This is a genomic window from Cyanobium sp. Copco_Reservoir_LC18 (assembly GCF_009834675.1).
In the GTDB taxonomy this organism is placed as follows: domain Bacteria; phylum Cyanobacteriota; class Cyanobacteriia; order PCC-6307; family Cyanobiaceae; genus Cyanobium; species Cyanobium minutissimum.
Genome location: NZ_ASAC01000017.1, coordinates 1 through 105,221 on the forward strand (window position 1 = coordinate 1; position 105,221 = coordinate 105,221).

At 69.3% G+C, this 105,221-nt stretch carries 104 protein-coding genes and 1 tRNA gene; 60 read left to right on the forward strand and 45 right to left on the reverse strand.

Annotated elements, in window-relative coordinates:
• Positions 1-90 precede the first annotated feature (90 nt).
• Positions 91-246 carry a hypothetical protein gene (locus L107_RS09725; protein WP_236550619.1) on the reverse strand — a complete coding sequence of 52 codons (156 nt, stop codon included), beginning with the start codon at positions 244-246 and terminating at the stop codon, positions 91-93.
• A gap of 267 nt (positions 247-513) precedes the next feature.
• Positions 514-1,002 carry a helix-turn-helix domain-containing protein gene (locus L107_RS09730; protein WP_159818345.1) on the reverse strand — a complete coding sequence of 163 codons (489 nt, stop codon included), beginning with the start codon at positions 1,000-1,002 and terminating at the stop codon, positions 514-516.
• Between the two features lie 303 nt (positions 1,003-1,305).
• Between L107_RS09730 and L107_RS09735 the strand changes: the two genes are divergently transcribed.
• A complete protein-coding gene (locus tag L107_RS09735; RefSeq protein ID WP_159818347.1) occupies positions 1,306-2,412 on the forward strand; it encodes a methyltransferase in 1,107 nt (368 codons plus the stop codon).
• Between the two features lie 63 nt (positions 2,413-2,475).
• On the opposite strand, the gene L107_RS09740 is transcribed toward L107_RS09735, so the two are convergent.
• Entirely contained in the window at positions 2,476-3,789 is a 1,314-nt protein-coding gene (locus tag L107_RS09740; RefSeq protein ID WP_159818349.1) for a 3-oxoacyl-[acyl-carrier-protein] synthase III C-terminal domain-containing protein, read from the reverse strand.
• Positions 3,790-4,416: 627 nt separating this feature from the next.
• On the opposite strand from L107_RS09740, the gene L107_RS09745 reads away from it, so the two are divergent.
• Together L107_RS09745 and L107_RS09750 are read left to right on the forward strand one after the other, a co-directional pair.
• The gene (locus L107_RS09745) at positions 4,417-5,721 is read left to right on the forward strand and encodes a homoserine dehydrogenase (RefSeq protein ID WP_159818352.1); all 1,305 of its coding nucleotides are present in this window, start codon (positions 4,417-4,419) and stop codon (positions 5,719-5,721) included.
• A gap of 78 nt (positions 5,722-5,799) precedes the next feature.
• Positions 5,800-6,630, forward strand: coding sequence for an HpsJ family protein (locus L107_RS09750; RefSeq protein ID WP_159818354.1), 831 nt, complete (start codon positions 5,800-5,802; stop codon positions 6,628-6,630).
• A gap of 1 nt (position 6,631) precedes the next feature.
• On the opposite strand, the gene L107_RS09755 is transcribed toward L107_RS09750, so the two are convergent.
• Complete coding sequence (locus L107_RS09755) at positions 6,632-7,486, reverse strand: hypothetical protein (RefSeq protein WP_159818356.1); 855 nt, start codon at positions 7,484-7,486, stop codon at positions 6,632-6,634.
• Positions 7,487-7,667: 181 nt separating this feature from the next.
• Between L107_RS09755 and L107_RS09760 the strand changes: the two genes are divergently transcribed.
• The 3 genes from L107_RS09760 (at position 7,668) to L107_RS09770 (ending at position 11,151) form a co-directional block, all read left to right on the forward strand.
• Positions 7,668-8,450, forward strand: coding sequence for a hypothetical protein (locus L107_RS09760; RefSeq protein ID WP_159818358.1), 783 nt, complete (start codon positions 7,668-7,670; stop codon positions 8,448-8,450).
• Between the two features lie 62 nt (positions 8,451-8,512).
• Complete coding sequence (locus tag L107_RS09765; RefSeq protein WP_159818360.1) at positions 8,513-10,135, forward strand: ABC transporter substrate-binding protein; 1,623 nt, start codon at positions 8,513-8,515, stop codon at positions 10,133-10,135.
• Complete coding sequence (locus L107_RS09770; RefSeq protein WP_159818362.1) at positions 10,132-11,151, forward strand: ABC transporter permease; 1,020 nt, start codon at positions 10,132-10,134, stop codon at positions 11,149-11,151. The genes L107_RS09765 and L107_RS09770 overlap by 4 nt, the downstream gene beginning before the upstream one ends.
• A 28-nt stretch (positions 11,152-11,179) precedes the next feature.
• Here the strand turns inward: L107_RS09770 and L107_RS09775 are convergent, their stop codons facing one another.
• Entirely contained in the window at positions 11,180-12,790 is a 1,611-nt protein-coding gene (locus tag L107_RS09775) for an alpha/beta hydrolase (protein WP_159818364.1), read from the reverse strand.
• Here L107_RS09775 and L107_RS09780 point away from each other — a divergent pair.
• Positions 12,778-14,001, forward strand: coding sequence for an MFS transporter (locus L107_RS09780; protein WP_370515480.1), 1,224 nt, complete (start codon positions 12,778-12,780; stop codon positions 13,999-14,001). The two genes, L107_RS09775 and L107_RS09780, sit on opposite strands and share 13 nt — an antisense overlap.
• On the opposite strand, the gene L107_RS09785 is transcribed toward L107_RS09780, so the two are convergent.
• The 6 genes from L107_RS09785 to ychF form a co-directional block, all read right to left on the reverse strand.
• Positions 13,975-14,208, reverse strand: coding sequence for a hypothetical protein (locus tag L107_RS09785; protein ID WP_015110772.1), 234 nt, complete (start codon positions 14,206-14,208; stop codon positions 13,975-13,977). The genes L107_RS09780 and L107_RS09785 overlap by 27 nt on opposite strands.
• Positions 14,209-14,242: 34 nt before the next feature.
• Positions 14,243-15,418, reverse strand: a complete 1,176-nt coding sequence (locus L107_RS09790) for a lipocalin-like domain-containing protein (protein ID WP_159818368.1) — start codon at positions 15,416-15,418, stop codon at positions 14,243-14,245.
• On the reverse strand, positions 15,415-18,051 hold the full coding sequence (locus L107_RS09795) for an FtsX-like permease family protein (RefSeq protein WP_159818370.1): 2,637 nt from the start codon (positions 18,049-18,051) through the stop codon (positions 15,415-15,417). The genes L107_RS09790 and L107_RS09795 overlap by 4 nt, the downstream gene beginning before the upstream one ends.
• The gene (locus L107_RS09800; RefSeq protein ID WP_159818372.1) at positions 18,048-18,791 is read right to left on the reverse strand and encodes an ABC transporter ATP-binding protein; all 744 of its coding nucleotides are present in this window, start codon (positions 18,789-18,791) and stop codon (positions 18,048-18,050) included. Before L107_RS09800 ends, L107_RS09795 begins: the two co-directional genes overlap by 4 nt.
• Before the next feature lie 62 nt (positions 18,792-18,853).
• Positions 18,854-19,744 carry an NAD(P)-dependent oxidoreductase gene (locus tag L107_RS09805; protein WP_159818374.1) on the reverse strand — a complete coding sequence of 297 codons (891 nt, stop codon included), beginning with the start codon at positions 19,742-19,744 and terminating at the stop codon, positions 18,854-18,856.
• Positions 19,745-19,753: 9 nt separating this feature from the next.
• The gene (gene ychF / locus L107_RS09810) at positions 19,754-20,845 is read right to left on the reverse strand and encodes a redox-regulated ATPase YchF (protein WP_159818376.1); all 1,092 of its coding nucleotides are present in this window, start codon (positions 20,843-20,845) and stop codon (positions 19,754-19,756) included.
• Positions 20,846-21,068: 223 nt separating this feature from the next.
• Between ychF and L107_RS09815 the strand changes: the two genes are divergently transcribed.
• Positions 21,069-22,127: an efflux RND transporter periplasmic adaptor subunit gene (locus tag L107_RS09815; RefSeq protein ID WP_159818378.1), complete on the forward strand. Its 1,059-nt coding sequence runs from the start codon at positions 21,069-21,071 to the stop codon at positions 22,125-22,127.
• Here L107_RS09815 and wecB read toward each other — a convergent pair.
• Entirely contained in the window at positions 22,124-23,242 is a 1,119-nt protein-coding gene (gene wecB, locus L107_RS09820) for a non-hydrolyzing UDP-N-acetylglucosamine 2-epimerase (protein ID WP_159818380.1), read from the reverse strand. The two genes, L107_RS09815 and wecB, sit on opposite strands and share 4 nt — an antisense overlap.
• 259 nt (positions 23,243-23,501) lie before the next feature.
• Between wecB and L107_RS09825 the strand changes: the two genes are divergently transcribed.
• Entirely contained in the window at positions 23,502-24,626 is a 1,125-nt protein-coding gene (locus tag L107_RS09825; RefSeq protein WP_159818382.1) for a type IV pilus twitching motility protein PilT, read from the forward strand.
• 35 nt (positions 24,627-24,661) lie between these two features.
• On the opposite strand, the gene L107_RS09830 is transcribed toward L107_RS09825, so the two are convergent.
• Both L107_RS09830 and tsaD read right to left on the reverse strand, forming a co-directional pair.
• Positions 24,662-24,859 carry a high light inducible protein gene (locus tag L107_RS09830; RefSeq protein ID WP_159818384.1) on the reverse strand — a complete coding sequence of 66 codons (198 nt, stop codon included), beginning with the start codon at positions 24,857-24,859 and terminating at the stop codon, positions 24,662-24,664.
• A gap of 38 nt (positions 24,860-24,897) precedes the next feature.
• Positions 24,898-25,953: a tRNA (adenosine(37)-N6)-threonylcarbamoyltransferase complex transferase subunit TsaD gene (gene tsaD / locus L107_RS09835; protein WP_159818386.1), complete on the reverse strand. Its 1,056-nt coding sequence runs from the start codon at positions 25,951-25,953 to the stop codon at positions 24,898-24,900.
• A 73-nt stretch (positions 25,954-26,026) separates the two neighbouring features.
• Here tsaD and L107_RS09840 point away from each other — a divergent pair, with 73 nt between their 5' ends.
• Together L107_RS09840 and L107_RS09845 are read left to right on the forward strand one after the other, a co-directional pair.
• Positions 26,027-26,536 (forward strand): Photosystem I reaction center subunit III, encoded by a 510-nt coding sequence (locus tag L107_RS09840; protein WP_106220442.1) that lies wholly within the window; start codon positions 26,027-26,029, stop codon positions 26,534-26,536.
• 12 nt (positions 26,537-26,548) lie between these two features.
• A complete protein-coding gene (locus L107_RS09845; protein WP_106220441.1) occupies positions 26,549-26,662 on the forward strand; it encodes a Photosystem I reaction center subunit IX in 114 nt (37 codons plus the stop codon).
• Between the two features lie 54 nt (positions 26,663-26,716).
• Here the strand turns inward: L107_RS09845 and gmk are convergent, their stop codons facing one another.
• Complete coding sequence (gmk, locus tag L107_RS09850) at positions 26,717-27,304, reverse strand: guanylate kinase (protein WP_159818388.1); 588 nt, start codon at positions 27,302-27,304, stop codon at positions 26,717-26,719.
• Positions 27,305-27,366: 62 nt separating this feature from the next.
• Here gmk and L107_RS09855 point away from each other — a divergent pair, with 62 nt between their 5' ends.
• Positions 27,367-29,070, forward strand: a complete 1,704-nt coding sequence (locus tag L107_RS09855; RefSeq protein ID WP_159818390.1) for an NFACT family protein — start codon at positions 27,367-27,369, stop codon at positions 29,068-29,070.
• Positions 29,067-29,825, forward strand: coding sequence for a twin-arginine translocase subunit TatC (gene tatC, locus L107_RS09860; RefSeq protein ID WP_159818392.1), 759 nt, complete (start codon positions 29,067-29,069; stop codon positions 29,823-29,825). The genes L107_RS09855 and tatC overlap by 4 nt, the downstream gene beginning before the upstream one ends.
• Positions 29,826-29,847: 22 nt before the next feature.
• On the opposite strand, the gene L107_RS09865 is transcribed toward tatC, so the two are convergent.
• Entirely contained in the window at positions 29,848-30,177 is a 330-nt protein-coding gene (locus L107_RS09865; protein ID WP_236550620.1) for a DUF3067 family protein, read from the reverse strand.
• A 126-nt stretch (positions 30,178-30,303) separates the two neighbouring features.
• On the opposite strand from L107_RS09865, the gene petC reads away from it, so the two are divergent.
• The 8 genes from petC to L107_RS09905 all read left to right on the forward strand — a co-directional run bounded on the left by petC (position 30,304) and on the right by L107_RS09905 (position 35,902).
• Positions 30,304-30,864: a cytochrome b6-f complex iron-sulfur subunit gene (gene petC, locus L107_RS09870; protein ID WP_159818396.1), complete on the forward strand. Its 561-nt coding sequence runs from the start codon at positions 30,304-30,306 to the stop codon at positions 30,862-30,864.
• A 55-nt stretch (positions 30,865-30,919) separates the two neighbouring features.
• Positions 30,920-31,861: a cytochrome f gene (petA, locus tag L107_RS09875; protein ID WP_106220435.1), complete on the forward strand. Its 942-nt coding sequence runs from the start codon at positions 30,920-30,922 to the stop codon at positions 31,859-31,861.
• A complete protein-coding gene (gene lgt / locus L107_RS09880; protein ID WP_159818525.1) occupies positions 31,858-32,718 on the forward strand; it encodes a prolipoprotein diacylglyceryl transferase in 861 nt (286 codons plus the stop codon). The genes petA and lgt overlap by 4 nt, the downstream gene beginning before the upstream one ends.
• Positions 32,715-33,479, forward strand: a complete 765-nt coding sequence (gene cobM / locus L107_RS09885) for a precorrin-4 C(11)-methyltransferase (RefSeq protein ID WP_159818398.1) — start codon at positions 32,715-32,717, stop codon at positions 33,477-33,479. The genes lgt and cobM overlap by 4 nt, the downstream gene beginning before the upstream one ends.
• Entirely contained in the window at positions 33,476-34,057 is a 582-nt protein-coding gene (locus L107_RS09890) for an alpha-ketoglutarate-dependent dioxygenase AlkB (RefSeq protein ID WP_159818400.1), read from the forward strand. The genes cobM and L107_RS09890 overlap by 4 nt, the downstream gene beginning before the upstream one ends.
• Positions 34,058-34,137: 80 nt before the next feature.
• Positions 34,138-34,791, forward strand: a complete 654-nt coding sequence (locus tag L107_RS09895; RefSeq protein ID WP_159818402.1) for a hypothetical protein — start codon at positions 34,138-34,140, stop codon at positions 34,789-34,791.
• Between the two features lie 120 nt (positions 34,792-34,911).
• Positions 34,912-34,983, forward strand: a tRNA-Val gene (locus L107_RS09900).
• Between the two features lie 133 nt (positions 34,984-35,116).
• Positions 35,117-35,902, forward strand: coding sequence for a RodZ family helix-turn-helix domain-containing protein (locus L107_RS09905; RefSeq protein ID WP_159818404.1), 786 nt, complete (start codon positions 35,117-35,119; stop codon positions 35,900-35,902).
• On the opposite strand, the gene L107_RS09910 is transcribed toward L107_RS09905, so the two are convergent.
• The gene (locus L107_RS09910) at positions 35,877-37,511 is read right to left on the reverse strand and encodes a Ppx/GppA phosphatase family protein (protein WP_159818406.1); all 1,635 of its coding nucleotides are present in this window, start codon (positions 37,509-37,511) and stop codon (positions 35,877-35,879) included. The two genes, L107_RS09905 and L107_RS09910, sit on opposite strands and share 26 nt — an antisense overlap.
• A 129-nt stretch (positions 37,512-37,640) precedes the next feature.
• On the opposite strand from L107_RS09910, the gene L107_RS09915 reads away from it, so the two are divergent.
• On the forward strand, positions 37,641-38,534 hold the full coding sequence (locus tag L107_RS09915; RefSeq protein WP_159818408.1) for a 4-hydroxybenzoate polyprenyltransferase: 894 nt from the start codon (positions 37,641-37,643) through the stop codon (positions 38,532-38,534).
• A 5-nt stretch (positions 38,535-38,539) separates the two neighbouring features.
• Positions 38,540-39,499: an LD-carboxypeptidase gene (locus L107_RS09920; protein WP_159818410.1), complete on the forward strand. Its 960-nt coding sequence runs from the start codon at positions 38,540-38,542 to the stop codon at positions 39,497-39,499.
• Here the strand turns inward: L107_RS09920 and L107_RS09925 are convergent.
• Both L107_RS09925 and ispD read right to left on the reverse strand, forming a co-directional pair.
• Complete coding sequence (locus tag L107_RS09925) at positions 39,486-40,550, reverse strand: CpcT/CpeT family chromophore lyase (RefSeq protein ID WP_159818412.1); 1,065 nt, start codon at positions 40,548-40,550, stop codon at positions 39,486-39,488. The genes L107_RS09920 and L107_RS09925 overlap by 14 nt on opposite strands.
• An 8-nt stretch (positions 40,551-40,558) precedes the next feature.
• Positions 40,559-41,266, reverse strand: a complete 708-nt coding sequence (ispD, locus tag L107_RS09930; RefSeq protein WP_106220425.1) for a 2-C-methyl-D-erythritol 4-phosphate cytidylyltransferase — start codon at positions 41,264-41,266, stop codon at positions 40,559-40,561.
• Between the two features lie 79 nt (positions 41,267-41,345).
• Between ispD and L107_RS09935 the strand changes: the two genes are divergently transcribed.
• From L107_RS09935 to fabG, 3 genes are all read left to right on the forward strand, one after another.
• Entirely contained in the window at positions 41,346-42,188 is an 843-nt protein-coding gene (locus tag L107_RS09935; RefSeq protein ID WP_159818414.1) for a glycosyltransferase family 9 protein, read from the forward strand.
• A 9-nt stretch (positions 42,189-42,197) separates the two neighbouring features.
• A complete protein-coding gene (locus tag L107_RS09940) occupies positions 42,198-43,322 on the forward strand; it encodes a TrkA family potassium uptake protein (RefSeq protein ID WP_159818416.1) in 1,125 nt (374 codons plus the stop codon).
• A gap of 70 nt (positions 43,323-43,392) precedes the next feature.
• Positions 43,393-44,145, forward strand: a complete 753-nt coding sequence (gene fabG / locus L107_RS09945) for a 3-oxoacyl-[acyl-carrier-protein] reductase (protein WP_159818418.1) — start codon at positions 43,393-43,395, stop codon at positions 44,143-44,145.
• A 7-nt stretch (positions 44,146-44,152) separates the two neighbouring features.
• On the opposite strand, the gene L107_RS09950 is transcribed toward fabG, so the two are convergent.
• Positions 44,153-44,395: a hypothetical protein gene (locus tag L107_RS09950; RefSeq protein ID WP_159818420.1), complete on the reverse strand. Its 243-nt coding sequence runs from the start codon at positions 44,393-44,395 to the stop codon at positions 44,153-44,155.
• Positions 44,396-44,533: 138 nt separating this feature from the next.
• On the opposite strand from L107_RS09950, the gene groL reads away from it, so the two are divergent.
• Entirely contained in the window at positions 44,534-46,192 is a 1,659-nt protein-coding gene (groL, locus tag L107_RS09955) for a chaperonin GroEL (protein WP_159818422.1), read from the forward strand.
• A gap of 33 nt (positions 46,193-46,225) precedes the next feature.
• On the opposite strand, the gene L107_RS09960 is transcribed toward groL, so the two are convergent.
• From L107_RS09960 to L107_RS09990, 7 genes are all read right to left on the reverse strand, one after another.
• Positions 46,226-46,930, reverse strand: a complete 705-nt coding sequence (locus L107_RS09960) for an N-acetylmannosamine-6-phosphate 2-epimerase (RefSeq protein WP_159818424.1) — start codon at positions 46,928-46,930, stop codon at positions 46,226-46,228.
• Between the two features lie 24 nt (positions 46,931-46,954).
• Positions 46,955-47,488, reverse strand: a complete 534-nt coding sequence (locus L107_RS09965) for a hypothetical protein (protein ID WP_159818426.1) — start codon at positions 47,486-47,488, stop codon at positions 46,955-46,957.
• 11 nt (positions 47,489-47,499) lie between these two features.
• Positions 47,500-48,363, reverse strand: a complete 864-nt coding sequence (locus L107_RS09970) for an ABC transporter permease (protein WP_094584879.1) — start codon at positions 48,361-48,363, stop codon at positions 47,500-47,502.
• Positions 48,364-48,383: 20 nt separating this feature from the next.
• A complete protein-coding gene (locus tag L107_RS09975; RefSeq protein WP_159818428.1) occupies positions 48,384-49,406 on the reverse strand; it encodes an ABC transporter ATP-binding protein in 1,023 nt (340 codons plus the stop codon).
• A 38-nt stretch (positions 49,407-49,444) separates the two neighbouring features.
• Positions 49,445-50,440, reverse strand: coding sequence for a heme o synthase (locus tag L107_RS09980; protein ID WP_159818430.1), 996 nt, complete (start codon positions 50,438-50,440; stop codon positions 49,445-49,447).
• Positions 50,433-51,398: a heme A synthase gene (locus tag L107_RS09985; RefSeq protein ID WP_159818432.1), complete on the reverse strand. Its 966-nt coding sequence runs from the start codon at positions 51,396-51,398 to the stop codon at positions 50,433-50,435. The genes L107_RS09980 and L107_RS09985 overlap by 8 nt, the downstream gene beginning before the upstream one ends.
• 160 nt (positions 51,399-51,558) lie before the next feature.
• Positions 51,559-52,332, reverse strand: coding sequence for a hypothetical protein (locus L107_RS09990; protein ID WP_159818434.1), 774 nt, complete (start codon positions 52,330-52,332; stop codon positions 51,559-51,561).
• Positions 52,333-52,666: 334 nt separating this feature from the next.
• Between L107_RS09990 and L107_RS09995 the strand changes: the two genes are divergently transcribed.
• From L107_RS09995 to L107_RS10010, 4 genes are all read left to right on the forward strand, one after another.
• Positions 52,667-53,560: a cytochrome c oxidase subunit II gene (locus L107_RS09995; RefSeq protein WP_159818436.1), complete on the forward strand. Its 894-nt coding sequence runs from the start codon at positions 52,667-52,669 to the stop codon at positions 53,558-53,560.
• Between the two features lie 54 nt (positions 53,561-53,614).
• On the forward strand, positions 53,615-55,282 hold the full coding sequence (gene ctaD, locus L107_RS10000; protein ID WP_159818438.1) for a cytochrome c oxidase subunit I: 1,668 nt from the start codon (positions 53,615-53,617) through the stop codon (positions 55,280-55,282).
• Positions 55,283-55,332: 50 nt separating this feature from the next.
• Entirely contained in the window at positions 55,333-55,941 is a 609-nt protein-coding gene (locus L107_RS10005; protein ID WP_159818440.1) for a heme-copper oxidase subunit III, read from the forward strand.
• A 121-nt stretch (positions 55,942-56,062) separates the two neighbouring features.
• A complete protein-coding gene (locus L107_RS10010; RefSeq protein ID WP_159818527.1) occupies positions 56,063-56,440 on the forward strand; it encodes an AbrB family transcriptional regulator in 378 nt (125 codons plus the stop codon).
• A gap of 46 nt (positions 56,441-56,486) precedes the next feature.
• Here L107_RS10010 and L107_RS10015 read toward each other — a convergent pair whose 3' ends face one another.
• Together L107_RS10015 and L107_RS10020 are read right to left on the reverse strand one after the other, a co-directional pair.
• A complete protein-coding gene (locus L107_RS10015) occupies positions 56,487-57,041 on the reverse strand; it encodes an HdeD family acid-resistance protein (protein WP_159818529.1) in 555 nt (184 codons plus the stop codon).
• A gap of 161 nt (positions 57,042-57,202) precedes the next feature.
• Positions 57,203-57,841 (reverse strand): riboflavin synthase, encoded by a 639-nt coding sequence (locus tag L107_RS10020; protein WP_159818442.1) that lies wholly within the window; start codon positions 57,839-57,841, stop codon positions 57,203-57,205.
• Positions 57,842-57,910: 69 nt separating this feature from the next.
• Here L107_RS10020 and L107_RS10025 point away from each other — a divergent pair, with 69 nt between their 5' ends.
• Positions 57,911-58,462, forward strand: a complete 552-nt coding sequence (locus L107_RS10025; protein WP_159818444.1) for a bifunctional nuclease family protein — start codon at positions 57,911-57,913, stop codon at positions 58,460-58,462.
• 16 nt (positions 58,463-58,478) lie between these two features.
• Positions 58,479-59,639, forward strand: a complete 1,161-nt coding sequence (locus tag L107_RS10030) for an aldo/keto reductase (RefSeq protein ID WP_159818531.1) — start codon at positions 58,479-58,481, stop codon at positions 59,637-59,639.
• A 43-nt stretch (positions 59,640-59,682) separates the two neighbouring features.
• Here the strand turns inward: L107_RS10030 and L107_RS10035 are convergent, their stop codons facing one another.
• From L107_RS10035 to topA, 5 genes are read right to left on the reverse strand one after another with little or no spacing between them, the layout of a single operon-like run.
• On the reverse strand, positions 59,683-60,705 hold the full coding sequence (locus L107_RS10035) for a twin-arginine translocation pathway signal (protein WP_159818446.1): 1,023 nt from the start codon (positions 60,703-60,705) through the stop codon (positions 59,683-59,685).
• Positions 60,706-61,866, reverse strand: coding sequence for a nicotinate-nucleotide--dimethylbenzimidazole phosphoribosyltransferase (locus L107_RS10040; RefSeq protein WP_159818448.1), 1,161 nt, complete (start codon positions 61,864-61,866; stop codon positions 60,706-60,708).
• A complete protein-coding gene (locus tag L107_RS10045; RefSeq protein ID WP_159818450.1) occupies positions 61,863-62,519 on the reverse strand; it encodes a DUF2232 domain-containing protein in 657 nt (218 codons plus the stop codon). Before L107_RS10045 ends, L107_RS10040 begins: the two co-directional genes overlap by 4 nt.
• Before the next feature lie 4 nt (positions 62,520-62,523).
• Complete coding sequence (locus L107_RS10050; protein WP_159818453.1) at positions 62,524-63,057, reverse strand: hypothetical protein; 534 nt, start codon at positions 63,055-63,057, stop codon at positions 62,524-62,526.
• Positions 63,057-65,858, reverse strand: coding sequence for a type I DNA topoisomerase (gene topA / locus L107_RS10055; RefSeq protein ID WP_159818455.1), 2,802 nt, complete (start codon positions 65,856-65,858; stop codon positions 63,057-63,059). The genes L107_RS10050 and topA overlap by 1 nt, the downstream gene beginning before the upstream one ends.
• A gap of 196 nt (positions 65,859-66,054) precedes the next feature.
• Between topA and L107_RS10060 the strand changes: the two genes are divergently transcribed.
• The gene (locus L107_RS10060; protein WP_159818533.1) at positions 66,055-67,596 is read left to right on the forward strand and encodes an NAD(P)H-quinone oxidoreductase subunit N; all 1,542 of its coding nucleotides are present in this window, start codon (positions 66,055-66,057) and stop codon (positions 67,594-67,596) included.
• A gap of 31 nt (positions 67,597-67,627) precedes the next feature.
• A complete protein-coding gene (locus L107_RS10065) occupies positions 67,628-68,311 on the forward strand; it encodes an ABC transporter ATP-binding protein (RefSeq protein ID WP_159818457.1) in 684 nt (227 codons plus the stop codon).
• 7 nt (positions 68,312-68,318) lie between these two features.
• Here the strand turns inward: L107_RS10065 and L107_RS10070 are convergent, their stop codons facing one another.
• The 6 genes from L107_RS10070 to L107_RS10095 all read right to left on the reverse strand — a co-directional run bounded on the left by L107_RS10070 (position 68,319) and on the right by L107_RS10095 (position 74,010).
• The gene (locus L107_RS10070) at positions 68,319-69,584 is read right to left on the reverse strand and encodes a M23 family metallopeptidase (RefSeq protein WP_159818535.1); all 1,266 of its coding nucleotides are present in this window, start codon (positions 69,582-69,584) and stop codon (positions 68,319-68,321) included.
• A 78-nt stretch (positions 69,585-69,662) separates the two neighbouring features.
• Complete coding sequence (locus L107_RS10075) at positions 69,663-70,493, reverse strand: biotin--[acetyl-CoA-carboxylase] ligase (RefSeq protein WP_159818459.1); 831 nt, start codon at positions 70,491-70,493, stop codon at positions 69,663-69,665.
• Positions 70,490-71,701, reverse strand: a complete 1,212-nt coding sequence (locus L107_RS10080; protein WP_159818461.1) for an aminotransferase class I/II-fold pyridoxal phosphate-dependent enzyme — start codon at positions 71,699-71,701, stop codon at positions 70,490-70,492. Before L107_RS10080 ends, L107_RS10075 begins: the two co-directional genes overlap by 4 nt.
• A complete protein-coding gene (locus L107_RS10085; RefSeq protein ID WP_159818463.1) occupies positions 71,688-72,038 on the reverse strand; it encodes a co-chaperone YbbN in 351 nt (116 codons plus the stop codon). Before L107_RS10085 ends, L107_RS10080 begins: the two co-directional genes overlap by 14 nt.
• A gap of 35 nt (positions 72,039-72,073) precedes the next feature.
• Positions 72,074-72,847: a PspA/IM30 family protein gene (locus L107_RS10090; RefSeq protein ID WP_159818465.1), complete on the reverse strand. Its 774-nt coding sequence runs from the start codon at positions 72,845-72,847 to the stop codon at positions 72,074-72,076.
• A gap of 101 nt (positions 72,848-72,948) precedes the next feature.
• Positions 72,949-74,010: a lipase family protein gene (locus L107_RS10095; RefSeq protein ID WP_159818467.1), complete on the reverse strand. Its 1,062-nt coding sequence runs from the start codon at positions 74,008-74,010 to the stop codon at positions 72,949-72,951.
• 113 nt (positions 74,011-74,123) lie between these two features.
• On the opposite strand from L107_RS10095, the gene L107_RS10100 reads away from it, so the two are divergent.
• Entirely contained in the window at positions 74,124-74,711 is a 588-nt protein-coding gene (locus tag L107_RS10100; RefSeq protein WP_159818469.1) for a DUF721 domain-containing protein, read from the forward strand.
• Positions 74,712-74,741: 30 nt separating this feature from the next.
• Here the strand turns inward: L107_RS10100 and L107_RS10105 are convergent, their stop codons facing one another.
• Positions 74,742-75,251 (reverse strand): WbuC family cupin fold metalloprotein, encoded by a 510-nt coding sequence (locus tag L107_RS10105; protein ID WP_159818471.1) that lies wholly within the window; start codon positions 75,249-75,251, stop codon positions 74,742-74,744.
• 103 nt (positions 75,252-75,354) lie between these two features.
• Between L107_RS10105 and L107_RS10110 the strand changes: the two genes are divergently transcribed.
• On the forward strand, positions 75,355-76,521 hold the full coding sequence (locus tag L107_RS10110) for a hypothetical protein (RefSeq protein ID WP_159818473.1): 1,167 nt from the start codon (positions 75,355-75,357) through the stop codon (positions 76,519-76,521).
• A 9-nt stretch (positions 76,522-76,530) separates the two neighbouring features.
• Here the strand turns inward: L107_RS10110 and L107_RS10115 are convergent, their stop codons facing one another.
• Positions 76,531-76,917: a hypothetical protein gene (locus L107_RS10115; RefSeq protein ID WP_159818475.1), complete on the reverse strand. Its 387-nt coding sequence runs from the start codon at positions 76,915-76,917 to the stop codon at positions 76,531-76,533.
• A 125-nt stretch (positions 76,918-77,042) separates the two neighbouring features.
• Here L107_RS10115 and L107_RS10120 point away from each other — a divergent pair, with 125 nt between their 5' ends.
• Genes L107_RS10120 through L107_RS10130 form a run of 3 tightly spaced genes read left to right on the forward strand, consistent with a single transcriptional unit; the run spans position 77,043 to position 79,035 of the window.
• Entirely contained in the window at positions 77,043-78,035 is a 993-nt protein-coding gene (locus L107_RS10120; protein ID WP_159818477.1) for an SDR family NAD(P)-dependent oxidoreductase, read from the forward strand.
• Positions 78,032-78,646 (forward strand): alpha/beta fold hydrolase, encoded by a 615-nt coding sequence (locus L107_RS10125; RefSeq protein ID WP_201295864.1) that lies wholly within the window; start codon positions 78,032-78,034, stop codon positions 78,644-78,646. Before L107_RS10120 ends, L107_RS10125 begins: the two co-directional genes overlap by 4 nt.
• On the forward strand, positions 78,643-79,035 hold the full coding sequence (locus L107_RS10130) for a cupin domain-containing protein (protein ID WP_159818479.1): 393 nt from the start codon (positions 78,643-78,645) through the stop codon (positions 79,033-79,035). The genes L107_RS10125 and L107_RS10130 overlap by 4 nt, the downstream gene beginning before the upstream one ends.
• Here the strand turns inward: L107_RS10130 and L107_RS10135 are convergent.
• Positions 79,015-79,620 (reverse strand): pyridoxamine 5'-phosphate oxidase family protein, encoded by a 606-nt coding sequence (locus L107_RS10135; protein WP_159818481.1) that lies wholly within the window; start codon positions 79,618-79,620, stop codon positions 79,015-79,017. The two genes, L107_RS10130 and L107_RS10135, sit on opposite strands and share 21 nt — an antisense overlap.
• Positions 79,621-79,635: 15 nt before the next feature.
• Positions 79,636-80,241, reverse strand: coding sequence for a glutathione S-transferase family protein (locus L107_RS10140; protein WP_159818483.1), 606 nt, complete (start codon positions 80,239-80,241; stop codon positions 79,636-79,638).
• A gap of 123 nt (positions 80,242-80,364) precedes the next feature.
• On the opposite strand from L107_RS10140, the gene L107_RS10145 reads away from it, so the two are divergent.
• The 10 genes from L107_RS10145 to L107_RS10190 all read left to right on the forward strand — a co-directional run bounded on the left by L107_RS10145 (position 80,365) and on the right by L107_RS10190 (position 89,776).
• Entirely contained in the window at positions 80,365-80,979 is a 615-nt protein-coding gene (locus L107_RS10145; RefSeq protein WP_159818485.1) for a TetR/AcrR family transcriptional regulator, read from the forward strand.
• 51 nt (positions 80,980-81,030) lie between these two features.
• Positions 81,031-81,447, forward strand: coding sequence for a hypothetical protein (locus L107_RS10150; RefSeq protein ID WP_159818487.1), 417 nt, complete (start codon positions 81,031-81,033; stop codon positions 81,445-81,447).
• 104 nt (positions 81,448-81,551) lie between these two features.
• The gene (kdpA, locus tag L107_RS10155; protein WP_159818489.1) at positions 81,552-83,222 is read left to right on the forward strand and encodes a potassium-transporting ATPase subunit KdpA; all 1,671 of its coding nucleotides are present in this window, start codon (positions 81,552-81,554) and stop codon (positions 83,220-83,222) included.
• An 11-nt stretch (positions 83,223-83,233) separates the two neighbouring features.
• On the forward strand, positions 83,234-85,333 hold the full coding sequence (kdpB, locus tag L107_RS10160) for a potassium-transporting ATPase subunit KdpB (protein ID WP_159818491.1): 2,100 nt from the start codon (positions 83,234-83,236) through the stop codon (positions 85,331-85,333).
• A 53-nt stretch (positions 85,334-85,386) separates the two neighbouring features.
• Positions 85,387-85,575, forward strand: a complete 189-nt coding sequence (locus L107_RS10165; RefSeq protein WP_106220382.1) for a potassium-transporting ATPase subunit F — start codon at positions 85,387-85,389, stop codon at positions 85,573-85,575.
• Positions 85,575-86,147, forward strand: coding sequence for a K(+)-transporting ATPase subunit C (gene kdpC, locus L107_RS10170; RefSeq protein WP_159818493.1), 573 nt, complete (start codon positions 85,575-85,577; stop codon positions 86,145-86,147). Before L107_RS10165 ends, kdpC begins: the two co-directional genes overlap by 1 nt.
• On the forward strand, positions 86,144-87,238 hold the full coding sequence (locus L107_RS10175; RefSeq protein WP_159818495.1) for a sensor histidine kinase KdpD: 1,095 nt from the start codon (positions 86,144-86,146) through the stop codon (positions 87,236-87,238). The genes kdpC and L107_RS10175 overlap by 4 nt, the downstream gene beginning before the upstream one ends.
• On the forward strand, positions 87,235-88,272 hold the full coding sequence (locus L107_RS10180; RefSeq protein ID WP_159818497.1) for a sensor histidine kinase KdpD: 1,038 nt from the start codon (positions 87,235-87,237) through the stop codon (positions 88,270-88,272). The genes L107_RS10175 and L107_RS10180 overlap by 4 nt, the downstream gene beginning before the upstream one ends.
• Positions 88,272-88,898 (forward strand): response regulator, encoded by a 627-nt coding sequence (locus L107_RS10185; protein ID WP_159818499.1) that lies wholly within the window; start codon positions 88,272-88,274, stop codon positions 88,896-88,898. The genes L107_RS10180 and L107_RS10185 overlap by 1 nt, the downstream gene beginning before the upstream one ends.
• 101 nt (positions 88,899-88,999) lie before the next feature.
• Positions 89,000-89,776, forward strand: a complete 777-nt coding sequence (locus L107_RS10190; RefSeq protein WP_159818501.1) for a hypothetical protein — start codon at positions 89,000-89,002, stop codon at positions 89,774-89,776.
• Here the strand turns inward: L107_RS10190 and L107_RS10195 are convergent.
• Positions 89,770-91,194 carry an undecaprenyl-phosphate glucose phosphotransferase gene (locus L107_RS10195; protein WP_159818503.1) on the reverse strand — a complete coding sequence of 475 codons (1,425 nt, stop codon included), beginning with the start codon at positions 91,192-91,194 and terminating at the stop codon, positions 89,770-89,772. The two genes, L107_RS10190 and L107_RS10195, sit on opposite strands and share 7 nt — an antisense overlap.
• 579 nt (positions 91,195-91,773) lie before the next feature.
• Between L107_RS10195 and L107_RS10200 the strand changes: the two genes are divergently transcribed.
• The 10 genes from L107_RS10200 to L107_RS10245 form a co-directional block, all read left to right on the forward strand.
• Complete coding sequence (locus L107_RS10200) at positions 91,774-94,053, forward strand: polysaccharide biosynthesis tyrosine autokinase (RefSeq protein ID WP_159818505.1); 2,280 nt, start codon at positions 91,774-91,776, stop codon at positions 94,051-94,053.
• 85 nt (positions 94,054-94,138) lie between these two features.
• A complete protein-coding gene (locus tag L107_RS10205; RefSeq protein WP_159818507.1) occupies positions 94,139-95,680 on the forward strand; it encodes an O-antigen translocase in 1,542 nt (513 codons plus the stop codon).
• A 3-nt stretch (positions 95,681-95,683) separates the two neighbouring features.
• Positions 95,684-96,169 carry a UDP-N-acetylglucosamine--LPS N-acetylglucosamine transferase gene (locus L107_RS10210; protein WP_159818509.1) on the forward strand — a complete coding sequence of 162 codons (486 nt, stop codon included), beginning with the start codon at positions 95,684-95,686 and terminating at the stop codon, positions 96,167-96,169.
• Positions 96,166-96,645, forward strand: a complete 480-nt coding sequence (locus L107_RS10215) for a glycosyltransferase (protein WP_159818511.1) — start codon at positions 96,166-96,168, stop codon at positions 96,643-96,645. The genes L107_RS10210 and L107_RS10215 overlap by 4 nt, the downstream gene beginning before the upstream one ends.
• Positions 96,646-96,647: 2 nt before the next feature.
• On the forward strand, positions 96,648-98,480 hold the full coding sequence (gene asnB, locus L107_RS10220; RefSeq protein ID WP_159818513.1) for an asparagine synthase (glutamine-hydrolyzing): 1,833 nt from the start codon (positions 96,648-96,650) through the stop codon (positions 98,478-98,480).
• Between the two features lie 511 nt (positions 98,481-98,991).
• Positions 98,992-100,227, forward strand: coding sequence for a glycosyltransferase (locus tag L107_RS10225; protein ID WP_236550621.1), 1,236 nt, complete (start codon positions 98,992-98,994; stop codon positions 100,225-100,227).
• A 379-nt stretch (positions 100,228-100,606) separates the two neighbouring features.
• Positions 100,607-101,737: a glycosyltransferase family 4 protein gene (locus L107_RS10230; RefSeq protein ID WP_236550624.1), complete on the forward strand. Its 1,131-nt coding sequence runs from the start codon at positions 100,607-100,609 to the stop codon at positions 101,735-101,737.
• Positions 101,738-103,179: 1,442 nt separating this feature from the next.
• Entirely contained in the window at positions 103,180-104,307 is a 1,128-nt protein-coding gene (locus L107_RS10235) for a DUF563 domain-containing protein (protein WP_159818519.1), read from the forward strand.
• Positions 104,308-104,553: 246 nt separating this feature from the next.
• Positions 104,554-104,721 (forward strand): transposase, encoded by a 168-nt coding sequence (locus L107_RS10240; protein WP_159818521.1) that lies wholly within the window; start codon positions 104,554-104,556, stop codon positions 104,719-104,721.
• 143 nt (positions 104,722-104,864) lie between these two features.
• Positions 104,865-105,221, forward strand: a 357-nt coding sequence (locus L107_RS10245) for an IS3 family transposase (RefSeq protein ID WP_159818523.1), incomplete at its 3' end; no start/stop codon positions are given.

Sequence of the window (105,221 nt, forward strand, 5' to 3'; positions counted from 1 at the left end):
GGGCGGGGGGGGGGGGGGGGGGGGGGGGGGGGGTGAGGCCACCCGGCCCATGAGGCACCGGCGGCCGGTACAGAGCCGCAGCTAGGCCTGCTACAGGGCGTTGCTGGCGGACCAGGTGCCGTGGGGCATCACGCAGGCCCACTCCTCCAGAAGGGTCGACTGCTTCGCAGAAGCCTGCGGCTGGATGAACCGCTCGGCCTTGCCGTTGGTCCTTGGGGTGTAGGGGCTGGTCTGCTTCGCCTTCAATCCCAGGGCCTGGCAGTCTTTTCGCCACCCATGGGACTTGTAGGCCGAGCCGTTGCCTGTGAGCACCCGTCGGCACTCGATTCCTGGCCGTTGAACCAGGCCACCGCGCGGCTCAGGAAGCCCACCGTGATTGGGCGCTTCTCGTCGGACAGGACCTCGATGGAGGACAGCCGGGTGGCGTCATCCACAGCCACGTGGACCTTCTCGCAGCCAGCCCCGGGTGAGGTGCCGTTGCGCGGATCGCCGTAGATCCGGTGGCCGACCCGCTCAAAGCGGGCCAGTTGCTACTCCTTCGGAGAAGGCTGCGGCTAGATGTCGACATGGATCATGTCGCCCGGCTTCTCCCACTGGTAGCGCTGCACCGGTGGACACTGCTTCGCAGAAGCGCAAGTGCTGCGGATCGATGTTGCGCAGACGGATCAGCCCCAGGCGCCGCATCGCCAGGGCCAGGTTGGCGATGGGCACCAGCAGCGGTCGGGCGATCTTGCGGAGGGTGCAGCGCTGGTGCCTGAGCTCCACGGCCTGCTGCAGGGACTGCGGATCGAGCGTCCGCCGCTGGCTGAGGCGAACACTCCGTCGATCCGCCAGTGCCACTGGCCCATCTGAACGGAAGCGCGCCAGCCACTTGCGGGCGGTGCGTTCACTGATCCCGTGGCCTGCTGCCAACTGAGCGAGGCCAGTGCCCGCGTCGAGATATTGCCGGATCCGGCGTTCCCAACCGATCGGTATCTGGCGGGCGTTCGGGGGTGTCTGCATGGGGTGTGAGATCTAGGGCTGCTGGGTCGCACCACAACCCTGTCGGCCTCACTCCCCTATGTCAGCCGGAACAACCTGGTGGCGCTACACAGCCAACGACCTGATCTCATCATTGTTCGAGGGAAATTGATGCGGATTTCCCATTGATTCTCATTTTTGGGTTAAAGAATCATCCTAGATTAAATCAGCCATAGCGGGCCATTCCCAGAGCATTGGAAAGATTCGACTCATGGATCTTTCCAGTCCTTTTCAGTCTGTCATCCGACCTGACATGGCTGAAGCCGCTGCTGATCCTCCAGACGAATGATTTCCGTACCGATCACTCCAGCCACCGCCCAACCCGCTCGCACGCTGGCGGGCAGCATTCGCCGCGTGCTGCAACGCCTCTTGGCGGATCCCGCCCCGCTTGAGCGAACCATTGCCGGCACCCTCGCCCAGCGATCCCTGGTGGCAGCCGCGAACACCGGGATTCTCGATGCCCTGATCGATCCCCCCGGCAGTCATGGCCATGACCTGGCCCGCCTCTGCCACTGCTCCCCAGACGGGGTGGACATCCTCCTCCACGCCTTGGCGGGCGCAGGTCTGCTATCCCGCTGCGGCCGCGGCTGGAGGGTGCGGCGCTCCTACACTACCTTGCTCAGGAAGGAGTCTTTCCTTCGCTCCTGGCTCGATTACTCCGACACCGTCATCGCCCCCGCCTTGCTGTCTCTGGAGGACAGCGTCCGAAATGGCAAGCCGGAGGGCCTGAGCCGGCTGTACGGCCATGACCGGCAGGACTTCTATGCTGCCGTGGCCAACGATCCTGTCAACGGCCCGATCTTCTCGAAGTTCATGCGGGCCTACAGCAGCATCAACCGGGAGACCGTCGCCCGCCAGAGCGTCTTCTCCGGGCCCGTGAACATCCTGGATCTCGGTGGTGGCGACGGCGACCTGGCCATGGCCATCGTCACCCACCATCCCGAAGCCAAGGTGACGGTGGCAGATCTACCTGTGGTGATCGAGCGGACCAGCCAGTCGTTCTCAACCCATCCGCACGCCTCGCGACTGAAGACGGCCGGAGTGGACCTGCTGCAGGATTCCCTTCCCGGCGGCTATGACATCATCCTCTGCGCCCATGTGATCGATATTCTCTCGCCCGAGGAAATCAGCGGCTTGCTCACCAAGGCGCGGGAAGCACTCGCACCCAAGGGGAAGCTGGTGGTGTTCACTCCTGTCACAGCCGACCATGGCCGCGGCCCCCTGATCAACAGCCTGATGGGCATCTACTTTCTCGCCCTGGCCCGCGGGAAGGGACGGTTCTACAGCACCAGGAGGCTGCGGGAGATCGCTGCTGACTGCGGCTTCAAAGCTTTTCGCGATATTCCCCTGCCTTGTGATGAAGTTCTTCTCATCGGAGAAAGGGGGAACTAAATCATTACCTGGCCAAAAAAGTGGTTGGAAAATCTCCAACCACTTTTCGATGGGAATAGTATTTCAGACAACGCGAAGGATTGCTCCTGCAGCCGTAAGTCCAGGTCCGAAGACAATCGTCGTGACGAGAGTACCAGAGCGAATGGAATCATCCGACAGGATGTCAGCCCACATGTGGGGAGCGGTCGCCGAGGAGAGATTTCCACGATCATGCAGGATCCTGCGCGACCAGGCCATTCGATCTTCAGTGACATTCAGAGCGTCTCTGACCTTATCCAGAATGCGTGGTCCGCCTGGATGAATGGCCAGTAAGGAATCAGGGAAGTCACGGGACTTCACCAGTCTTGCCCGTTCGTAGAGGTCATGGAGGAATGTGTTGACATGGTCAGCAATCCGATCAGGAATGGCCTTATCCAAGATCATGTGCATGCCACTGTCGACAATGCTCCACTGCATCAACTCGCTGGTTTCTGGGATGATGTACTCATGGGTGGCAAGCAGCTCGAAAGAACGGTGAGATCCCCTGTTGGATGCCCCGGGTGACCACATTTTGTAGGCGACAACCCCATCGCCGAACAGGCTGTGACCAACGATCTGGTCAGGGGTCCGTCGGACAGGATCCGCATGAAGGGTATGCAGTTCCGTGTGCACCACGTCCACCGTGGCTTCCTCCGGTCGGCCCTGGGCCATGGCACCGGCCACCAGCCCGGAAGCGACACGCAGGGCAGGGACCGATGCGTGGCAACCGTGGTGGTACACCTGGGTGACCGTGGTAGAACTCCAGCCTTGGGAACTGGCCAGTATCTGCGGTGCGCTGGGGGATTCGTAGGCCGTGCAGGTGACGTGTAGGAGATTGGCAGGCTTCACCCTCTGACCAGAGAACAACTCATCGAAGATTTTCTCAGTGAACCGCTTGAAGGCTTCACGACGGCGGCTCCATCCCCCGAGACTGAGAGGATCTTCAGGGTCAAACACCTTCCATTCTTCGGGGGGGAGCAGGAAATCCTCAGTGTAGGTGAACCGACGCGAAAGCTGCTTAGGACTGCAGCCGAAGCGGTCGAACAGCTTGGCGTAGAGGGCACTTGCGGACTCGAAAGAAGTGTGTTCCCCTTGGGCAACGGCGGCTCGGGCGAAGATGCCCACGAGAAAAGTGAACAGTTGCTCCTGGGGAATGGAAAATGGAGGATCGACGATTCGGAAGTCCCCAATTCTGCAGTGGGTGGAAGAGGGCTGTCGGGCGGCCTGGAACCTCAGGGAAGAGGGGAAACGGGAAGGGGAGGAAGCCGACGGCCGCGATAGCGTTGAGGTCATGGGGTGGGAGGGGGAATGCTGATTGATGAAGCCAGTTCGCCATTTGGGATTGCCGATGTCGCGCATCATTTGATCAGCAGTCCTCGGAGAGTATGCGAACAATGGTCCCTGCAATGGAACGCAACGTCAAGTGTGCAGCTTTGTCATTGGCACAAAATGGCAACGCCTCACGGAGGGCAATTGTTTAGCTTCATTCTCCCATCATGCTCTCTCGGGGTTCACTCTCCGGCCACTGTCACATTCAGGGCTGATTCACGCTCAACACAGAAAAGCCCGGATTAAAGCCTAGATTGCCACCACCAACAACTCGATTTCTGGGAAACACTGTCCTGGACGGGATCCTGGAAAATGGAGAGAAGATTTCAGCCTTTTTTCCAGATTGCTATCTCAGGATCTCATCAACCAGTGAAAAAACCGCCAAAAAACCTCCAAGAACAAACCAGCAAAACGTAGTCCTCGTTACCGTTTTGCCCCGCCCCGCCCGCGGTGACGACAGCCCTCCTGCATGCCGGCCGTCCTCGAGGCAGCCCATCGCAAGTCCACAGGGTGCCGCTTTGGCGTTCTGCCAAGGTCCTTCTGCGCTGGGGCCATCAGGTCGATTGCCATGAACGGAGATGGAAGCTTCGACGCCGAGCCGTGGCGACTGGTGGTGAGGGGCCTTTCTACTATCGATGTCGTCCGTATCTCTTTCCCATGACCATCGGTGTTGGCCTGCTCGGATTGGGCACGGTGGGAGCCGGTGTGGCCTCCATCCTCACCAGTCCAGAGGGGCGCCACCCGATGGTGGCGGATCTCGCCCTGCGCCGGGTGGCCGTTCGCAATCCCCAGCGGTCCCGGCCCGTGACCCTGCCCCCAGAGAGCCTGGTCACCGATCCCCTCCTGGTGGTGAACGACCCGACGGTGGACATCGTGGTGGAGGTGATGGGGGGTCTGGAGCCGGCCCGGACTCTGATCCTTAGGGCCATCACCGCCGGCAAGTCCGTCGTGACCGCCAACAAAGCGGTGATCGCCCGCCACGGCGAGGAGATCGCCGCCGCCGCCGCCGAGCGTGGGGTGTACGTGCTGATCGAGGCGGCCGTGGGAGGGGGCATACCGATCATCGAGCCCCTCAAGCAGTCCCTAGGGGGGAACCGCATCCGGCGCGTGAGCGGCATCATCAACGGCACCACCAACTACATCCTCAGCCGCATGGCCGACGACGGGGCCGGCTATGGGGAGGTTCTGGCCGAGGCCCAAGCGCTTGGCTACGCCGAAGCGGATCCGGCGGCCGATGTGGAGGGCAGCGACGCGGCAGACAAGATCGCCATCCTGGCGGGGCTGGCCTACGGAGGGACCGTTTCCCGCGCCGGCATCGCCACCGAGGGCATTGATCGTCTGGACGCCCGTGACGTGGCCTACGCCGCCCAGCTGGGCTTTGTGGTGAAACTGCTGGCGGTGGCGGAACATATGGGGGACGACGCCGAGGGCGGCGCGCTGCTGGACGTGAGGGTGAATCCCACTCTCTTGCCGAAGTCCCACCCCCTGGCCGGAGTCCACGGGGTGAACAACGCCATCCTCGTGGAAGGGGACCCGGTGGGTCAGGTGATGTTTTACGGCCCGGGGGCGGGGGCGGGCCCCACCGCCTCGGCGGTGGTGGCTGACATCCTCAACATCGCCGGCATCCGCAGGGTGAGTGGGCCTCAGGCAGGCCTGGATCCCCTGCTGGCCGCGAGCCGCTGGCGCCGCTGCTCCCTGGTGGACAGCTCCCGCACAAGCCACCGCAACTACGTCCGCCTGCGCACCCGCGACGAGGCCGGGGTGATCGGCAAGATCGGCACCTGCTTCGGCGATGCGGGCGTCTCGATCCAGTCGATCGTTCAGTTCGCCGGCCACAAGGGGGCCGCCGAAATCGTGACGATCACCCACGAGGTGCTGGAAGCCCGTTTCCGCGAAGCCCTCACAGCCATTGAAGCGCTACAGGAGGTGCAGGCGGTGGCTGCCAGCCTGAGGACCCTGTAGCTGAAAGAGGAGATCGGACGTCACGGGGAGGCTAATTTTGCGCCATCCCCCTATCTGCCGAAAGGATTCCACCCAACAATGCTCCATCCCCTGACCGGTCAGACCATCGACCCGGGCGCCGATCCGGACGGTGGACCCATCGACGAGAGAACCGCGACCAAGATCGCAGGGAGCGACCTGCTCATGGCGGTCGGGAAGGGCCTCTTTCTCGTCTTCCTGGGCTACGCGATCGTGGATTCCCTGCCCTTCCAGCTGCTCAATCCCAACTGGCAGCTGCGCTTTGTGGCGCGGATCCTGTCCCTGGGGTCGATTCCCCTGGTGGGATTCGCCTGCGTCCACCTCGCGGCGATCCTCAACCCGGCCAACGTCCGCATCCGCAAGCGTCTCCTCACGTTGCGCCAGTGGGCGATGGCCGCCGCCATTGGCTTCCTGTTGCTGATTCCACTGCAGGGCTTCGCCACATGGAGGTCGTACACCGATGCCAAGACCAACCAGCAGACCCTGATCCGACAGGCCAACCGGCGGGTGGCCCCCCTGAAGCGAGTCATCGAATCCGCCACCAGCACCGCCGACCTGCAGCAGAAGCTGTCACGGCTTGAGGGAGTCCGCCTTCAGCTGGCACCGGAAGACCTCACCAGACCCCTGGCCGAGGTCCAGAAATCGATCATCGCGAACCTCGAGCGATCCCAGAATCTTTACGTCGACCGCATCGCCAGCACGACCGCACCTACCCAGATCTGGGCAGCCCTCCAGAACGCGGCGCGCACGCTGGTGGCATCGATCGGTTTCTTCATCGGCTTCGCCGCCGGGGCCCAGTTCGGCCCATCTCCACTGACGCTCCAGGAGAGGATGTCGGGGTGGAGCCAATCGCTGTTTGGTGGGCGTCGACGACGATCACGGCGCCCCTGAATCAGCGCCCCTGGCGCAGGCGCTGCCGCAGCCGGCGGCTGCAACGCCAGGCCAGGGCCACCCCGGCCACGGGCAAGGGACCGGGCACGGAGGCCGGGTCGGCAGCCTCCCCCTCACCACCGGGCTGCCCGGAGGGGCCGTCGCCGCCATCACCGGGCAGCTCGCCGGGGCCGCCGCCGGGCAGCCCGCCGGGGCCGCCCCCAGGCTGCCCGCCGGCGGGGCTTGCCGGGGCCGGGGGAAGCAGGGCGGTCTCGAACACGCCATCCCCCACCCCGGGGTCGTCGGTCCGGTCGGCGGGCTCGGCCACCAGGGCAAGCACCGGCTCGAAGGAGGGGGAGCCGGCCGGCACGATCCGGAAGGGGACGAAGGCGCCCGTGGAGCCGTCGAAGACGTTGTCGAAGAGGGTTCCGGCCTGCCAGGTGAGCTGCAGCGGCGCAGTTGTCGCCGTCCCCGCCCAGCGGAAGGCGAGGGGGTTGGTCAGGCGGAAGCTGCCCCGGCCGGGCCCGTCGCCGGAGCGCGCCAGAAAGAAGCCCGTGGGAACGACGAACCCATCGATGATGGAAACGGACCCTGAAGGGGAGCCGGGCAGGAAAGGGGGCACGACCAGTCCCGTGACGGGGTTGCTCAGGCCAATCCCACCGAGGCCGATGCGGATCTCCGGCTCCCGCCCGAAACCGGGGACCAGCAGCTCCCGGAGCTCCCGAAGCTCGGCCAGGGCCTCGTGGCCAAGGCTGCTCTCGGCCGGGGCCGCCGTGCTGGCGATCAGGCAGCTGACCAGGACCAGGGGAGGGTAGAGATGGGCGGACGGGCGGAAACGCCTCAGACCGAAGGCACCCAACCCAGGGAAGCGCACCATGTACAACCAGGAGTGTTTCACCACTTTATCAGCCTACCTTCAGACTTGCCCGGTTTACGCTTCAGTCGGCCGGCTGGGTCGGTCCGCCGGACCGTCCGCCGCGCCCTGACGACGCGGGTGGGCCCCCCTAAGGTCTGGGCCGCTGGCCAGCCCGCACCACCCTGTCCAGCCCGGACCTCGGATGCCTGACCACTCCGCCAGCCGTGAGGAGACGATCGCCGGCTTCAGCCGCCTCTTCGCCTGGAGCGGAGGCGGACTGCTGCTGGTGTTCCTGGCGTTCGTCCTGGTCGACTCCCTGCCCCTCGCCCTCCTCAGTCCCTCCTGGCAGCTGCGGTTCACCAACCGCATGGTCAACACCGCGCTGCTGGCCCTGCTGGGGTTCCTGCTGCTGCACCTCGGGCTCTACATCGAGCCCACCAACGGCTTCCTGCGGGCGAGGCTGGCCATCGCCCGCCAATGGGCGATCGTCGTGGTGTTCGCCTTCCTGCTGCTGGTGCCCCTGCAGGGCTTCGCCACCTGGCGGCTCCTCTCCCAGGCGAAGGGCGCCCAGGCGATGCAGCGCAACGTGCTCGACACACGGGTGACGGAGATCCGCCAGGCGATCGAAGCGGCCACCAGCCCGGAGGACCTGCAGGCCCGCTTCTCCCGGCTTCCGGCCCCCCGGCCCCAGCTGCCCCCGGCGGCCCTCAGCCTGCCGCTCAGCGAGCTGAAGCAGAGCCTGCTCGATGAGCTCCAGAAGACGGAGACCCGCGCCTCCGGCCGGATCAGCGGCCCAGCCCCCACCGACGTCTGGGCCCTCGGCCAGGGGGTGGTGCGGGTGAGCATCGCCTCGGTGGGGTTCGCCGCCGCCTTCGCCGCCGGCGCCCAGCGGCCGGGGGCCTCCCTCACCCTGCTCCAGCAGCTGGTCCGGCAGCTGGAGATCCTGCGCGGGCGGCGCCCCAGGAGCCAGCGACGGACCCCCTGAGCTCCGCCGTCGGGCCTGCGCTGGACAGGCCGCTTGAATGGGCGCCACCGGATCGCAAGGTCTTGCCGACGACCAGGGGCAGAACAGCGCGCGGGCCGGCCGCGACGGCCACGGCCCTCGCCACCCTGCTGCTGGCCCTGCCGCTGCTGGCGGGCTGTCAGCCATCGGGATCGCGCCGCTCCCTGGTGGTGGCGACCAAAAGCCGCATCGATTCCCTCGATCCGGTCCAGGCCTCGCGCATCGGCGTGATGCAGGTGCTCAGCGGCCTGGGGGACCCCCTCTATGCCATCGACGCCAACGGCCGCATCGAGCCACGGCTGGCCACGGCCCTGCCGCGGCTGAGCCCGGACGGGATGCGGGCCCGCATCCCCCTGCGGCGGGGGGTGCTGTTTCACGACGGCACCCGCTTCGATGCCGCCGCCATGGCCTTCTCCCTGCGCCGCTTCATGGCGATCGGCACCCTCGGCTACCAGCTGAGCGAACGGGTCGCGAGCGTGCGGGTCACCGCTCCCCACGAGATCGAGCTGGTGCTGAAGCGCCCCTTCAGCCCGCTGCCGCGGCTGCTCAGCGCCATCTTCCTGACCCCGGTCTCCCCCACCGCCTACCGGCAGCACCGGGACAAGCCCCTGAACGACCGCTTCGTCGGCACCGGCCCCTACACCCTGGCTTTCTTCGGCGGCCAGCAGCAGCGGCTGGTGCCCTGGTCCCGCTACTGGGGCCGGCGGCCGGCCAACGGGGGCATCGACCTTGTGACTCTGAGCAACTCCACCGCCCTGTTCGGGGCCCTGCGCAGCGGCGAGGTGGACCTGCTGCTCAGCACCGGCCTGGAGATCGACCACCAGCAGGCCCTGAAGCGGGACGCGGCGGCCGGTCGCCTGCGGCAGGCGGTCGGCCCCTCCCAGGAGATCAGCCTGGTGTCCCTGCTCACCGACCAGCCACCGTTGAACCGGCCCGCCCTGCGCCAGGCGGTGGCCCGCAGCCTCGATCGGGCCACCATCGTGCAGCGGGTCACCCTGGGGCTGCGTTCCCCCCAGCGCCAGCTGGTCCCCCCGGACCTGCCGGGCTCCGATCCCACCGCCTGGCCGGCCTACGACCCCGCCGGGGCCCGCGCCCTCTACCGCCAGGCCGGGTACTGCGGGGGCAAGGTGCTGACCCTGCCGTTCACCTACCGCTCCGACATCCCCACCGACCGCCTCTTCGCCCTCACCTGGCAGGCCCAGCTGCGCCGGGACCTGGGCGACTGCGTGACCCTCGAGGTGAGCGGCATGGAATCCACCACCGCCTACTCCCAGCTCGACAAAGGCGCCCTGACGATGCTCTTCTACGACTGGATCGGTGATTACCCCGATGCGGAGAACTTCCTGATGCCGCTGCTCTCCTGCAGCAAGGCCGAGGGGAACCGCTGCCTGGAGGGCAACAGCGTGCTGGGCGGCACCTTCTGGACCGCCCCGGGGCTGGAGGAGGAACTGCAGCGCAGCAGCCAGCTGGACGGCCCCGAGCGGACCGCCCTGCTGGTGGCCATCCAGCGTCGGGTCGCCGCCGCCAGCCCCTACCTGCCGGTATGGCTGAGTGCGCCGGTGGCCTGGGGGCAGCCGGGGGTCAGCCAGCCCCGGTTCGACGGGTCCGGCCGGGTGGTGCTGGGGGAGCTGCGCCGTCTCCCCGCCGCCGCGGCCCGGGTGCCATGAGCCGCCGTTCCGACCTGGCGCGCTACCTGGCCTCCCGCCTGGCCCTGGCTCCGGTGATGCTCTGGCTGATCGCCACCCTGGTGTTCCTGCTGCTGCGGGTGGCCCCCGGGGATCCGATCGATGCCCTGCTGGGCACCCGCGCCCCGGAGGCGGCCCGCGCCGCCCTGCGGGGCCAGCTGGGTCTGGATCTGCCCCTGGCCGAGCAGTACGGCCGGTTCCTCGGCCATCTGCTGCGGGGCGACCTGGGCACGTCGCTCACCAACGGCGAACCGGTGACCCGCATCATCCAGGCCAGCCTGCCCGCCAGCCTGGAACTCGGCGTGGTGGCCCTGCTGCTGGCGGCCGTGGCGGGGCTGGCGGTGGGCTTCAGCGGCATCGCCCGCCCCGAGGGACGCATCGATCTGGCCGGCCGCCTCTACGGCATCAGCACCTACGCCCTGCCCCCCTTCTGGGCCGCCATGGTGGTCCAGCTGGTGTTCTCCGTCTGGCTCGGCTGGCTGCCGGTGGGCGGACGCTTTCCCGCCACCCTGATGCCGCCGCAGGGCACGGGCTTCTATCTGCTCGACAGCCTGCGGGCGGGCGACTGGGGCCAGCTGGTCGGCAGCCTGCGCCACCTGGTGCTGCCGGCGGCCACCCTGGGCCTGCTGCTCAGCGGCATCTTCACCAACGCCCTGCGGCTCAACCTGCGCCGCGCCCTCGGCTCCGACTACGTGGAGGCGGCCCGCAGCCGGGGCCTGAGCGAGCGGCGGGTGGTCCTGCACCACGCCCTGCCCAATGCCCTGCTGCCGGTGCTGACGATCACGGGCATCACGGTGGCCTCCCTGATCGGCGGCGCCCTGCTGATCGAGGTCACCTACTCCTGGCCGGGCATCGCCTTCCGGCTGCAGGAGGCGATCGCCCAGCGCGACTATCCCGTGGTGCAGGGGATCGTGGTGGTGGTGGCGGCCCTGGTGGTGCTGGTGACCGTGCTGGTGGACCTGCTGGTGGCCCTGCTGGATCCCCGTATCCGCTTCTGAGCGCCGGACCGGAGCCGGGGCCGAAGCCTCAGGGCTGCAGGCCGGCCTTCCAGCGCCGGGCGGCGGCGGCGTCGAGCACATCAAGGGTCACCCCCTGCTGCACCCGCCGCTGGGCCGGCAGCAGCAGGGGCTGCTCCAGGGTCTGGAGGTATTCGGTGGTGAGGCGCAGCAGCGCCGACTGCACCCGGGCCGGGTCCACCCCCACCAGCTCGTCGTCGAGCCGGAAGAGCACCTCATCGGTGGGCATCAGCCGCACGGGGGAGAAGTGGCTGCCCCCCTCCACCATCACCAGCCGGCTGCGGGGATCGCTGCCCTGAAGAAACAGGCGCAGCTGCTCCTCCAGCGGCGGCGTCACCAGGTCGAGGCTGCCGCCGACCATCAGCACCGGCAGCCCCAGGGACGCCAGGCCCCGGCGGGGCCAGAGAAGGCTGCCGAAGCTGTTGAGCAGCACCAGCCCCCGCAGGTCGGCGGGGGGGGAGGGGCGCTTCGGCAACTCGGTGCTGGGCAGCTGGCACTGCAGCAGCCGGGAGGGGTTGGCGATCGGCAGGCGGTCGAGGGCCTTGCGACAGCGCTCGGCGAGGCCCGCTTCCGGCACCACCCCCGCCGCCAGCAGGGCGGAGAGGGCCCCCATCGAATGGCCCAGCAGCACCACCCCGTGGCCCCGCACCGGCAGCTCGCCCCGGCGCTGGGCCGCCAGCACCGCCTCGACGTCGGCCAGCCGGATGGCCAGGGTCTCGGCGCCCGGCGGCGGCCGCTGGCCGTCGAGGGCGGCCTTGAGGGCAGGGCCGTCACTGCCGGGGTGCTGCACCACCACCACCGGCCAGCCCCGTTCGGCCAGCTCGCTGGCCAGCCAGCCGAACTGGTCGGCATTGCCCCCCAGGCCGGGCATCATCAGCAGCCAGGGCCGCTGCGGGGCCGGGCTTCCACGGCCGGTGGCCGCCGCCGGCGAGGGTGGTGCCGGCCACACCTCCAGCGGCAGGGGCTGCTGGCGGTGGCCCACCGCCAGCCCCAGCCGCCGGGGCCTCAGGGGGGTGCGATCGGTGAAGGCCAGGGGGACGGTGCGCCGCTCCGGCAGGGCCAGGGCCTGGAGGCGCCGCAGCGCCTGCCGCTGCAGGTCGATCTGCTGGCGCCACTGGACGGCCAGCTCGTACAGACCATCGAGCTGGAGGCTCAGCCGCTGCACCGGCAGGGCCCGCAGCAGGCCGATGGTGGAGACGTCCTGGCGCGACTCCAGCAGCCGGCGCAGGGTCGTCTGCAGCACCGCCGTGGTGCTGCGGCCGTCGGCCGTGGTCAAGAGATCGCCGAGGCGGGCCATCATCTGGCTGCCGGCCCAGCTGTCGAGCAGCTGCTCGCCGAAGCTGGTGTCCCGCAGCAGGGGGGCGCGCAGCAGGATCTTCAGATCCTGGCGGCTGCGGGGGTCAAGCAGATCCAGCCAGACCGCCAGGTCCCCGCCGCCGGACCGGCCGGCCGGGCTGCGGGTCCAGCCATCCAGCTGCTCGAGGTTCACCGGCAGCTCCAGGCCATCGAAGCGCAGCTCCAGCACCTCCGCCGCGGCAACGGGCCCGGCCGGGGCCGGCCCGGCGATCAGCAGACTGGCCAGCAGACCCTTGAACAGGCGAAGGCGGAGTGGAACAGGCACAGGGGAGGGCCAGGGCGCGGTCCTGGTTCACCCAGTTTCCAGCAGCCCTGCGCCATGTCGCCCTGATCCGCCTGATCGCGATGCTCGGGGCGGGCGGCGTGCTCTATCTGACGCCGATGGTGTTCCACCAGGCCCAGTTCAGCGCCGGCCGCGTCACCGAAGGGCTGGCCCTGGCCGCCCTGGCGGGCACCCTGGGCCGGATCCTCAGCGGACTCCTGCTGGATCGGGGCCTGAACTGCGCCGTTCCGGTGCTGCTGGCGGCCCTGCTGGCCATCGCCGGTGACGCCCGGCTGATGGGCGCCGGCTCCTTCGGCGGCTACCTGCAGGGGCAGGTGCTGCTGGGCATGGCGGTGGGCTTCTACTGGCCCGCGATCGAGCTGGCGGTGCCGCTCTGCTGCGCGCCGGTGCCCTCGGGCCGGGCCTTCGCCCTGATGCGCAGCGCCGATGCCCTGGGCATCGCCACCGGGGCCCTGCTGGGGGCGGTGCTCGCCTGGCGGGGATGGCTGCGCGGCATCTACGCCGTGGACATCGGCTGCATGCTGGTGCTGCTGCTGCTGCTGTCGCGCCGGCAGCTGCCGGATCCGAGGCCCAGGGAGCGGCTGGCCCACCCCAGCCCCTGGGGCCCCTGGCTGCCCGGCCTGCTGCCGCTGCTGGCGGTGGCCGTGCTGGCCACGGCGATGCCGGCCCTGATGCAGAGCGCCCTGCCCCTGGAGCTGGTGCGGGGCAGCCTGCAGCGGCGCGCCCTGCCGGTGAGCCTCGGTGCCCTCACCATCGGCCTGCAGCTGGCCCTGCTGCTGGTGCTCCAGTGGCCGGTGGGGCAGGCCCTCGCCCGCCGGCCGGTGGCGGCGGGCCTCAATGTCAGCCTGGTCAGCTTCGCGGCCGGCAACCTGCTGCTGGCGGGGTCCGCCTACAGCGAACGGGGGCTGGGGTTGCTGCTGCTCGCCCAGCTGCCGCTGGCCCTCGGGATGGCCTGCTTCCTGCCCACCGCCACCGAAGCGGTGGTGGAACGCAGCCCGATCGAGCACCAGGGCCTGGCCCTGGCGCTGCTGTCCCAGTGCTTCGCCATCAGCGGCTTCGCCGCGCCCCTGCTCGCCGGCCGGCTGCTGGATGGCCAGGGCCATGGGGCCGGACTCTGGTTGCTGATGGCCCTGGCCTGCCTGGGGGGGCTGCTGCTGGTGCGGGGCCTAGGCCCCCGCCGGACGCTCCCCTGACGCGGCGGCCTGCCGCTCCACCCAGGCCTCATGGGGCAGGGGCTCGGTGCCGTACTCCCAGTCGTCGTAGTCAGGGTCGTTGCGGATGCGGCGGTGGATCTCCTTCTGGACCTCGAAGTTATGGGGATGCTCGGCGGCCGTGCCGGCGGCGTCGCCAGATTCCGCCGAAGGGGGGGACGGGGTCCCGGGATGGTCCGCTGCTGCCATGGCCCTTCGCTCCTGCTGGGGCCATCCTCGCCGATCACCCACCCCGCAGGCCATCGAGGCGGTCGACGTAACCGGTGAGCTCGCCGTAGCCGCGGCCCCGCAGCGGCCGCTCGCCCCGGTGGCCCTGGTAGCGCAACGCCCCCTCCCAGTAGGTGGCGGAGGCCGTGGTCAGCTCCTGATCGGCCATCTGCGGCGTGATCGCCAGCTCCAGGTCCAGCCGTGGAATGGTGAGGGTCCAGGCGGCGGGGTAGGTGGCACCGCTGTGGGGGCTGCGCCAGGTGCGCTTCACCATGAGGGTGTAGTCGTCGGCGCCGAGCTCCACCGCCCCGTCACCGGCGATCCAGCGGCCGCCGCTGAAGGGCTCCTTGCCGCCGTCCTCCCGGCGCAGGCCGTACAGCATCAGGGCGGAGCCGTCCTCGAACTGGGCGGAGAACCAGTCCCAGCCGACGGTGCCGGGGCTGAGGACGCTGGTGGAGAACTCATGGTCCTTCCAGCTGACCCCGCGGACCGTGTAGGTGCGACCCGCCACCGTGATGGTGCCCTCTGTGGGCTGCTGCACCAGGGAGTAGTAGTGCGAGGCGTTGCCCGGCTCGGGCCCCTTGCGGCTCAGACCGTCCTGGCCCTGGAGCACCGGGGGCCGGCTCTGGCGGAGGCTCAGGTCGATGGCCATGGCGTCGGTGCCGGCCTGCAGCCGCACCCGGTCGGGGCCCTCGGTGCTGATGCGCCAGTCGTCGAGCCAGACGGCATAGGGGTCGGCCTCGGCGCCGGCCAGCCCCAGGGCGCCGCGGGCGAAGCGCTCCTCCTGGAGGAAGGAACCGGCGGCGATGTCGCTGACGGTGAAATGGGCGGAGAAGATCTGGGGGGTGCGCCACGGGGAACCGGCGCTCGCCCCAGCCGATTCAGCGGCGGAGGGAGCGGCTGGGGCCAGGGCCTGGCGGAAGAACGTCAGCTGGTAGCCGAAGGGGCGTCCGTCGTCGTCCTCCAGGTTGCCCGTGTAGTACCACCACTCCGTCCGGTACTCGGGATGGGGGCCGAAGTCGGCGGGGAACTGCCAGTCCCGCGGGCTGAAGGCCCGCACGAATCCTTCCGGCTCCGGCGCCTCCCCCCAGCGGATGCCGCTGCCGGCCCCGGCCGGGGCCGCTCCGGCCAGGTTCAGCAGCAGCACGGCCACCAGGGCCAGCAGGGAGCGCAGGGGATGGGGGTGCTTCATTCCTGCCGCAGGGCCTCGCTGATGTTCATGCGGCCGAGGCGCAGGGCCGGGTAGAGGCCCGCCAGCAGCGCCGCCCCCACCGCCACCAGCAGGGACTGGAGGAAGAAGCGGGGCTCCAGGGCGATCTGCAGGGTCCAGCCGAAGGAGCGCACGTTGATCACATGCACCAGGACCCAGGCCAGGCCGTAGCCCAGCGGCATCGAGCAGGTGCCGGCCAGCAGGCCCATCAGGCCGGTCTGGAGCAGGGTGAGGCGCCCCAGCTGGTGGGGCGTCATGCCGCCGGCCCGCAGCACGGCGAACTCCCGGCCCCGCTCCAGCTGCAGGCTCATCAGGGTGCTGAGGATGCCGATGAAGGCCACCAGCACCGTGAGCAGCTGCAGGGCTCCGGTGATGGCGAAGGTGCGATCGAAGATCTCCAGCGATCCCTGCCGCAGGGCGCCGTTGGTCTGCACCAGCAGACTCTGGCGGCTGCGGAACCCCTCCCGCAGCTCGGCGGCCACCGCCTCGGGCTCCACCCCCGGGGCGAGGAACAGGCCCAGGGAGGCGACGTTGTCGTCGTGCCAGAGCTCCGCCACCTGGGAGCGGTCCATCAGCACGCTGCCGCGGTCGGAGGAATAGTCGTAGAAGACGGCGACCACCGGGAAGCTCCGCTCACCGTCAGGGGTTTCGAGCCTGACCTGCTCGGGGATGGCACCCTGGCCATCGCGCAGGTAGACGGCCTCGGAAAGGATCACCCCCTCGCGGGCCGCCAGGGCGGCGAAGGGATCCTCAACGCCCGGGCGGACCCAGGCATAGGGGCGCCGGCCCGCGGAGACGTCGCCACCGGCGGCGATCAGGGTGATGTCCCGGTTCTGGTCGACCAGGTGCACGTCGAAGCTGTTGAAGGTGACCAGGGCCCGCAGGTCGGGGCGCGCGGCGACGGCCCGGACGATGGCGGGATCCACCTTGCCCAGCACCCGGTTGGCCGTGGTGCTGGGCGGAGAGACGAACAGGTCGGCCTGGAGGGTCTGGTCGAGCCAGGTGACCACCGTCCCCCGGAAGGAGCCGATCATGATCGAGAGCCCCACGATCACCGACACCGCCACCATCAGGGCCGCCACGGCCACCGCGGTGCGGCTGAGGGAGCGCAGGATGTCGCGGGGGGCGAGGCGGGCCACCACCCCCAGGCCGCGGGAAGCCCAGCCCAGGGACTCCATCGCGGCCACCAGCACCGGCGGCATCAGCAGGGCGGCCCCCATCAGCAGGGCGAACAGGCCGGCGAAGGCGGGCACCAGGCCGCGGCTGTCCCAGCGCAGCAGCAGCACCCCCAGGCCGCCGCTGAGGAGGGCCGCCGGCAGGAACCAGGGCAGCAGCCGCTGCCAGGCGGCCTCGAGGCTGGAGCGCTGCAGGGTCATCTGGGGCGGCGTGGCCATCGCCTCCCAGGCGGGCAGGGCCGAGGCCAGCAGGGCCGAAGCCACCCCCACGACCATGCCCTTGGCCAGGGTGAACCCCGACAGGCTGATCTGCCGCACCGAGACCACGAAGTAGAAGTCGTTGATCGTCTGGGTGATCAGGCCGACCACGGTGCGCCCCAGCACCACCCCCAGCGCCAGGCCCAGCAGGGACCCCACCAGGCTGAACAGGGCCGCCTCCCCCAGGATCAGGGTGAACAGCTGGCCCCGGGTCACCCCCAGGCAGCGCAGCACCCCGAACAGGCTGCGGCGCTGCACGACGCTGAACGTGACCGTGTTGTAGATGAGAAAGATGCCCACCACCATGGCCAGCAGGCTCATGGCGGTGAGGTTGAGCTCGAAGGCGGCCGTCATCTGCTGCACGGCGTTGCCGCGGGCCGCCGCCGACTCCAGCTTCAGCCCCGCCGGCAGCCAGGCACGGATGGCCTGCTCCTCGGCAGCGTCCTCGAGGATCAGATCGATGTGGCCCAGCGCCGGGGCCGCGGCGGCGCCGGCGGGGGCCAGCAGGTCCTGGGCGGTGGCGATGTCGACCAGCAGCAGGGACTCCAGCCCCCGGCGCTCGAGGGCCGAATCACTGCTGACGCTGCCCACCAGCCGCAGGGCCGACGTCCGCCCGGCCAGATCCAGGTGCAGGGTGCCGGAGGCGTCAGGGGCGCCGGGGTGGAGGCCGAAGCGCTCGGCGGTGTCGGCGGCGATCACCGCCGTGCCGGGCTCGGTGAGGAAGGGCACGAAACCTCTGCCGCCGGGTTCCCCGCCGCCGCCTTGACCATCGCCGTCGCCGCCCAGCAGGCCGCGGAAGGGCGCCTCGCTGAACAGATCCACCCCCACCAGCCGCAGCAGTTCACCGTCCAGCTCCTCGGCCCGGCCGTAGGCCTCGATCACCGGTGCGGCGGGAATCTCCGGGAAGCGGCGGCGCAGCGCCACGAAGGTGGCGTCGGGGACGCCCCCGGGCCCGATCGCCACCAGACGATGGGTGGTGCGGCCGGTGATGGCGTCGGTGGAGAGGGTGAAGGCCCGCTGGGCCGAGCCGCTGGCCAGATCGATCGACACCAGCATCGCCACCCCCAGGGCGATGCCCAGGATGCAGAGCAGGTACTGGAGCGGGCGGAGCCGCCAGCGCCGGGCCGCCAGGCGCCACAGGGGCCCGTTGCGGACCACGGGCGATGCCTCCCCCTGGCTCATGCCGGCACCGCAGCCGCGGGGGCGGACGCCTCCAGCAGATGGCCCTCCTGCACGCGCAGCACCCGGTCGGCCCGGGCGGCGATGGCCCCGTTGTGGGTGGCCATGATCAGGGTGCGGCCCTGCTGGCGGGTGAGGTCGATCAGCAGCTCCAGCACCTGCTCGCCGGTGTGTTCGTCGAGGTTGCCGGTGGGCTCGTCGGCCAGGATCAGCAGGGGCCGGTGCAGCAGGGCGCGGGCGATGGCCACCCGCTGCTGCTGGCCGCCGGAGAGGCGATCGGGCCTGGTGGAGGCCCGGTCGGCCAGCCCCACCCGGCCGAGCAGATCACGGGCGTCGGCCTCCAGGGCGGGCCGGGGCCGGCCCGCCAGCTCACCGGGCAGGGTGACGTTCTCCAGCACCGAGAGGGTGGGGATGAGATTGAAGAACTGGAAGATGAAGCCGATGTGGTCGCGGCGGAACAGGGTGCGGTTGCGCTCGTCGAGGGCCGTGAGCTCCACCGCACCGATGGCCACGCTGCCGGAGGAGGGGGTGTCGATGCCGCCGATCAGGTGCAGCAGGGTGCTCTTGCCGCTTCCGCTCTGGCCCAGCAGGACGACGAACTGGCCGGGGGCGATGGTCAGGTCGACGGCCTGCAGCACCGTCCGCTCGCTCTCCCCCTCCTGGAAGCGCTTGCTGAGCCCCCGCAGTTCGATCGCGGAGGCCGGGGACGCGGCGAGGGGCTCAGCAAGGGGCGCAGCAAGCATTCAGCCAACGGCCTGGCGGCCACCACCACAGGAGCCGGACCAAGGTAGGGAGGCAGCGCCGCTCACCGGGAGCCGACGCTGAACCAGCGGGCCAGGGCCGACACGTCCTCGTCGCCGTGACCTGCCGCGATCAGGTCGTCCTCCATCGCCGCCACCAGGTCGGCCACCGGCAGCTCCAGCCCCCCCGCGGCGGCGGCCTCCAGGGCGATCGCCAGATCCTTGCGATGCAGCCGCAGCCGGAACCCGAGCGGGAATTCCCCCCGCAGCATGGCGCCGCCACGGTGCTCGAGGGCCCAGGAGCCGGCGGCCCCACCCACCAGCGCCTGCCGCACCTCCTCCATCGGCAGGCCGAGCCGCTGCCCGAGGGCCAGGGCCTCGGCCACCGCCGCGTAGCTGCCCGCGACCAGCACCTGGTTGACGGCCTTCGCCGCCTGGCCCGCCCCCACCGGACCGATCGCCGTGATCGTCCGGCCCACGGCCTCCAGCACCGGCCGGGCCCGCTCCAGGTCGGCGGCCGCTCCCCCCACCAGCACCGCGAGGGTGCCGGCCCGGGCCCCCTCGGTGCCGCCGGTGACCGGCGCATCCAGGTAGGCCACGCCGCGCCCGGCCAGGGCGGCGGCCATGGCCCGGGAGGTGGCGGGGGCGATGGTGGAGAAATCGACCACCAGGGCGCCGGGGGCCAGGCCCGCCACGGCGGCGACGGCACCGTCGCCGCCCTCCCCCAGCAGCACCGCGGCCACCGCCGCATCGTCGCTCAGGCAGAGGGCCAGCACATCGGCGCCCCGGGCGGCCGCCGCTGGGGTGGCCGCCCGGGTGGCTCCGGCGGCGGCCAGGGGCAGCTCCCGGTCACGGCGGCGGTTGTGGACCGTGAGCGCAAGGCCCCGTGCCAGCAGGTTGGCGGCCATCGGCGCGCCCAGGGCCCCCAGGCCGATGAAACCGACGGACAGGGACACCCGGAAGCCTCAGACGTTGAAGAGGAACTCCATCACATCCCCTTCGGCCACCACATACTCCTTGCCCTCGCTGCGCAGCCAGCCCCGGTTGCGGGCCTCGGCCAGGGTGCCGGCCTCCAGCAGCTGGGCGTAGGCGATGGTCTGGGCCCGGATGAAGCCCCGCTCGAAATCGGTGTGGATCACCCCGGCCGCCTGGGGGGCGGTCATGCCGGCGGTGATCGTCCAGGCCCGGGTCTCCTTCTCGCCGGTGGTGAAGTAGGTGCGCAGGCCCAGCAGGCGGTAGGTGGCGCGGATCAGGCTCTGCAGCCCGCCCTCGCTCACCCCCAGCCCGGCCAGGTAGTCGGCGCGCTCCTCGGCGGCCAGATCCACCAGCTCGGCCTCCACCTGGGCGGAGATGCGCACCGCTTCGGCGCCCTCCCGGGCGGCCAGGGCCTCGACGGCGGCCACCCAGGCATTGCCCTCCGCCAGGTCGTCCTCGCTGACGTTGGTGGCGTAGATGATCGGCTTGCCGGTCAGCAGGCCCAGGTTGCGGACCAGGGCCTGCTCCTCCTCGGTCAGGGTGACCCGCCGCACGGCGCCGCCCTGCTCCAGCTCCGCCTGGAGCCGGCCCAGGGCCGCGTCCTCGGTGGCGGCCTCCTTGCTGGTGCGCATCTGTTTCCTGAGCCGCTCGCGCCGCTTCTCGATCTGGGCCAGATCCGCCAGCCCCAGCTCCAGGTTGATCACCTCGGCGTCCCGCACCGGGTCGACGCTGCCGGAGACGTGGATCACGTCGTCGTCCTCGAAACACCGCACCACGTGGACGATGGCATCGACCTCGCGGATGTTGGCCAGGAACTTGTTGCCGAGCCCCTCCCCCTGGCTCGCCCCCTGCACCAGCCCGGCGATGTCCACGAATTCCACCCGGGTCGGCACGATCTCCTTGGAACTGGAGAGATCGGAGAGCTTCTGCAGGCGCTCGTCGGGAACCGCCACCACCCCCACGTTGGGCTCGATGGTGCAGAAGGGGAAATTGGCCGCCTGGGCCTGGGCGTTGGCCACCAGGGCGTTGAAGAGGGTCGACTTGCCCACGTTGGGCAGCCCGACGATTCCGGCTTTGAGCATGGGGGAAATGTAGGGGGCGCCCGGACGGGGCCCTTCGGTCACCCGCCATCCACAACCCTCGCGCAGACAGGCGAAACTGTCCTCAGCGATTCGCCGGCCCATTCCCGCCATCACCCCCCTGCCGCCGGCCCCCGCCCCCACCCGGGACGCGCCACCGCCCCTGTCCGGCCCGCCGAAGGGCCGGCGCCGCGGCCGCCGCCGCCGCCTCTGGATCGGCCTGGCGGTGGGCCTGGCCCTGCTCGCCACCGCCGGGCTCTGGCAGCGGCAGCGCCAGCAGGCGGGCCGCGACCTGGCCCCCTTCACCGTGGTGGCCCGCGAGGGATCCCTGCCCGGGGTGATCACCGCCAGCGGCGAGCTGGATGCCGTCAAGCGGGTGAATGTCAGTCCCAAGCGGCAGGGGGTGCTGCTGGAGCTGCTGGTCGACGAGGGCGACAGCGTGCGCCGGGGCCAGCCCCTGGCCCTGATGGATGACGGTGACCTGCGCGACCGGCTGATGGAACTGCAGGCCAACGTGCAATCGGCGGAGTCGGAACAGCGCCGCAGCGACAGCGAGCTGCGCCGCAACGAACCCCTCTTCCGCCAGGGGGCGATCAGCCTCGACACCATGAACCGCTTCCGCTCGGAAGCGGAGGTGCGGCGGCTGGCCACCGCCGCCGCCCGCCAGCGGCTCCGGCAGCGCATGGTGGAGAAGGAAGAACTGATCGTGCGGGCCCCCTTCGACGGGGTGATCAGCCAGCGCTACGCCGAACCGGGCGCCTTCGTCACCCCCACCACCACCGCGTCGGCCACCGCCGGCGCCACCAGCTCCTCGATCGTGGAGCTCTCCGAAGGGCTGGAGGTGGTCGCCAAGGTGCCCGAGAGCGACATCGGCCGTCTGCGGGTGGGCCTGCCCGCCAGCGTGCGCGTCGATGCCTTCCCCGACCGTCGCTTCCAGGCCACGGTGCGCCAGATCGCCCCGAGGGCGGTGAAGACCAACAACGTCACCTCCTTCGAGGTGAAGCTCCAGCTCACCGATCCGGCCCCGGAACTGCGCATCGGCATGACCGCCGACATCGACTTCCAGACCGGCACCCTTCAGGCCCGGACCGTGGTGCCCACCGTCGCCATCGTCACGGAGGACGGCCGGCCGGGGGTGCTGCTGGTCGGCAAGGGCCAGGAGCCCACCTTCCAGCCCGTGGAGCTCGGGGCCAGCAGCGGCAAGGACACCCAGATCCTCTCGGGCCTGGAGAGCGGCACCCGGGTGTTCATCGACCTGCCCCCCTGGGCCAGGAAGCGCCCCTAGGTGGCGAGACCCAGGTAGCGGCGTGCCGCCTCCACGATCCGGCCGCTGGCCGCCCCGTCACCGAAGGGATTGTGGGCCTGGGCCATGGCCTCGTAGGCCTGCGGGTCCTCCAGGAGCCGGCTGGCCTCGCTGAGGATCGCCTCGCTGTCGGTGCCGATCAGCCTGGCCGTGCCTGCTGTCACCGCTTCGGGTCGTTCGGTGGTGCGGCGCAGCACCAGCACGGGCTTGCCCAGGGCCGGGGCCTCCTCCTGCAGGCCGCCGGAATCGGTGAGCAGCAGCGTGCAGCCGCGCATCGCCGCCACCAGGCGGTCGTAGTCGAGCGGCTCGATCAGGAAGGCGCGGGGATGGGAGCCGAGCAGGGCCTGCAGGGGCTCCCGCACCGTGGGGTTGCGGTGCAGCGGCAGCAGCAGGGCGGTGTCGGGGAATCGGTCGAGCAGGGCCAGGAAGCCGCGGCCGATGTCCTGGAGGCGCTCGCCCCAGTTCTCGCGGCGGTGCACGGTGGCCAGCAGCACCCGCTGCTTCTGCCAGTCGAGGCCGGGCAGGTCCCAGTCGGGGGCCGTGCTGGCCATCAGCAGCAGGGCATCAATGACCGTGTTGCCGGTGGTGAGGATCTCCCCCACCACCCCCGAGGCCCTCAGGTTCGCCGCCGACTGCGCGGTGGGGGCGAAGTGGAGGCGGGCCAGCTGGGAGATCAGGCGCCGGTTGGCCTCTTCAGGGAAGGGGTCGAGCAGGTCGTCGGTGCGCAGGCCGGCCTCCACATGGCCGACGGGGATCTGTTCGTAGAAGGCGGCCAGGGCGCTGGCGAAGGCGGTGGTGGTGTCGCCCTGCACGAGCACGAGGTCGGGGCGGTGCGCCTCGAACTCCTGCTTCAGTCCCTGCAGGGCCGCGCAGGTGACGTGGGTGAGGGTCTGCTTCGGGGCCATCAGGGCCAGGTCATGGTCGGCGGTGAGGCCGAACAGCTGCATCACCTGGGTGACCATCTCGCGGTGCTGTCCGGTGAGGACGACGCGGGTGCGGAAGTCCGGCGACCGCTGGAAGGCCAGGATCACCGGAGCCAGCTTGATGGCCTCGGGACGTGTGCCCAGAACGATGCTGACCAGGGGCTGTGGGGACACGGGCCGACGCGGGTCGGAGGATCCTAGGCAGCCCGGGTTCGGCGCTTCCCCCGCCAGGCGGGGCACCGCCCGCCGCCGTGTCCACAGATCGAAATCCGCCCCTAGGATCCGGTCCGGAGTGACACAGCCTTCGGCGCAATCGCCCAAGCTTCAGCAGGATCCCCCCAAAGCGGATTCGCTCATCGGATTCCACCAGCGGGATCGCCCCGCGCTCCCGCCGCGTTCCTTGATGTCCCACCCGCCACCGCCACCGCCCCCCGTGGGTGTTCAGCCCAGGCCCTCCCTTTTCGCCGAGGCGATGCCGATGTCGGCGGAGGCTGGATCCCCGCCGACCCTGGAGCAGATCGTTCGGGTGGCCTTCGAGCGCAACTTCTCCGACATCCACCTCGGCGTCGGGGAGGAGCCCCGGTTCCGCAGCCGCGGCGACATGATCCTGGCCGGGCTGGGCGTGACCGACGGCAACACCTTCCGCGACTGGCTGCGGGAGATTCTGGAGCCGGCCCAGATCGATCGTTTCTTCCAGCAGAAGGAATACGACGGTTCCTACGCCTTCGGATTCGTGCGGGTGAGGATCAACCTGCTTGAATCCCTTCAGGGTCCGGCGATGGTCCTGCGGTTGATCCCCCAGGCCATTCCCACCATCGACGAGCTCAATCTGCCGCCGGTGCTCAAGGATCTGGCCCAGCGTCCCAAGGGCATGCTGCTGGTCACCGGCCCGACGGGATCAGGCAAGAGCACCACCCTGGCGGCGGTGATCGACCACATCAACCGCACGATGAAGCGCCACATCCTCACCATCGAGGATCCGGTCGAATTCGTGCATCAGAGCCGTCAGTCCCTGATCCGCCAGCGGGAACTGGGCAGCCACACCCGCCACTTCAAGACGGCCCTCCGTGCCGCCCTGCGTGAGGATCCCGACGTGATTCTGGTGGGGGAGATCCGTGACCAGGACACCCTCACCACCGCGATCGAAGCCTCCCAGACCGGTCACCTGCTGCTGGGCACCCTGCACACCAACTCGGCCGTGCGCTCGGTCGAGCGGATGCTGGGCATGTATCCCCCCGACGAACAGGAGATCGTCCGGCGATCGGTGGCCGATTCGCTGCTGGGGGTGATCTCCCAGGGTCTGATCAAGACGGTGGATGGAAAGAGAGCCTCGTTCCACGACGTCTTCATCAACACCGATGCCTGCAAGGACTACATCCTGCGGGCCAATCTCGATGAGATCGAGGCGATCATGGCCCGCAGCGGCTTCGACGGCATGATCACCTCCAACCAATACCTGGCGAATCTGGTGTCTTCCGGCAGGGTCCATCCCGAAGAGGCCCTGGCCGCCAGCCTCAGACCCGGCGAACTGGCCCAGACGCTGCGGGGTCGAACCTGAGTGAGGCCCGGGGAAAGGTGGGTCCGCCCCGGGACTCAGCCTCCGGCCAGCCGCACCAGCAGCAGCACTCCCAATCCGACGGAAAGCCCGAGCATGGCCAGACGGCCGTTCCAGATCTCGGCCTGGGGGGTGAACCCCCGCCGCCAGGCGTTGAGCTCCTGCTGGGACACGGGTTCCGCGTCGCTGAGGGAGGATTCAACCTGCTCGAGGGGCAGGGGATTCGCGGGGGCCATCGGGCCAGACCTAGGGCGACCCCCTCACCATAGGGGCATCAAAAGGGGGGCTGTGGCGCATAGAGCCCACCGGCCAGCTCCAGGGGGAGCCGGGGCGCCACCCCCAGGCTGATCCCGCTCTGCCCCCCGGCCTCGAGCCGTTCGATCGCCGCCAGGCCCACCATGGCGGCGTTGTCGGTGCAGTAAGCCAGGGGCGCGACGCGCCAGGAGAGGCCGCGGGCGGCGGTGGCCTCCGCCATCAGGCGGCGCAGGCGGCGGTTGGCGGCCACGCCCCCCACCAGCACCACCGTCGCCAGGCCCGCGTCGACAGCGCAGCGGCAGCTGCGCTCCACCAGCACCTCGGCCACCCCCTGCTCGAAGCTCGCCGCCAGGTCGGCCACCGGCAGGGGAGCCCCCTCGGCGGCAAGCCGCTGCACCTGGCGCAGCACCGCCGTCTTGAGGCCGCTGAAGCTGAAGTCGTAGGGGTGGAAGCCTCCCTCGGGACGGGAGACCCTCCCCTTGGGAAAGCGGAAACGGCCGGGGTCGCCGCCGGCCGCCGCCGCCTCGATCGCCGGTCCGCCCGGGTAGCCCAGCCCGAGCAGCCGGGCCACCTTGTCGAAGCATTCACCGGCCGCGTCGTCGCGGCTGCGGCCCAGGCGGGTGTAGGCACCGGGGCCATCGACGCGGATCAGCTCGGTGTGGCCGCCACTGACCAGCAGCACCAGGTACGGACCCTCCGGCAGGGGATCGCCCAGGTGCACCGAGCAGAGATGCCCCTCCAGGTGGTGCACCCCCAGGAAGGGCTTGCCATGCAACCGGGCCAGGGTGCGGGCCGTGACCGACCCCACCAGCAGGGCCCCGGCCAGGCCGGGGGCGACCGTGGCGGCGACGGCATCGAGGTCGGCCATGGCCACGCCGCTCTCCTCCAGCACCCGGGCGATCAGGGCCGGCAGCGCCTCCACGTGACGGCGCGAGGCGATCTCCGGCACCACTCCGCCCCAGCGGGCGTGCTCCTCCATCTGGGAGGCCACGGCCCCCGCCAGCACCCGCCGACCGGCCACGATCGCCGCCGCCGACTCGTCACAACTTGTTTCGAGGGCCAGAACCGTGCGCATGCTCCCGGAAGAGCTCCCCTACTGTCCGCACGAGCCATCCTGCCCCGCGGCAGTTCCCCCGCGGCCCCTCTCCATGCGCCGTCTTCTCTCCAGTCGTTCCTTCGCCATCCGGGCCTTCGCCCTGGTGGCGTCCGTGTTCCTGCTGTTCGGCTTCGCCCCCTCGGCCCGGGCCGACATCGGCGGACTCACCCCCTGCAGCGAGACCCCCCGCTTCCAGCAGCGCGCCGCCGCTGCCAGCACGGATCAGGCCAAGGCCCGTTTCGCGTACTACGGCCAGGCCCTCTGCGGCACCGATGGCCTGCCCCACCTGATCACCGACGGCCGCTGGAGCCACGCCGGTGACTTCACCATCCCCGGCCTGCTGTTCCTCTACATCGCCGGCACGATCGGCTGGGCCGGTCGCGGCTACCTGATCGCCGTCCGTGGCAGCAAGGACGCCACCATGCGCGAGATCCAGATCGATCTGCCCCTGGCCTTCAAGACCACCCTGGCAGCGGCCGTCTGGCCCCTGGCGGCCCTCAAGGAGTTCACCAGCGGAGCTCTGGTGGAATCCGACTCCAAAGTCACCGTTTCCCCCCGCTGATACGCAAGAGCCATGAAGAAATTCCTCTCCACCGCTCCCGTCGTGGCCGCCGTCTGGTTCACCCTGACGGCCGGCATCACGATCGAGATCTTCCGCTTCTTCCCGGATCTGATCATCCACCCCTGAAGACCGGATCCGGTCGGATGATTCCCGCCAGCGGCCCTTGAACGGGCCGCTTTTTCATGGCTGTCGTCCGTCGGCGTCGGCCAGCTCCAGCAGCCGCTCCAGCTCCTGCAGGGCCATGTCGAGGTCGGCGTTCACCAGCACGGCATCGAATTCCGCTTCGGCGGTGAGTTCCTCGCGGGCCCGCGCCAGCCGCCGCTGGATGGCCTCCTCGCTGTCAGTCCCACGGCCGCGGATGCGGCGCTCCAGCTCCTCGAAGCTGGGCGGCTTGATCAGCACCTGGAAGGCCGCGGGGAAGGTGCGACGCACCTGGCGGGCCCCTTCCAGCTCGATCTCCAGCAGCACCGGCCGCCCCAGGGCCAGCTGGGCCTCCACAGGGGCCCGGGGGGTGCCGTAGAGGTGGCCCGCGAAGGCGGCCCACTCCAGGAAGCCCCCGGCGGCGACCCGGGCCTCGAAGTCGGGACGCGTCAGGAAGACGTAGTGCTGGCCGTCGCTCTCCCCGGGCCGGGGCGAACGGGTGGTGGCCGACACCGACAGCCACAGGGCGGGGTGCCGCTGCAGCAGCCGGGCCACCAGGGTCCCCTTGCCCACCCCGCTGGGGCCGGTGATCACCGTGAGCCGGCCGCTGGAGGGGGGGGAGTCCATGGATCGCTGGCGCTGGGGCGCACAGTAGGGGTGGACCGCATCGGGAGGCGACAGAGGAGGCGATGGCCCCAACCCCGTCCATCCAGGCCATGGATGTGACCAGCCTGCGCGCTGTACTGGCCGAGATGCGCCGCGGCCTGCTGCCCAGCCGTTTCGAGAAGGCCCAGCAGCCCGACGCCCACCGCCTGCAGCTGGGCCTGCGCAGCCTGCGGGGCACCCTCTGGCTGGAGCTCAGCTGGCTGGCGGAGGCGCCGCGCCTGCTGGTGGTGGAACCGCCCCTGAAGCAGGGGGAAGGCAGCACCCTGGCCCAGCAGCTGCAGCACGGCCTGCGGGGTCTGGCCCTGGTGAGCCTGGAGCAGCAGGGCTGGGAGCGGGTGGTGGCCCTGGGCTTCGCCCCCAGACCCGGCGAACCGGTCCGGAGGCAGCTGGTGCTGGAGCTGATGGGGCGCCACAGCAACCTGTTCCTGCTCGACGAAGAGCAGCGGGTGATCGCCCTGGCCCGCCAGGTGCGCCAGGACCGGTCGCGGCTGCGGCCGATCGGCACCGGCGACTCCTACCAGCCGCCACCGCCCATGGCCGGTGAGCCGCCCCGGCTGGCGGAGGATGGCGCCGCATGGCGGCGGCGCCTGGGCCTGCTGCCCCAGACGGTCGGCGAGGCCCTGATGGGCGCCTACCAGGGGGTCGGCCCGGCCCTGGCGCGCCAGCTGGCGCAGGACGCGCTGGCCCGGCCGGTGCAGGACCTGGAGGAGGAGGCCTGGCAGGGGCTCTGGCAACGCTGGCGACTCTGGCTGGAGACGGTGGCCGAGGAGCGTTTCCAGCTGGGCTGGGGCGGCCCCAGCGACTACCGCTGCTGGGACCCCGAAGGGTCGCCGGCCGCCGCCGACGACTGGGCGATCAACCGGGGGCTGGCGGGCTACTACGCCGATCGCCTCGGGCACCGGGAGCTGGAGCGGCGGCGGGCGAGCCTGCGGCAGCGGCTGCAGAACGCCGCGGCCCGGGAGCGCCGCAACGCCGACCAGCAGCAGAGCCTGCTGGCGGCCGTGCCCGGCGGCGAGGCGATGCAGCGCCGGGCGGACGGCCTGCTCAGCCTGCCGTCGCCGTCGCGGGAGGAGATCGACGAAGCGCAGCGGCTGTACCGCCGGGCCCGCAAGCTGCGCCGTTCCGTCGCCGCGATCACCCCGCGGCTGGAGCTCCATCAGCAGCGGCTGGCCGCCATCGAAGCCAGCCTCACCTTCCTGGAACAGGCGGAGAACGGGGCCCAGCTCACCGCCGTGGAGGAGGACCTGCCCGTCCTGCTGCCCGCCCGGGACGGCCAGGGGCCGGGGCCGTCCCGGCGGGTGCGGCGGGGGGCGGCCGGCGGCGCGCCGGCCCCGCTGGAGCTGCGCAGCAGCGGCGGCCTCCGGCTGCAGGTGGGTCGCAACCACCGCCAGAACGAATGGATCAGCCTGCAGCAGGCCCGGCGCGGCGACCTCTGGTTCCATGCCCAGGAGTGTCCGGGCAGCCACGTGGTGCTCAAGGGCTCGGAGGGCACCCCCGGCGAGGCGGACCTGCGGGAGGCGGCCGACCTGGCGGCCCACTTCAGCCGCGGCAGGGCCAACGGGCGGGTGCCGGTGGTGATGGTGCCGACCACGGATCTGCAGCGCATCGCCGGAGCCGGCCCCGGCACGGTGCGCCATCGCGGGGGCGAGGTGCTGTGGGCGGTGCCCGAGCGGGCCGCTGGTCTCCTGGCCGCCCCCCCTAGGCTGCCGGGAACGGAACAGCCATGAGCGACCCCATCCCCGAGGACACCTTCCCCGGCGAGGTGCACATGAGCCTGGTGGAGCACCTCGAGGAGCTCCGCCGGCGCGTGCTCCGCAGCCTGCTGGCGGTGGTGGTCGGCGCCGCCGCCTGCCTGCTGGCGGTGCGGCCCCTGGTGCGGCTGCTGGAGGTGCCGGCGGAGGGGATCCGCTTCCTGCAGCTGGCCCCGGGCGAATTCCTGTTCGTCTCGCTGAAGGTGGCCGGCTATGCGGGGCTCACCCTGGCCCTGCCCTACGTGATCTTCGAGGTCCTGGCCTTCGTGCTGCCGGGGCTGACGCGGCGGGAGCGGCGGCTGGTGGCGCCCGCCGTCGCCGGCTCCACGGTGCTGTTCGCCGCCGGTCTGGCCTTCGCCTGGTGGGCCCTGGTGCCCGCGGCCCTGCGCTTCCTGGTGTCCTACGGGGCCGACGTGGTGGAGCCGATCTGGTCGATCGAGCGCTACCTCGACTTCGTGCTGCTGCTGATGGTGGCCACGGCCCTGGCCTTCCAGCTGCCGGTGCTGCAGCTGCTGCTGGGTGCCCTGGGGCTGATCGACTGGCGCACCATGCTGGGCGCCTGGCGCTGGGTGGTGCTGGTGGCGGCCCTGGCCGGGGCGGTGCTGACCCCCTCCACCGACCCGATCACGATGCTGCTGCTCACCGGCGCGATCACGGCGCTCTATCTGCTCGGGGTGGCCCTGGTGGCCCTGGCCGAGGGGCTGCGGCCCTCCCCGTCGCCCTCCACCTGAACGGCCGGAGCCCGACCGGTCCTCAGAGCATGAACTCGCTGGCGCGCCCCTCCGGCAGCTCCAGGGGCAGGGACAGGGCCTTGCCCAGCCGGGGTTTGTCGGTGGTGGTGCGAAGCCACTGGCGCACCTGGGCCGCCACCCCGAGGCCGTTGAGGGAGCCCACCAGCTCCTCCAGGTGCTCCTCGTAGGCCTCCGGGGTGAGCGGAAACGACTGCTGCTCCAGGTAGCCCCACATCACGTGCAGGTAGAGGCGACCGCGGCGCTGGACCAGCTGCAGGTCATAGGAGGCCTGCCAGCGGCTGCGCAGCAGCTCCAGCAGCTCCTCCCGCCGCAGCGGTTCCGATGAGGTCATGGCGGGCGGGGCACTCCACAACAGCATGTTGCAGCCGGCCTCGGCCGGGTGCGGCTCGGACCCGGGGCGGGAAGGGCAAGGTTCATAATGGGCGCCACGTCAATCGGTCACACCGCGCCGTTCCCTATGACCCAGATCCCTGCGGCCTCCTCGAACGGCGGTGCCTCTGGTGATGTGCCCGGCATGGGCCGCCGCCAGTTCATGAACCTGCTGACCTTCGGCTCCGTCACGGGGGTGGCCCTGGGTGCCCTCTACCCGGTCGTCAACTACTTCATTCCCCCCAAGGCCGCGGGCAGCGGCGGGGGCGTCACCGCCAAGGACGAGCTGGGCAACAACGTCACCGCCACCGGCTGGCTGGCCACCCACAAGGAGGGCGACCGCAGCCTGGTGCAGGGCCTCAAGGGGGACCCCACCTACCTGCTGGTCGAGGGCGGCGAGGCCATCGGCGACTACGGCATCAACGCCATCTGCACCCACCTGGGCTGCGTGGTGCCCTGGAACAGCGGCGCCAACAAGTTCATCTGCCCTTGCCACGGCAGCCAGTACGACGCCACCGGCAAGGTGGTGCGCGGCCCGGCGCCCCTCTCCCTGGCCCTGGCCCACGTGAGTGTCGAGAACGACAACGTGTTCCTCAGCCAGTGGACCGAGACCGACTTCCGCACGGGCGAAAAGGCCTGGTGGGCCTGATCGGCGCCTGATTTCTCTCCCCGTTTTCCCCCCGACGCCCGCCACCTCCACCCCCATGCGCCGCTTCCTCTCCCCCCTGTTCGGCACCCTGCTCACCCTCAGCCTCTCGCTGGGTGTCGTGCTCCTGGGGGCCAGCCCCAGCTGGGCCTACCCCTTCTGGGCCCAGCAGAACTACGCCAATCCGCGTGAGGCCACGGGCAAGATCGTCTGCGCCAACTGCCACCTGGCCAAGAAACCCACCCGGGTGGAGGTGCCCCAGGCGGTGTTCCCCGACACGGTGTTCAAGGCGGTGGTCGAGATCCCCTACGACACCTCGGTGCAGCAGGTGTCCGGCAATGGCAGCCCCACCGGTCTCAACGTCGGCGCGGTGGTGATGCTCCCCGACGGCTTCACCCTGGCTCCCCAGGACCGCCTGAGCGATGAGCTCAAGGAGGAGACCGCCGGCGTCTACTACACCCAGTACAGCGACGACCAGCCCAACATCCTCCTGGTGGGCCCCCTCCCCGGTGACCAGCACCAGGAGATCGTCTTCCCGATCCTCTCCCCCGACCCGGCCACCGACAGCGCCATCCACTTCGGCAAGTACCAGGTGCACGTGGGGGCCAACCGGGGCCGCGGCCAGGTGACCCCCGAGGGTGAAAAGACCAACAACGCCGTGTACACCGCCCCGGCGGCCGGCACGGTGAGCGCCATCAGCACCGATGCCAACGGTGCCACCGTGGTGGAGATCACCGGCGCCGGCGGCGCCGTCACCGAGACGGTTCCCGCCGGACCCACCCTCACCGTCGCCGTCGGTGACGCCGTCGAGGCCGGCACCCCGATCACCAACGACCCCAACGTGGGTGGCTTCGGCCAGATCGACGCCGAAGTGGTGCTTCAGAACCCCGTGCGCATCTACGGGCTGCTGGCCTTCTTCGCCGCCGTGGCCCTGGCCCAGATCATGCTGGTGCTCAAGAAGCGCCAGGTGGAGAAGGTCCAGGCGGCGGAGGGCTTCTGAGCCTTCATCTCGGCCTCTTCACGTCCCCGGGACCCCTGATCTTCCAGCTGGGTCCCGTTTCGGTTCGCTGGTACGGGCTGCTCATCGCCCTGGCGGTGCTGCTGGGCCTGCTGCTGGCCACCCGGCTGGGCCGCCAGCGGGGCATCGATCCGGCCCTGATCGCCGACCTCCTGCCCCTGATGGTGCTGGGGGCCGTCGTCGGCGCCCGGCTCTACTACGTGGCCCTGGAATGGCGCCAGTACCGCAACGACTGGATCGATGCCTTCGCCATCTGGCGCGGCGGCATCGCCATCCACGGCGCCCTGATCGGCGGTGCCCTGGTGACGGTCCTCTTCTGCCGCTGGCGCCGGCAGGCCTTCTGGCCCCTGCTGGATGTGCTCGTGCCCGCCGTGGCGCTCGGCCAGGCGATCGGGCGCTGGGGCAACTTCTTCAACTCCGAAGCCTTCGGCCTGCCCACCAACCTCCCCTGGGCCCTGACCATTCCCATGGCCAACCGGCCGCCGGAGTTTCTGGAGCAGGCCTCCTTCCACCCCACCTTTCTGTACGAGTCGCTCTGGAATCTGGGGGTCTGCGCCCTGCTGCTGATCCTGTTCCGCCTGGGCGGCAGCGGCCGCCTGCGGCTGCCGCCCGGTGCCCTGAGCTGCATCTATCTGATGGCCTACAGCAGCGGCCGCGTCTGGATCGAGGGGCTGCGGCTCGATCCCCTCTGCCTGTTCTCCCAGCCCCCCTTCTGCAGCGGCGGCCTGCGCATGGCCCAGCTGATGAGCCTGCTGCTGATCCTGCTGGGGGGGGCGGGACTGCTCTGGCTCTACCGCTTCCGCCGTCCCCTCCCCGACCCCTCCGGCCTCACCGCATGACCGCCACCGTCCAGATCGTGGGAGCCGGTCCCGGCGCCCCGGACCTGCTCACCCTCCGGGCCGCCCGGGCGATCGAGGCGGCCCAGGTGCTGGTCTGGACCGATTCCCTGGTGAATCCCCAGATCGCCGCCCTGGCGCCGCCGGACTGCGAGAGCGTCCGCACCAGCACCCTCACCCTCGAGGAGGTGATGGCCGTGGTGCTGGAGCGGGCCAGAGCCGGGCAGCGGGTGGTGCGCCTCCATGACGGCGATCCCTGCCTGTACGGCGCCCTGCAGGAGCAGATCTGCCGCCTGGCCGACGCCGGGCTCGCCGTGGAGGTGGTGCCGGGCCTGAGCGCCTACCAGGCCACCGCCGCCGCCCTGGGGGCCGAGCTGACCATCCCCGGCCGGGTGCAGACGATCGTGCTGAGCCGGGCGGGTGGACGCACCGGCGTGCCGGAACGGGAATCCCTGGCCCGGCTCGCCGCCCTGCAGGCCTCCCTGTGCCTCTATCTCAGCGCCCGCCACGTGGAGGAGGTGCAGGCGGAACTGCTGCAGCACTACCCGGCCGACACCCCCGTGGCCATCGGCTACCGGGTCAGCTGGCCCGACCAGTGGCTCACGGTGGTGCCCCTGGAGGCGATGGCCCGGGTCAGCCGCGAGCGGAATCTGATCCGCACCACCCTCTACGTGGTCAGTCCGGCCCTTCGGGACGCCGGCGGAGCCCGTTCCCTGCTCTATTCCGCCAGCCACAACCACCTGTTCCGCGGCGGAGCGGAGTGACGCCATCGGCCCCCTGTCTGAGCCACTGGCGGGGCTGGGTGGACGCCGCCGAGGCCGATCTCTGGCTGCGGACCCTGCTGGAGGAGGTGCCCTGGAAACAGGAGCACGTCACCGTGTTCGGCCGCCGCCACCCCATGCCCCGCCTCACCTGCTGGATGGCGGAGCCGGGCTGCGGCTACCGCTACGCGGGCCTGGAGAACGCCATTGAGCCCTGGACCCCCCTGACCGCCGCCATCCGCCGCCGGGTGGCAGCAGCCGCGATGCGGGAGTTCAATTCCCTGCTGCTGAATCTCTACCGCGACGGCCGCGATGCCATGGGCTGGCACGCCGATGACGAGGCCGAGCTCGATCCGGAGGCCCCGATCGCTTCCCTCAGCCTGGGGGCGAGCCGCACCCTGCGCTTCCGCCCCCGCCAACGGGGCACGGCCCCGACCCAGGCGGTGGAACTGGGCCACGGGGACCTGCTGCTCATGGAGCCGCCCACCCAGCGGCAATGGCAGCACGGGCTGCCGCGGCGACGGAAGGTGGACGCCCCACGGGTCAACCTCACCTTCCGGGCGGTGCGGGTGCCGCCGTAGGGGGCGGCTGGTTCGGGCATCGGAGCGCCGGGGCAGTGGCGACAATGGCGTTCCTGTCCGCGAGGGGCGTTTCGAGGGCGATGGCCAGTTCCCATGGAAGCCGATGCCGGCCGCTGCTGCCGGTGCTGCTGGGCCTGACCCTGCTGGCCGGCGGCTGCCAGGTGAGCGGGGTGAGTGAGGCCGGCCGGGAGCGCTGCCGCCGGCTCAGCGCCGACGCCGGCAATCCGGTCAGCGCGGCCCTGATCTACGTGCGCTGCCTGCCCGACAGCGATCGCAGCCTGGCGAAGGAGCAGGCGGCGACGGAGAAGGCGGCCGCCGCCCGGCGCCAGGCCGTCGAGGCCTGCCGCCGGCGCCAGCGCACCATCACCACCCTGATGGAGTCTTTGCGCCGCACCGAGCAGGAGCTGGCGGCGGCCCGCAACAGCCCCTTCCGCCCCAGCGTGGCGCCCCCCCAACCCCTGGATGCCGGCCGCGAATCCCGCTACCGCCCCGAGGACCAGCGGCTCGACCGCGAACGCTACGAGGAGGCCCTCGGCGCCTGGGAGCAGCAGGTGGCCGCCGAGCGGGCCCGCTGGCGCCAGCGGCGGGAGGCCCGCATCGACGCCGCCCAGGACCGCCTCAACCGGGATGCCCGGGCCCTGAGGGACCTGCAGCCGGATCTGTTCACCGGGCCGGCGAGCATCGAATTCGACCCGGTGGCAGTCGGACGGGTGACGGCCGGCTGCAGCGGCTGAGCGGCATTTGACAGTGAGTTCGGCGACCGTGTAGGAGGGTTGTGGCCACATGGCCGGGTCGGAACCCTCAGCCGCCGAAGGAACTTCTTTCAGCGTCGCAGGGGTGCCGGCCGCAACGACGGGCGATTAGCACAGCGGTAGCGCACTTCCTTCACACGGAAGGGGTCACTGGTTCGAATCCAGTATCGCCCATGTCTTTCCTCCGGTTTCCCCACCGGTAGGTTCTCCTCAGCGGGTGCTGGTCGCCCTTGGGACCGCTCGTCATACTGCTGGCTACGCAGCGCTTCAGGAGACCCTGCCCTTGCCCGAATCTCCTGCCGCGACCATGGCCGCAGAGGATTGGAGCGCTCCGATCCCGGAACTCGTGCAGTTGGGTGAACGGCTCGCGGCCGCCCGGCGTGAGCAGGGCCTGAGCCTGGAGGACCTGGCCGACCGCCTGCGGCTGGGAACCGAACAGCTCGCGGCCCTCGAGACCGGCGACCACCGGCACCTGCCGGAGGCGGTGTTCGTGGTGGCCCAGGCCAAGCGGGTGGCGGGCACCCTGGGCATCGACGTCAGCCAGCAGATCAGCGACCTGCAGCAGAGCCGGCTGATGCGCCTGGGGCGCAGCCCTGTCGCCAGGCCGCCCCTGCAGCGAAAGCTCCGGACCCTGCCCGCCCCCGCCCGCCGCGGCGGTCCCCCCGCCTGGCTGTGGGCGGTCCTGGTCCTCCTGGGCGGCGGTGCCGTCGCGGTGGCGGCCCTGCGGGGCCGGGTCCCTGTCCCGACGACCGCCGGGGTCCCGGCGTCGGCGCCATCCCCAGGCCAGGCCAGCGCCTCCGGGACGCCCGCCGCACCGGCCCCTGCCCCGGTGGCGCCCCGGCCGGCGCCGGATCAGCTGCTGCTGGAGAGCCGCCAGCCCAGCTGGCTGGAGGTGCGCACCGCCGCCGGCGAGACCCTCTTCCGCGGCACCTTCACCGGCGCGAAGCGCTTTCCCCTGGGCAGCGGCCTGCGGGTCCTGGCCGGCCGGCCCGACCTGGTGACGGCCACCGCCGGCACCCTGCCCCCCCAGACCCTGGGCAGGATCGATCAGGTGGCGTGGCGGACCTTCAGGGCGACGCCTGCCGCACCGTGAGCCGCAGGCCCGTGGCCTCCAGCACCAGATCCGCACACGAGCGCAGGCTCCACTCCTCCAGGCTGAGGTCCAGGGGAGGTTCCCCGGCGGCCGGCGCCCCCGCCTGCAGACCGATGGTGAAGCCGCGGGGCTGAGGAGCCCGGTCGGTGTCCGCCGTCACGGTGATCGCCGCGATGCCGGGGGCGGGCCTGCGGTCGAGGGCGGCGGCCAGCCGCAGCAGCAGGGCCATCGTGAACACGGTGTGGCGGTGCTGGCCGGCTTCGATCAGCTGCCACGACTCATGTCGCTTCTTGGGCAGGCTGCGCCGGTGGTAGCGGGCGATCGCCGCCACCATCAGGTGCTCGGTCTCGGAGTACCCCAGCAGCTCCCCATGGCGGATCAGGTACCAGGTGTGCTTGTGGTAGGCGGCGATGTTGACGTGCTTGCCGCAGGCGTGCAGCTGGGCCGCCGCCCAGAGCAGGGCGCGGCCCTCGCCGTCGTCATCGTGCAGCAGGCCCCGGGTCTGGTCATAGAGGCTCAGGGCGTGGCTGGCCACCCGGGCGGCCCGGTCCGTGTCCACCCCGTAGGTGCGGGCCAGGTGCAGCACGGTGCGGCGGCGGATCGTGCTCTGGAAGGTGAAGCGGTCGACCAGCAGGCCGTTGCGCAGCATCCAGTCGACGATCAGTCCCTCCCGCAGGGCCCGCTCGCAGACCACCAGCTCCCGGACCTGGAGGATCTCCATGGTGGTCTGGAGGATGAGGGCGCCGGGGACGATGATCTCGGCCCGGCGCTCGTTGATGGCGGTGAGGGCCCGGCGCTGGTCCGGGGTCATGGCCACCAGCCGCTCGACGATCTCGTCCAGGCGGGCCCGGCCGAGGCGGTAGCCGTCGAGCTTCAGGGGCGGATTGGGGTCCTGGGCGGAGGCCAGGGCGGCCATCGCCATGGCGGTGCCGCTGGTGGCCACCAGGACGGGCTTCTCCCCGGGCCGCAGCTCCCGCTTCACCTCGGCGACGGCCGGATCCATCGCCCCCTGGATGTAGGCCTCAAGGAAGCCCCGGCGGGCCGGCGTCAAGGGATCCTCCCGGCAGAACTCCCGCTGCAGGCGCACCGCGCCGATGCGGGTGCTGGTCAGGGCGCGGGCATCGCGGCCATCGGCGAGCACCAGCTCGGTGGAGCCGCCACCGATGTCGAGGATGAAGTAGGGCTGGTCGCCGAAGGAGAGGCCCGAAAGCACCCCCAGGTAGATCAGCCGGGCCTCCTCGGGCCCGCTGACCAGATCCACCGCCAGTCCCAGCTGGTCCTGCAGGCCCTGCAGGAAGGAACGGCCGTTCGGGGCCTCCCGCACCGCGCTGGTGGCGGCGGTGACGATCTGCTCCACCCCGTGGCTGGTGGCCAGGTCCCGGCAATGGCGCAGGGTGAGGAAGGCACGCTCGATCGCCGCCGGGGTGAGGTCCCCCGTCTCCGGATCCCTCTCCCCCAGCCGGGTGGTGGACTTCTCCGCGACCACCACCGAGAAACTGCCCAGGACCGGATCGATCGCCGCCACCAGCAGGTGAATGGAATTGGTGCCGATGTCGATGGCCGCCACCCGCCGTTCCGCGGAGCCGGCGGTGTCGGGGGTCGGGGGCATGGGGGTCGGCCCGGGCGGCGGCGGCGCCACTTTGCCACCGGGCGACGCTCCGGATCGGCCGCTGGAACGTCACCGACAGGAGTTGGATAGGGTGCCGACACCCGACCGTTGCCCGCGGTGAACGTCCCGATGGCCCCCGGCCGCGCTCCGGCCTGGCTCGAGCTGCTGCGCTGGCACAAGCCCAGCGGCCGGCTGATCCTGCTGATCCCCGCCGGCTGGTCCCTCTGGCTGGGGCCGGTCGTGCCGCCCCCGGCCCTGCTGGTGGCCTGGATCGTGCTGGGGGGCCTGGCGGTGAGCGGCGCCGGCTGCGTCGCCAACGACCTCTGGGACCGGCGCATCGATCCCCTGGTGGAGCGCACCCGCCACCGGCCCCTGGCCGATGGCCGCCTCGGGGTGGGCACCGCGACCGTGCTGCTGCTGCTCTGCCTGGCGGTGGCGCTGGCGGCCCTGCTGGCCCTGCCGGCCGCCAACCGGGTGCTCTGCGTGGGGCTCGCCCTGGCCACCCTGCCCCTGGTGCTCGTCTACCCCTCCGCCAAGCGCTGGTTCGCCTATCCCCAGCTGGTGCTGGCCCTCTGCTGGGGCTTCGCCGTGCTGATTCCCTGGGCCGCCGCCCAGGGCAGCCTGCAGGGCGATCTGGGGGGCTGGCCCTTGGCGCTCACCTGGCTGGCGGCCGTGAGCTGGACCTTCGGCTTCGACACCGTGTATGCGATGAGCGACCGGGAGGACGACCGGCGCCTGGGGGTGCGCAGCAGCGCCCTGAGCCTGGGGGCGCGGGCGCCCCTGGCGGTGGCGCTCTGCTACGGCCTCACCTGCGCCGCCCTGGCCCTGGCGGTGCTGCTGCAGGGGCGGGCGGGCCTGGCGTTCTGGCTGCCCTGGACCGTCGCCGCCCTGGCCATGCAGCAGCAGGCGGCCCGGCTGCGGCGCCCCGACCTGCCCCGCAGCGCCTATGGGCGCCACTTCGCCGTCCAGGTGTGGCTTGGTGCCCTGCTGCTGCTGGCGATGGTGCTCTCCACCGCTGCCTGATCGCCATGGCCACCGCCGTGCCCCAGCCGCCACCGCCCCACCAGCCGCCGGCCCTGCGTCCTGGCGACCGGGTGCGGCTGGTGGCCGCCAGCTCCGCCCTGGCCGATCTGGAGCGGCTGCAGGCGGGGCTGGCGGTGCTGGCCGGCTGGGGGCTGGCGCTGGCTGACGATCCCGCCCGGCTGGCCGCGCGCCGCTGGGGCTACCTGGCGGGCCGGGACGCTGAGCGGGCCGGCGATCTGCAGCCGGAGGCCGCTCCGGGGCAAGCGGCGGCCCTGCTGGCCTGCGTGCGGGGGGGCTGGGGATCGGCGCGGTTGCTGGAGCGCCCCCTGGAGGCGGCGGGGGGCTGGCTGCTGGGTTTCTCCGATGTCACCTCCCTGCTGTGGCACCGGCTGGCGACGGGCCAGGGGGGCGCCATCCACGGGCCCCTGCTCACCACCCTGGCCGCCGAACCGGCCTGGAGCCGGGAGCGGCTGCGGGCCCTGCTGTTCGGTGAGCCCCTGGCCGATCTGGCGGGGGAGGTCTGGGTGGGCGGCCAGGCGGAGGGGCCGCTCCTGGCCGCCAACCTCACCGTGGCGACCCACCTGCTGGGCACCCCGTACCTTCCACCGCTGGACGGGGCGATCCTGATCCTTGAGGACGTGGGGGAGGCCCCCTACCGGATCGAGCGGATGCTCACCCACTGGCGCCTCTGCGGTGCCCTGCAGCGGCTGGGGGGCCTCGGCTTCGGCAGCTTCGAGGGCTGCGGCGATCCCACGGGCCCCGAAGACGACGGCGCCCGCTTCAGCCTGGAGCAGGTGCTCCGGGAGCGCACGGCCGAACTGGGGATCCCGGTGCTGGCCGGCCTGCCGGTGGGCCACGGCGAGGTCAATGCCGCCCTGCCCCTGGGGGTGCGGGCCCGGCTCGACGGCGACCGCGGCCGGCTGAGCCTCCTCGAGACGGCTCCGGGGCCCGTCAGTCGCCCGTGAGCCTCTCCTCGTCGATGGCGGTGCGCCCCACCAGCCGGCCCTCCCTCAGCATCTGGGCCACCCGCCAGCGGCGGCGGCCATCGGGGCTGGCGCTGATGATCTCGTACACCTCGGGGTCGGCGGGGTCGTGGGGGTGCATCACCAGCAGGCTGCCGGCGGCGGGCTGCTCCCCCGGCAGATCCATGGCCCAGCCCCGGTAGCGCTCGCTGGCGAACCACACCCGGCCGGAGTGGATCTCGCCCCGGGCCTCGATGCGCCGCAGCGGAGCATCCTCGGGGCCCAGCAGGTTGCTCTGGTGATAGCGCCAGTGGCCCGCCTCCTGGAACACCCGGATGGTGACCAGGCTGGGAAAGGTGTCGAGCAGGCCGCCGCCGGCGTCGTAGCGGCGGAAGCTGCCGCGCCACACCCCCTGCTGCCCCACCAGAGCCGGCAGCTCGGCCGCTCCCACCGCCCGGTCGAACAGCAGCCAGCTGAAGCCGTCGACCTCGCCCCGCACCGACCCGTCGGCCAGCCGCAGGCTGCGGTCCCGGTACCAGAGCTGGTCGGGATGGAGCAGCATCTCGAACTCGGCGCAGACCTCGCCGTCCTGGGGATGGCGGTAGCGGCAGGCGCCCGGATCCATGCGGGCGCGGAAGCGGTCGAGGCCCGGCTCCGCCTCGAAGAAGAGGTCGCAGCCCGGATGGCGGTCGAACGCCTCCGGGCCCAGCTCCAGCACCAGGGAGGCCGCCAGGGGCGGACGGTCGTAGGTGGGGCCGCCGCGGAAGAACAGCTGCTCGGCCCGGACAACGCCGCGGTCCGGATCCTGCCGCAGCACCACCACCCGCTGGCGGTGGGCCAGCTGGGGGGCACTGGCCCGGAATTCCTGGAAATAGAGCACCACGTCCCCCAGCTGGGGCGCCTGCAGCCGCTCCACCTCCAGGGTGCGCAGCTCCCGGGTGAGCTCGGGCGCCGCCGGACCGCCCCTGGCCACGGTCGCGGCCACCTGGCGCCGGTTGTGGAAGGACCCCTGCCAGCGGCAAGCGATCGTTTCGAGCTGGCCGGGGCTGTCCATCGGCGGGCTCAGGCGGCGCGGGCCGCCAGCACGGCGCTGGCGATGGTGAGATCGAAACGGGTGGTGAGCTTGATGTTGGAGGGGGGCGCCTCCAGCACCCGCACCGGCAGCCCCAGGCGCTCGTAGAGGGCGGCGTCGTCGGTGACGCTCCAGCCCTCGCGCTCGGCCCGCCCGTGGGCCTCCCGCAGCTGGGCCACCCCGAAGCCCTGGGGGGTCTGGGCCGCCCACAGCCCGCTGCGTTCGGGGGTGGCGGTGATCACGCCGCGGCCATCCACCTGCTTGATGGTGTCGGTGACGGGGGTGGCGGCGATGATGCCGGCCCCCTCGGCCATCGCCTCCTTCAGGGCCGTGGCGCAGCGCTCCAGCAGGTCCGGTTCCGCCAGGCAACGGGCGCCGTCGTGGATCAGCACCGCCTCGGCGTCCGCCGGCAGGGCGGCCAGGCCCAGCCGCACCGACTCCTGGCGGGTGTCACCGCCGACGATCCAGGCCACCGGCTGGGCCAGGGACCGCCGGGGCTCGGCCGCGGCCAGGATGGCGCCGATCGCCGCCTCGTCCTCCGGGCGGCCCATCACCCCGATCCAGCGGATGGCCCCGCAGGCCAGGGCGGCGTCCAGCGTCCAGGCCAGAACGGGGCGTCCGGCCAGGGGCAGCAGCAGCTTGTTGGTGGCAGCGCCCATGCGGCGCCCGCTGCCGGCGGCGGCGATCAGCAAATGCACAAGCGATGGGCCGCCCGGGCGGAACACTGGAGTCCCCTCCATACAATCAGGCCGCGAGGCCCGCCCGACCCAACGCCCGATGCGCGCACTGTTCCTGATCCCGGGCGACGGCGCCAGCCAGCTGCAGGCGTTTCCGGCCGTGGCGGCCACCGCCGAACAGCTCCGGTTCCAGATCCAGGTGGTCTGCCACCCGACCCTGGCGGGCCTCTGGAAGCTGCTGCCGGCGGTGGAGAAGGTGATCCCCTTCAACTTCGGCGACGCCACCCTGGCCGACTGGGCCAACCTGCTGGGGTCGGTGCGGGAACCCGATTTCCAGGCCTGCATCAACCTGGCGGCCGGCCGCCAGGTTGACCTGATGCTCTCGATGAGCCACATCCCCAACCGGATGGCGGCCGGGGGCTTCTCCGCCACCGAGAAGGTGCAGGTGCCCCAGGGTCTCTGGCCGGCCCAGGCCCTCGAGGCCTACCTGCGGCCGATCGGGGTGCGGCTGGAGGCCGCCGCCTTCCGCCTGGCCCTGCCCCGGACCGCCCTCGACGAAGCCATGGCCGCGCTGCCGGCCGGCGACGGGCCCATGCTGCTGCTGGCCCCCTCCGGCCGCCCCGGCGACTGGCCCGAGGCGGCCTGGCAGGAGCTCCCCGGCCGCATCGCCGCCAGCCTCCCCGGCCTGCGCAGCCAGCAGTCGCCGCCGGCCCCGGCGGCCGAGATCCCCGGCCGGGCCGCCCTGGTGGCCGCCAGTGACGTGGTGCTGGCCAGCGACCCGGTGACGATCGAGCTGGCCCTGCTCAGCGGCACGCCGGTGGTGGCCCTGGGTCGCAGCAGCGACAGCCTTCCGGTACGCGACGGAGTACAAGGACTGGGTTCCGATGGCCACCTGCGTGACCTCCCCAGCAACGACGTGCTCAGGGCCCTTGGCCTGGGCTGAGTCACGCCGATGAGTCGCCTGTGGTTCGCCCGCAGGAAGCGTCCCCCCTCCGCCCGGGCACGACGGCCCTGGCTCACCCCCCTGATCGCCCTGATCGTGGTGGTCAACGCCAGTGCCATCGGTTACCGGATCACCGAGGGCTGGGACTGGGGTGACTGCTACTGGATGGTGGCGATCACCATCCCCACCATCGGCTACGGGGAGGTGGAGCCCCTGTCCACCGCCGGCCGGCTCGTCACCGTGTTCTCCCTCGCCGGAGGGCTCGTGGTGGTGCAGCTGACGATCCAGAACCTGGTGGGCCTCTCCGAAACCGGCTACTTCCGGCGCCTGCGGCAGCGCCGATTCCGCAACTGGGTCCAAAGCATGAACAACCACGTGATTCTCTGCGGCTACGGCCGCATCGGCCAGGAGATCGCCGACCAGCTGATCCGGGAGAAGGTCCCCCTGCTGGTGGTGGAGATGGACGCCGGTTGCCGCGATGCGGCGGAGGAGCGGGGGCTGCCGGTGCTGTTCGCCGATGCCACCCTCGACGAGACCCTGCTGGAGGCGGGCATCCACCAGTGCCGCAGCCTGGTGGCGGCCCTCTCCAGCAACGCCGCCAACCTCTACGTGGTGCTCAGCGCCCGGGGGCTGGCCCCCCGCTGCCGCCTGATCGCCCGCTCCGACAGCGCCGAGGCGGGCCGCAAGCTGCGTCTGGCCGGCGCCGACCAGGTGGTGAGCCCCTACGTGGCGGGGGGACGGGTGATGGCCGCCACCGCCCTGCGGCCCCTCGCCGTCGACTTCATGGAGCTCCTGGCCGGCTCCGACTGCGAGGTGGAGGAGTTCCAGCTCAGTGACGACCCCTCCCGGCTCGGGGAGCTCCAGGGCCGCAGCCTGGCGGAGATGCAGTTCGGCCGCCGCAGCGGCGCCCAGGTGCTGGCCATCCGCACCCCGGCGCCGGCGGTGGTCAACCCCTACTCCTACCGGGGCACCACCTACGGCACGCCCGAGGCCACGCTGGTCACCAACCCCGGCGGCGACATCCGCCTCGAGGCCGGCCAGCTGCTGGTGGTGATGGGCAGCAAGGAGCAGCTGCAGCGCTTCGCCGATGTGCTCGGGACTGCTCTGGAGAGTTCCGACCAGATGGCCGACTGAGCGGGAGCCGGGTGCCGATCGGGCGGGGCCGGCGCGCGGCATACGATCGCCTGACCCTGTTCCCGCCGCCATGTCCAGCGCCGCCCCCCTCTCCGGTCAGGTCGCCCTGGTGACCGGCGCCAGCCGGGGGATCGGCCGGGCCATCGCCGAATCCCTGGCTCAGGCGGGCGCCACGGTGGTGGTGAACTACGCCCGCTCGCCCGAGGCGGCCGAGGCGGTGGTGACGGCGATCACCGCGGCCGGGGGCCGGGCCTGGAGCCACCAGGCGGATGTGGCCGACGAGGCGGCGGTGGAGGCGATGGTGAAGACCGTGCTGGACACGGAGGGGCGACTGGACGTGCTGGTCAACAACGCCGGCATCACCCGCGACGGCCTCCTGATGCGGATGAAGACCGCCGACTGGCAGGGCGTGATCGACCTCAACCTGACCGGGGTGTTCCTCTGCACCCGCGCCGTCAGCCGCAGCATGCTCAAGGCCCGCCGCGGCCGCATCATCAACATCACCTCGGTGGTGGCCCTGATGGGCAACCCCGGCCAGGCCAACTACAGCGCCGCCAAGGCCGGCGTCATCGGCCTGACCCGCAGCACCGCCGCCGAATTCGCCAGCCGCGGCATCACCGTCAACGCGGTGGCCCCCGGCTTCATCGACAGCGACATGACCCGGGACCTCGACAAGGAACCGATCCTCGCCGCCATCCCCCTCGGCCGCATGGGCCAGCCCGCCGAGGTGGCCGGGGCGGTGCGCTTCCTGGCGGCCGATCCGGCGGCGGCCTACATCACCGGGCAGGTGCTGCAGGTGGATGGCGGCATGGTGATGCGTTGAGCGCTGCTCAGGGTTCGGGAGCCAGGGGCTGGGCCAGGTCTTCGCGCAGCTTGCGGATCCGCTGCAGCAGCCGCAGCCGGCGGCTGCGGGCCGTGAGGGTGAGGAACAGGCGGATCGGCACATAGACCAGGGCCATCAGCAGGCCCAGGGCGGCGATCAGCAGAAACACCATGCCGTCGGCGGAGCTGCTCGGCACGAGGGCCGCTTCGGTGGCGGCGCTGTCGAGGGTCTGCTGCAGCAGGTCTTCCATGGTTTGAAGGTACCTCCTGCGGCGGGGGCCTGCCGCCTCCCGGGAACGGGCGATTCGGCTTTCCCCACCGAGGGCCGGATGCCTGGGGCGGGGTCGCTGTGGGACGCTGCGACGGACGCTTCTGATGTGACTCCGTCGATGGCCAAACTGATCCAGTTCGCCGATGCCTCCCGCGATTCCCTGGAGCGGGGCGTCAATGCCCTGGTCGATGCGGTGAAGGTCACCATCGGACCGAAGGGTCGCAACGTGGTGCTGGAGAAGAAGTACGGCGCCCCCGACATCATCAATGACGGCGTCACCATCGCCAAGGAGATCGAACTCGAGGATCCCTTCGAGAACCTGGGCGCCAAGCTGATGCAGCAGGTGGCCTCGAAGACCAAGGACACCGCCGGCGACGGCACCACCACCGCGGCCGTCCTGGCCCAGTCGCTGGTGCATGAGGGCCTGCGCAACGTGGCCGCCGGCGCCAGCCCCGTCGCCCTGCGCCGCGGCATGGAGCAGGCCACCGCCGTGGTGGTGGCGGGCATCGCAGCCCGTTCCCGCGCGGTGGCGGGCGACGCCATCCGCCAGGTGGCCACGGTGAGCGCCGGCAACGACGAGGAGGTCGGCCGCATGATCGCCGAAGCGGTCGAGAAGGTGAGCGCCGATGGGGTGATCACCGTGGAGGAATCCAAGTCCCTGGCCACCGAGCTGGAGGTGACCGAGGGCATGGCCTTCGATCGCGGCTACGCCTCCCCCTACTTCGTCACCGACCAGGACCGGCGCGAGTGCGCCTTCGACAATCCCCTGCTGCTGATCACCGATCGCAAGATCAGCACCGTGGTCGACCTGGTGCCGGTGCTGGAGGCCGTCTCCAAGAGCGGCCGGCCCCTGGTGATCCTGGCCGAGGAGGTGGAAGGTGAGGCCCTGGCCACCCTGGTGGTGAACAAGACCCGCGGCGTGCTCCAGGTGGCCGCCGTGCGGGCGCCGGGCTTCGGGGACCGCCGCAAGGCCATGCTCGAGGACATCGCCATCCTCACCGGCGCCACGGTGATCAGCGAGGACCGGGCCATGACCCTCGACAAGGCCACCCTGGCCGACCTGGGCCATGCCCACCGCATCACCATCACCAAGGACACGACCACGATCGTGGCCGCCGACGACCAGCGCGCCGCCGTGGCCGACCGGGTGGCCGCCATCAAGCGGGAGCTGGAGGCCACCGACTCCGAGTACGACCGCGAGAAGCTCAACGAGCGCATCGCCAAGCTGGCCGGCGGGGTGGCGGTGATCAAGGTGGGGGCCCCCACCGAGACCGAACTCCGCAACCGCAAGCTGCGCATCGAGGACGCCCTCAACGCCACCCGGGCCGCCATCGATGAGGGCATCGTCGGCGGCGGTGGCAGCACCCTGGTGCAGCTCACCGAGGAACTCGGAGCCCTGGCCGGGCGCTGCGAGGGCGACGTCCGCACCGGGGTGGAGATCGTGCAGCGGGCCCTCGCGGCCCCGGCCCGCCAGATCGCCACCAACGCCGGCGCCAACGGCGACGTGGTGGTGCAGCAGATGCTCAGCCAGGGCAAGGGGTACAACGCCCTCACCGACAGCTACGACGACCTGCTCGCCGCCGGCATCCTGGATGCGGCCAAGGTGGTGCGCCTGGCCCTGCAGGATGCGGTCTCGATCGCCTCGCTGCTGATCACCACCGAGGCCGTGATCGCCGACAAGCCGGAACCCCCCGCTCCCCCCGCCGGCGACGGCGGCATGGGTGGAATGGGCGGGATGGGCGGCATGGGCGGCATGGGCATGCCCGGCATGATGTGAGCCCCGGGGGCCACGGGCCGGCGGAGCCGAAGCTCAGCCGGCCATGGCCTTCACATAGGCGGCCACCTGCAGGTCCACCCCCGTGATCGCCGTCCCCACCACCACGGCATCGGCACCACAGGCCAGGGCACGGGTCGCCTCCAGCTTCGAAGCGATGCCCCCCTCGCAGATCAGGGCCACCGCTTCGGGCAGCTCGCGGCGCAGGGGTCCGAGCAGGTCCCAGGCCGGTGGCGGCAGCGCGGCGGTGGCTTCGGTGTAGCCGTAGAGGGTGGTGCCCACCCACTGGCAGCCCAGGGCCGCCGCCCGCAGCCCGTTCGCCACGCTGTCCACATCGGCCATCAGCGGGGCCCCCAGCTCCTGGCTGGCCCGCGCGATCAGGGCCTCCAGGTCCTGGCCATCGGGCCTGGGGCGCTCGGTGGCATCGATGGCCACCACATCGGCTCCGGCCGCCCAGACGGCACGGATCTCCTCCCAGCCGGGGGTGATGTACACCGGGCTGCCAGGGAAGCTGCGCTTCCAGAGACCCACGATCAGGGCGTCGGGGCAGCGGCGCCGCACCGCGCCGATGTGCTCGGGGCTTTCCAACCGCACGCCGGCGGCCCCCTGGAGCAGGCTGGCCTCCGCCATCGCCGCGATCACGGCCGGATCGCGCATCGGCGAACCTTCAGGTGCCTGCACCGAGACGATCAGTCGACCGCCGAGGGCGGCCCGTTCAGGCAGGGGACGGGAAGACGCCATCGGGGACGCAGGGGGTGTCGGGGATCAGCTGGCCCGTCGATGCTGCGGCGCCGCGGAGAGCCAGCAGCGCAGGTCGGCCAGGGTGGGGGGTGCCGGGGCCGGCGAGGTGCTCGGGGTGAGGGGGTGCAGGGCGATGACGTCCGACTGGCCCGCTGCCCCTTCGGCCTCGGCCACGGCGGCGGGGAGGGGCGGCTCGATGGCGTCCGTGGCGGGGTCGGTCGCCACGGCGACGACCCTGATGGGGGTGGCCGGGCTGGGGACCACCGGGCTGGGGACGGGCGGCGGCGGGCCGGCGAAGGAATCTTCCAGGGCCGCGAAGGCCTCGGCCATGGTCACGCTGGCGGGGGCCATGGCCGCGTCCATGTGCTGCAGCAGCCAGTCGCCGGCCTCCCAGCCCGCCTCGGCCACCACGCTGCCGGTGCGGAAACTCTCCAGGGAGGTGACGCCGTGGCGATGGGCCCACTGGCCGGTGAGGCGGGCGACGATGGCGGCATCCCTGCGGCGGATGGCGTCGAGCAGCAGCTGGGAGAGCTCTGGACGGGGGGACGGCAGGGACACGGGGCGGAACGTCAGGTGAGCTTGCGATCCAGCATCGGGCGGATCAGCAGGAACAGACCCGCGGCCAGCCCCGCCAGAATGGCCAGGCAGGTGAGGGCCGAGAGGGATCCGTAGGGGGCCACCAGCACCACATCGGTGAGGTGGAAGGACCCCGCGTAGGCGGCGCGGATCGGTTCAATCGCGAAGGTAAGGGGATTCAGGGCCGCCAGCCAGCCCAGCCAGGGGGGCATGAAGGAAATCGGGGCCAGGGCGGTGCTGGCGAACAGGAGCGGCAGGTTGGCCACGAAGATCACGGCGATCAGCTCGATGTGGCCCGGCAGGGCGAAGGCCAGGCCGAGGCTGAGGGCGGTGACGGCGAAGACGAGCAGCAGCAGGGTGACCAGCACCAGCAGCAGCCCCGCCCCACCGGGCCAGCCGTAGCCCAGCAACGCTGCGGTGCCCATGATGGCCAGGCTCTGCACCAGGCTCAGGCTGGTGATGTAGAGCACCGAGGCGAAGACGATCGAGCTGCGGGAGCGCAGCGGCGCCACCAGCAGGCGGTTGAGGAAGCCGAACTCCCGGTCGAACATCACCGGCAGCCCGGCGTTGAGGGCGGCACTGAAGGCCGTGAACACGATCACCCCGGCCCCCAGGAAGCGGCCGTAGCTGATGCCGCCGGGCAGGAGGCCCTCCGGGGCGTTGGCGAACAGGGCCCCGAACAGCACCAGCCAGATCAGCGGCTGCAGCACGCCCGCCACCAGGGTGGAGGGGCGCCGGGCCAGCTGGACGAACAGGCGGCGGGTGAGGGCGAGCGTCTCCTGGGCGATCTCGGCCAGGGCCGACGGTTCACCGCTGGCGGCGGGCAGGGGGGTGAGGGAGGGGCTGGCGCTGGTCATGGGGATGGGGGGGGTGCGGGTCATCGCATCGACTGCTTGCGTTCCTCCTTGAGGTCGCGGCGACCGGCCACGGAGAGTTCCGCATCGCTCAGGGTGCGGCCGGTGGCCTGAAGGTAGACGTCATCGAGGCTGGGACGGCTCTGGGCCAGGGCGAACACCGGCAGCTGGGCCTCGGCCAGCTGCTGCCGCAGGGTCTCCACCACACCGCTGTCCTCCACCACCAGGTTGAGGGAATAGCCCTGGGCCCGGTTGACCACCACCTGGCGGACACCGCGGCAGGCCTGGAGCAGGTCGCGCACCCGGCTCGCCTCCTGCTCGTCGCTGAACTCCCGCACCCGCAGCGTCACCCGGTCGCCGCCGAGGGCGCCCTTGAGGGCGGCAGGGGTGCCTTCGGCGATCACCCGGCCGCCGTCGATGATGGCCAGGCGGTCGGCGAGGGCATCCACCTCCTCGAGGTAGTGGCTGCTGAGCAGCACCGTGGTGCCCTGGTCCCGCAGCTGGCGCAGCACCTGCCAGATGGTGGCGCGGCTCTCGATGTCGAGGCCGACGGTGGGTTCATCGAGCACCAGCACCCTGGGGCGGTGCAGCAGGCCGGCGGCCAGATCGAGACGTCGGCGCATGCCGCCGGAGTAGCCGCCGCAGCGGCGGTCGATCCACTCCCCCATGGCGAGCAGCTCGATCAGTTCGGCGGTGCGCTCCAGACGGTCGGCGGCCCCCATGTGATGCAGGGCGGCCTGGAGATGGAGCAGCTCCCGACCCGTGAGGATCTTGTCGATGGCCACCTCCTGGGCCACGTAGCCGAGCAGGCGCCGGACGGCGCGGGGCTCGGCCAGGGCGTCCACCCCCGCCACCCGGACCTCGCCGGCATCGGGCGCCAGCAGGGTGCAGAGGATGCGCAGGGCGGTGGTCTTGCCGGCGCCGTTGGGCCCCAGCAGACCGTAGAGGGAACCCGCCGGCACGCTGAGGGAGAGGTCGTCGAGGGCCTGCACGGGGGCAACCTTGCGGCCACCGAAACGCTTGCTGAGGTGCTCGAGCTCGATCAAGCGGGGATCAATCGCGAAGGGCTGGAAGCCCGGCCAATCTAGGCAGCCGCAGCCGGTGCCAGATGGAGGGCAGCGGCCAGCAGGGCGGCCGGGTGGACGGCGGCCGCCAGGGGCGTGCGCGCCAGCACCAGCAGCAGGCAGATGCCGAACAGGTAGAAGATCGACCAGCGGAACAGGCTGCGGGCCCGGCGGGGATCGCCCGGGTCCTCCGACAGGCTGGTGCTGAGCTGCAGGAGCCGGGCGTTGAAGGGGAGCACCAGCAGGCCGTAGAGCCAGCCGCCGCTGGGGAGGGCGACCACCCCGGGCAGGCTCAGGGCCACCGTGGCCCAGCTATAGCGGCCGATGGCCCGGGCCGTGACCGTCAGCCCCTTCACCACCGGCAGCATCGGAATGCCCACGGAGCGGTAGTCCTCGTGCAGCAGCAGGGCCAGGGCCCAGAAATGGGCCGGGGTCCAGACCATCACCAGGCTGAACAGCCACCAGCTGCTCCAGCCCAGGTGGCCGGTGGCGGCCGCCGCGCCCACCAGGGGCGGGATCGCCCCGGCCATGCCGCCGATGACGATGTTCTGGGTGGTGCGGGGCTTGAGCAGGGCCGTGTAAAGCAGCACGTAGCTGCACAGACCCAGAAGCGCCAGGGAGGCGGCCAGGGCGTTGACCCCCAGGACGAGCACCAGCACCGAGCCGATGGTGAGGGCCACCGCAAGGCCGAAGGCCTGGCGCTGGGCCAGGCGGCCCGAGGGCAGGGCACGGCGGCTGGTGCGCTGCATGCGCCCGTCCAGTTCCTGCTCCCAGAGGCAGTTCAGAACGCCGGCGGCGGCCGAGGCCATCGAGCCGCCCACCAGGGTGCAGAGCAGCCGCAGGGGGTCGAGCGGCCAGGCGGCGGTGAGGGCCATGCCCCCCACCGTGGTGGCGAGCAGCAGGGGGATGAGCCGGGGCTTGGCCACCTCCAGCCAGGCCGGCAACTTCACCGAGGGCCGGATCGCCACCGGTGCGGGGGGTGCGGCGATGGCCGCCACGGCGCTGACACTAACCATGGGCCACCTCGAGACGGGCAGAAACAGAAGGGGACGGGAACGAGAGTCCCCAGAGTCCACCCAGCACCCCGACGAGCAGAGCGGCGGTGAGCTGGTGGGCGATCGTGACGGCGGGGAGCGCCAGCTGGAGCCGCAGGGTGAGCACCCCGAGCACCACCTGGACCACCACCAGGCCGGCGGCGGCGAAGGACAACCCCCTGCTCCGGCCCTGGCCGGCGGGGAGGGCCAGGGAGGCGGCAGCCAGCAACAGCACGGCGACAGCCGCCGGATAGGCCCCCTGCCGATGCAGCAGCAGCCAGCGGCAACTTTCGCCGGCCTGCAGGCACAGCGGGGCGGCCCAGCGGCTGGCCATGGCCGCCCCCAGCAGGCACTGGCCCCCCACCAGCAGGGCGGCCAGCACGGGAAGGGGGAACCACCAGGGCGGCAGCGCGCCGGCCGCCGGAGTGGCCGGGACGGCGGCGGGGCGCTCCAGCCCCTGGTGCATGGCGCTCAGCAGCAGCACCAGGCTGAGGGCCGTGGCCAGATGCAGGGTGACGGTGGGGGCGGCCAGCTGGCTGAGCACGGTGAGGGCCCCGAGGCCGCCCTGGACGGCCACCAGGCCGAGCGCCAGGCCGGCGCCCCAGGGCAGCCAGAGCGGGAAGCGCGAGCGGAACCGCAGGCTGAGGGCGAACAGGAGCAGCAGGGCCACGCCCACCAGGAAGGCATCAAGGCGATGGAACCATTCCAGGAACACCTGCAGGTTCCATTGGCGGCCCGGCCAGAGCACGCCGTAGCAGAGGGGCCAGTCCGGACAGGCCAGACCGGCCTGCATCACCCGGGTGGCGCCACCGATGGCCACCAGGGCCACCAGCGCGACGACGAGGTGGGCGGTGAGCACCGGCACCAGGCGCACGGGCCAGCTCTCCCCGGCGGGGGACCGGAGCGGGGACAGGGGTTGCGCGGACGGCGCCACAGCCATGAAGGAATGCTCTTCCGGATGCCCAAGTTAGCGGGCCTTCAAAGATGTGCGAATCAGCACATCGCCCGAAGTGAATGTGAAATTTCTCCGAAATTGCTTCTCTGGCTACAACGAACCCAGCGCCCCTGAACGGGGAGGTGGGGCCTCCACTGATCCCGCCTCAGCGGATCGGAGGCGGAGGGACCTGCCGATGGGACCGGGACGGCGGCCAGGCCCGTCCGCTGCCGGGCCTGCGATGGAAGCGGCCCAGGATCAGGGCAATGAGGATGGCGATGTACAGCTGCCCCGAGATGGTGATCACCACCGTGATCACCTGCCCGGTCACGTCGCTGCTGCGGAGCACCGCCGATCCCACGGAGGTCAGGATCATGAAGGACGCGGCCATCAGCGCCGGCGCCATCGCCACGGCATCAGCGTTGGGGTCCTGAAGCACCGGCAGGGCGGAGAGGTCGTAGGCACCCGGGTGCAGCACCCACAGGGCCACCAGCATCACGCCGCCGGCGATGCCCACCAGCAGATAGCCGGAGGTGGCCCCCATCACCACGGCCAGCGTCACGAAGGGCTCGCGGACCAGGGTCTTCACCTTGCGGACCAGCGCCACCAGGAAGAACAGCAGCCAGGCGATCACATGGGGCACCGTGACCAGGCGTCCGAGCGGTGGATCGACGGCCAGGGCCAGATGCCACACCCCCTCCAGGGCGAGTGCCAGGCCCCCGAGCCCGTACAGCAGGGGCCGGGTGCTGATCAGGGGGGAATAGCGCGTCACCGTGGTGATGAGCACCACCGCCAGGCCGATCAGCAGCAGCGAGAGCAGCCAGGGGTGCGACTGGCAGAACGGCAGCAACAGGATCAGCAGCACCTCGCTGGCGAGGGTGAGGATGTAGCCGCGATGGCGGTGGCGGAGCCTCTGGATCTGCTCGTGGGTGAAGGGCATCGCAGCTCCGCTCAAGGGCGGCCTGGGGCATGAGGCCCCCGGAATGTCGGCAATCCGGCGGCCGCTCGCACCGCAGCCGGGCGTGGATGCGGTCCATGGTCGCAGCGGCCGCCGGCCCGGGCCCGGGCCGGCGGCCTGAATGCCAGGGAAGTTGGTGGCGTTGAAAGATGTGCGAATCAGCACATCGCCCGCTGTGAATGTGAAATTTCTCCGAAATTGCTTCGGTGGTTACAACGAACGCGCGGCGCGCGAACGGCCGTCCATAAGCTGTTGGCCCAAGGAGTGCCGGCCCCAGGGCTGCCACCCTCACGAAACGCCGTCCACCGCCGTCGCTGTGCCGATTCCCTCCTCCCTGGTCACCCTGCTGGTGGGCATGGCACTTGTGCTCACCGGCCTCTGGGTGGGGACCAACGTCAACCTTCTGCCCCTCGACGCCAGCGCCAACGCGCCTGTCTACGACTCCCTGTTCCGGGTGCTGTTCAGCATCGGCACGATCCTGTTCCTGGGCATCGTCGGCCTGGTGGTGTTCAGCCTGGTGCGTTTCCGCCGCCGCAGCGGCGACCACACCGACGGCCTGGCGATCGAGGGAAATCTCCTCCTCGAGATCGTCTGGACCGCCATCCCCGCGGTCGTGGTGCTGTTCGTCGGCATCTACAGCTACGACATCTACGAGCGCATGGGGGGCATGAGCAGCCTCAACGACCACTCCGCCATGCACCGGATGCCGGCGATGGAAACGATGGAGGCGTCCGTCACCGCGGCCGACCCCGCCCTCGCTGCCACCGATCCCCTGAAGGCCCCCCGGGTCTGGGGCGGCATCGGCACGGCGGCCGGGGAAACCAATGTCCTGCCGGTGGAGGTGACGGCGATGCAGTTCGCCTTCATCTTCCATTACCCGGAAGGGGACATCATCAGTGGTGAGCTGCATGTGCCCAACGGCCGGCCGGTGGAGCTGCGCATGAAGGCCAACGACGTGATCCACGCCTTCTGGGTGCCCCAGTTCCGGCTCAAGCAGGACGTAATCCCGGGCCAGCCCACCGTGCTCACCTTCACCCCCACCAAGGCGGGCAGCTACCCGATCATCTGCGCCGAGCTCTGCGGGCCCTACCACGGCGGCATGCGCTCCACCGTGGTGGTGCACGAGCCGGATGCCTACGACGCCTGGCTGCAGAAGAACAGTCCCGTCGCCGCCACGGTGGCCAGCGCCGCGGTCAACCCCACCGCCTGACCTGCCGACCCGAAGCCGACCCCGAACCCGACACCGCCCGCACCCATCCGCCCAATGACCGTCGCCTCCCCCAACGACTTCCAGGAGAGCCTCCAGCCCCAGGGCTGGCTGCGCTATTTCAGTTTCAGCCTGGATCACAAGGTGATCGGGCTGCAGTACCTGGTGACCGGCTTCCTCTTCTATTTCATCGGCGGCGCCCTGGCCGGCGTGATCCGCGCCGAGCTGGCCAGCCCGATCTCGGATTTCGTCAGCCGCGAAACCTACAACGAAGTGCTCACCCTCCACGGCACGGTGATGATCTTTCTGTGGATCGTGCCGGTGGTGAACGGGGCCTTCGGCAACTACCTGATTCCCTTTTATGTGGGCGCCAGGGACATGGCCTTCCCCAGGCTCAACGCCGTGGCCTTCTGGATGATTCCGCCGGCGGGGATCCTGCTGATCGGCAGCTACTTCATCACCGGGGCGGCCCAGTCCGGCTGGACGGCGTACCCACCCCTGAGCATCACCACCCCGGCCCTGGGCCAGGTGGTCTGGATCGTCAGCGTGCTGCTGCTGGGGGGCAGCTCGATCTTCGGCGGCATCAACTTCATCGCCACCGTGCTGAAGCTGCGCCGCCCCGGCCTGAAGCTGATGCAGCTGCCCATGTACTGCTGGGCGATGCTCGGCACCAGCATCCTGGTGGTGCTCTCCACCCCCGTCCTGGCCGGCACCCTGCTGCTGCTGAGCTTCGACATCGTCGCCCACACGGGCTTCTTCAACCCCGCCCTGGGCGGGAACGTGGTGGTCTACCAGCACCTCTTCTGGTTCTATTCCCACCCGGCCGTGTACATCATGGTGCTGCCGGCCTTCGGCCTGGTGAGCGAAATCCTGCCGATCCACTCCCGCAAGCCCCTCTTCGGCTACACCACCATGGTGTATTCGATCCTGGCGATCGTGGTGCTGGGCCTGGTGGTCTGGGCCCACCACATGTTCACCAGCGGCACCCCCCCCTGGATGCGGCTGTTCTTCACGATCGCCACCTCCTTCATCGCCGTTCCCACCGGCATCAAGTTCTTCAACTGGCTGGCCACCCTCTGGGGCGGCAAGCTGGCCCTCAACAGCGCCATGCTGTTCTCCTGCGCCTTCATCGTCAATTTCGTCTTCGGCGGCATCACCGGTGTCGCCCTAGCCCAGGTTCCCTTCGACATCCACGTCCACGACACCTACTTCGTCGTCGGCCACTTCCACTACATCGTCTACGGCGGCACGGTGTTCGTGATCTTCGCCTCGGTCTACCACTGGTATCCGAAGTTCACCGGCCGGATGCTCGATGAGGATCTGGGCCGGCTGCATTTCCTGCTCACCTTCGTGGGCTTCAACCTCTGTTTCGCCCCCCAGCACTGGCTGGGCCTCAACGGCATGCCGCGGCGGGTGGCGGAATACGACCCCAGCTTCACCACCCTCAACCAGATCAGCAGTGTGGGCGCCCTGCTGATGGCGGTCAGCAGCCTGCCGTTCCTCTACAACGTGATCGTCAGCGCCTTCCGCGGCCGGGAAGCCGGCGACAACCCCTGGAATGCCCTCACCCCGGAATGGCTCACCTCCTCACCGCCGCCGGTGGAGAACTGGGTCGGTGAGGCGCCGCTGGTGCAGCACCCCTACGGTTACGGCGTCGACGAGGACACCCTGAGCCTCGAGGCCGCCACCGGCCGCGACCTCTGGACGGGCGCCGGCCGCCGCTGACCGTCTTCCCCCCTGCCGTCCCCACCTCCCCTTCCCCCGTCGGCCCGCCCATGACCAGCCTCGCCACCAGCAGCAGCGCCACCGCCGCCGAAGCGGCCGCCGCCGAGGCCCACGGCGGCCATGCCGACCTGCGGCTCTTCGGCCTGGCCACCTTCCTGGTGGCCGACGGCATGACCTTCGCCGGCTTCTTCGCCGCCTATCTCACCTTCCGGGCGGTCAATCCCCTGCCGGCGGGCTCCACCTACGAGCTGGAACTGCTGCTGCCATCGATCAACACCATGCTGCTGCTGGTGAGCAGCTACACCTTCCATCGCTCCGGCCGCCATCTGCTGCTGGGGCGGATGGGGCCCTGCCGGACCTGGCTGCTGCTCACCGCGGCCCTGGGGGCGGCGTTTCTGGCCGGCCAGATGGTGGAGTACTTCACCCTTCCCTTCGGCCTCACCGACAACCTCTTCGCCAGCACCTTCTATGCCCTGACGGGCTTCCACGGCCTGCACGTCACCCTGGGGGTGATCTGCATCCTGCTGGTCTGGGTGCAGACCCGCAACGGCGGCCGCGTCACCAGCACCACCCCCTTCGGCCTGGAGGCCGCCGAGCTCTACTGGCATTTCGTCGACGGCATCTGGGTGGTGCTTTACGGGATTCTTTACCTGCTCTGATTCGCTGACCGTTGCCCGATCCCCGCAATCATCGGCACAATCAATCAAGACGTCTCCGTCGGACCGGCTGATGGGTGCCCAGAAAGGACCAGTCAACGAGGACCGTTCCGCCGGCACCGTCATGCTGGAGGGCCAGGCCCTGCTGGATCGGGCCCGTTCCCTCAGCAACCGTCCCGAGGAGCAGATCGCCCGGGCCTGTGGCTACGTGGGTCCGAGCGGTCGGGTGCTGCGGAAGAACTTCTATCGCGCCCTGGTGGCCGCCAAGGGCTACGCCACCCCGTCGAGCGGCGGCGGCGGCGGCTCGGCCGGCGTGGGCAAGGGGCGCCAGGCCGAGTTCCGCACCCGGGTCCACGGCAACGGCAACCTGCTGATCGGCCAGGCCTACACCCGGCGCATGGGGCTGGAGCCCGGCCAGGAGTTCCGCATCGAGATCCACAAGGAGACCGGTTCGATCTGGCTGCTGCCCCTCAATGGCGCCGGCACCGACGGCCCGGCCTGACCATCGCCGCGAGCGAGCCCCCAGCGCCCCGGTCCTGTTCCGGCCCTCAGTCCTGCTCGGGATGGAAGCTGGCGCTGAAGCGCAGCAGATCGATGCCGCTGAACAGAAAGCTGATGCCCACCAGGGTGCCCACCACCCAGAGCAGGCTCCAGAACTTCATCGTGAGAATCAGCAGCCCCAGGGCGAGGGTGACCAGGCCGTTCACCAGTCCCCAGCGCCAGCCGGTGATGTGACGGTGGGAGGTCGCCACCAGGACCTCCACCATCCCCTCCACCACGAACACCACGCCGATGGCCAGGGCCAGGCCCGCCATCGGGATCGCCGCCGCCGCCGGCCCGGACGCCATCTGCTGGATCATCCACACCCCCAGCACCAGGAACAGGGTGGAGGTCACCAGCCGCCAGAACGTGATCGCCCGGCTCAGACCGGGGGAGCGCAGCAGGGAGCTGATCCAGCCCACCAGGCCCCCCACCAGGAAGGCGATGGCCACCACGGCGGTGACCCACTTGGAGGCCAGCACGGGAAAGACCAGGGCCAGCACCCCCAGCACGATCAGCATCACCCCTTCGGCCAGGGTGAAGGCACGCAGGGCCGTCCCCATGGCCTGACGGGAGGAGGGGGCATCCGGAGTGAGCATCATCGCCATTCGCGCTGTCGCCAGCGTGACAAGGCAGCCGGCCACTGACAACGGCGCTTGATGTGTTGCAGCACCCCTGAGGGGTGGCCGCAGCGGATGGGCCTCGGCCCCGACGCGCCCACGGCCTAGCCCCAGCCGTGCTCCGCCAGCCAGGCGGTGGAGAGCGTGGCCTGGGGCGGCGCCGCCGCCGGTCGCAGCAGCCGCTCGGTGTACTTGGCCAGCAGGTCGGCCTCCAGATTGACCCGGTCCCCCTCCCGGCGCTCCGCCAGGGTGGTGCCGGTCCAGGTGGTGGGAATCACGGCGATCCAGAAGCGGCTGCCGTCGGGCTCGCAGCCCGCCACCGTCAGGCTGATGCCGTCGAGGGCCACGCTCGCCTTCTCGCACACGTAGCGCCCGTAGGCCGGATCCAGCCAGGCCACCTCCAGCCGCCAGGAACCGGGCTGGCGCTCGATGGCGGTGATCTCCCCCAGGCCATCGACGTGGCCGCTGACCAGGTGGCCCCCGAGCCGGTCGGCCAGGCGCAGGGCCGGCTCCAGGTTGACCCGGCCGCCACTGGCGGCCCGCTCGGCCAGGGTGCTGCGGCCCAGGGTCTCCGCGCTGACATCGGCCCGGAAGCCATCGGCCAGGCGCTCGGCCACCGTCAGGCAGACCCCGTCCACGGCGACGCTGTCCCCCAGGGCCAGGGGGCCGAGGTCGGTGCGCACCCGCACCCCGGCCGGACTCCGCTCCAGCCTGCCGATGGCCTGCACCAGTCCGGTGAACATCCCCTGAGGCGGCGGCACTGGCCATAATCGTTTCACGGGGACCAACACGCGCGAGGAACGGGCCCGACCATGGTTGAAATGCGTGTCGCCGGAATTGCCCTGGATGCGGCCAGCCGCAGTCCGATCGTGCTGCTGCGGGACCCCTCCGGCCGCCGGCAGGTGCCGATCTGGATCGACCAGGCCCAGGCCCAGAACATCCTCTCGGGCCTCAACCGGGAGCGGCCCCCCCGGCCCCTCAGCCACGACCTGATGGCCAGCCTGCTGGAGGCCGGCGGCCTGCGGCTGGAGCGGGTGATCATCCACACCATCGAGGACAACACCTTCCGGGCCGTGCTCAAGCTCAGCAACGGCAGCGACCGGCCCCTCGAACTGGACGCCCGGCCCAGCGACGCCATCGCCCTGGCCCTGCGCACCGACAGCGGCATCTGGATGCTGGAGGAGGTGGTCGCCGACGCCTCGATTCCCGTGGATGCGGAGGCCGATGCGGAGGACCAGGAGGATTTCCGCCGCTTCCTGGACCGCACCACCCCGGCCGACCTGATCCGCCACATCGGCCGCACCGTCGCCGAGGCCGATCCGGGCCCGGAGGACGGCCCCGAGGGGGGCGGCCCTGGCCTCTGAGCCGCCGGCGGCACCGCTGGCGGCGGCACGGCGGCCCTTCGGACGGGGCCGGCCGGTGTCGGCCTTCACCCTCGGCACGATGCGGGCCCTGGACGCCCCGGCGGTGATGGAGGCGGTGCTGGAGGCGGCCGTGGCGGCGGGCATCAACCACCTCGAGACGGCCCCCGCCTACGGCCCGGCCGAGGCCTTCCTCGGCCGGGCCCTGGCGCGGCTGGGGGAGCGGGACCCCGCCGCCCGTGCCTCCCTGGTGCTGACCAGCAAGCTGCTGCCGGGACCGGACCTGGACGACGGCCGGGCCCAGCTGCGGGCCTGCCTGCGGCGGCTGGGGGTCGGGCGGCTCGACAACCTGGCGGTGCACGGCCTCAACCGGCCGGAGCATCTGGCCTGGGCCCTCTCGGGGCCGGGGGCCGAGCTGCTGGCCTGGGCCACGGGGGAGGGGCTGGTGGGTCAGGTGGGCTTCAGCAGCCACGGCGACACCGCCCTGATCGAGGCGGCCCTGGCCAGCGGCCGCTTCGGCTTCTGCAGCCTGCACGTGCATCTGTTCGACCAGGAGCGGCTGCCCCTGGCCCGCTCCGCCCTGGCGGCGGGCATCGGCGTGATGGCCATCTCACCGGCCGACAAGGGCGGCCGCCTCCATGACCCTCCCCCCGAACTGGTCGCCGACTGCGCCCCCTACGCGCCGCTGGAGCTGGCCTACCGCTTCCTGCTGGCCGAGGGGATCAGCACCCTCACCCTGGGGGCCGCCGTACCGGAGGATCTGGCCTGGGCGGTGCGCCTGGCCGACGCCGGTGCCCCCGCGGCGGCCCAGGCCACGGGCGCCGAACGGCGGGAGCTGGCGGCGGCCCTGGCCCGCCTGGAGGCGGCCGGCCGGGAGCGGCTCGGGGCCGACCGCTGCGGCCAGTGCCGCCAGTGCCTTCCCTGCCCCAACGCCGTGCCGATCCCGTCCCTGCTGCGGCTGCGCAACCTGGCGGTGGGCCATGGCATGGAACCCTTCGCCACGGAGCGCTACAACCTGATCGGCCGGGCCGGCCACTGGTGGGAGGCGGTGGATGCCGCCGCCTGCGGCCGCTGCGGCGACTGCCTGCCGCGCTGCCCACTGCAGCTGCCCATCCCGGACCTGCTGGCGGACACCCATCGCCGGCTGGCGGCCGCCCCGCGGCGGCGCCTGTGGGGCTGAGCCGGCCCGGATGGGTGCTCGGATGGGGCTCGGCTCGGGCGGATCAGGCGGCGGGCGCCGGGGCGGCCCCATCCCAGAGCCGCTGCAGCGCCGCCCGCTCGACGGCGGTGAGGGGCGCCAGGCTGAAGCAGCGCTCCAGCACCGGCTGGGGGGGCAGCAGCAGGGCGGCGATGGGCGCCGGGAAGTCGGTCAGGGCCCGCTGCAGCTGGTCCCTGGGCAGGGGGGGCACCCAGCCCCCCGCCAGCAGGGTCGGCAGCAGGGGGGGCTCCAGGGCCTCCCCCAGCCACTCCAGGGGGGGCTCCGGATGGGGGCCGGCCGGCCGCAGCAGCAGGTTCCAGGTGAGGGGGGAGCCGCTCTCGGGCAGCAGCACCTGCAGCCGGGGATCCCGGCGCAGCAGGCCCACCACCCGCTGGCGGGGCAGCACGGCGGCCTCGGCCTCACCGGTGAGCAGCAGGCTGAGCCCGTCGCGCTCGTCGTAGGCCAGGGCGGCCCGCCGCAGCCGCCGCAGCCGCTCCGGGTCCTCCCCGACCAGGGCGATGGTCACCCGGGGGGAGGAGGGCAGCACCAGCCGGCCGGCCAGGCTGGGGTCGAGCAGCAGATCCCAGCCCTCGGCGCGGCGCCGGGCCAGGTCGGGGCGGCTGCGCAGCACCAGAACCCAGGGGCCGTAGGACCAGGGGAAGGCCAGCGGGCCGGCGCCGGCGGGGCCATGGAGCCGGGCCAGCGGGGCCGCCATCGGCGTCAGCCGCTCGATCAGGGCCGGGGTGCCGATGGGCTGCAGGTCGGCGGGCCCAAGTTCGGCGGCCCAGCCGTCACTGAGCTGCAGCAGGCCCGTCCGGGCGGCGGCCGCCCGGGCCAGCACCTGGGCGGGATCCTCCAGGAGCTGGCTGCGCCAGGGGTTCGGCAGGCGCCGGGCCCAGGCGGCGGGCAGATCGCCGCGGCTGGCCAGCAGCAGCGTCTCCTGGCGGTCGCAGCCGGCCAGCAGGGTGAGGGCGGAGGCGGCACCGAGACGCAGCAGGGTGCGGCGGCTGAGGCCTGGGGTCGACGGTGGGGGGAAGGGGGCACCCATCTAGCGGACCGTAGGCGGCGGCGGCCCCAGCAGGGTGGCGCAGGCCTGGTCGCAGAGCCGGGCGAGGGCCGGGGCGGAGCGGCCGCTGAGCTGCCAGAGCAGGGCCAGCCCCCCCGCCCCCACACCCTCCTTGACGTAGCCGTTCTCGTAGGCCGCCAGGGCCGGATGGCAGGGATCGGGGAAGCGCAGGTCGGCCGCGAAGGCCAGGGGGTCCACCCCCCAGCGCGCGCCGATGCGCTGCAGCAGCAGGGCCAGGTCGCTGCCGGCCTCCTGGGCCACCCAGGCGGTGGTGCCCACGGCCGCGGCCGCGGCGACCGCCGGGCGCAGGGCGGGGGGCGCCAGGGCCAGGGCCAGGGCCAGCACCGCCGCCATCTGGCTGCCCCCCGCCAGCAGCACCGGCCGGCCGGCGGCGGCGGCGGCCAGCACCAGGGCGGCGGCCAGGGGCTGCATCGGATCCCCCACGGCGGCGGCCACCCGCACCGCATCGGTCCGATCTCCAGCTGCGGTCACGGCCAGGCCCGCCGCCCCGAGCCCCCGGGCCACCAGGGCCGCCTTGCGGCCGTGGTCGGGGTGGCGCAGGCTGCCGCTCACCAGCCCGTCGGCCGCCACCCCCAGCCCGCTCAGCACCGCCAGGGCGGTGCTGGTGCCCCCCGGCACGCATTCCGCCAGCAGCAGGGGGCGCCCCGGCGCCAGGCGCTCGCCCCAGCGCCGGCCCAGGGCCAGCAGGGCCTCCAGCCGCCCTGGGTCCAGGGCCGCCCCGCCGCTCAGGCAGCGGGCCGGTCCGGCCCCCGCCGGCCCCGGCAGCCGCAGGTGGGCCACCGCCGGGGCCACGGGGCAACCCAGGTCGACCACGAGGGAGACCAGGCCCAGCTCCCGCAGCACCACATGGCTGATCAGGGCGGGGGACACCCCGGCGGGCAGAGGCGGCAGGGCATGGGGACGCTCCCCGGCGGGGCCCAGCACCAGCAGTTCGGCATCGGCCGCCGCCGTGCGCAAGCGGGAGGCGGGGGTGGCGCCGGCGGCGGAGATGCCGGGCACGGCGGCTGTCTCCGTGCCCGCCAGCAGGACCAGCACCTCCGCGTCCCGCCACCCCTGGCGCCAGGGCCGGCCCCAGGCCTCGGCGGCGGCGGCGGAGCCGGTGATCCGCCCCGGCAGGCTCAAAGGGGGTCGAGGGCCACCAGGCCACGCAGGGCCGGCGGCGGCTCGCTGATCGGCTGGTCGAGGCGGGGGAAGATCCAGTAGGCGACGGCATGGAGCGCCAGCACCACGATCAGGTTCTGAAGCAGCACCAGCAGCAGGGCCGCGACCTGCACCTGATCAAGATCGAAGCCGCCCGCCAGACCCACCACCCCCGCCAGGCGGTCGAGCAGGTTGGCCGCGGCGGTGGTGATCACCACCCAGAGGTTCTCCCCCACCAGCACCGAGAGCACGGCCACCCGCACCAGGAAGCCGGCGGCGCCGATCAGGCCCCCCACCCCCAAGGTGAGCCACCAGCTGCTGCGGCGACGCCAGCCCCAGCCCAGCCAGAGGGAGAGCAGGCCGTAGGGGAACAGCACCAGGGGCCCGCGGATCGGCCCCATCAGGGCCACCAGCAGCAGGGTCGTCACCACCACGCCCTCCAGGGCGCAGCGCCAGCCATGGCGCAGCTGCAGCAGGGCCAGGGGCAGGGGCAGGGCGAGGCGGAACAGGGGGCTGCCCACCGGCAGGTAGTAGAGCGCCACCCAGAGCAGGGCGGTGGCGGCCGCCAGGTAGGCGGTGTCCATCAGCTGGCGCGCCTGGCGGTGGCTCAGCTGGCGCCGGAGGGGAGGGGTCATCGGGTCAGCGCGGCGCCGGCGCCGGTCGGGAGGTGGCGGGGGCGGTGCCGTTGGCGGCGCCCGCGGGGGTCTCGGCGGCCCCGGAGCCGGCCGGGGGCATGCGCTCGATCGTCTCCACCTCGAACGGCACACCGGCGGCCCGCAGGGCCTTGGTGACCACCTCGGCGGGGGCGGAGGGATCGGCCTGGGGCAGCCGGATGGTGACGCGATACGGGGCCGGCCGGACGGCCGGGGCCAGGGACGGCGCCGGGGTGGCCCCGGTGGCCCCGGTGGCCCCGGCCGCCGGGCGGGGCGGCGGGGTCGCAGCGGTCGCCGCAGGCTCCTTGCCGGCCGCAGGGGTGGGGGCAGCCGGGGTGGGCGCCGGCGTGGCCGGGGCGGTGGTGCGGGCGGTGGCGGCCGGGGCGGCGGGGGTCGCCGGGGCCCGGGAGAAACTGCGGGACAGGGCGTCACCGAAGGAGGTGCCGCCGCAGGAGGAGAGCAGCAGGGACAGGGTCAGCAGGGGTCCCGCCAGCGAGAGGGGGGGGCGGGGATGGGCCATCAGCTGGCCGCGGGCTTGATCACCCGCACGGCGCTGGCCCGCAGCCGACCGGACTTGGTGGTGGCGGGGGGCTTCTTGGCGGCGGTGGTCGTGCCGGCGGCCTTGGTGGCTGCGCCCCTGGTGGAGGGGGCCTTGGCGGTTCCCGTCTTGGTGTTCCCAGCCTTGGTGGTGCCCGTCTTGGCGGCGGACTTCCGGGCGGCCGGCTTGGCGACGGCCTTGGTGCCGGCCCGGGAGCGGGACGCCCCCTTGCCGCTGGCGGCCTTGGCGGCCAGCAGTTCCACCGCCTGTTCCAGGGTGAGGGTGTCGGCGGTGGTGCCCTCCGGCAGGGAGGCGTTCACCTTGCCCTGCTTGACGTAGAGGCCATAGGGCCCGTCGAAGAGCTGGATGGCCTCCTCGGCCCCCTCCGGCACGCCGAGATCCTTGAGGGCAGTGCGGCCGCCGCGGCCCTTCTTGGGCATGGCCAGCAGCTCCAGGGCCCGGCTCAGCCCGACCGCCAGCACGTCGTCCTCGGCCTTGAGGGAGCGGTAGTCCTTCTCCCCCTTGCCCTTGTCGTGGACCACATAGGGACCGAAGCGCCCCAGCCCGGCCTGCACTTTGCCGCCGTCGGGGTGCTCGCCCAGGTGGCGGGGCAGCCGCAGCAGCCCCAGGGCGTCCTCGAGGCTGAGGTCCTCGGGCTTGACGCCCTTGGGCAGGGAGGCCCGTTTGGGCTTGGGCACCTCCTCGCTCACCTGGCCGCGCTGGACGTAGGGCCCGTACTGGCCGAACAGCAGGTACACCTGCTCGCCGGTCTCCGGGTCCTCCCCGAGGGACTCGGGCCCTTCGGCCTTCTGGCGCAGCAGCAGCTCCGCCTTCTCCGCATCGAGGTCGGCCGGGGTGATCTCCTGGGGCAGGGTGGCCTTGAGCAGCTCCTCGCTGCCGTCGTCCGCCACCCGCTTGGTCTCCAGGTAGGCGCCGAAGCGGCCGATGCGCACCACGCAGGGCAGGCCCTCCAGCACCACCGTGCGGGAGATGCCGGGGTCGATGTCGCCCTCCCGCTGCTGCACCTGGGTCTCCAGGCCCTTCTCCCCCTTGTAGAAGTTCTCCAGGTAGGGCAGCCAGGACACCTTGCCGGTGGAGATCTCGTCGAGGGTGTGCTCCATCTTCGAGGTGAAGGCCGTGTCCACCAGGTCGGGGAAGTGCTCCTCCAGCAGGGCCGTCACGGCGAAGGCCGTGAAGCTGGGGGTGAGGGAGTTGTTCTGCAGGGTGGCGTAACCCCGGTCGACGATGGTGCCGATGATGCTGGCGTAGGTGGAGGGCCGGCCGATGCCCTCCTTCTCCAGGGTCTTGACCAGGGCCGCCTCGCTGTAGCGGGCGGGGGGCTGGGTCTGGTGGCCGAGGGCTTCGACGCCGCGGCAGACGGGAGCGTCACCGACGGCGAGCGAGGGCAGCAGCACCTCCTGGCCCTCCAGCGCGGCATCCGGGTCATCGCTGCCCTCCACGTAGGCCCGGAAGAAGCCGGCGAAGTCGATGCGCTTGCCGCTGGCCCGGAAGGTGGCGCCCGCCGCCTCGATGTCGACGGCCAGCAGGGTGAGCCGGGCATCGGCCATCTGGCTGGCCACGGTGCGCTTCCAGATCAGTTCGTAGAGCGCCAGGTCGCGGCCGTCGAGGCCGGTGTCCTTCGGCGTGCGGAAGCTCTCACCGGCGGGGCGGATCGCCTCGTGGGCCTCCTGGGCGTTGCGGGCCTTGGTGCTGAACTGGCGCGGCGCGGGACTCAGGAACTCCTGGCCGTACATGGCACCGACACAGTTGCGGGCCGCCGTCAGGGCCTGGTCGGAGAGGTGCACCGAGTCGGTGCGCATGTAGGTGATGAAGCCCCGCTCGTAGAGCGCCTGGGCCGTGCGCATGGTGTCGCGGGCCGAGAGCCGCAGCTTGCGGTTGGCCTCCTGCTGCAGGGTGCTGGTGGTGAAGGGGGGCACGGGCTTGCGCACCGTGGGCTTCTCCTCCACCGCCGCCACCCGCCAGGGGGAGGTCTCCACGGCGGCCTTGAGGGCGGCGGCCTCCGTCTCGCTGAGCAGCTTCACCTTGCTGCCGCCCTTGAGGCCGCCGGTGGTCTCATCGAAGTCGGAACCGCCGGCGATGCGCTCGGCCCCCACATGGGTGAGCTTGGCCTCGAAGGGGGCGGCGGCCTGCTCCAGGCGGGCCTTGAGATCCCAGTAGCTGCCGCTGCGGAAGGCGCGACGGGCCCGCTCGCGCTGTACCAGCAGCCGCACCGCCACGGACTGGACGCGGCCGGCGGAGAGGCCCCAGGCCACCTTCTTCCACAGCAGGGGCGAGAGGGTGTAACCCACCAGGCGATCGAGGATGCGCCGGGTCTCCTGGGCATGGACCAGCTCCATGTCCAGGTCACGGGTCTGGTCGAGGGCGCGGCCGATCGCCTCCTTGGTGATCTCGTGGAACACCATCCGCTTCACCGGCACCTTCGGCCCGAGCAGCTGGAGCAGGTGCCAGCTGATGCTCTCGCCTTCGCGGTCCTCGTCCGTGGCCAGCAGCAGCTGGTCGGCATCCTTGAGGGCGTCCTTGAGCTCCTTCACCACCTTTTTCTTGTCCTTCGGCACCACGTAGAGGGGTTCGAAGCCGTTGGCGGTGTTGACGCCGAGGTTGGCCCACTTCTCGCCCTTGTGGGCGGCCGGAATCTCGCTGGCGTTGTTGGGGAGATCGCGCACGTGGCCCATCGACGCCTCCACCCGGAAGGTCTTGGGCAGGAACGCCCGGATGGTGCGTGCCTTGGTGGGGCTCTCGACGATGACCAGGGTGTGGGCCACGGGAAGGCGCGATACCGCTTCCTTCTTTATCGCATCGACGGGCCCGGCGGGTATCCGGGCACCAGACCGCCCCTCCAGATGGCGGCTACAGTCCGCCACATCGCGTGCCTACCCGAACCCTGTGGCCGACCTGTTTCTGGCAGCAGCGAGCTCCATCACCCCTGCCGCCACCACCGCCGCTTCCGCCGCTGAGGCCATCGTCTCGGGTCTGGGCACCGGTGCCCTGGCCCTGCAGCTGAACGCCGGGGCGATCGCTCCGGAGGCGGCCGTGCTGCTGACCCTGGTCGTGTGTCTCGTCGTCGACCTGGCCGGCGAGAAGGCCGCCAGCCGCTGGGTGCCGCCCATCTGCTACGGCGGTCTGGGCGCCTCCCTGGTGCTGCTGGCCCTGCAGTGGAACAGTCCGCTGGAGCCCTCCTTCCTTGGCTCCTTCCTGGCCGACAACCTGGCCATCGCCTTCCGGGCGGTGGTGGCCGCCTCCACCCTGATCTCCCTGCTGCTGAGCTGGCGCTACGTGGAGCGCAGCGGCACACCGATGGGCGAATACGCCGCCATCCTGCTGGCCGCCACCCTCGGCGCCATGTTCCTGTGCGGCTCCACCGATCTGGTCAGCATCTTCATCTCCCTGGAAACCCTCTCGGTGGCCAGCTATCTGCTGGCGGGCTACATGAAGCGGGATGCCCGCAGCTCCGAGGCGGCCCTGAAGTATCTGCTGGTGGGATCGGCCGCCGCCGCGGTGTTCCTCTACGGCGCCTCGCTTCTCTACGGCCTCAGCGGCGGTGCCACCAGCCTGGCCACCATCGGCCTGGCCCTGCAGACCAGCGCCTCGCCGATCACGGCCCTGGCCCTGGTGTTCGTGCTGGCCACCGTGGCCTTCAAGATCGCCGCCGTGCCCTTCCACCAGTGGACCCCCGACGTCTATGAGGGGTCCCCCACCCCGGTGGTGGCCTTCCTGTCGGTGGGTTCGAAGGCGGCCGGCTTCGCCCTCGCCGTTCGGCTGCTGGTGGGCTGCTTCGAGAGCTTCGATGCCCAGTGGAAGTTCCTGTTCACCGTGCTGGCGGTGCTGAGCATGGTGCTGGGCAACGTCGTCGCCCTCGCCCAGACCTCGATGAAGCGGATGCTGGCCTACAGCTCCATCGGCCAGGCGGGGTTTGTGATGATCGGCCTGGTCTGCGGCACCGAGGACGGCTTCTCGGCGATGGTGCTGTACATGGCCGCCTATCTGTTCATGAACCTGGGCGCCTTCGCCTGCATCATCCTCTTCTCGCTCCGCACCGGCAGCGACCGCATCGCCGACTACGCCGGCCTCTATCAGAAGGATCCCCTCATCACCCTGGGCCTGAGTCTGTGCCTGCTCTCCCTCGGCGGCATCCCGCCGATGCTGGGCTTCTTCGGCAAGATCTACCTCTTCTTCGCGGGCTGGGCCGACCACCAGTACCTGCTCGTCGTGGTGGGCCTGGTCACCTCGGTGGTCTCGATCTACTACTACATCTCGGTGATCAAGATGATGGTGGTGAAGGAACCCCAGGAGGCCTCCGATGTGGTCAAGGCCTACCCCGCCATCACCTGGAACCTGGCCGGCATGCAGCCCCTGCGGGCCGCTCTGGTGGGCTGTGTCGTGATCACCGCCGTGGGCGGGGTGCTCTCCAGCCCCCTGTTCGACTGGGCCAGCTCCACCGTGGCCGGCACCCCGATCCTGCAGCAGGCCATCGCCGCCAGCGCCATCGCCCCGCTGGGCTGAGCCGGGGGCAGATTTTCCTAGCTTGGCGGCCATGGAGTCCCTCCCCCCACCGGTGGCCGAACTGGTCCACGTGTCGAAGGTCTACGGCAGTGGCGACACCGAGGTGCGCGCCCTCGACGACCTGTCCCTGATCGTCCAGAAGGGCGACTACCTGGCGGTGATGGGGGCCAGCGGCTCCGGCAAGAGCACGGCGATGAACATCCTCGGCTGCCTCGACCGCCCCAGCTCCGGCAGTTACCGGCTCAACGGCACCGATGTGGACAGCCTCGATGACGACGAACTGGCCGACCTGCGCAACCAGCAGCTGGGCTTCGTCTTCCAGCAGTTCCACCTGCTGCCGCAGCTGAGCGCGATCGACAACGTGATGCTGCCGATGATCTACGCCCGGGTCCCCAGGGAGGAGCGGCGACGGCGGGCCCTGGCGGCCCTCGATCGGGTGGGCCTCTCCCACCGGCTGGAGAACAAGCCCAACCAGCTCTCCGGGGGCCAGCAGCAGCGGGTGGCCCTGGCCCGGGCGATCATCAACGACCCGGCCATGCTGCTGGCCGACGAGCCCACCGGTGCCCTCGACTCCCACACCACCGAGGAGGTGCTGAGCCTGTTCGGCGATCTCAACGCCCAGGGGATCACCATCCTGCTGGTGACCCACGAAACCGAAGTGGGCGCCAGGGCCGACCGGGTGGTGCACTTCCGCGACGGCCGCATCAGCGCCTGAGGCGCCTTCAGCCGGGCGTCGGGCCGGCGGCGGGGGGCACGCTCAGCCGCTCCCCGGGCAGGGGCAGGGGGGAGCGGGGTCGCTCCAGGGTGGCGATCAGCTGACCCATCAGCAGGGCCACCGCGTCGGTGGGGCCGCTGCCGTCGGCGCCGGCCAGGCCGGCAAGCAGGCCGCCGCCCGGATCGAGGTCGCCGGGGTCGGTGGCCACCCAGCCGCCGTCCTGGGGCAGGCGCAGCTCAAAATGCAGGTGGGGGCCGGTGCTCAGGCCCGTGCTGCCGACCCGGCCGATCACCTCGCCCTGGCGCACCATCTCGCCGTCCTTGACGTAGAGCTCGGAGAGGTGGCCGTAGAGGGTGCGGCGCCGGGGCCGGTCGTGCTCGATCTCCACCGCCAGGCCGTAGCCGCCGGCCAGGCCGCTGCTGACGACGCGCCCGGAGAGGGCGGCCACCACCGGCGTGCCCTCGGGCGCCGCCAGATCACGGCCGGCGTGCATCAGCCAGCTGCCCAGAACCGGATGCAGGCGATAGCCGAAGCCGCTGGTGGTGACGGCCGAGCCGATCAGGGGGAACAGCAGCCGCTGGTTGCCGTTGCCGACGATCGGGGCGGGCCGGGGGGTGACGCGGAACACGTCGGTGAGGCGGAAGCTGCCGCCGGCGCCGGTGAGCAGGGCGCTGACCGGCACGGTGATCGGCGGCAGGGGCGAGGCGTCGAAGCCGAAGCCGCCGAAACCGGCGCCGCGGCCCCCGGCCACCAGATCCCCCTCGCCCAGTCCGTCGCTGAGGCCATCCTTGCGGCCGCGGCCGATGATGATCACCCCGGTGCTGCACTCCCGGGCCGAGAGGGCGCCGGCCTTGCAGGCCCGGTTGCGGGTGGCGGCCTCCTGGGGCGAGAGCAGCGAGCCGCGCACCCGCACCCGCTCGGCGGGGGTGACGACCCCCTCCCGCACCAGGGCATCGAGGGAGGCGTCGAAGCGGCGGGGCGGCTCCGGCCGGCGCTCCGCCGTTCCGGGCCGCAGGGTGGCCGGGGGGGCTTCCCCGGTGACCGGGGGCGGGGGGGCCAGGGGCTGCACCGGCGCCTGGAATTCGGGGCGGGTCACCGGCGCCGCGATCCGCACCGAGGGACGCTGCACCGGCGTCGGGGCCGGGGCCTGGGCTGGCGGCTCCACCGGCTCAAGGCCGGGAACGGCCTGGGCGAGCACCAGAGGCATGGCCAGCCAGGAGGCGGCGGCGCCGGCGCCGAGCGCCGTCAGAACGGTGAGGGGCTGGGACGCCATGTCAGGGAAGGGCACCGGGGGGCGTGCGGGAGGACGACCCGGCACCGGATTTGCCGAAGGACAGTGTACGGGGGGTGATCATCCGGCGCCGAAGCCGCGGCGGAGCACCCGCTCGGCGGTGCCATGCACCAGGCGCAGGCCGCCGTCGGCCGCCAGCCCGGCGGGCCGCCAGTCGAGGCCATCGAGGGGGATCGGGCCGTCGGGAAGATGCAGGCGCCGCTCCGCCTGCCGGCACACTTCCTGGGGCCGCCCGGCCCAGGCCATGGCCCACTCCAGGGCCGCCAGCACCTCCCCGCACCAGAGCCGGGGATCGGCGCGGCCGGCTCCCAGCAGCTCCGCCAGGGCCACGGCACCTTCCGGCGCCCGGTTGCTGGCGTTGAGCCCCACCCCCACCCGGGCCCAGCGGCAGGTGCCCCCCCGCAGCCGCAGGCGGGGCAGCAGGCCCGCCAGCTTGCGGTGGCCGTCCCCCCCCAGGCCCACGCCCGGCAGCAGCAGGTCGTTGGGCCACTTGAGCCGCACCGGCAGCCCCCGGGCCTCCAGCCGCAGGCAGAGTCCCACCGCCACCGCCAGGCCGGGGGCCGCGGCCGTCGCCGCTTGCGCCGGCCAGGGCAGGGCCGCACTCAGCCAGACTCCCCCGGCCGGGGAGCACCAGGGCCGGCCCTGCTGGCCGCGGCCGAAGCGCTGCCGGCGGGCGATCACGGCCCGGGGGGCCGGCAGGGGAGCGTCGCCGGCCAGCCGCGGATCCCGGGCCAGCCAGCGATCCAGCTCCGTTTCTGTGCTGGCGCACACCGGCAGGCCCCGCAACCGCCAGGAGACCGGCTCCAACGGGGCCAGCTCCGGCTGGGCCTCCGTCGGGGCCAAAGGCGCCAGGGGGCGCCGCCGCCGCAGGGCCCCGATCGCGCCGATCAAAACCGCCGCAGCCAGTCGCCGATGCGGGCCGCACCGGCCTCCAGCTCGCCGGCCGGGTGCACCAGGGCGAGCCGCTGCCAGCCCTCACCGCCGGGGCCGAAGCCGTTGCCGGGGGTGAGGCAGACGCCGGTGCCCTCCAGCAGGGCGGCGCAGAAGCGTTCCGAATCCAGACCCCGCTCCCGGGCCACCGCGGGGATCTGCAGCCACAGGTAGAGCGCCATCGACGGCAGGCGCACCGGCCAGCCCTGGGCCTCGAGGGCGGCGGCCATGCGGTCGCGGCGCTCGCGATAGACGCCCCGCAGCTGCCCGGGCCAGTGGGGGGCCTGCTCCAGGGCGGCGATCGCCCCGGCCTGCAGCGCCAGGGACTGGTTGAAATCCACCACCCCCTTGAGCTGGCGCAGGGCGGTGATCAGCGGCTCGGCGCCGATGGCGAAGGCGAGCCGGTAGCCCCCCAGGCACCAGCTCTTGGAGAAGGAGAAGAACTCGATGCCGCAGCGGCGCCAGTCGGGATGGCGCAGCAGGGCGGGGGCCTCCCCCTCCAAAGCCAGATCCACGTAGGGGTTGTCGTGGGCCAGCACCACGTCGTGGCGCAGGGCCCGCTCCACCGCCCCATCCAGCCAGGCCTGCTCTCCGGTGGTGGCGGTGGGGTTGTGGGGGAAGCCCAGCACCATCAGCGAGAGGTCCTGCCACTGGCAGGGGGTCAGCCGGTCGAAGTCGGGCCGCCAGCCGGCGTCGGCGTCGAGGGGCAGCAGCACCGGTTCGGCGCTGGCCAGGTGCAGCCCCCCCATGTGGGAGGGGTAGTAGGGGTCGAGCAGCAGGGCCCGATCGCCGGGGTTGAGCACCGCCAGCGGCAGGTGGGCGGTGCCCTCCTGGGACCCCACCAGCAGCAGCACCTCCGTTTCCGGGTCCACGGCCACGTCGAAACGGCGCCGCGCCCAGGCCGCCACCGCCTCCCGGAACGGCAGGGTGGCGGCATGCAGGCAGTAGGAGGCGCTCTCGGGCAGGCTCAGGCCGGCGGCGATGGCCTCGAGGGCCACCGCGGGCGGCTGCAGATCGGTGGAGCCGAGGGACAGATCCAGCAGCGGCGGCAGGGGCGCCCCCTCGGGGCCATGGCCGGCGGCGGCCCGGGCGCTGTAGGCGGCCTTGCGCTGGTCGTTGCGGGCGAAGACGCCGCTGCCGAGCCGCGACAGGCGCTCAGAGATGGGCATCCAGGAAAGCCTTCAGCTGGGACTGGGCCATGGCACCTTCATGGCGGGCCAGTTCCTGGCCGCCGCGGAACAGGACCAGGGTGGGCAGGCCCTGCACCTTGAGGCTGTCGCGGCTGAGGGGGTTGGGGTCGGCCTCCAGCTTGCCGACCGTGAGGGCGCCGCCCGGCGCATCGGCGTAGGCGGTGGCGGCCCAGGTCATCAGGGGGGCCATCAGCCGGCAGGGGCCGCACCAGGGGGCCCAGACATCGACCAGCACCGGGCCCGGCACCTCCAGGACCGAGGCCTGGAAGTTGGCATCGGTGAGGTCGAGGACGGGGGAGTCGACGTCAGCGGGCACGGCGGTGGGAACGGCGGTGGCCCGATTGTATGAATTCAGAGCTTGTCGATGGACTGGCGCAGTTCCTCGAGCTCGGCGTTCACCTCGGCCACCTTCACCGGCTCCAGCTGGGGGGCCGGGCCTCCCTCCATGGGCAGGGAGATGGGGGTCTTGCCGCCTTCGAGGCGGGTCTTGAGGGCCGCCAGCTCGTCGTCGACGTCGCTGCCCTCCAGGGCGGCGAACTGGCTTTCCAGGTCGGCACCGGCCAGCTCGGCGGCGGCCTGGCTGCGGGCCTCCATGTTGAGCACCTTCTCCTCCATCTGGTCGAAGGCGGCCATCGAGCTGTTGGTGCTCAGGCTGCCGACGGCGTTCTGGAGCTGCTCCTGGGCCTGGGCCGCCTGGGCACGGGCCTTGAGCATGTCCTTCTTGGTCTTGGCCTCGGCGATCTTGCCCTCGAGGGCGGTGAGGCTGCGCTTGAGGGTCTCGACCTGGGAGGCCTGGCCGTTGAGCTGGGCGTTGAGGGCGGTGGCGGTGTCGGTGTAGGTCTTGCGGCGGGAGAGGGACTCGCGGGCCAGGTCCTCCTCCCCCTTCTTGAGGGCCAGCTCGGCCCGCTCATACCAGGTGCGGGCCTGGGCCTCGGCCTGCTCGGCCTGGTTCTGCAGCCGCTTCTGGCTGGCAATGGCGGTGGCCACGGCCTGGCGCAGCTTGACCAGGTCGGCCTGCATGTCGGCGACGGACTGGTCGAGGATCTTGGCCGGATCCTCCGCCTTGCTCACCAGATCGTTGAGGTTGGCGCGCAGAAGACGGCTCAGCCGATCGAAGAAACCCATGGAGGCGGGGCCAGTTCAGAGAGTGAGCGTAGCCAGAACCCGCCACCCGGTCTTCCCCGGCGATCAGCGGATTGCCGCACCCGCACCCGGGCCTGAGGCCCTCAGCTGTTGCGACGCCGGGCGTGGGCCTGCAGCTTGAGGGCGTAGTCGCCCATGGAATGGTCGGCCACCACCGCCTTGCCCCTGGTGAGGAGGAAGCGGCGGACCACGACGCAGAAGCGCCAGAACGCGTCCGGGCTCATCACCACCTTCAGGTCCCGGAAGGGGATCTGCTGGTCATCCGGGAGGTTGGCGGCATCGGAGAGGAACACCACGCTGCCAGCATGGGTGTAGCCGAAGAGGTTCCGCCGCAGGAACTCGGCGATCCGGAAGGTGCCGTTGATGGGAATCAGCCGGATCAGGCTCAGCAGGATCACCAGGCTGTAGCCGAAGGGAATGCGGGTCACCCCGTCGGCGGCGTTGACGATCCGGTAGATGGGCGTCCGGATCGGGGCGAAGAAGGCGTCATCGCCGGCCCGGGGGCAGCCGAAGGTGTAGGTGGCTCCGGTGCTGTCGGAGCCGAGGTAGCGGGTGGCCACCAGGGCCAGGGCGCCGCCGAGGGAATGGCCGGTGATGTACAGCGGCACACCTGGATGGCGCTCCAGGGCGGCCTCCAGGGGGGCGCGCACCTTGTCGAAGGCGGCAAGGAAACCGGCATGGGCCCGGCCGCCGCCGGGGGCCGCCACCAGGTGGGCCCGCAGATCGGCGCTGATGTCCTGGAGGCTGGTGACCTGGGTGCCCCGGAAGGCCAGCACGAGCATGGCGTCGGGCCCCCGGCCGGAGGGGAGGTTCAGGCGGACCAGGATCGCCTCGCTGCCCTGCACGGCGATGCCCTCGAGCAGTTCGAAGCCGGCCTTCTCCAGGGCCGCGACCACCACCCCGTCCACCGTCTGGCCGTTCTCGATGGCGGCGGCCACCAGGGCCCGCACCACCGCCTCCCCCCGCTGGCTGCGGGCCGACTCGAGGATGCGCAGCACCAGCTCGTCGACCCTGATCTCGGCCGGCAGCTTCTCGTAGACCAGCCGGGCGATCTCCGCCAGCAGCCAGGCGGTGCGGTCGGAATAGGCGGCGCGGAGGACCGGGACCTGGCGGATCAGGGTGGGATCGTCGAAGTAGCCGGCCATGGCGCTGCCCCGGGGATGGAGGGTCTCCGGGCCCCAGCCTTGCCCGGCTGCTCGCCCCGTCAACCCGGGAACGGGTTTCCATCACCGGCCGATGCACGCCCTAGCGTTGAGGGATGGAGCCTTCCCGGTCCCGCCAGCGCCGCTCTGCCGATCGCAGCGGTTCCCGCAGCGGCTCCCGCCGCCAGCGCGTCGAGGCGGTGCAGACGCGGCAGGTGGGCAATGTCGCCCTGCTGATGCCGCCCGCACGGCCGCCGGCCAGCGCCCTGGCCAGCTGCCTGGACAACCTCCAGCAGGACTGGCGCCGCGAGGGCCATCTGGCCGCCCTGTGGCGGGACTGGCCGCGGATCGCCGGACCCCAGCTGGCCCCCCACTGCCGTCCCCTGCAGCTGCAGGGGGGCCTGCTGACGGTGGGCGCCGCACCGGGGCCCTGGCTGCAGGCCCTGCAGTACAACCGCCACCAGTTGCTGGGCTCGCTGCGGGGCGCCGGCTTCAGCGTCCGGGACGTGCGGGTGCAGCAGCACCACCCCGGGGCCCCCACCACACCGGGCAGCCTCAGCGAGGCGGAGGTGTGGGCCGTCCATCCCAGCCGCTGCGACGTGCACGGCCTGGCCGACTGCCCCGCCTGCGGCCGGCCGGCCCCGGCCGGGGAGATGGCCCGCTGGGGCCACTGCAGCTTCTGCCGCCGCGCCGATCTGGCCTGAGCCCCCTGCCCCGGGCCCTCAGGGAAGGGGCTAGGGGTCCCCGGCCCCGAACAGGGCCCGCCAGGCCGCCTCCTGCGCCGCCGCGGCCTCACTTCCCTCCAGGGGAAATCCGGCCAGGAAGTCCTTGTCGGCGGCCGGCTCGTAGGGCCCCTGCTTGATCTCCATCATCACGGCATCGGGCGAGAGGGCCACCAGGGTGTGGATGGTGCCCTCGGCCAGCTCGATGCCGCGCAGGGGGCCATCGGCGCTGATCCGCTCCCGCTGCCGCACCCGCCCGCCGGCATCGAGCAGCAGCAGCCCCACCGCCCCCTGCAGCACGAGGAAGCACTCGAAGCCCTCGCCGGGCTGGGCGCGCCGGTGGCGGTGGGGCCGCACGTAGGTGCCGGGCTGCAGCACGTTGAGAAAGCGCTGCACCCGGTCGCTGGGGGCGTGGAAGTTGTGGTTGCGGCGCCGGCGGGGGGAGCCGGCGGCGGCGGCGGCCACCGCATCGAAGAGGTCCTGGTCGATGCGCTGGAGCGGGGACGGGGCGGCGGAGTCCATCGCAGGGGCGGCGGGCAGACCGTGGTCTACCGCCCGCGGCGGCCACCGCCCATGGGCACGGCGGCGGCCCATAGATTGGCCTTCCAGGGCAACAGGGACGGACATGGGCGCAGGTCGACGGGCTCGGTGGCGGGCGACAGCCCCGCTCCTTCTGCTGCTGGGCACCGGCCAGGTTCTGCCGGCGGCGGCCAGACCGGGACCCAAACCGGCGGCCCCGGTCGCCACCTACACGATCGAGGCCACCACCACGACGGGGATGGGGGCCATGGGGGGCGCCGGCATGCTGCAGATGATGCTGGGGGGGCGGCCGGCGATGGGGGCCAGCAGCCGCCAGCTGGAGCTGCGGCTGCAGTCCCCGCAGACCGCCGCCAACCCCAGGGCCGAGCACCGCATCCCGGCCGCCATGGCGATGGGGACGGCCCTGCCGCTGACGAGCGGCAGCGACAGCCCTGGGGAGCGGGGCCGGGAGTGGAAGGAGGAGGACATCCCCGAGGCGAAGGGCCGGCTGCTCCTCTTCCGCGGCTGCGCCGAGAGCGCCGGTGCCGGCCAGCCCGAGATCATCACCCTGCAGGGACTGTCCAAGGAGCAGCGACGCCAGGCGCTGTCGGGCCTGAAGCGGCTGGGAACCGCCGGCGGCCCCACGGGCACCTCGGGCCGCTGGCCGTCGGGCGACGGGGCCCCGGCGGTGCCGCCGCAGGCCTCCCTGGTGGGGAACCATGTGGTGGCCAGCAACTACGCCCCGGAGATCCGCTTCCAGGTGGGCAGCGGCCACGACTTCCTGGCCCCGGTGAAGCTGACGAGCACCCCGGCCGGCGGCGCCCAGCGGCTGAGCTGGCCGACCATCCCCACCGCCCTCGGCTACCAGGCGATGGCCACGGGCATGGGGCGCCAGGAGGGCGACATCGTGATGTGGACCTCCAGCGAGCTGCCCATGGCCGACAGCGGGGTGCCGGGCGACCTGCGGGCTCCCGAAGCGGCCCGGCTGGTGCAGCGCGGTGTGCTGCTGGCTCCGGAGCGCACCACCTGCGCGGTGAGCGCCCAGGCGATGGCGGCGATGGGGGCGGCGATGGTGACCTTCACCGCCTACGGCGACACGCTGCTGCTGAGCAGCCCCCAGGGCAGCCCCGCCTGGCGGCTCAGCCTGGAGCGCCGCTCCACCGCCACCCGCCTGCTGGGGGACGGCATGGAGCGTCTGGATCCGGGCTCCGGCGCGGGCCAGGAGGCGCCGGCCCCCCAAGGTGGTGGCTTCAACCTGTTCAAGCTGTTCTGATCGCAGCCGTCATCCGCCCCGGCGCCCCTGGCGGAAGCTGAGTGTGCCGCCGGGTCCCACCTCGATCCGGACCCCTTCCCCGTACTGGCCGTTGGTGATGTAACCCTCCTCGGCCCGCAGGCGGGTGCCGTCCGCCAGCTCGCCCGCGAAGGCGAAGTGGGCGTCGGACTCGATCCGGAAGGAGCGGCTGACCGTCTCCCCAGGGGCGATCGGCCCGAACCGCAGCGTCTCCCAGGGCAGGGACACCTGCAGGGACGTGATCGTGCGACCGCTCCGGTTGACGACCGTGAGCTCGTTGCGGGTGCGCTCCCGGAACGCCACCCCGGCGCCGATGGCCGCCACCAGGCCCGCGGCCGTCGCCAGCGCCAGGAAGGAGCGTCGGGGGAGTCGGGGCACAGGGAGCACTGTGGCAAGACAGGAATCGTCGGCCAGGAGACGGGGGCCGGAGCCGGCGGCCGCGGGCCCGGGGTCCGTAGCCTGGGTCCCGCTCGGCACCCCTCCGGCACCCCAGGAGTCCGCCCTTGGCTGCAGCGCGCCACATCCTCCTGACCGGCGGCAACTCCGGCATCGGTTTCGAGGCGGCCGTCATCCTCTGCCGGGCCGGCCACCGGCTCACCCTGCCCTGCCGGGACCGGGCCACCGCCGAGGCCGCCAGCCAAAGGGTGCTGGAGCGGGCCGGCACCGGCATGCCCCCCGCCAGCGCGGTGTGCGACCTGGCGGATCTGGAGAGCGTGCGGGGATGTGCCACCGCGCTGCTCGCCCAGGGGACCCCCATCGACACCCTGGTGCTCAACGCCGGCCTGCAGTACGCCGGCGCCGCCGAACCGCGCCGCACCGCCCAGGGCCATGAGCTCAGCTTCGGGGTGAACCACCTGGGCCACTTTCTGCTGGCGCAACAGCTGCGGCACCTGCTGGCGGCGGGGCCATCGCCGCGGCTGGTGGTCACCGCCAGCGAGGTGCACGACCCGGCCACCGCGGGGGGCAGGGTGGGGGCCCCGGCAGGGCTGGGCGAGCTGGCGGGCCTGCGGCCGGGCCACGCCGCCACGATGGTGAACGGTGAGCGCTTCAATGCCGACAAGGCCTACAAGGACAGCAAGCTCTGCAACGTGCTGTTCGCCCGCGAGTTCGCCCGGCGGCTGGAAGCGCAGGGCACGCCCTATCCGGTGATTGCCTGGAGCCCGGGGCTGGTGATCCCGCCCACCAGCACGGGCGGCTTCTGGCGCTACAGCCGCCAGTCCAACGAGCTGGGGCAGCGGCTGTTCGCCCTGGCGGCCCGCTCGCTGCTGCGCCTCACCGAAAGCGTCGAGAACGCCGGGGCCCTGCTGGCCGCCCTGGCCGTCGATGACGCCTACGCCGCCAGCGGCTTCACCTACCACCGCAACCGCGTCACGGCTCCGGGCCGGCACGTGTTCGAGGCCACCGCCACCAGCCCCGAAGGCCAGGACCCCGATCGGGCCCGGCGGCTGTGGGAGGCGAGCGCGGCCCTGGTGGGCGTGGGGGCCGATCGGCCGTGAGCGGCCGGCCCGAGCGGCTGCTGTTCCTCCCCGGCGCCTCGGGCGACATGGCCTTCTGGCGTCCCCTGGGGCAGCGGCTGGCCTGCCGCGCCGAGCGCCGGCACCTGGGCTGGCCCGGTTTCGGCGACACCCCGCCCCGGCCGGGGGTGGAAGGCTTCGACGACCTGCTGGCCCTGGTGCTGGAGCCGCTGGATCGCCCCTGCGCCCTGATCGCCCAGTCGATGGGTGGGGTGCTGGCCCTGCAGGCGGCCCTGGCCCGGCCCCGCTGGGTGACGCACCTGGTGCTCTGCGCCACCTCCGGCGGCCTGCCGATGGCGGAGCTGGGGGCCGCCGACTGGCGGGCCGGTTTCCGCGCCAGCCTCTCCCACCTCCCCGACTGGTTCGCCACCGACACGACGGACCTCTCCGGGTACCTGGAGGAGATCGCGGCGCCCACCCTGCTGCTGTGGGGCGATGCCGACCCGTTCAGTCCGGTGGCCGTGGGGGAGCGCCTGGCGCGGCAGCTGCCCCGGGCCCGTCTGGAGGTGATCAAGGGGGGCGACCATGATCTGGGCCTGCATCACGCCGGGCGCCTGGCGCCGCTGGTCGACACCCACCTCACCCGACCATGAGCAAGACCACCCGCACCTACTGGAATCCCCTGGCGCCGGAGCAGGCCCATCGCTGGCGCTGGCTGGAGGGGCTGGAGGGCCAGGTGCAGGAGCTGGTGCTCAGCGAGGATCCGGCCAGCGGGGAGATCACCCGCCTCACCCGCTTCCTGCCGGGGGCCGACACCGCCGCCTTCGGGGGCAAGGCCCACCCCTTCCCCGAGGAGATCTTCATCGTCAGCGGGCGCCTGTTCGATGGGGCCTTCGGCCTGTGGCTGGAGGCGGGGCACTACGCCAGCCGGCCGCCGGGGGAGGTGCATGGCCCGTTTCGCAGCGAGGCAGGCTGCCTGGTCCTTGACATCTCCTTCCCCCAGCGGAGCGTGGAGGGATCGTCAAGGGCGGAGCCGGCGTAGACCCTGGAGTTCATCTTCGAGTTCTGCGATCCGCTGCTGCAACGGCCGGAGCTGGGCTTCCAGCTCCGGGGCTGTGAACCGGGGGGTGATGAACTGGGGGCAGTTCCAGTCGAAGGCCTCCACCCGGATGCGGAAGAGGCGCTCCACCTCCCCCGTCGCCTGCGGTCCCAGCTGCTCCGCCAGCTGGGGATCATCAGCGAGCGGTACCACCTGCGCTTCCCCGTCGATCTTGAGCCGGCGACGGGCGGCGTAATCCATCAGGAACAGCGCCACCCGCGGATCGCGGCGCAGATGGCCAGCGGTCAGCAACTGGCGATTGCCGCCGTAATCGGCGAACCCCAGGGTGCGCTCATCGAGCACCGTCAGGAAGCCCACCGGCCCGCCCCGGTGCTGCAGGTAGGGGGCACCCGCTTCGGTGAGGCTGGCCAGGTAGAAGCTGTCGCGGGCGCTGATGAAGGCGATCTCCCTGGCGCTGAGGCGATCGGAGGCCGGGGCCGGGGGCACGATCTGGCTCTGGCCATAGGCCTGGAGCTGGGCCTCCCCCACGGCGGGGGTGAGATGGCGATGCAGGTAGTGCTGGCTCATGGGGGGAAGCTCCGCTCAGGCCTCCAGGCCCTTCATGGGCACATAGCCCGGCAGGGCCTTGATCCGCCCGATCCAGGCGCAAACGTTGGGGTAGGGGGCCAGATCGATGCCGCCGTCAGGCGCCAGGGCCACGTAGGGGAAGACGGCGATGTCGGCGATGGTGGGGCGCTCCAGCTCCAGCCACAGCCGCGGGGTCAGGTGCCGCTCGAGCTGGTCGAGGAGGAAGGCGGCCTTCTCGGTGGCCCGCCCGATCGGGATCGCCCTGACACCGAACAGGTGGTGCAGCCGGGCGCTTTCCGGCCCCTGGCGCACCTCACCGGCGGCGGTGGAAAGCCAGCGCACCACCCGGGCCTGGCCGAGGGGATCGGCGGGCAGCCACTGCCCGTCCCCCTGGCGGGCCGCCAGATAGAAGAGGATCGCCTGGGCATCGCCGAGCGTGATGCCGTCCTCCTGGAGCACGGGCACCTGGCCGAAGGGATGGAGGGCGAGGAAGGCCTCCCCCTTGTGCTCGCCGGCCATCAGATCGACGCGGACCCACTCGTAGTCGCGTCCGAGCAGTTCCAGGAACAGGCGCACCTTGTAGCTGTTGCCGGAGAGTTCGTGGCCGTGGAGCTTGATCATGGGGGCCAGGGGATGAGGGGGACGGGGAACGCGGACAGCCTCAGTAGACAGACCGGTCTGCGCACTCAAAGATAGCAGACCTTTCTGTCTATTCCCTAGAGTGGTCGGACTGCAGCGGACTCCATGCCAGTGGGCGGCGCCAGCACCAGGTCCTCGGCCAAACGCGACGCGCTGCTGGACACGGCCGAAGGGCTCTTCGCCCGCCACGGTTACCGGGCCGTGGGCATCGACACGGTGCTCGCCGAGGCCGGCGTGGCCAAGATGACCCTCTACAAGCACTTCCGATCCAAGGAGGAGCTGATCGCCGCCGTGCTGGAGCGCCGTGGCAGCGCCATCGCCGCAGGGCTCGCCAAGCGGATCACCGGGGCGCCGGAGGACCCCGGGACGCGGCTGCTGGCGGTGTTCGACTGGCTCGAGCAGGCGGTGCGCTCGCCTGAGTTCCACGGCTGCCTGTTCATCAAGGCCGCCAGCGAGTACCCCGCCGCCGAGGATCTGCCCCGGCAGGCGGCCGAAGCTTTCAAGCAGGCCTTTCGCGATCAGCTGGAAGGGCTCTGCCGTGATCTCACCGTCGCCGACCCTGGGGGTCTGGCCCGCCAGCTGCAGTTGCTGTTCGAGGGCGCCCTGGTGGTGGCCTTCCTGCAGCGGACGCCCCTGGCCGCCACCGATGCCCGGCGGGCCGCCGAAGCCCTGCTGGCTTCCGCGCCGCGATCGGGCCGGGCCGGTGGGGACCGGCGCTGACAAGCCGCAGGAGACGCCCTACAACCGGGGAACCGCCGGACCGTTGCGCTGATGGCCTGGAACCGCCACCGCTGGCCGGCCCTGCTGGCGGCCGCCGTGCTGCTCCCGGTGGCCCCCGCCGCCGCCGCGCCCCTGCCCCGCCGCGTCGGCGAGTGCCGGCCGACGTCCATCCGGGAGATCCTCTACCGGCTGAGTGCCGCTGACGCCAACGGCGTCCAGATCCCCATCGCCGGCTCCGGCTCCGCCGTCAGCTACACCAACGGGGGCTACCAGGTCTCCTACGACACGGTGCCGGCGATCCACAACAGCCGGGAAGGGGATCCGGTGGAGCTCTGCCTGACCTTCGTGCCGGATTGCAGCGGGGCCCCCCGCGGCGACGGGCGCGGCCGCCTCTACCGGGCGCGCAACCTGCGCACCGGCGGCACCTGGACGCTGCCGGACAGCCAGCACAGCTGCGGCGGCGCCTGAGGCGGCGGCAGCCGTGCCAGCTGGCCCCCAACCCCTGCCATTCGTCAGTTGCGGCGGCCGCCCCGCCGGCGGGAGGGTGGCCGTCACCGCAGGACAGGCTCCCCATGCTCCCCTGGTTTCTGGCCGCCATCACCCTGACGGTGGCGGTGCTGACGGCCTTTCCCCTGGGCCGCCACCTCTGGCAGGTCTTCGACAACCGCCCCCAGCCCGGCTGGGACCCCTGGCTGCTGCCCCTGGAGACGGCCCTGCTGCGCTGGATCGGTGATCGGGGCCAGCCGGCGGCCACGGCCTGGGCCTACCTGCAGCCCTTCCTGGTGGCCAATGCCTGCTTCGGCGGCCTGGCCTTTCTGCTTCTCGCCTTCCAGCCCGCCTGGCTCAACCCCCTGGGCTGGCCCGGCCTGCGCTGGGACCTGGCCCTGCACACCACCCTCTCCTTCCTCACCAACACCGACCAGCAGCACTACGTGCCCGAGCAGACCCTGGGCACCTTCGCCCAGCTGGGGGTGATCCAGTTCCTGATGTTCGTCTCGGCGGCCAGCGGCCTGGCGGTGGGCTTCGCGGTGATCCGCGGCCTGTGCGGCCTGCCCCTGGGGAACTTCCACCGCCAGCTGGTCCGCTCCCTCACCCGGGTGCTGATCCCCGGCAGCCTGCTGCTCGCCGTGCCGCTGCTGTTCTGCGGGGTGCCCATGACCCTGGCCGATCCGCTGCGGATCACCACCCTGGAGGGGGGCAGCCAGCTGCTGATCCGCGGCCCGGTGGCCCTGTTCGAGGCGATCAAGCAGCTGGGGGAGAACGGCGGCGGCTTCTACGGGGCCAATTCCGCCCACCCCTTCGAGAACCCGGATGGCTTCACCAACCTGGTGTGCACCTGGGCGATGGTGGCCATCCCGGCCGCCAGCATCGACGCCTTCGGGCGTTTCCTCGGCAACCGCCGCCAGAGCACCCTGCTGCTGCTGCTGGTCACGGCACTGATCGCCACCGGGTCCGCCCTGGCGATGGCGGCGGAGCAGGGGGGCAACCCGGCTCTGGCGGCCTGGATCAGCGGTCCCAACCTGGAAGGCAAGGAGCTGCGCTTCGGAGCCGGGCTGACGGCCTTCTGGGCCGTCCTCACCACCGGCTCGATGACGGGGGCCGTCAACGGCGCCATGGATTCGCTGCTGCCGCTCTCCAACCTGGTCGCCCTGTTCAACCTGTTCCTGCAGGTGGTCTTCGGCGGCCAGGGCACCGGCATCGCCTACCTGCTGGTGTTCATGGTGCTGGCGGTGTTCCTCACCGGCCTGATGGTGGGCCGCACCCCGGAATTCCTGGGCCGCAAGGTGGAGAAGGCGGAGGTGGTGTGGAGCAGCCTGATCCTGCTGATCCACCCGGTGTTCGTGCTGCTGCCCGCGGCCCTGACCATGGCCGGAGGCATGGACCTGACGGGGATCACCAACCCCGGGCCCCACGGCATCAGCCAGGTGGTCTACGAATACGCCTCCGCAGCGGCCAACAACGGCAGCGGCATGGAGGGCCTCGGGGACGGCAGCCTCTGGTGGAACCTCAGCACCAGCCTCAGCCTGATCGGGGGCCGGTACCTGCCGATCGCCGCCCTGGTGCTGCTGGCCGACGGCTACGCCCGCAAGCCGGCGCTGCCGCCGGGTCCCGGCACCCTCGCCACCGACACCACCCTGTTCACGGTGGTGCTGGCGGTGGTGCTGGTGATCCTCGGCGCCCTGACCTTCTTCCCCGTGCTCGCCCTCGGGCCGATCGCCGACGGCCTGCTCCTCGCCACCTGATTCGACCCGCCATGACCTCCCTTCCGGCCCGCACCCTCTTCCCCCGCATGCCGCGGGGCCGCCGCGACCAGCGGCGCTACACGCCCCGGCCCCGCCGGAAAGGCCTGGTGCGCCGCGCCGTCCTCGAGGCGTTCGTGAAGCTCGATCCCCGCACCGCAGCGGCCAACCCGGTGATGTTCGTGGTCTGGTGCGGCACGCTCGTCTGCCTGCTGGCCACCGTGAGCCCCGGTCTGTTCGGCGACGGTGCCGAAGACAGCGGCCGGCTGTTCAACGGCCTGGTGAGCCTCACCCTGCTGGCCACGCTGCTGTTCGCCAACTTCGCCGAGGCCCTGGCGGAGGGCCGCGGCAAGGCCCAGGCCGATGCCCTGCGCCGCACCCAGGCCCGCACCCAGGCCCGGCTGCTCGATCCGGCCGGCGGCGAACGGTCCGTGGATTCCTCCAGCCTGCGCAAGGGCGACGTGGTGCTGGTCTCGGCCGGCGACACGATCCCGGCGGACGGGGAGGTGATCGAGGGGGTCGCCTCGGTGGATGAGTCGGCGATCACCGGCGAATCGGCGGCGGTGCTCAAGGAGGCCGGCTCCGACGTGGCCAGCTCGGTGACGGGCGGCACCCGGATCCTCTCCGACCAGCTGACGATCCGCATCAGCGCCGATCCGGGCAAGGGCTTCATCGACCGGATGATCGCCCTGGTGGAGGGGGCCGAGCGCACCAAGACACCCAACGAGATCGCCCTGACGGTGCTGCTGGCGGTGCTGACCCAGGTGTTCCTGATCGCCGTGGCCACCCTGCCGCCCCTGGCCGCCTACCTGGAGGAACCCACCCCGGTGGTGACCCTGGTGGCGCTGCTGGTGGCCCTGATCCCCACCACCATCGGCGGCCTGCTGTCGGCCATCGGCATCGCCGGCATGGACCGGGTGGCCCAGTTCAACGTGATCGCCACCTCGGGCCGGGCCGTGGAGGCCTGCGGCGACATCAACACCCTGGTGCTCGACAAGACCGGCACCATCACCCTCGGCAACCGGCTGGCGGAGGAGTTCCTGCCGGTGGGCGGCCACCGGGAGGCGCAGCTGGCGGAGGTGGCCCTGGCGGCCAGCTGCTTCGACCAGACCCCCGAGGGGCGGTCCATCGTGCGGCTGGCGGAGCAGCGCGGCGCCGTGCTGCCCTTCGCCGCCGAGCAGGCCACGGGTCTCGAGTTCTCGGCCCGCACCCGCATGAGCGGCAGCGACGGCCCCGCCGGGATCGAATTCCGCAAGGGGTCCGTCGACGCCATCAAGGGGTTCGTGCGCTCCCGGGGCGGCAGCGTGCCCGACGATCTCGACGGGGCCTACGAGCAGGTGTCCCGGCTCGGCGGCACCCCCCTGGCGGCCTGCCGGGGCAACGACATCCTGGGGGTGATCTACCTCAAGGACATCATCAAGCCGGGCATCCGGGAGCGCTTCGACCAGCTGCGCCGCATGGGGATCCGCACCGTGATGCTCACCGGCGACAACCCGATCACCGCGGGGGTCATCGCCCGGGAGGCGGGCGTCGACGACTTCATCGCCGAGGCCACCCCCGAGGACAAGATCGCCGTGATCGACCGGGAGCAGAAGCTCGGCAAGCTGGTGGCGATGACCGGCGACGGCTCCAACGACGCCCCGGCCCTGGCCCAGGCGAACGTGGGCGTGGCGATGAACTCGGGCACCCAGGCCGCCAAGGAGGCGGCGAACATGGTGGATCTCGACAGCGATCCCACCAAGCTCATCGACATCGTGACGATCGGCAAGCAGCTGCTGATCACCCGCGGCGCCCTGACCACCTTCTCCCTGGCCAACGACGTGGCCAAGTATTTCGCGATCCTGCCGGCCCTGTTCGCCGGGGTGGGCCTGGGGCCGCTCAACCTGATGGGCCTGGCCAGTCCCCGGTCGGCGATCCTCTCGGCGATGGTGTTCAACGCCCTGATCATCCCGGCCCTGGTGCCCCTGGCCCTGAGGGGGGTGGAGTTCCGGCCCCTCAGTGCCGACCAGCTGCTGCGGCGCAACCTGCTGCTCTACGGCCTGGGGGGCGTGATCACCCCGTTCGTGGGCATCAAGGCGATCGATCTGGCGATCGGCGCCCTGCGCCTCGTCTGAGCCTGCCGCCTCCGCTCCGCTCCATCCCCCTCCTCCGCTGCACTCCCTTCCCGATGGTTCTGCTCAAGCGACCGCTCTTCTGGCTGCCCCTGCTGCTCGCCGCCGGCACCGTGCTGCTCGCCCCGCTGCAGCGGGGTCGCCTGGACAGCCTCCAGAGCCATGCCCTGGCCCTGCTGATCAGCGTCACCCTGGCCCTGTCGGCCTATCTGTTCACCGCCATGGTCCGCCCGGAGAAATTCTGATGAACGCCCTCTCCCGTCTCGGCCAGGGCCTGCGCCTCACCCTGGTGCTCTGGCTGCTCACCGTCGTGGTGATCACCGTGCCGATGCTGGGCCTGGCCCGCGTCGCCGCCCCCCGGCAGGCCGAGGGGAGCCTGGTGCGTGTCGATGGGCGCGTGGTGGGCTCGGCCCTGATCGGCCAGGCCTTCGCGGGCGATCGCTACCTGCAGGGCCGGCCCAGCGCCGTGGCCTATGGCAGCGGCGATCCCCCCGCCTCCGGCCCCAGCAACCTGGCCCCCGGCAACCCCGCCCTGGCCATGCGGGTCGCGGCGGAGGTCGTCGCCTGGGCCGAGCGCGGCGTGGGCCGTCCGGCCGCCGATCTGCTCACCAGCTCCGGGTCGGGGCTCGATCCCGACATCAGCCTGGAGGCGGCTCGCCAGCAGCTGCCGCGGATCGCCGCCGCCCGCCGCCTGCCGATCGACCGGCTGGAGAGCCTGCTGGAGCGCCAGAGCCACCGGCCGCTGCTCGGGCTGGCGCGGCCGCCGCTGGTGAACGTGCTGGCCTTCAACCTCGCCCTGGACGAGCTGGTGCCTTGATCCGCTCCAGCCGCGGCCGGGGCCGCCACAAGGTGTTCATCGGCATGGCCCCGGGGGTGGGCAAGACCTGCCGCATGCTCCAGGAGGGGCGCGAGCTGCTCAAGGAGGGCACCGACGTGGTGATCGGCCTGCTGGAGACCCACGGCCGCCAGGAGACCATCCGCCAGGCCGAAGGGATCGAGCAGGTGCCCCGCAAGCGCCTGCTCTACCAGGGGGTGACCCTGGAGGAGCTGGACGTGGCCGCCGTGCTGGAGCGCCGGCCCCAGCTGGTGCTGGTCGACGAGCTGGCCCACACCAACATCCCCGGCAGCGAACGCAAGAAGCGCTGGCAGGACGTGGAGGCCCTGCTGCTCTCCGGTCTGGATGTGTACTCCACCCTCAACATCCAGCACCTGGAGAGCCTCAACGATCTGGTGGCCGAACTGACCGGGGTGGTGGTGCGCGAGCGGATCCCCAACCGGGTGCTGGAGCAGGCCGACGAGGTGGTCCTGGTGGACGTCACCCCCGAGACCCTCCAGGAGCGGCTGAAGGAAGGCAAGGTCTACGCCCCGGAGAAGGTCCCCCAGGCCCTGGCCAACTTCTTCCAGCGCCGCCATCTGGTGGCCCTGCGGGAGCTGTCGCTGCGGGAGGTGGCCGACCGGGTGGAGGAGGAGGAGCCCACGGCGGCGGGCCTGCGGGAGCGGGTGATGGTGTGCCTGTCGGCCTATCCCAGCGCGACGCGGCTGCTGCGCCGCGCCGCCCGGCTGGCCAGCACCATGGATGCGCCGCTGCTGGCCCTCACCATCCAGGATCCCGGCCGCTTCCTCAGCAAGGAGGAGACCCTGCGGCTCGAAGCCTGCGCCACCCTGTGCCAGGACGTGGGCGGCACCTTCCTGCGCGTCGAGAGCAGCGACGTGCTCGGCAGCATCGCCCGGGTGGCCCGCGAGCGGCGCATCACCCAGATCGTGCTGGGCCAGACGCTGCGCTCCCGCTGGCAGGTGCTGCTGCGCCGGCCGATCTCGGAACGGCTGCAGCAGCAGCTGCGGGGGCTCAGCATCGATCTGCACCTGATCTCGGACACCACGGCGCCGGGCGCCGACACCGAGCCGTGAGCCGGGGGGGCCGTTTCCCGGGGGCGCTCTGGGCGCTCACCGGCCTGATCCTGCTGCTGGAGCTGGCCACGCCGCCCCACATCGTCTTCGGTTATCTGTACGTGATCCCGCTGCTGATCGGCGCCCCCCATCGCGGCCGCCGCGATGCCCTCGCCTTCCTGGCGCTCTGCTGCGGCCTGACCCTGCTGAATCTGGTGGTGCCGGAGCCGGATCCCGACTGGAGGGCGGTGCTGGTGGATCGCTTGCTGGTCTGCCTGGCCCTGACCGTGACCACCTTTCTGTGTCTGCATAACCGCCACCTGCTGCGCCAGCAGGTGGATCTGGAGGTGCGGCTGGCCCAGGCGGATCTGCGCCGGGACATGATCGCCACCCTGGCCCACGACCTCAAGACCCCCGTGCTGGGCACGATCGCCACCGCCCGGATGATGGGGCTGGAGGCCGGGCCGACGGCGGGGGGCCTGCTGGAGCGCGGCATCGGCGCCATCCTCGCCAGCCAGGAGCGCAGCCTGCGGCTGATCGAGGACCTGCTGCGGCTGTTCCGCGCCGACCAGGAGGGCCTGTGGCTGCAGCCGGAGACCTGCGACCTGGGGCGTCTCGCCGCCGAGGCGATCGAGGCCGTGGGTCCGATCGCCCGTGAGCGGGAGGTGAGCCTGATCCAGCGCCAGCCATCCGGGCCGCGCCCCCTCACCCTGCCGGGGGATCCCGGCCGGCTGCGGCGGCTGCTGGAGAACCTGCTGCTCAACGCCATCAACCACAGCCTGAGGGGCGAGCGGGTCTGGCTCGACCTGCAGCGGCAACAGGGCCAGGCGGTGGTCACCGTCAGTGACCGGGGCCGGGGCTTCCCTGACGCCAGCCTGCCGCACCTGTTCGAGCGCTTCTACCAGAGCGATCCGGAACAGCGGGGCAGCGGACTGGGGCTCTACCTGTCGCGCCAGATCGCTGAAGCCCATGGCGGCCGCATCCGGGCCAGCAACCTGCCCGCCGGCGGGGCCAGCATCGAGGTGCGACTGCCGCTGGAGGCACCGCCAGGCTGATGCGGGTGCTGCTGATCGAGGACGACGAGGCTTTCCGGGTGGGGATCGAGGCCTTCCTGCTGCGCCTGCCGGCGGTCACCGCCGTCCGGTCCGTCAGCGACGGCGAGCAGGGCCTGGAGGCCCTCGCGGCGGCCCCGGCCGATGTGGTGGTGCTCGACATCGGCCTGCCCGGGCTGGGGGGGCTGGAGACCTGCCGGCGCATCAGCGCCGACCATGCCCTGCCCGTGCTGGTGCTCACCAGCCAGGACGACGGTCGCTGGGTGCAGCGGCTGTGGGACGCCGGCGCCAGCGGCTATCTCCACAAGGCGGAGGCCCTCGGACAGCTGGAAACGGCCCTGGCCAGCGTCGGACAGGGGGCCAGCTGGTGGGACCGCTCCGCCACCCGGGCCCTGCGCGGCCGGGACGCCCCTGCCGGGACCGACCCGCCGCAGGGCTCCCTGAGCCTGCTGACGCCACGGGAGCGGCAGGTGCTGGCGGCCATGGCCGGCGGTCTCACCAACCGCCAGATCGCCGACCGCCTCGGCCTGGGCACCGGGACGGTGAGGGTGTACCTGCACACCATCTTCCAGAAGCTGCAGGTGAGCAACCGCACCCAGGCGGTGCTGAAGTTCCTGGCGGCGGAGTGATCCCCGGTTCCACCCCACCCGCAGCGGATGCAACGCTTCGCACCGATGGGGTGGCCGCCCGTCGGGCGCTGCCTAATCTCCCGGCAACTCCCCCCCGAGCCATGGCCGTCTCTGTGATGCAGGAACCCAGCGGCGGATCCTCCCTGAAGGTGATCGAGGCCGTGAAGGAAGGCTGGGGGGCCTTCGCCCGGGCCCCCTGGGTGTTCATCGGCTTCACCCTGCTGGCGGGGGTGCTGAGCAGCGTCTGCTCGCTGATCCAGGGCCAGGTGGATCCCGACGAGGCCGCCGCGGTGACGACGGTCCAGGTGGTCCGCCTCGTGGTGGGCTCGATCCTGAGCGTGCTCGTGAGCCTGTGGAGCACCACGGGCCTGGTCCGCGGCGCCTGGAGCGCCCTCTCCGGCGGCAGGCCGGCCCTGGGCACCTTCACCCGCTGGGACGGGGCGGCCAGCTGGCGGCTGTTCCGCAACGGCCTCGCGCTGGGCATCCTGATGGTCGCGATCCTGATGGTGGGGGCCCTGGTGGGGGTCGCCGCCGCCCAGCTCAACCAGATCCTGGCGGTGCTGCCGTTCCTGGCGGCCTTCACGCTGCTGATCTACCTGGCGGTGAACCAGAAGTTCCTGGCCCAGATCGCCCTGCTGCAGGGCCGTGGACCGATCGACTCCATCACCCGGGGCCGCACCCTGCTCGATCCCCAGTGGGGCTCGGTGCTGCTGCTGGCCCTGGTGGAATTCGCCATCGTGCTGGTGGGCCTGCTGGCCTGCTTCGTGGGGCTGCTCGTGGCGGTGCCCGTGGTCCTGTGCACCAGCACGGCCGCCTACCGCCAGGTGTTCGGCAGCGAGGATCTCACCGGCCTGCTGGCGGAGCCGACAGCTCAATAGGCGTTGTCCGAACGCAATCTTAATAGGGTCTTGGCCAAGATCTCGAGATCAAGAAGAAATGACCAGTCTTTAAGGTATTGCAGATCCGCCTCAATTCTATTCCTCATGCTCGACAACTTTGCGGTCTCTCCACGGAATCCCTTCACTTGGGCAAGACCAGTAATGCCAGGCCTCAATTGGTGCCGCTGCATGTATCCAGTGATCAATTTTCTGTATTCTTCATTATGAGCAACGGCATGGGGGCGCGGGCCAACCAGACTCATGGAACCATTGAGAACATTGAAGAGCTGGGGGAGTTCATCCAGGGACCATTTGCGCATGAATTTGCCAATGGGCGTGATCCGAGGATCGTTGCGGTGAGCTTGCTCCAGACCAGTCTGATCCCCCTTTTCCATGACGGTCATGGTGCGGAACTTATAGATCGTGAAGCGCTCGCCTTTCAAGCCATAACGATCCTGGCAAAAAATCACAGGCCCCGGGGAGCTTGACTTCACACAAAGCGCCAAAAGCAACAGCAGTGGAGATAGAAAAAGAATAAGGCCGAGAGCAGCAAAAAAATCAAAGAATCGCTTAATATGAAGTTTTAAGCCAAGGTCTTCATGCCCCCAAAGCTCAATGAGATACATGCATCCAAGCTGTTCAACATTGCACCGCATGCCCGGGTGAACCCACTCTGGAATATAGTAGACGGGCAATGAAGTATTTCCCAAAATAGAAACCAAGCGCTTCATCGATACATGGTTGTCGCTAAGATCAGAGCTACAAAAATGAATCTGATCGGCCTTGTTGCTGCGAAGCCAGCTTTCCAGCATGCTAATGTCGCCAGCAGGAGCAGGCATGCCGGCAGGAAGAGGATTGCCAGCAGGAAAAGAATCCGTGGAAAACCATGCTTTCAGATTCAGTCCTAGGTAAGGCAGCTGCTGCACCTGCCTGAAGAATCGAACCGCGCTAGTTTGACTTCCAAGAAAGATGATATGCTGGCAATTGGCGCCATGACTGCGGAGAAAGCGCAGAATCTTCTGGCTGCCAATGTGGGCGCAAATGAGCAAAGCCCAACCCGAAAGGGCCCAAGTGATAAAGCTTATGCGAGAGAATAGTGAGCTGACTTTAGCAAAGTATGCGATGATGATCAAGGTGACAACGACTTTCAGCCACCCCTCAGTTACTCTGCCCAGCAACGACCAAAGCCGACTCTTTCGATAGCCTTCATAAACCTTGGAATCAGAGAGAAAAAGTGCCGTGAGTAGCACGACTGTCAATAAGGAAGCATGAAATAGAAGGCCATTGGTCTGAAGGTTGCCGTGTAAGTTGGTGTACCAAAACAACTCGCCGGCCAGCAAAGGATCAAAGAGCTTCTGCAGAGCTACATAGTCCTTGCCATTGACTGGCAGATAACGAGTCCACCTAGCTTTCTCCACCTGCTGAGGCAGCGGCGGCTCCCCGCCGGCGCGAGGCCTGGAAGATCGCTGTGGTGCGTATGCCTTAGACACACTCAGCCGGGGGCGGCTCGATAGGCTCATACTTCTTTAAGCCTCACTCATCAAGCACAAAGGTAGACTGGCTGCGCCCTCCAAAAGCCCTGAGGCTGCTTGTTCTTTATTAGATTTTCATTAGTCTTGCCTTAATCCTGCTGACGTGAAGCCTTTGTGCTGCAATTGAGCATCTCTTATCGAAAGGCCGCCGATGGGACCAAAGAACGTAAACAAAGGTGAAGCAAGCCCAGCAATCCATGGCAATGACCTACCGCGCCACAACAGACGACAGGGAAGCTTTGCCAATCTGCAACAAGCAGCTAGGATCTCTTAAAGATGACTGCGCTTGTCTAGAGGAAGATTCACGGATCTCAACCGAAGGCCTTGAACGGGAACAACCAGACAGCTTCGTTACTCAGGCACCATGGGTGAAGGTGAAAAGATCAGCGCTGCTAATTCAACAGTTGCCGTGCTTCTAATTGCAACAGCCTTTGACTCTTTCATCAAGGTCGTAATTATCTGATCATGTCAGATCTTTCCCACAAGCACGACGACCCTGTAGCTGCGGCTCAGCCTTTGCGTCTTGAGAGCGCTTCAGGCGAATTTGTATTGATCCCGCAAAATGTGGAGCCGCAACCGGCTAAGGAAACAGAAGAAAGCATCAATCTGGGCAAGGTACTGGCGATTCTTCGCCGACAGATGCCCCTTGCTTTAGGAGTTCTTGCCACAACGGTGGGCTTGGGAGCTGCGCTGACGCTCTACCAGCGGATTTTCACACCGATCTTTGAGGGAGAGTTCAGCCTTTTGGTGGGAGATCCCGTCAACTCAGTTGTGGAAAGCCAGCCGTCAGATTCCAGCAGCAGCCTCAAAAGTCTTGCTTTGCAATCTGCCAGAGTCCCGACAATTCAAGTCTCTCAGGATCTCATTGATGTGCTCAAGAGCCCCTTACTCATCAAGCCAATCTCCAAGCAGATGGGAATAGAGGAAGATAAGATAGAATCAAATCTGACAATAGAAAGGCGTTGGGGTGATACTTCCAGCGTCTTAGATGTGACACTCAAATGGAGAGATCCAAGTGAAGGCCAGCGCATCCTCACCATGCTGAAGGATAATTACTTAAGCTTTTCTATAACCCAACGTAGAGAGAAGCTGGCCCAAGGTATCAATTATTTGAATGAGCAAGCTCCTGCGTTACAATCCAAGCTTGCTGTTGTTCAAGGGCAACTCTCTGATTTTCGCATAAAAAATGGATTGCTTGATCCTTCCACGGAAGGCGCAGCAATGATCAAGAGGCTAGAAGATCTGGAAGGGCGTCAAGACGAACTGCTTAGAAGGGAGGCTGAGCTCAAAGCCTTGGCACAAGCGGTTCGCGCTGGCAACCTCACCAGCCAGCAGATTCCAGGAGGAGGTCAGATGCTCAGCACGACGACCAGGGCGATAGGAGCAGTCGATGCTCGCCCGGGAACCGGTTTGGATCAACTCCAACTGGACCTGGCTGAGCTCCAAAAGGACTTAGCAGTCGCTGAAGCCACCTTTCAATCGGCATCTCCCGTCGTCCAAAGCCTGAAGGCACGGATCAGTCGTGTGCAGGCACTACTGCAGCAGAGGCAGTTGAATGCCATTGGAGTCACTCTGAAACAGATCACTGGTGAGCAGGCCGAAATTCAACGACAGCGAACAAACCTTCAGAAGAAGTTTGTTGTCAACCCCAAGTTAATCAAAGAAAACGATGCTATCCTGCAGCGTCTTGAAGTGGCGAAAGCCAACCTTGCAGCCTACATCAAAGCGAGAGAAGATATTCGGCTTTTGGTGGCCCAGCGTACGAGTCCTTGGAAAGTGATTTCACCTCCCTCGTTTGAGAGCAAGCTTTCTACCCCAAACGTTGCGAAGAATCTTTTACTCTCACTGATGCTGGGTGTTGGGGCTGGTGCAGGTGCTGCTCTGCTTCGGGATAAGATGGAAAATGTTTTTCACAACTCCCAGGAAGTTGCAGAGGAATTTGGCTTACCTCTTCTTGGTTCCATACCCTTTCTGTCAAGCCTGTCCAACTTCAACCCTGAAGATAACTCAGCAACGAATCCGAAAGAAGAGACGAGGGAGCTTAGGCGGTGGCTTGAGAACCTCTATACCAATATCCGAATGTTGACGAGTGAAGACGACTTCCGCCTCATCGCCATTACTTCTACTATTCAAGGGGAAGGCAAGAGCTCTTTGACTTATCTGTACGCTAATGAGTTAAGCAGTCTTGGCAAGCGCGTTTTGGTGGTTGATGCCAATCCAACTTTACCGACATTACATCATATCTTTGGAGTGGAGAATGGTCATGGATTCTTCAACCTTCTGTCCGATGGCCCCAATAAGCTAACTGATGTTATCCAGTCGCTTAGCAACAATTTGCATTTTCTTGCTGCCGGGTCAACCTCGATAAACGCCATGAACCTTCTATGTTCTGAGAATTTCTCTCACGTAATCGAGCAGATCCGGAACTTTACAGACTATGATTGTGTACTTTTCGATTTACCGCCAGCCTTGGAGCTCAGCGAGCCTCTACTGATGAGCGAGAAACTTGATGCTATTCTTTTTATTGTTAGCCTGGAATATGTTCATCGCGAATTGCCCGAACAAGCATTACAGCGAATCAGATCCACCAGTACAAGCGTATTGGGGCTTGTCACCACTTCGCTTCATTCATTGCCATCATGGTCTAGACCCTCAGTCTTTGAGCGTCTAAAAGTTCTAAAATCTGGTTTTCGCCAACGACAAGGCAGAAAGATGTGGAGGGGTGTGGCTCCGAAAAGCACATGAACGTTATCAGGCTGAATGTAGACATCGAAGAGCTAGGTGAGTTGACTGACCCTGGTGAATGGTCATAGCCATGAATCGCCCAGCAGTGCCTGATACTGACCCTTCGACCGCAAACCATCCTGCTGCCGATAAAGATTCGAAGGTTGGCTTTCGAAATATCCTCAAGTCGTCGGCGCTGATCGGTGCCTCCACCATCATCAATGTGGGCGTAGGAGCGTTGCGAACGAAAGCCTTGGCGGTGCTGCTAGGGCCCAGTGGCATCGGCCTGATGGGGGCTTTCGGGATGATTCTGGATCTTGCCCGCAGTTTGGCTGAACTGGGCATTACGTCCAGTGGTGTCCGCCAGATCGCCGAAGCGGAGAGTTCAGGCGACGAGAGGCGTCTGTCCATCACGGCCCTCGTCCTGCGACGATCAGCTCTCTGTTGTGGGGTGCTCGGTGCCCTCGTCCTTTGGGCCTCCTCCGGTGCGGTTTCAAGGCTCACCTTTGGGAGCGAAGAGCACGCCACTTCGATTTCGATTCTCTCCTTCGCCCTGCTCCTGAGTGTGGTGGCTGGTGGGCAGGGCGCCCTGCTGCAAGGCACACGGAGGATGAAGGCCTTAGCCAGTGTGTCGGTCTACGGGGCGCTGCTGGGGACCACGGCCTCCGTATCGATCATCTACTACCTGCGAGCGCAGGGCATCGTGCCATCGCTGGTTGCTTCTGCGATCGCTTCCATTGTGCTTTCTTGGTGGTTCGTACGAAAGGTGTTGACCGTTGATGTGGTGCTCCAGCCTGGGGAAGCCGCCCGCGAGGCGGCGATGCTGTTCAAGCTGGGGCTAGCGTTTCTGGCCAGCGGCCTGTTGATGACCGGTGCCACCTTCGCGGTGCGCACGTTCGTCATTCGCACACTAGGGCTCGAAGCTGCGGGCGTTTATCAGGCCGCGTGGACACTGGGTGGGCTCTATGTCGGCTTCGTCCTGCAGGCCCTCGGTATGGACTTTTATCCGCGCCTGGTCGGTGTCGCCAATGACCACCATGCCTGTAATGCCATGGTGAACGAGCAGACACAGGCGAGTCTTCTGATGGCGGCCCCCGGTATCCTCGCCACCATCACCTTTGCTCCGCTGGTGGTCGCACTCTTTTACAGCGCCAAGTTTGTGGGCGCGGTTGTTTTGCTGCGATGGTTCTGCCTGGGGATGGCCCTGCGCGTGATCACCTGGCCGATGGGATTCATCATCGTGGCCAAGAACAAGCAGCTCGTCTACTTTGCCGTTGAGGCCGCGTGGGCCACCTTCAACATCGGCGCCACCTGGTGGGGACTGCGAGTCTTCGGACTCGAAGGCGCCGGCATCGCCTTCATGCTGTCGTATGTGTTCCACGCCCTGATCATCTACCCGACCGTCCGTGCCATGACCGGTTTCCGGTGGTCAGGCGATAACCTGCGAACTGGTTCCACGTTCTTGCTGGGGGCCACTGCGCTGCTGGTTACGCAGCGCGTGCTACCACCTTGGCCGGCCCTTGGCTTCGGTGCCTGTCTTACTTTGGCGAGCCTGTGGTACTGCGTACGAACATTGGCTAGATTGAGTGCGGCCAAGGGCACTTTACCGGCGTTTCGTCGGCTCCTTCGTATCGGCGGGCCAAGGTGACGCATGCGGACTCACACAACCGTTTCCAAACCCGCCAAGACCACGAAGGTCCTCGCTCTTTCTTCCGGTGGCGGCCACCGGGTGCAGTTGCTACGCCTGCGCCCTGCCTTCGCCAACTGCAATGTGGTGTTCGCCACCTCCAAGCCAGGCTACAGAGCCGACATCGGGCCCGACGCGGAATTCCGCCTTATCCCCAGCGCCAACCGCTGGGACAAGCTGGCTCTCCTCCGTGTGCTCTACGCCATTGTTCGCCTCATCTGGTGCGAGAAGCCAGACATCGTGATCTCCACCGGTGCCGCTCCCGGTTATTTCGCGATCCGCATCGGCAACTTATTCGGCGCCCGTACCATCTGGGTGGACAGCATCGCCAACAGCGATGAACTTTCTCTCTCCTGCCGGCTGGCCGGGCCACACGCCGGGCTCTGGCTCACACAATGGGCGCACCTGGCGCAACCCAATGGCCCTTACTACCGGGGCAGTGTGCTGTGATCTTCGTCACCGTCGGCACCGACATGGCCTTCAACCGCCTGGTCCGCACTGTGGACGAATGGGCACTGGCCAGCGGCCGCCAGGACGTCTTCGCTCAGATCGGCGAAACCGACTGGCAACCGGCGCATGTCGCTTGGAGCAAATTCCTGGAGCCGCCCGAATTCGCTCGGCGGTTTGCCGAGGCAGACGTCGTGGTGGCCCATGCGGGAATGGGCACCATCCTCTCAGCGCTTCAGTGGGAGAAGCCCATCCTGGTCATGCCGCGTCGTGCCACTCAGGGGGAGCAACGCAATGAGCACCAGCTGGCGACGGCCCGGCATCTTTCGAAGTTGGGAAAGATCAACGTCGCCATGGATGAGAACGAGCTGCGAGCCATGTTGGATGGCCTAGATCAGCTCCTCCCCCGAGAGAAGATCGGCGCCTATGCGAGCGATTCGCTGATCATCGCGCTCCGGGACTTCATCGAGAGAGGCTGACGATGTGCGGGATCGTGGGAATTCGCAGGTTCGACGGCTCCAATGTCGACACGGAACTGCTGCGCGCCATGACGTCTCGCCTCACGCACCGTGGCCCGAATGCCGAGGGATACTGGAGTAATGGACCGATCGGCTTCGGCCATCGGCGTCTGTCGATCATCGACCTTGCCGGCTCCAGCCAGCCCATGGCCTCAGCTGATGGCGTCCGCCACCTGACGTTCAACGGCGAAATCCTGAACTACCGCGACCTGCGCAGGCGCTTCAGCTACCCGTACCAGAGCGACGGGGACACCGAGACGATCCTGGCCTGCTACGCGGCGCGCGGCGCGGCCGGCCTGGCGGTGCTGGAGGGGCAGTTCGCCCTCGGCCTGCATGATGCGTGCGATGGATCTCTCTGGCTCGCCCGCGACCGAGTGGGCATCCTCCCCCTCTATTACTACGTCGACGCCAACTTCCTGGCCTTTGCCTCGGAGATCAAGGCACTGCTGCCGGCCCTTCCTGCCTTCAGGGTGGACAGCTGCAGCCTCGACGCCTACCTGAGGCAGCGGGCCGTACCGGCCCCCTACACGCTCTTCGAAGGCATCCGGAAACTGCCGCCTGCACACCTGCTGCGGGTGGGAGAACGGGGCATCGAGCAGCCGCGGCGTTACTGGCACTTCCCAGCGCCGAACCACCGGCCACCCTCTCCGAAGGAGGCGGTCGAACAGGTTGCCACCACGCTGAGGGAGGCGGTTGCCACGGCCCTAGTCGCCGATGTGCCTGTCGGCGCCTACCTAAGCGGCGGCGTCGACTCAAGCCTCATCGTGGCGATCATGAGCGAGCTGCGCCAGAGCAGAGGGGTCCAGACGTTTTCGGCGGGGTTCGGCGATCCGCGCTACGACGAGTTCCCCTATGCCAGGCAGGTGAGCCAATTGCTGGGTACGGAGCACCATGAGGTGTCCGTGACTCCGGACGACTTCCGCGCTCTGTGGCACCGGCTCACCTGGCACCGTGATGCACCGATCTCGGAACCTGCGGACATCGCCGTCTTCCGGCTCGCGGAACTCGCTCGCCGCAGCGTCACTGTCGTGCTGTCGGGCGAAGGGAGCGATGAGATGTTCGGTGGCTATCCGAAACACCGCTTCGCCAAGGTTTCTTCCCTTGCAGGTGTGCTGCCAGCCAAGCTACGCTCTGCAATGCAGAGAGCGATTGAGTGGCGCCTGCCCCCTGCGGCCACCCGCCTGCGCATTGCCTTGCGAGCTCTCGCCGAGCCTGACGAAACCAGTCGCTTCCGCGGCTGGTTCTCTCCTTTCACGACCGCCGAGCGCCATGCGATGTTGTTGGCAGGCACGCGCCCCCCGGATGCGAGCTGGTTGCAGGAGCCAGCTGGGGATGCTCTGCACAGGATGCTCCTCTTCGACATGCAGAGCTGGTTGCCCGACAACCTGCTGGAACGGGGAGACCGGATGTCGATGGCGGCATCGCTGGAATTGCGACCGCCGTTCCTCGACAGGAGGATGCTGGAACTCGCCTTCTCGCTGCCTTCCAGCCTGAAAGTGCACAAGAGCACTTCCAAATGGCTCATCAAGCAGGTGGCGCTGCGCTATCTGCCGGAGAGCATCGTGAATCGTCGCAAGGTTGGGTTCCGGGTGCCGCTGGATGACTGGTTCCGCGATGGGCTCGAGGCCTTTGCCTGGGACTCGCTGACGTCGCAGGCCTCCTTCGCCAGCACGGTGTTCGATCGCGCGCTGGTGCGGCAGTTGCTCGAGCGCCACCGCAGCGGGCGCGTCAACGAGGAGACCCGCATCTGGACGCTGCTGTGTCTAGAAGTCTGGTATCAGGAGTTCTTCGGGTGAGGCGTGATGATTGAGCAACGAACACATGGGAAATGAGTCACAGCACACTTCAGTCCATCGCAGCAGGCGATTGACGCGCACAGATCAGAGTGCCGCGTCTCGACAGACGCCCGCCACTCCCCCTCACAGCCAGGAAATAGCAACGGTTCTGAACGGGAAACCAGGGATTGAACAAGCCAAAATCCTTCTGAGCCTGGCTGCCGGGGCCGACCACATGGCTGCACCCATGACCAAGCGACTGACTGTCTCTTTGCAATCGGCTGCCCGTTCCGCAGGAGTTGGCAAACCCGTTATCAGAGGTCGAATGACCACGATGAGCAACGAGAGTGGGTCGTAAGCTGCGAATTAGGCAAGGATGCATGGTGAACGCCTAACTCAAGATGATCGACTAACCTGGCAGAGGCCAGCTCTATGACAACAAGGGGCTGAGGCGCTTGCCTCTGCACGGTCTCCAAAAAGAGAATGGCGACTGTGCCCCGTGGAGCGTGTCAAGCAACCCATGTTTACCAACATGGCCAAAACTCTGAGCATCAGCGGTATCATGGACAATCAATCACCAAAGTGTGTGGTGACAACCAGAATGAGCTTCCAAATCCCTATCGTCAGCTTTGTTGTTCCATGCTACAAACTCGCCGACTTTCTCCCAGAGTGCATTAACTCTATTCTTAGTCAGTCATTCTCCAGTCTTGAAGTCTTGATCATGGACGACTGCTCTCCAGATCACACGTCAGATGTTGCAAGAAGCTTCAGCGATCCGCGAATAAACTACATCAGGAATGATCATAACCTCGGAGCTCTTCGGAATTACAACAAGGGAATCCAGCTCTGTCGGGGCAAATACATTTGGCTCATTTCTGCTGATGACTACCTTCGGCGTCCTTATATCTTAGAACGCTATGTTAAGCTAATGGAAACGCATCAGACTGTTGGCTACTCGTTTTGCCCTGGATACCGGGTTAGCGATGGCCAAGAAACAGGATTACTTCAGGGTTCAACCTATGGTCGCAGAAACCGCGTGGTCAGTGGCCACAAGTTCCTAAAAAGAGTCCTTGACTGTTGTTTCATCTTATCACCTTCAGTATTAGCGAGAAGAGAATGCTATGAGGCAATCAGCATGTTTCCCTTAGACGTCACCTGGGCAGGTGAGCCTGTTGACTTGATTTGGGGTGGCGACTGGTATCTATGGTGCATGTTTGCCTTGCATTATGATGTTGCATACTTTGCAGAGCCAATGGTATGCTATCGGGAACACGATCAAAGCTATACTACTCTAGTGACAAGCGAATCAACGCTGAATTGCGTTCGAGCTGATATCGCAGTCCCTTGGATGATAAAGAAATGTGCCGACGACAAGGGAATGCACGATGTCACAAGGATTTGCTTGAAAGCGATCGCCAAGGAGTACGCAAGACATCTTTCAGGAAAATTGTATCGCAGTGCAACATCCACTATAACTCTTCAAGACTTTAAAGAGTCACTGAAGGCTAACATTGGGACGGAAGCAGAGAAGGTCTGGATCGGCGACCATGCTCTAAGCATCTTTTACACAAACAAAGCGGATACTCACTACGAACGTGAGGATTTTCAAACTGCGCGCGCACTCTACAGCATTGCTCTCCGGCATGATCCCCATTACGCAAGAGCGAAACTAAAGCTAACCCTATTATCCTTAGGTAAAGTCGGAGACTACATAAGACAGTTCTTGGTGTTTATCAGGCACCGGCGGGAGCGCAGGAAGCAAAGATGACTTTCTTTCCCTTTTTAAGAATTTCCTTTTCAAGTCACACCTCAGAATGCTAAGCCGTAGGTTACCGCGCAAGCCAAATGAACTGTTCTGACCCAAAGAAGTCCGTCTCGCGATCACCCTCATCGCAGGCACCATTCGTCGCAATCAACGACTTTTGCACGGAAACCGGAAGCAATCTGACGCGAGCCTTGATGACTCATAGCACGTGCAGCACTCTTACTCAGGATTTTCGAAGGGGAGATGGAATACCTGACTTAGGAAAGAGGCCGGACAGCCAGACACAGTTGGTGGATTCGGACTTCATCTATAGTGTTGACGTTCCCACTGTCGAATGAAGATTTTATTTGTCTCACATAGCTTTCGCTCAGGAGGTGCCGAAATGTATCTTGAGCGTCTCATCAGGCACTGCCATGCGCAGGGTCACGACTGTTTGCTTGTCGGACCGAGCGACGGACCCAATCCCCGTGGAACCGATGCCTTGTGCGCACCGGTCGTACGGATCCGCTTTGGCGACGCGCATTTATCTGGCAATACAACACTGGGGAAATACCTTCGAGTGGTGGGAAAGATCCTTTTGAATGTCTGGTCTATCGGGAGAGTGATCCGTCAAAACCATCCCGATGTAGTCTTCAGCAATACTTCCGCTGTGATCACCGGCGGAATTGCTGCAAGACTTTATGGTGTCCCGCACGTCTGGCACATTCACGAGAACCTCGACACCTTTCAGTTGAGTTTTATTCTCCCAACCAGTCTCATGACAAGGGCCATCGCTGTTCTTTCAGACAGGGTTCTGTTTGTTTCGAGACTGTCGATGACTTCCGTGTTTCCTCAAGGGAACGTTAAGGCAGTCGTCATCCATAACGGCGTTCCTATCCCGCCCGCCAGCGAGATAGAGTCGAGGACGGTACACACTGCTGCCAGTGCTGGTAAAAGGCGTATTGGATTCTTCGGTTCTTCGGATCACCGGAAAGGGGTAGACGTGCTAATACGCGCCGTGAGTCTCGTTAAACAGCGCTTCCCGGATGTCGTCCTTGATGTCTGGGGTCGCATCTATAATGAGCATTCTGAGTCCTTACGCGATCTGACACTGGCGCACTGTGTGTCACAGAATGTGAGGTTTCAGGGCTTCTGCGAGGACGCCTCACAATGCATGAGCGACTACGAACTGATTGCAATTCCGTCACGCGCGGAATCATTCAGCCTCGTGGCATTGGAGGCAATGGCAGCGGCGGTCCCGCTAGTCGTAACGCGATGTGGTGGCCCAGAAGAGTTTGTAGTCGATGGCGTGGATGGCTGGGTCGTGCCGGTAGAAGATTGCCAAGCCCTCGCAGATGCAATAGAGACCAGCTTCGCGCGTCCGCAGCAATCACTCGAAATGGCTCAACGCGCGCGACATAAAGTTGTACGCGAATTTGCTCTCATTGAGAAGCTTGAGGCGATTTTAGAGCAGTTGCGGTCAGTGTCTGGTCACCTGAAGGCGTCTCAACCTCTAGAGGGATTAAGGCGCTAGCCCCTCATAGGAAATGGCTAGCTTTTGTTGGGCAGACTGGGGCCCCAACATCAGAAATTGAGAACGGGAAGAACAGGTCTCATTCTCAATGTATGCCTCATGGCGAGTTTTGCTCCCCAGTCAGCTGTGCGGACTTACAGGGCCATACCTCAGGAAAAGTGGGCTATTATGCTCTTGGGAGGTTACCAGCCGATACTGTAAGCACGGAAGAATACCACTTAATATCTGAAATTAAGCCACATCCTCCTGCACCAAGATGTCGGGGAAACAGTGTCTTGGGCCTGAACAGCTGATTTTGATATCCTCTGCCATGAGCTGTAGCCCAAAGGTCGACGAGGGGGGTTGTGAGGTTCCCCGGATTTCTTTGACACCGATCAAGAGTTCTCAGGGGTGAGTGTGCGGACAGCGATGTACTCCTGCTTATTGTCTATCGGCCTGAGGTGTCCTACCACAATCTGGTGTAGGGGCCGCAGCAATCAGGTCAGCCGTGAGCACAGGGTGGTCATGACCGGCCAGTATGCGACGTTCACGAGCATCAAAGCAGTTGAGATTTCTTACCCACTCAAGCTCCATTTGGGGCTTTCCCGATCTGCTGGAACAGCTCAGCCTCTTGGGCCTGGTTCTCATCCTTGACCTGCATCTGCTTCCCCCGCATAAACAGGTCGCTGGCGGCCTCCAGGAGCTGCTACTTCCAGCGGCTCTCCTGGAACGAGTGAACCGCGCGTGGTCAGCGGCAATTTCGTGAAGCGTCTTGCGACCGCGGATCGCCTCCAGGGCTACCTTTGCCTTGAACTCAGGACTATGGGTGCGTGATTTGCTCATCGGTGGAAGCCCCCACGCGGGGGCTGTTACCTGCAACACAGATTAACAAGGGGTCCTGTAGCGAAAACCCAGTCAACCTCAATAGATTCTTTCAGTCGCTTGTCACTACTCTCATACTCGTCGTAAACGACAGGCTACAATGAGAATGAATCGTCTCAATAAATCAAGACAGAGTGCTTTCTGGAGCACGCTGTGCCAACTTCCCACAGACACGGGCCGCAACTCAGACCCAACATCAATTTCATCATCACTGATACCGACAGCAACTGTCATTCAGATTATGGCCATGGTCGCAGGCATCCACCCTCTCGCTTGCTACGAGCTTGTGCAAGGATACCCCCTTGAAACCCCTATAGCTTGAAACCCCGATAGATACAACCAGGCCACACCACCCCTGCCACTCAAGACATCTTCTGGACATTAGTACAGCGGACCACATGATCACACTCACGCAGAAAAGCCGATTCAGGCATGTAGGAAATCAATCACCATCTGGTAGGAATCGCTTCGCAACAGCCCTGTCTAATCGTTAGCGCGATCTACTAACTCGTTGGCAGGAGCAACTGCAACATCACACTTCAATAGATCTCTCTAGAAATCAGATTCTAAGTGGCCACACTATGCTTGAAAAATCAGATCCTTTATGTGAAACGTACACCAACGCCATTGCTAGCAGCACATTGATTCAACCGCCTCCAAATGGGTGGATTTCAGGGTGCTTGTATGACAACGATGGAATGATCATTCCTCTATCACAACGTTTCGGCGGGTTCTATGGAGATTTCTTTCCGAATAAAGACCCCGCCACAATAGAGACTGATGATTTAGCGAATTTGCCGATTATCCAAGGGAGATCTGTCTATCTTGGTCATTTCATGCCCCATTATGGACATTTTCTACTAGAAACATTATCAACCTTTTGGACAAACAGGGCGTTCCGTTCCTTTGATTATTTTATTTTCCATTTATTTGCCTTTGGCGATCATTTACCTTCCTATTGTAAAGACGCTTTCCAGGCATTCGGCATACCATTAAATAAGATACGGATTATAAAGACAAAGACTCTGCTAACGGATGTCACGATCCCAGAGCGCTTAGTAAGTCTGAATAAGTCAGCCAATATTGCAGCCAGAGACATCTACCGCTATTTAATTGATAAGTACGCTTCAAGCGACTATGGGCCTACTAGCAACTTCTATTACATTTCGCGCGTCCACATGAGCCTAAAGACTGGTGAAAGAGCCATTTTAAACGAACCCATCATTGAGCACAGTCTAAAGAAGATGGGCTTTTTGACGATCTACCCAGAGTTGTTAAGCTTTCCAGAACAAGTATCTCTCTTTCATCACGCAGATGTTGTTTGTGGTCTTTCAGGTTCCGCTCTGCATAACTGCTTATTCATGCGCCCAAAAACGCTTCTCATCGAAATCGCGGATCTGCGCTCAAAAGATGAAGTACATCCCATGCAGGACATCTGCAACGAACTCAGTGATATCATATATCACATTGTTCCATTTTCGGGCCACAGTCTACACAAGGAGAAACAGATCGGCATCATAAACAATTCGCAACTCGCCTCGAAGATTGATTCCGTACTAAAGCAGCATCAGCTCAAAGGAGAGTTATCTCATACACCCCTCTCGTACACAGCTTTGCTTAGACTCAGCTTTATAAGCGCTTTGGTTTTATCAAAAGTCATTCTGCGGCTCATCAAGTGGTGGATAATTCGGAACATCTCAGCAAAGTAGGGTAAAGTCAGTCGGAGGCTGAAAATTGGGCAGGAATCACCAGAAGATACTCACTCTGAAACTCAGACCAAGCAGGATATGGGGGTTGGCTCGAATAAATCTTAATGATTTCACTTAGCGTTCCCATTAGTATAATAGTAGGGCTGGCTATTGACCAGATAACAAGGAAGAAGTGACGTGGCCCCCCAAGACCGGTCCAGGGTGAATGAGAGTCCTCATCCGGCCAGGCTGGGCCGGGGACTCACCATGAAAAGCACCAGGCACACCGCGGAACAGATCATCCGCAAGCTCAAGACCGCCGAGCAGCTGATCGCCCAGGGCAAGACCGTCGCCGACGTCTGCCGGGTCATCGAGGTGACGCAGCCGACCTACCACCGCTGGCGCCAGCAGTACGGCGGCATGCAGGCCGAGTAGGCCCGGCGCCTGACCCAGCTGGGGAAGGAGAACGCCCGTCTCAAGAAGCTGCTGGCAGAGGCGGAGCTGGAGAAGGCCATGCTCAAGGACCTCGCCGAGGGAAACTTCTGAGCCCGGAACGCCGCCGCAGGGCTGTGGTGGTCATGGAGGAGCGTTACCGGGCTTCTGAGCGCCTCGTATGCCGGGTGGTGGGCCAGCACCGCAGCACCCAGCGCCATGGCGGCAAGGTCATCGACCTGCAGGAGGCCAAGCTCAGGAATCGCCTACGGGAGATCGCCTCTGAGCACATCCGCTGGGGTCGCCGCATGGCCTACCGGCTGCTCAGGCGGGAGGGCTGGACGGTGAACCACAAGCGGGTGCAACGGCTATGGCGGGAAGAAGGCCTGCAACGGCCCACTCCCAGGAAGCGCAAGCGGGCCCGGCCCGCCGACGGCTCAGTGCGGCGCCACCGGGCCGAGCATCCCCACCAGGTGTGGGCCATGGACTTCCAGTTCGACGCC

What these genes read in the sequence shown, in the direction of transcription:
- L107_RS09915 (WP_159818408.1), top strand. Translation starts at nt 37,641, where the DNA reads ATGGCCCCCGGCCGCGCTCCGGCCTGGCTCGAGCTGCTGCGCTGGCAC.
- L107_RS10100 (WP_159818469.1), top strand. Translation starts at nt 74,124, where the DNA reads ATGGAGCCTTCCCGGTCCCGCCAGCGCCGCTCTGCCGATCGCAGCGGT.
- L107_RS10070 (WP_159818535.1), bottom strand. Translation starts at nt 69,584, where the DNA reads ATGGCGTCCCAGCCCCTCACCGTTCTGACGGCGCTCGGCGCCGGCGCC.
- L107_RS10080 (WP_159818461.1), bottom strand. Translation starts at nt 71,701, where the DNA reads ATGCCCATCTCTGAGCGCCTGTCGCGGCTCGGCAGCGGCGTCTTCGCC.
- L107_RS10200 (WP_159818505.1), top strand. Translation starts at nt 91,774, where the DNA reads ATGTCAGATCTTTCCCACAAGCACGACGACCCTGTAGCTGCGGCTCAG.
- L107_RS10095 (WP_159818467.1), bottom strand. Translation starts at nt 74,010, where the DNA reads ATGGCCGGCTACTTCGACGATCCCACCCTGATCCGCCAGGTCCCGGTC.
- L107_RS10230 (WP_236550624.1), top strand. Translation starts at nt 100,607, where the DNA reads ATGTATCTTGAGCGTCTCATCAGGCACTGCCATGCGCAGGGTCACGAC.
- L107_RS09795 (WP_159818370.1), bottom strand. Translation starts at nt 18,051, where the DNA reads ATGAGCCAGGGGGAGGCATCGCCCGTGGTCCGCAACGGGCCCCTGTGG.
- L107_RS10010 (WP_159818527.1), top strand. Translation starts at nt 56,063, where the DNA reads ATGCTGGAGGGCCAGGCCCTGCTGGATCGGGCCCGTTCCCTCAGCAAC.
- groL (WP_159818422.1), top strand. Translation starts at nt 44,534, where the DNA reads ATGGCCAAACTGATCCAGTTCGCCGATGCCTCCCGCGATTCCCTGGAG.
- L107_RS09940 (WP_159818416.1), top strand. Translation starts at nt 42,198, where the DNA reads ATGAGTCGCCTGTGGTTCGCCCGCAGGAAGCGTCCCCCCTCCGCCCGG.
- L107_RS09760 (WP_159818358.1), top strand. Translation starts at nt 7,668, where the DNA reads ATGCCTGACCACTCCGCCAGCCGTGAGGAGACGATCGCCGGCTTCAGC.
- L107_RS10210 (WP_159818509.1), top strand. Translation starts at nt 95,684, where the DNA reads ATGCGGACTCACACAACCGTTTCCAAACCCGCCAAGACCACGAAGGTC.
- L107_RS10035 (WP_159818446.1), bottom strand. Translation starts at nt 60,705, where the DNA reads ATGGGTGCCCCCTTCCCCCCACCGTCGACCCCAGGCCTCAGCCGCCGC.
- L107_RS09770 (WP_159818362.1), top strand. Translation starts at nt 10,132, where the DNA reads ATGAGCCGCCGTTCCGACCTGGCGCGCTACCTGGCCTCCCGCCTGGCC.
- ychF (WP_159818376.1), bottom strand. Translation starts at nt 20,845, where the DNA reads ATGCTCAAAGCCGGAATCGTCGGGCTGCCCAACGTGGGCAAGTCGACC.
- L107_RS09985 (WP_159818432.1), bottom strand. Translation starts at nt 51,398, where the DNA reads ATGGCTGTGGCGCCGTCCGCGCAACCCCTGTCCCCGCTCCGGTCCCCC.
- L107_RS10110 (WP_159818473.1), top strand. Translation starts at nt 75,355, where the DNA reads ATGGGCGCAGGTCGACGGGCTCGGTGGCGGGCGACAGCCCCGCTCCTT.
- L107_RS10015 (WP_159818529.1), bottom strand. Translation starts at nt 57,041, where the DNA reads ATGGGGACGGCCCTGCGTGCCTTCACCCTGGCCGAAGGGGTGATGCTG.
- L107_RS10130 (WP_159818479.1), top strand. Translation starts at nt 78,643, where the DNA reads ATGAGCAAGACCACCCGCACCTACTGGAATCCCCTGGCGCCGGAGCAG.
- L107_RS10045 (WP_159818450.1), bottom strand. Translation starts at nt 62,519, where the DNA reads ATGACCCCTCCCCTCCGGCGCCAGCTGAGCCACCGCCAGGCGCGCCAG.
- L107_RS09785 (WP_015110772.1), bottom strand. Translation starts at nt 14,208, where the DNA reads ATGGCAGCAGCGGACCATCCCGGGACCCCGTCCCCCCCTTCGGCGGAA.
- L107_RS10190 (WP_159818501.1), top strand. Translation starts at nt 89,000, where the DNA reads ATGGCCGTCTCTGTGATGCAGGAACCCAGCGGCGGATCCTCCCTGAAG.
- L107_RS10105 (WP_159818471.1), bottom strand. Translation starts at nt 75,251, where the DNA reads ATGGACTCCGCCGCCCCGTCCCCGCTCCAGCGCATCGACCAGGACCTC.
- L107_RS10005 (WP_159818440.1), top strand. Translation starts at nt 55,333, where the DNA reads ATGACCAGCCTCGCCACCAGCAGCAGCGCCACCGCCGCCGAAGCGGCC.
- L107_RS09980 (WP_159818430.1), bottom strand. Translation starts at nt 50,440, where the DNA reads ATGGTTAGTGTCAGCGCCGTGGCGGCCATCGCCGCACCCCCCGCACCG.
- L107_RS09755 (WP_159818356.1), bottom strand. Translation starts at nt 7,486, where the DNA reads ATGGTGCGCTTCCCTGGGTTGGGTGCCTTCGGTCTGAGGCGTTTCCGC.
- asnB (WP_159818513.1), top strand. Translation starts at nt 96,648, where the DNA reads ATGTGCGGGATCGTGGGAATTCGCAGGTTCGACGGCTCCAATGTCGAC.
- L107_RS09865 (WP_236550620.1), bottom strand. Translation starts at nt 30,177, where the DNA reads ATGACCTCATCGGAACCGCTGCGGCGGGAGGAGCTGCTGGAGCTGCTG.
- tsaD (WP_159818386.1), bottom strand. Translation starts at nt 25,953, where the DNA reads ATGCGCACGGTTCTGGCCCTCGAAACAAGTTGTGACGAGTCGGCGGCG.
- L107_RS10240 (WP_159818521.1), top strand. Translation starts at nt 104,554, where the DNA reads ATGAAAAGCACCAGGCACACCGCGGAACAGATCATCCGCAAGCTCAAG.
- L107_RS10235 (WP_159818519.1), top strand. Translation starts at nt 103,180, where the DNA reads ATGCTTGAAAAATCAGATCCTTTATGTGAAACGTACACCAACGCCATT.
- L107_RS10065 (WP_159818457.1), top strand. Translation starts at nt 67,628, where the DNA reads ATGGAGTCCCTCCCCCCACCGGTGGCCGAACTGGTCCACGTGTCGAAG.
- L107_RS10225 (WP_236550621.1), top strand. Translation starts at nt 98,992, where the DNA reads ATGGCCAAAACTCTGAGCATCAGCGGTATCATGGACAATCAATCACCA.
- L107_RS09830 (WP_159818384.1), bottom strand. Translation starts at nt 24,859, where the DNA reads ATGGCCCCCGCGAATCCCCTGCCCCTCGAGCAGGTTGAATCCTCCCTC.
- L107_RS09790 (WP_159818368.1), bottom strand. Translation starts at nt 15,418, where the DNA reads ATGAAGCACCCCCATCCCCTGCGCTCCCTGCTGGCCCTGGTGGCCGTG.
- L107_RS09895 (WP_159818402.1), top strand. Translation starts at nt 34,138, where the DNA reads ATGGCCAGTTCCCATGGAAGCCGATGCCGGCCGCTGCTGCCGGTGCTG.
- L107_RS10165 (WP_106220382.1), top strand. Translation starts at nt 85,387, where the DNA reads ATGGTTCTGCTCAAGCGACCGCTCTTCTGGCTGCCCCTGCTGCTCGCC.
- L107_RS09740 (WP_159818349.1), bottom strand. Translation starts at nt 3,789, where the DNA reads ATGCGCGACATCGGCAATCCCAAATGGCGAACTGGCTTCATCAATCAG.
- kdpC (WP_159818493.1), top strand. Translation starts at nt 85,575, where the DNA reads ATGAACGCCCTCTCCCGTCTCGGCCAGGGCCTGCGCCTCACCCTGGTG.
- tatC (WP_159818392.1), top strand. Translation starts at nt 29,067, where the DNA reads ATGAGCGACCCCATCCCCGAGGACACCTTCCCCGGCGAGGTGCACATG.
- L107_RS10050 (WP_159818453.1), bottom strand. Translation starts at nt 63,057, where the DNA reads ATGGCCCATCCCCGCCCCCCCCTCTCGCTGGCGGGACCCCTGCTGACC.
- L107_RS10185 (WP_159818499.1), top strand. Translation starts at nt 88,272, where the DNA reads ATGCGGGTGCTGCTGATCGAGGACGACGAGGCTTTCCGGGTGGGGATC.
- L107_RS10150 (WP_159818487.1), top strand. Translation starts at nt 81,031, where the DNA reads ATGGCCTGGAACCGCCACCGCTGGCCGGCCCTGCTGGCGGCCGCCGTG.
- L107_RS09960 (WP_159818424.1), bottom strand. Translation starts at nt 46,930, where the DNA reads ATGGCGTCTTCCCGTCCCCTGCCTGAACGGGCCGCCCTCGGCGGTCGA.
- L107_RS09840 (WP_106220442.1), top strand. Translation starts at nt 26,027, where the DNA reads ATGCGCCGTCTTCTCTCCAGTCGTTCCTTCGCCATCCGGGCCTTCGCC.
- ctaD (WP_159818438.1), top strand. Translation starts at nt 53,615, where the DNA reads ATGACCGTCGCCTCCCCCAACGACTTCCAGGAGAGCCTCCAGCCCCAG.
- L107_RS10135 (WP_159818481.1), bottom strand. Translation starts at nt 79,620, where the DNA reads ATGAGCCAGCACTACCTGCATCGCCATCTCACCCCCGCCGTGGGGGAG.
- L107_RS10020 (WP_159818442.1), bottom strand. Translation starts at nt 57,841, where the DNA reads ATGTTCACCGGACTGGTGCAGGCCATCGGCAGGCTGGAGCGGAGTCCG.
- L107_RS09935 (WP_159818414.1), top strand. Translation starts at nt 41,346, where the DNA reads ATGCGCGCACTGTTCCTGATCCCGGGCGACGGCGCCAGCCAGCTGCAG.
- L107_RS09950 (WP_159818420.1), bottom strand. Translation starts at nt 44,395, where the DNA reads ATGGAAGACCTGCTGCAGCAGACCCTCGACAGCGCCGCCACCGAAGCG.
- L107_RS09750 (WP_159818354.1), top strand. Translation starts at nt 5,800, where the DNA reads ATGCTCCATCCCCTGACCGGTCAGACCATCGACCCGGGCGCCGATCCG.
- L107_RS09730 (WP_159818345.1), bottom strand. Translation starts at nt 1,002, where the DNA reads ATGCAGACACCCCCGAACGCCCGCCAGATACCGATCGGTTGGGAACGC.
- L107_RS09800 (WP_159818372.1), bottom strand. Translation starts at nt 18,791, where the DNA reads ATGCTTGCTGCGCCCCTTGCTGAGCCCCTCGCCGCGTCCCCGGCCTCC.
- cobM (WP_159818398.1), top strand. Translation starts at nt 32,715, where the DNA reads ATGACCGCCACCGTCCAGATCGTGGGAGCCGGTCCCGGCGCCCCGGAC.
- L107_RS10025 (WP_159818444.1), top strand. Translation starts at nt 57,911, where the DNA reads ATGGTTGAAATGCGTGTCGCCGGAATTGCCCTGGATGCGGCCAGCCGC.
- L107_RS09910 (WP_159818406.1), bottom strand. Translation starts at nt 37,511, where the DNA reads ATGCCCCCGACCCCCGACACCGCCGGCTCCGCGGAACGGCGGGTGGCG.
- L107_RS09925 (WP_159818412.1), bottom strand. Translation starts at nt 40,550, where the DNA reads ATGGACAGCCCCGGCCAGCTCGAAACGATCGCTTGCCGCTGGCAGGGG.
- L107_RS09970 (WP_094584879.1), bottom strand. Translation starts at nt 48,363, where the DNA reads ATGACCAGCGCCAGCCCCTCCCTCACCCCCCTGCCCGCCGCCAGCGGT.
- L107_RS09920 (WP_159818410.1), top strand. Translation starts at nt 38,540, where the DNA reads ATGGCCACCGCCGTGCCCCAGCCGCCACCGCCCCACCAGCCGCCGGCC.
- gmk (WP_159818388.1), bottom strand. Translation starts at nt 27,304, where the DNA reads ATGGACTCCCCCCCCTCCAGCGGCCGGCTCACGGTGATCACCGGCCCC.
- petC (WP_159818396.1), top strand. Translation starts at nt 30,304, where the DNA reads ATGACCCAGATCCCTGCGGCCTCCTCGAACGGCGGTGCCTCTGGTGAT.
- kdpA (WP_159818489.1), top strand. Translation starts at nt 81,552, where the DNA reads ATGCTCCCCTGGTTTCTGGCCGCCATCACCCTGACGGTGGCGGTGCTG.
- L107_RS09855 (WP_159818390.1), top strand. Translation starts at nt 27,367, where the DNA reads ATGGCCCCAACCCCGTCCATCCAGGCCATGGATGTGACCAGCCTGCGC.
- L107_RS09990 (WP_159818434.1), bottom strand. Translation starts at nt 52,332, where the DNA reads ATGCCCTTCACCCACGAGCAGATCCAGAGGCTCCGCCACCGCCATCGC.
- L107_RS10145 (WP_159818485.1), top strand. Translation starts at nt 80,365, where the DNA reads ATGCCAGTGGGCGGCGCCAGCACCAGGTCCTCGGCCAAACGCGACGCG.
- fabG (WP_159818418.1), top strand. Translation starts at nt 43,393, where the DNA reads ATGTCCAGCGCCGCCCCCCTCTCCGGTCAGGTCGCCCTGGTGACCGGC.
- L107_RS09905 (WP_159818404.1), top strand. Translation starts at nt 35,117, where the DNA reads ATGGCCGCAGAGGATTGGAGCGCTCCGATCCCGGAACTCGTGCAGTTG.
- petA (WP_106220435.1), top strand. Translation starts at nt 30,920, where the DNA reads ATGCGCCGCTTCCTCTCCCCCCTGTTCGGCACCCTGCTCACCCTCAGC.
- L107_RS10140 (WP_159818483.1), bottom strand. Translation starts at nt 80,241, where the DNA reads ATGATCAAGCTCCACGGCCACGAACTCTCCGGCAACAGCTACAAGGTG.
- L107_RS09735 (WP_159818347.1), top strand. Translation starts at nt 1,306, where the DNA reads ATGATTTCCGTACCGATCACTCCAGCCACCGCCCAACCCGCTCGCACG.
- L107_RS09745 (WP_159818352.1), top strand. Translation starts at nt 4,417, where the DNA reads ATGACCATCGGTGTTGGCCTGCTCGGATTGGGCACGGTGGGAGCCGGT.
- L107_RS09845 (WP_106220441.1), top strand. Translation starts at nt 26,549, where the DNA reads ATGAAGAAATTCCTCTCCACCGCTCCCGTCGTGGCCGCCGTCTGGTTC.
- kdpB (WP_159818491.1), top strand. Translation starts at nt 83,234, where the DNA reads ATGACCTCCCTTCCGGCCCGCACCCTCTTCCCCCGCATGCCGCGGGGC.
- L107_RS10090 (WP_159818465.1), bottom strand. Translation starts at nt 72,847, where the DNA reads ATGGGTTTCTTCGATCGGCTGAGCCGTCTTCTGCGCGCCAACCTCAAC.